The organism is Escherichia sp. KTE172, assembly GCF_000408845.1.
GTDB classification, from domain to species: Bacteria; Pseudomonadota; Gammaproteobacteria; order Enterobacterales; family Enterobacteriaceae; genus Escherichia; species Escherichia coli.
This window is the reverse complement of sequence record NZ_KE137316.1, coordinates 1,591,602-1,706,678: the sequence shown is the minus strand read 5'-3', so window position 1 is coordinate 1,706,678 and position 115,077 is coordinate 1,591,602. Positions and strand designations below refer to the sequence as shown.

94 protein-coding genes, 1 rRNA gene, 1 pseudogene and 2 other annotated features (1 of these 98 cut by a window edge) are annotated in these 115,077 nt (G+C 51.9%); of the genes and pseudogenes, 65 read left to right on the top strand and 31 right to left on the bottom strand.

The annotated features are described in order from the left end of the window. Nucleotides 1–8 precede the first annotated feature (8 nt). Nucleotides 9–65 (top strand) — a sequence feature (23S ribosomal RNA rRNA prediction is too short). A 56-nt stretch (nt 66–121) separates the two neighbouring features. Beyond that, nucleotides 122–994: a sequence feature (23S ribosomal RNA rRNA prediction is too short), on the top strand. Between the two features lie 106 nt (nt 995–1,100). After that, nucleotides 1,101–1,216, top strand: a 5S ribosomal RNA gene (gene rrf / locus G434_RS15590). A 364-nt stretch (nt 1,217–1,580) separates the two neighbouring features. Continuing rightward, nucleotides 1,581–2,879, top strand: a complete 1,299-nt coding sequence (gene kgtP, locus G434_RS15595; protein ID WP_000841107.1) for an alpha-ketoglutarate permease — start codon at nt 1,581–1,583, stop codon at nt 2,877–2,879. Here the strand turns inward: kgtP and G434_RS15600 are convergent. The 5 genes from G434_RS15600 to trxC all read right to left on the bottom strand — a co-directional run bounded on the left by G434_RS15600 (nt 2,876) and on the right by trxC (nt 8,592). Further along, nucleotides 2,876–3,199 carry a YfiM family lipoprotein gene (locus tag G434_RS15600; RefSeq protein ID WP_001221084.1) on the bottom strand — a complete coding sequence of 108 codons (324 nt, stop codon included), beginning with the start codon at nt 3,197–3,199 and terminating at the stop codon, nt 2,876–2,878. The genes kgtP and G434_RS15600 overlap by 4 nt on opposite strands. 45 nt (nt 3,200–3,244) lie before the next feature. Further along, entirely contained in the window at nt 3,245–4,600 is a 1,356-nt protein-coding gene (gene pssA / locus G434_RS15605; RefSeq protein ID WP_000949265.1) for a CDP-diacylglycerol--serine O-phosphatidyltransferase, read from the bottom strand. Nucleotides 4,601–4,713: 113 nt separating this feature from the next. After that, entirely contained in the window at nt 4,714–7,374 is a 2,661-nt protein-coding gene (gene patZ / locus G434_RS15610; RefSeq protein ID WP_000082943.1) for a peptidyl-lysine N-acetyltransferase PatZ, read from the bottom strand. A 31-nt stretch (nt 7,375–7,405) separates the two neighbouring features. Continuing rightward, entirely contained in the window at nt 7,406–8,104 is a 699-nt protein-coding gene (gene tapT, locus G434_RS15615; RefSeq protein WP_000138184.1) for a tRNA-uridine aminocarboxypropyltransferase, read from the bottom strand. Between the two features lie 68 nt (nt 8,105–8,172). Next, entirely contained in the window at nt 8,173–8,592 is a 420-nt protein-coding gene (gene trxC / locus G434_RS15620) for a thioredoxin TrxC (protein ID WP_001098717.1), read from the bottom strand. 206 nt (nt 8,593–8,798) lie between these two features. On the opposite strand from trxC, the gene G434_RS15625 reads away from it, so the two are divergent. Beyond that, nucleotides 8,799–9,836, top strand: coding sequence for a tRNA/rRNA methyltransferase (locus tag G434_RS15625; protein ID WP_000997418.1), 1,038 nt, complete (start codon nt 8,799–8,801; stop codon nt 9,834–9,836). 47 nt (nt 9,837–9,883) lie between these two features. On the opposite strand, the gene ung is transcribed toward G434_RS15625, so the two are convergent. Beyond that, nucleotides 9,884–10,573: a uracil-DNA glycosylase gene (ung, locus tag G434_RS15630; RefSeq protein ID WP_001262720.1), complete on the bottom strand. Its 690-nt coding sequence runs from the start codon at nt 10,571–10,573 to the stop codon at nt 9,884–9,886. A 304-nt stretch (nt 10,574–10,877) separates the two neighbouring features. Here ung and grcA point away from each other — a divergent pair, with 304 nt between their 5' ends. Beyond that, on the top strand, nt 10,878–11,261 hold the full coding sequence (gene grcA / locus G434_RS15635; protein WP_000627804.1) for an autonomous glycyl radical cofactor GrcA: 384 nt from the start codon (nt 10,878–10,880) through the stop codon (nt 11,259–11,261). Between the two features lie 53 nt (nt 11,262–11,314). On the opposite strand, the gene eamB is transcribed toward grcA, so the two are convergent. Beyond that, nucleotides 11,315–11,902 carry a cysteine/O-acetylserine transporter gene (gene eamB / locus G434_RS15640; RefSeq protein WP_000189223.1) on the bottom strand — a complete coding sequence of 196 codons (588 nt, stop codon included), beginning with the start codon at nt 11,900–11,902 and terminating at the stop codon, nt 11,315–11,317. Nucleotides 11,903–12,004: 102 nt separating this feature from the next. Here eamB and G434_RS15645 point away from each other — a divergent pair, with 102 nt between their 5' ends. Beyond that, nucleotides 12,005–12,886, top strand: a complete 882-nt coding sequence (locus G434_RS15645; RefSeq protein WP_001309673.1) for a LysR family transcriptional regulator — start codon at nt 12,005–12,007, stop codon at nt 12,884–12,886. Between the two features lie 108 nt (nt 12,887–12,994). Here the strand turns inward: G434_RS15645 and G434_RS29735 are convergent. Together G434_RS29735 and srmB are read right to left on the bottom strand one after the other, a co-directional pair. Further along, a protein-coding gene (locus tag G434_RS29735; RefSeq protein ID WP_100222095.1) for an IS3-like element IS1397 family transposase occupies nt 12,995–14,343 on the bottom strand; the annotation gives its coding sequence in 2 pieces (ribosomal slippage) (nt 12,995–13,863 and nt 13,863–14,343; 1,350 coding nt in all). 187 nt (nt 14,344–14,530) lie between these two features. Then, on the bottom strand, nt 14,531–15,865 hold the full coding sequence (gene srmB / locus G434_RS15660) for an ATP-dependent RNA helicase SrmB (RefSeq protein ID WP_000219193.1): 1,335 nt from the start codon (nt 15,863–15,865) through the stop codon (nt 14,531–14,533). A 131-nt stretch (nt 15,866–15,996) separates the two neighbouring features. Here srmB and trmN point away from each other — a divergent pair, with 131 nt between their 5' ends. Next, on the top strand, nt 15,997–16,734 hold the full coding sequence (trmN, locus tag G434_RS15665) for a tRNA(1)(Val) (adenine(37)-N(6))-methyltransferase TrmN (RefSeq protein ID WP_001295363.1): 738 nt from the start codon (nt 15,997–15,999) through the stop codon (nt 16,732–16,734). On the opposite strand, the gene nadB is transcribed toward trmN, so the two are convergent. Then, nucleotides 16,719–18,341, bottom strand: coding sequence for an L-aspartate oxidase (nadB, locus tag G434_RS15670; RefSeq protein WP_001094406.1), 1,623 nt, complete (start codon nt 18,339–18,341; stop codon nt 16,719–16,721). The two genes, trmN and nadB, sit on opposite strands and share 16 nt — an antisense overlap. Before the next feature lie 255 nt (nt 18,342–18,596). Here nadB and rseD point away from each other — a divergent pair, with 255 nt between their 5' ends. From rseD to shoB, 13 genes are all read left to right on the top strand, one after another. Beyond that, nucleotides 18,597–18,752: a rpoE leader peptide RseD gene (gene rseD, locus G434_RS29730; protein WP_001303621.1), complete on the top strand. Its 156-nt coding sequence runs from the start codon at nt 18,597–18,599 to the stop codon at nt 18,750–18,752. Continuing rightward, nucleotides 18,749–19,324 carry an RNA polymerase sigma factor RpoE gene (rpoE, locus tag G434_RS15675; protein WP_001295364.1) on the top strand — a complete coding sequence of 192 codons (576 nt, stop codon included), beginning with the start codon at nt 18,749–18,751 and terminating at the stop codon, nt 19,322–19,324. Before rseD ends, rpoE begins: the two co-directional genes overlap by 4 nt. A 32-nt stretch (nt 19,325–19,356) precedes the next feature. Further along, a complete protein-coding gene (gene rseA / locus G434_RS15680) occupies nt 19,357–20,007 on the top strand; it encodes an anti-sigma-E factor RseA (RefSeq protein ID WP_001168459.1) in 651 nt (216 codons plus the stop codon). Next, complete coding sequence (gene rseB, locus G434_RS15685) at nt 20,007–20,963, top strand: sigma-E factor regulatory protein RseB (protein ID WP_016239062.1); 957 nt, start codon at nt 20,007–20,009, stop codon at nt 20,961–20,963. The genes rseA and rseB overlap by 1 nt, the downstream gene beginning before the upstream one ends. Next, on the top strand, nt 20,960–21,439 hold the full coding sequence (gene rseC, locus G434_RS15690; RefSeq protein ID WP_000589054.1) for a SoxR-reducing system protein RseC: 480 nt from the start codon (nt 20,960–20,962) through the stop codon (nt 21,437–21,439). The genes rseB and rseC overlap by 4 nt, the downstream gene beginning before the upstream one ends. Before the next feature lie 197 nt (nt 21,440–21,636). Further along, entirely contained in the window at nt 21,637–23,436 is a 1,800-nt protein-coding gene (gene lepA, locus G434_RS15695; RefSeq protein WP_000790168.1) for a translation elongation factor 4, read from the top strand. A 15-nt stretch (nt 23,437–23,451) separates the two neighbouring features. Then, nucleotides 23,452–24,426 carry a signal peptidase I gene (lepB, locus tag G434_RS15700; RefSeq protein ID WP_000002542.1) on the top strand — a complete coding sequence of 325 codons (975 nt, stop codon included), beginning with the start codon at nt 23,452–23,454 and terminating at the stop codon, nt 24,424–24,426. Nucleotides 24,427–24,698: 272 nt separating this feature from the next. After that, nucleotides 24,699–25,379: a ribonuclease III gene (rnc, locus tag G434_RS15705; RefSeq protein WP_001068343.1), complete on the top strand. Its 681-nt coding sequence runs from the start codon at nt 24,699–24,701 to the stop codon at nt 25,377–25,379. Beyond that, nucleotides 25,376–26,281 carry a GTPase Era gene (era, locus tag G434_RS15710; protein ID WP_000020737.1) on the top strand — a complete coding sequence of 302 codons (906 nt, stop codon included), beginning with the start codon at nt 25,376–25,378 and terminating at the stop codon, nt 26,279–26,281. The genes rnc and era overlap by 4 nt, the downstream gene beginning before the upstream one ends. 11 nt (nt 26,282–26,292) lie before the next feature. After that, the gene (recO, locus tag G434_RS15715) at nt 26,293–27,021 is read left to right on the top strand and encodes a DNA repair protein RecO (protein WP_000399393.1); all 729 of its coding nucleotides are present in this window, start codon (nt 26,293–26,295) and stop codon (nt 27,019–27,021) included. A gap of 11 nt (nt 27,022–27,032) precedes the next feature. Then, entirely contained in the window at nt 27,033–27,764 is a 732-nt protein-coding gene (pdxJ, locus tag G434_RS15720) for a pyridoxine 5'-phosphate synthase (RefSeq protein WP_001309669.1), read from the top strand. Further along, nucleotides 27,764–28,144 (top strand): holo-ACP synthase, encoded by a 381-nt coding sequence (gene acpS, locus G434_RS15725; RefSeq protein WP_000986047.1) that lies wholly within the window; start codon nt 27,764–27,766, stop codon nt 28,142–28,144. The genes pdxJ and acpS overlap by 1 nt, the downstream gene beginning before the upstream one ends. Nucleotides 28,145–28,563: 419 nt before the next feature. Next, a complete protein-coding gene (gene shoB / locus G434_RS0125135; RefSeq protein ID WP_000128776.1) occupies nt 28,564–28,644 on the top strand; it encodes a type I toxin-antitoxin system toxin ShoB in 81 nt (26 codons plus the stop codon). Nucleotides 28,645–28,838: 194 nt separating this feature from the next. Here the strand turns inward: shoB and yfhL are convergent, their stop codons facing one another. Together yfhL and G434_RS15735 are read right to left on the bottom strand one after the other, a co-directional pair. Then, nucleotides 28,839–29,099: a 4Fe-4S dicluster ferredoxin YfhL gene (gene yfhL / locus G434_RS15730; RefSeq protein WP_001196285.1), complete on the bottom strand. Its 261-nt coding sequence runs from the start codon at nt 29,097–29,099 to the stop codon at nt 28,839–28,841. Between the two features lie 55 nt (nt 29,100–29,154). Continuing rightward, complete coding sequence (locus tag G434_RS15735) at nt 29,155–30,003, bottom strand: MurR/RpiR family transcriptional regulator (RefSeq protein ID WP_001013779.1); 849 nt, start codon at nt 30,001–30,003, stop codon at nt 29,155–29,157. Between the two features lie 208 nt (nt 30,004–30,211). On the opposite strand from G434_RS15735, the gene yfhb reads away from it, so the two are divergent. Both yfhb and tadA read left to right on the top strand, forming a co-directional pair. After that, nucleotides 30,212–30,847 (top strand): phosphatidylglycerophosphatase C, encoded by a 636-nt coding sequence (yfhb, locus tag G434_RS15740; protein WP_000190644.1) that lies wholly within the window; start codon nt 30,212–30,214, stop codon nt 30,845–30,847. Nucleotides 30,848–30,904: 57 nt separating this feature from the next. Further along, entirely contained in the window at nt 30,905–31,408 is a 504-nt protein-coding gene (gene tadA, locus G434_RS15745) for a tRNA adenosine(34) deaminase TadA (RefSeq protein ID WP_001446663.1), read from the top strand. Here the strand turns inward: tadA and mltF are convergent. Continuing rightward, nucleotides 31,405–32,961, bottom strand: coding sequence for a membrane-bound lytic murein transglycosylase MltF (mltF, locus tag G434_RS15750; RefSeq protein WP_000734212.1), 1,557 nt, complete (start codon nt 32,959–32,961; stop codon nt 31,405–31,407). The genes tadA and mltF overlap by 4 nt on opposite strands. 257 nt (nt 32,962–33,218) lie before the next feature. Between mltF and purL the strand changes: the two genes are divergently transcribed. From purL to glnB, 5 genes are all read left to right on the top strand, one after another. Beyond that, nucleotides 33,219–37,106: a phosphoribosylformylglycinamidine synthase gene (gene purL, locus G434_RS15755; RefSeq protein WP_000970165.1), complete on the top strand. Its 3,888-nt coding sequence runs from the start codon at nt 33,219–33,221 to the stop codon at nt 37,104–37,106. 575 nt (nt 37,107–37,681) lie between these two features. Then, nucleotides 37,682–39,109, top strand: a complete 1,428-nt coding sequence (qseE, locus tag G434_RS15760) for a two component system sensor histidine kinase QseE/GlrK (RefSeq protein WP_001309666.1) — start codon at nt 37,682–37,684, stop codon at nt 39,107–39,109. 164 nt (nt 39,110–39,273) lie between these two features. Beyond that, nucleotides 39,274–39,987, top strand: a complete 714-nt coding sequence (qseG, locus tag G434_RS15765) for a two-component system QseEF-associated lipoprotein QseG (RefSeq protein WP_001215900.1) — start codon at nt 39,274–39,276, stop codon at nt 39,985–39,987. Continuing rightward, on the top strand, nt 39,977–41,311 hold the full coding sequence (glrR, locus tag G434_RS15770; RefSeq protein ID WP_001298983.1) for a two-component system response regulator GlrR: 1,335 nt from the start codon (nt 39,977–39,979) through the stop codon (nt 41,309–41,311). The genes qseG and glrR overlap by 11 nt, the downstream gene beginning before the upstream one ends. 60 nt (nt 41,312–41,371) lie before the next feature. After that, nucleotides 41,372–41,710 carry a nitrogen regulatory protein P-II gene (glnB, locus tag G434_RS15775; RefSeq protein ID WP_000717694.1) on the top strand — a complete coding sequence of 113 codons (339 nt, stop codon included), beginning with the start codon at nt 41,372–41,374 and terminating at the stop codon, nt 41,708–41,710. Between the two features lie 44 nt (nt 41,711–41,754). Here glnB and hmpA read toward each other — a convergent pair whose 3' ends face one another. Beyond that, the gene (gene hmpA, locus G434_RS15780; RefSeq protein ID WP_000883136.1) at nt 41,755–42,945 is read right to left on the bottom strand and encodes an NO-inducible flavohemoprotein; all 1,191 of its coding nucleotides are present in this window, start codon (nt 42,943–42,945) and stop codon (nt 41,755–41,757) included. Nucleotides 42,946–43,273: 328 nt separating this feature from the next. Here hmpA and glyA point away from each other — a divergent pair, with 328 nt between their 5' ends. Next, complete coding sequence (gene glyA / locus G434_RS15785) at nt 43,274–44,527, top strand: serine hydroxymethyltransferase (protein WP_000919149.1); 1,254 nt, start codon at nt 43,274–43,276, stop codon at nt 44,525–44,527. Nucleotides 44,528–44,724: 197 nt separating this feature from the next. On the opposite strand, the gene G434_RS15790 is transcribed toward glyA, so the two are convergent. After that, nucleotides 44,725–45,918 (bottom strand): ROK family protein, encoded by a 1,194-nt coding sequence (locus G434_RS15790; RefSeq protein WP_001200781.1) that lies wholly within the window; start codon nt 45,916–45,918, stop codon nt 44,725–44,727. Nucleotides 45,919–46,035: 117 nt separating this feature from the next. Between G434_RS15790 and G434_RS15795 the strand changes: the two genes are divergently transcribed. The 6 genes from G434_RS15795 (at nt 46,036) to G434_RS15820 (ending at nt 54,965) form a co-directional block, all read left to right on the top strand. Next, nucleotides 46,036–49,317, top strand: coding sequence for a DUF5107 domain-containing protein (locus tag G434_RS15795; protein ID WP_001309664.1), 3,282 nt, complete (start codon nt 46,036–46,038; stop codon nt 49,315–49,317). Nucleotides 49,318–49,413: 96 nt separating this feature from the next. Beyond that, complete coding sequence (locus G434_RS15800) at nt 49,414–50,397, top strand: substrate-binding domain-containing protein (RefSeq protein WP_001124932.1); 984 nt, start codon at nt 49,414–49,416, stop codon at nt 50,395–50,397. 22 nt (nt 50,398–50,419) lie between these two features. Then, nucleotides 50,420–51,931: a sugar ABC transporter ATP-binding protein gene (locus G434_RS15805; protein WP_000493485.1), complete on the top strand. Its 1,512-nt coding sequence runs from the start codon at nt 50,420–50,422 to the stop codon at nt 51,929–51,931. 24 nt (nt 51,932–51,955) lie between these two features. Continuing rightward, nucleotides 51,956–52,954 (top strand): ABC transporter permease, encoded by a 999-nt coding sequence (locus G434_RS15810; protein ID WP_001276664.1) that lies wholly within the window; start codon nt 51,956–51,958, stop codon nt 52,952–52,954. A gap of 32 nt (nt 52,955–52,986) precedes the next feature. Then, a complete protein-coding gene (locus G434_RS15815; RefSeq protein WP_000700790.1) occupies nt 52,987–54,081 on the top strand; it encodes a zinc-dependent alcohol dehydrogenase family protein in 1,095 nt (364 codons plus the stop codon). An 11-nt stretch (nt 54,082–54,092) separates the two neighbouring features. Continuing rightward, nucleotides 54,093–54,965: an aldose 1-epimerase gene (locus G434_RS15820; protein ID WP_000158530.1), complete on the top strand. Its 873-nt coding sequence runs from the start codon at nt 54,093–54,095 to the stop codon at nt 54,963–54,965. 46 nt (nt 54,966–55,011) lie between these two features. Here G434_RS15820 and G434_RS15825 read toward each other — a convergent pair whose 3' ends face one another. From G434_RS15825 to hcaE, 6 genes are all read right to left on the bottom strand, one after another. After that, on the bottom strand, nt 55,012–55,434 hold the full coding sequence (locus G434_RS15825; protein WP_001087250.1) for a DoxX family protein: 423 nt from the start codon (nt 55,432–55,434) through the stop codon (nt 55,012–55,014). Between the two features lie 96 nt (nt 55,435–55,530). After that, entirely contained in the window at nt 55,531–56,733 is a 1,203-nt protein-coding gene (gene hcaD / locus G434_RS15830; RefSeq protein ID WP_000660778.1) for a phenylpropionate dioxygenase ferredoxin reductase subunit, read from the bottom strand. A 9-nt stretch (nt 56,734–56,742) separates the two neighbouring features. Further along, complete coding sequence (gene hcaB / locus G434_RS15835; RefSeq protein ID WP_001281389.1) at nt 56,743–57,555, bottom strand: 3-phenylpropionate-dihydrodiol/cinnamic acid-dihydrodiol dehydrogenase; 813 nt, start codon at nt 57,553–57,555, stop codon at nt 56,743–56,745. After that, nucleotides 57,552–57,872: a bifunctional 3-phenylpropionate/cinnamic acid dioxygenase ferredoxin subunit gene (locus G434_RS15840; protein ID WP_001080102.1), complete on the bottom strand. Its 321-nt coding sequence runs from the start codon at nt 57,870–57,872 to the stop codon at nt 57,552–57,554. Before G434_RS15840 ends, hcaB begins: the two co-directional genes overlap by 4 nt. Continuing rightward, nucleotides 57,872–58,390, bottom strand: a complete 519-nt coding sequence (gene hcaF / locus G434_RS15845; protein ID WP_001276064.1) for a 3-phenylpropionate/cinnamic acid dioxygenase subunit beta — start codon at nt 58,388–58,390, stop codon at nt 57,872–57,874. The genes G434_RS15840 and hcaF overlap by 1 nt, the downstream gene beginning before the upstream one ends. Further along, a complete protein-coding gene (hcaE, locus tag G434_RS15850) occupies nt 58,387–59,748 on the bottom strand; it encodes a 3-phenylpropionate/cinnamic acid dioxygenase subunit alpha (protein WP_000211172.1) in 1,362 nt (453 codons plus the stop codon). Before hcaE ends, hcaF begins: the two co-directional genes overlap by 4 nt. A gap of 135 nt (nt 59,749–59,883) precedes the next feature. Between hcaE and hcaR the strand changes: the two genes are divergently transcribed. Together hcaR and G434_RS15860 are read left to right on the top strand one after the other, a co-directional pair. Next, nucleotides 59,884–60,774 (top strand): DNA-binding transcriptional regulator HcaR, encoded by an 891-nt coding sequence (gene hcaR, locus G434_RS15855; protein WP_000423252.1) that lies wholly within the window; start codon nt 59,884–59,886, stop codon nt 60,772–60,774. Between the two features lie 159 nt (nt 60,775–60,933). Continuing rightward, a complete protein-coding gene (locus tag G434_RS15860; protein ID WP_000244193.1) occupies nt 60,934–62,073 on the top strand; it encodes a 3-phenylpropionate MFS transporter in 1,140 nt (379 codons plus the stop codon). Here the strand turns inward: G434_RS15860 and csiE are convergent. The 3 genes from csiE to suhB all read right to left on the bottom strand — a co-directional run bounded on the left by csiE (nt 62,065) and on the right by suhB (nt 65,338). Continuing rightward, nucleotides 62,065–63,345 (bottom strand): stationary phase inducible protein CsiE, encoded by a 1,281-nt coding sequence (gene csiE, locus G434_RS15865; protein ID WP_000983016.1) that lies wholly within the window; start codon nt 63,343–63,345, stop codon nt 62,065–62,067. The genes G434_RS15860 and csiE overlap by 9 nt on opposite strands. 190 nt (nt 63,346–63,535) lie before the next feature. Continuing rightward, on the bottom strand, nt 63,536–64,390 hold the full coding sequence (locus G434_RS15870; protein WP_001207718.1) for an alpha/beta hydrolase: 855 nt from the start codon (nt 64,388–64,390) through the stop codon (nt 63,536–63,538). A 144-nt stretch (nt 64,391–64,534) separates the two neighbouring features. Further along, nucleotides 64,535–65,338 (bottom strand): inositol-1-monophosphatase, encoded by an 804-nt coding sequence (suhB, locus tag G434_RS15875; protein ID WP_000553451.1) that lies wholly within the window; start codon nt 65,336–65,338, stop codon nt 64,535–64,537. Between the two features lie 118 nt (nt 65,339–65,456). Here suhB and trmJ point away from each other — a divergent pair, with 118 nt between their 5' ends. The 11 genes from trmJ to sseB all read left to right on the top strand — a co-directional run bounded on the left by trmJ (nt 65,457) and on the right by sseB (nt 74,508). Next, nucleotides 65,457–66,197, top strand: coding sequence for a tRNA (cytosine(32)/uridine(32)-2'-O)-methyltransferase TrmJ (trmJ, locus tag G434_RS15880; RefSeq protein ID WP_000940019.1), 741 nt, complete (start codon nt 65,457–65,459; stop codon nt 66,195–66,197). A gap of 269 nt (nt 66,198–66,466) precedes the next feature. Then, entirely contained in the window at nt 66,467–66,955 is a 489-nt protein-coding gene (gene iscR, locus G434_RS15885; protein ID WP_001241357.1) for a Fe-S cluster assembly transcriptional regulator IscR, read from the top strand. A gap of 111 nt (nt 66,956–67,066) precedes the next feature. After that, nucleotides 67,067–68,281, top strand: coding sequence for a cysteine desulfurase (iscS, locus tag G434_RS15890; RefSeq protein ID WP_001295373.1), 1,215 nt, complete (start codon nt 67,067–67,069; stop codon nt 68,279–68,281). A 27-nt stretch (nt 68,282–68,308) separates the two neighbouring features. Further along, nucleotides 68,309–68,695: a Fe-S cluster assembly scaffold IscU gene (gene iscU, locus G434_RS15895; protein WP_000331707.1), complete on the top strand. Its 387-nt coding sequence runs from the start codon at nt 68,309–68,311 to the stop codon at nt 68,693–68,695. 16 nt (nt 68,696–68,711) lie between these two features. Further along, nucleotides 68,712–69,035: an iron-sulfur cluster assembly protein IscA gene (gene iscA, locus G434_RS15900; RefSeq protein ID WP_000028953.1), complete on the top strand. Its 324-nt coding sequence runs from the start codon at nt 68,712–68,714 to the stop codon at nt 69,033–69,035. A 95-nt stretch (nt 69,036–69,130) separates the two neighbouring features. Further along, nucleotides 69,131–69,646, top strand: coding sequence for a co-chaperone HscB (gene hscB / locus G434_RS15905; protein ID WP_000384413.1), 516 nt, complete (start codon nt 69,131–69,133; stop codon nt 69,644–69,646). Nucleotides 69,647–69,662: 16 nt separating this feature from the next. Next, on the top strand, nt 69,663–71,513 hold the full coding sequence (gene hscA, locus G434_RS15910) for a Fe-S protein assembly chaperone HscA (RefSeq protein WP_001196624.1): 1,851 nt from the start codon (nt 69,663–69,665) through the stop codon (nt 71,511–71,513). Between the two features lies 1 nt (nt 71,514). After that, nucleotides 71,515–71,850: an ISC system 2Fe-2S type ferredoxin gene (gene fdx, locus G434_RS15915; protein ID WP_001124471.1), complete on the top strand. Its 336-nt coding sequence runs from the start codon at nt 71,515–71,517 to the stop codon at nt 71,848–71,850. Nucleotides 71,851–71,861: 11 nt separating this feature from the next. Then, entirely contained in the window at nt 71,862–72,062 is a 201-nt protein-coding gene (iscX, locus tag G434_RS15920; protein ID WP_000523616.1) for a Fe-S cluster assembly protein IscX, read from the top strand. Between the two features lie 244 nt (nt 72,063–72,306). Next, on the top strand, nt 72,307–73,590 hold the full coding sequence (gene pepB / locus G434_RS15925) for an aminopeptidase PepB (protein ID WP_000133560.1): 1,284 nt from the start codon (nt 72,307–72,309) through the stop codon (nt 73,588–73,590). A 141-nt stretch (nt 73,591–73,731) separates the two neighbouring features. Further along, complete coding sequence (sseB, locus tag G434_RS15930; protein ID WP_001306288.1) at nt 73,732–74,508, top strand: enhanced serine sensitivity protein SseB; 777 nt, start codon at nt 73,732–73,734, stop codon at nt 74,506–74,508. A 31-nt stretch (nt 74,509–74,539) separates the two neighbouring features. Here the strand turns inward: sseB and timP are convergent, their stop codons facing one another. Together timP and sseA are read right to left on the bottom strand one after the other, a co-directional pair. Continuing rightward, nucleotides 74,540–74,665, bottom strand: a complete 126-nt coding sequence (gene timP / locus G434_RS30710) for a small toxic inner membrane protein TimP (protein ID WP_242880333.1) — start codon at nt 74,663–74,665, stop codon at nt 74,540–74,542. A 602-nt stretch (nt 74,666–75,267) separates the two neighbouring features. After that, on the bottom strand, nt 75,268–76,113 hold the full coding sequence (gene sseA / locus G434_RS15935; RefSeq protein ID WP_000108626.1) for a 3-mercaptopyruvate sulfurtransferase: 846 nt from the start codon (nt 76,111–76,113) through the stop codon (nt 75,268–75,270). Nucleotides 76,114–76,319: 206 nt separating this feature from the next. Here sseA and yfhM point away from each other — a divergent pair, with 206 nt between their 5' ends. The 14 genes and pseudogenes from yfhM (at nt 76,320) to G434_RS0125125 (ending at nt 104,583) form a co-directional block, all read left to right on the top strand. Further along, on the top strand, nt 76,320–81,281 hold the full coding sequence (gene yfhM, locus G434_RS15940) for an alpha2-macroglobulin (RefSeq protein ID WP_000736345.1): 4,962 nt from the start codon (nt 76,320–76,322) through the stop codon (nt 81,279–81,281). Beyond that, nucleotides 81,282–83,594, top strand: coding sequence for a peptidoglycan glycosyltransferase PbpC (pbpC, locus tag G434_RS15945; RefSeq protein ID WP_001137700.1), 2,313 nt, complete (start codon nt 81,282–81,284; stop codon nt 83,592–83,594). It abuts the gene before it with no gap. A gap of 148 nt (nt 83,595–83,742) precedes the next feature. Then, nucleotides 83,743–84,174: a nucleoside-diphosphate kinase gene (ndk, locus tag G434_RS15950; RefSeq protein WP_000963837.1), complete on the top strand. Its 432-nt coding sequence runs from the start codon at nt 83,743–83,745 to the stop codon at nt 84,172–84,174. A 149-nt stretch (nt 84,175–84,323) separates the two neighbouring features. Then, the gene (locus G434_RS15955) at nt 84,324–85,478 is read left to right on the top strand and encodes a dual-specificity RNA methyltransferase RlmN (RefSeq protein WP_000003312.1); all 1,155 of its coding nucleotides are present in this window, start codon (nt 84,324–84,326) and stop codon (nt 85,476–85,478) included. 284 nt (nt 85,479–85,762) lie between these two features. Next, nucleotides 85,763–86,776, top strand: a complete 1,014-nt coding sequence (gene rodZ, locus G434_RS15960; protein WP_001090848.1) for a cytoskeleton protein RodZ — start codon at nt 85,763–85,765, stop codon at nt 86,774–86,776. Nucleotides 86,777–86,802: 26 nt separating this feature from the next. After that, on the top strand, nt 86,803–87,921 hold the full coding sequence (ispG, locus tag G434_RS15965; RefSeq protein ID WP_000551818.1) for a flavodoxin-dependent (E)-4-hydroxy-3-methylbut-2-enyl-diphosphate synthase: 1,119 nt from the start codon (nt 86,803–86,805) through the stop codon (nt 87,919–87,921). A 110-nt stretch (nt 87,922–88,031) separates the two neighbouring features. Beyond that, on the top strand, nt 88,032–89,306 hold the full coding sequence (gene hisS / locus G434_RS15970; RefSeq protein WP_001107178.1) for a histidine--tRNA ligase: 1,275 nt from the start codon (nt 88,032–88,034) through the stop codon (nt 89,304–89,306). A 17-nt stretch (nt 89,307–89,323) separates the two neighbouring features. After that, nucleotides 89,324–89,944, top strand: coding sequence for an ancillary SecYEG translocon subunit YfgM (gene yfgM, locus G434_RS15975; RefSeq protein WP_000409205.1), 621 nt, complete (start codon nt 89,324–89,326; stop codon nt 89,942–89,944). A 10-nt stretch (nt 89,945–89,954) separates the two neighbouring features. After that, entirely contained in the window at nt 89,955–91,133 is a 1,179-nt protein-coding gene (gene bamB, locus G434_RS15980) for an outer membrane protein assembly factor BamB (protein WP_001177048.1), read from the top strand. 117 nt (nt 91,134–91,250) lie between these two features. After that, a complete protein-coding gene (gene der / locus G434_RS15985) occupies nt 91,251–92,723 on the top strand; it encodes a ribosome biogenesis GTPase Der (protein WP_001309661.1) in 1,473 nt (490 codons plus the stop codon). Between the two features lie 62 nt (nt 92,724–92,785). Continuing rightward, nucleotides 92,786–93,001 carry a zinc ribbon domain-containing protein gene (locus G434_RS15990; protein ID WP_001196896.1) on the top strand — a complete coding sequence of 72 codons (216 nt, stop codon included), beginning with the start codon at nt 92,786–92,788 and terminating at the stop codon, nt 92,999–93,001. A 209-nt stretch (nt 93,002–93,210) separates the two neighbouring features. Next, the gene (sinH, locus tag G434_RS15995; protein ID WP_001309660.1) at nt 93,211–95,388 is read left to right on the top strand and encodes an intimin-like inverse autotransporter SinH; all 2,178 of its coding nucleotides are present in this window, start codon (nt 93,211–93,213) and stop codon (nt 95,386–95,388) included. Between the two features lie 54 nt (nt 95,389–95,442). Beyond that, nucleotides 95,443–96,420: a SinI family autotransporter-associated protein gene (locus tag G434_RS16000; protein ID WP_000806621.1), complete on the top strand. Its 978-nt coding sequence runs from the start codon at nt 95,443–95,445 to the stop codon at nt 96,418–96,420. Between the two features lie 120 nt (nt 96,421–96,540). Further along, nucleotides 96,541–104,583: pseudogene (locus G434_RS0125125) on the top strand (adhesion domain-containing protein). Between the two features lie 59 nt (nt 104,584–104,642). Here G434_RS0125125 and xseA read toward each other — a convergent pair. Continuing rightward, nucleotides 104,643–106,019 (bottom strand): exodeoxyribonuclease VII large subunit, encoded by a 1,377-nt coding sequence (xseA, locus tag G434_RS16005; protein WP_000937919.1) that lies wholly within the window; start codon nt 106,017–106,019, stop codon nt 104,643–104,645. 161 nt (nt 106,020–106,180) lie between these two features. Between xseA and guaB the strand changes: the two genes are divergently transcribed. The 3 genes from guaB (at nt 106,181) to tnpA (ending at nt 109,949) form a co-directional block, all read left to right on the top strand. Further along, nucleotides 106,181–107,647: an IMP dehydrogenase gene (gene guaB / locus G434_RS16010; RefSeq protein WP_001296289.1), complete on the top strand. Its 1,467-nt coding sequence runs from the start codon at nt 106,181–106,183 to the stop codon at nt 107,645–107,647. Nucleotides 107,648–107,715: 68 nt separating this feature from the next. Continuing rightward, a complete protein-coding gene (guaA, locus tag G434_RS16015; RefSeq protein WP_000138279.1) occupies nt 107,716–109,293 on the top strand; it encodes a glutamine-hydrolyzing GMP synthase in 1,578 nt (525 codons plus the stop codon). A gap of 197 nt (nt 109,294–109,490) precedes the next feature. Beyond that, on the top strand, nt 109,491–109,949 hold the full coding sequence (tnpA, locus tag G434_RS16020) for an IS200/IS605-like element IS200C family transposase (RefSeq protein ID WP_000526135.1): 459 nt from the start codon (nt 109,491–109,493) through the stop codon (nt 109,947–109,949). A 147-nt stretch (nt 109,950–110,096) separates the two neighbouring features. Here the strand turns inward: tnpA and G434_RS16025 are convergent, their stop codons facing one another. The 3 genes from G434_RS16025 to G434_RS16035 all read right to left on the bottom strand — a co-directional run bounded on the left by G434_RS16025 (nt 110,097) and on the right by G434_RS16035 (nt 111,672). After that, entirely contained in the window at nt 110,097–110,636 is a 540-nt protein-coding gene (locus G434_RS16025; protein WP_000755164.1) for a DUF5384 family protein, read from the bottom strand. 15 nt (nt 110,637–110,651) lie between these two features. Continuing rightward, entirely contained in the window at nt 110,652–111,170 is a 519-nt protein-coding gene (locus G434_RS16030; RefSeq protein ID WP_012602838.1) for an outer membrane lipoprotein, read from the bottom strand. Nucleotides 111,171–111,480: 310 nt separating this feature from the next. Further along, nucleotides 111,481–111,672 carry a YfgG family protein gene (locus G434_RS16035; RefSeq protein WP_000076001.1) on the bottom strand — a complete coding sequence of 64 codons (192 nt, stop codon included), beginning with the start codon at nt 111,670–111,672 and terminating at the stop codon, nt 111,481–111,483. A gap of 17 nt (nt 111,673–111,689) precedes the next feature. On the opposite strand from G434_RS16035, the gene G434_RS30305 reads away from it, so the two are divergent. Further along, nucleotides 111,690–111,842: a hypothetical protein gene (locus G434_RS30305; protein WP_000017552.1), complete on the top strand. Its 153-nt coding sequence runs from the start codon at nt 111,690–111,692 to the stop codon at nt 111,840–111,842. A gap of 181 nt (nt 111,843–112,023) precedes the next feature. After that, complete coding sequence (gene pdeF, locus G434_RS16045) at nt 112,024–114,267, top strand: cyclic-guanylate-specific phosphodiesterase PdeF (RefSeq protein WP_000772738.1); 2,244 nt, start codon at nt 112,024–112,026, stop codon at nt 114,265–114,267. A 38-nt stretch (nt 114,268–114,305) separates the two neighbouring features. On the opposite strand, the gene ppx is transcribed toward pdeF, so the two are convergent. Continuing rightward, a protein-coding gene (gene ppx, locus G434_RS16050; RefSeq protein WP_001121363.1) for an exopolyphosphatase crosses the window boundary here: on the bottom strand, nt 114,306–115,077 show its 3' portion. 770 nt of this gene lie beyond the right edge of the window; the window shows 772 of its 1,542 coding nt (coding positions 771–1,542); the start codon falls outside the window, past its right edge — the gene reads right to left on this strand; the stop codon is at nt 114,306–114,308.

Here is a 115,077-nt window from a genome sequence, read left to right as displayed (position 1 = left end):
TAAACGGCGGCCGTAACTATAACGGTCCTAAGGTAGCGAAATTCCTTGTCGGGTAAGTTCCGACCTGCACGAATGGCGTAATGATGGCCAGGCTGTCTCCACCCGAGACTCAGTGAAATTGAACTCGCTGTGAAGATGCAGTGTACCCGCGGCAAGACGGAAAGACCCCGTGAACCTTTACTATAGCTTGACACTGAACATTGAGCCTTGATGTGTAGGATAGGTGGGAGGCTTTGAAGTGTGGACGCCAGTCTGCATGGAGCCGACCTTGAAATACCACCCTTTAATGTTTGATGTTCTAACGTTGGCCCCTAATCGGGGTTGCGGACAGTGTCTGGTGGGTAGTTTGACTGGGGCGGTCTCCTCCTAAAGAGTAACGGAGGAGCACGAAGGTTGGCTAATCCTGGTCGGACATCAGGAGGTTAGTGCAATGGCATAAGCCAGCTTGACTGCGAGCGTGACGGCGCGAGCAGGTGCGAAAGCAGGTCATAGTGATCCGGTGGTTCTGAATGGAAGGGCCATCGCTCAACGGATAAAAGGTACTCCGGGGATAACAGGCTGATACCGCCCAAGAGTTCATATCGACGGCGGTGTTTGGCACCTCGATGTCGGCTCATCACATCCTGGGGCTGAAGTAGGTCCCAAGGGTATGGCTGTTCGCCATTTAAAGTGGTACGCGAGCTGGGTTTAGAACGTCGTGAGACAGTTCGGTCCCTATCTGCCGTGGGCGCTGGAGAACTGAGGGGGGCTGCTCCTAGTACGAGAGGACCGGAGTGGACGCATCACTGGTGTTCGGGTTGTCATGCCAATGGCACTGCCCGGTAGCTAAATGCGGAAGAGATAAGTGCTGAAAGCATCTAAGCACGAAACTTGCCCCGAGATGAGTTCTCCCTGACTCCTTGAGAGTCCTGAAGGAACGTTGAAGACGACGACGTTGATAGGCCGGGTGTGTAAGCGCAGCGATGCGTTGAGCTAACCGGTACTAATGAACCGTGAGGCTTAACCTTACAACGCCGAAGATGTTTTGGCGGATGAGAGAAGATTTTCAGCCTGATACAGATTAAATCAGAACGCAGAAGCGGTCTGATAAACAGAATTTGCCTGGCGGCCTTAGCGCGGTGGTCCCACCTGACCCCATGCCGAACTCAGAAGTGAAACGCCGTAGCGCCGATGGTAGTGTGGGGTCTCCCCATGCGAGAGTAGGGAACTGCCAGGCATCAAATTAAGCAGAAGGCCATCCGTCAGGATGGCCTTTTTGCGCTGGAGCAGAAGAAGGCCGGATGCGACGCTGGCGCGTCTTACCCGACCTACGAAGAGTTGCGGCGAGTGTAAATATCCGCATTATCCCCCCACATAAGCCAGATTCAACAGCGAATACGGCTTCCCCAAATTGCCCACTTCCATACTTCCTCCTTACCAGAAATCTATCCTTAAGCTCCTTAATAACCATTTTCCTGCTAACTAAATTCATGGTTAAGGTTGCATAATGATATGCAACAAATGTATAACATTTTCTTTGCCAAAAAAATAAACAACAGCGACCGACAAAAGCATCGGATTACGGCAGGAGACATAATGGCATGGCTGAAAGTACTGTAACGGCAGACAGCAAACTGACAAGTAGTGATACTCGTCGCCGCATTTGGGCAATTGTGGGGGCCTCTTCAGGTAATCTGGTCGAGTGGTTCGATTTCTATGTCTACTCGTTCTGTTCACTCTACTTCGCCCACATCTTCTTCCCTTCCGGGAACACGACGACTCAACTACTGCAAACAGCAGGTGTTTTTGCTGCGGGATTTCTGATGCGCCCGATAGGCGGTTGGCTATTTGGCCGCATAGCAGATAAACATGGTCGCAAAAAATCGATGCTGTTATCGGTGTGTATGATGTGTTTCGGCTCACTGGTTATCGCCTGTTTGCCAGGCTACGAAACAATCGGTACCTGGGCTCCGGCATTATTGCTTCTTGCTCGTTTATTCCAGGGATTATCCGTTGGCGGAGAATATGGCACCAGCGCCACCTATATGAGTGAAGTTGCCGTTGAAGGGCGCAAAGGTTTTTACGCATCATTTCAGTATGTGACGTTGATCGGCGGGCAACTGCTAGCTCTACTGGTTGTCGTGGTTTTACAACACACCATGGAAGACGCTGCACTTAGAGAGTGGGGATGGCGTATTCCTTTCGCGTTAGGAGCTGTGTTAGCTGTTGTGGCGTTGTGGTTACGTCGTCAGTTAGATGAAACTTCACAACAAGAAACACGCGCTTTAAAAGAAGCTGGATCTCTGAAAGGATTATGGCGCAATCGCCGTGCATTCATCATGGTTCTCGGTTTTACCGCTGCGGGCTCCCTTTGTTTCTATACCTTCACCACTTATATGCAGAAGTATCTGGTAAATACTGCGGGAATGCATGCCAACGTGGCGAGTGGCATTATGACTGCCGCATTGTTTGTATTCATGCTTATTCAACCACTTATTGGCGCGCTGTCGGATAAGATTGGTCGTCGTACCTCAATGTTATGTTTCGGTTCTCTGGCAACCATTTTTACCGTTCCTATTCTCTCAGCATTGCAGAACGTTTCTTCGCCTTATGCCGCTTTTGGTCTGGTGATGTGCGCCCTGCTGATAGTGAGTTTTTATACTTCAATCAGTGGAATACTGAAGGCTGAAATGTTCCCGGCCCAGGTTCGCGCATTAGGTGTTGGTCTGTCGTATGCCGTCGCTAATGCGATATTTGGTGGCTCAGCAGAGTACGTAGCGTTGTCACTGAAATCAATAGGAATGGAAACAGCCTTCTTCTGGTATGTGACCTTGATGGCCGTGGTGGCGTTTCTGGTTTCACTAACATTGCACCGTAAAGGAAAAGGGATGCGTCTTTAGTGATGCGCCAGTTGCCAGATGGTATAGCCGGTAGTTGCACCGGCGACATCCCAGGTAAAATCTTTCCAGCTCCAGCCGCTCCCCTCGGGGCGGCTATCCCAAAGTTCTTTTGACGCGCCCAGCCCAACAGAGAACATCAGCCCGAAAGTGGCACTGCGATCGCGACTCATCCCCTGATGCTGTGCATATTCATTTCCGGCGGCGGAAAGCATCGCCGAGGCGATAAAGTGTTGAGCTTTATCCTGCCCGCTCCAGCTATCGTTAGCCATATGGCTGCATCCAGAAAGTAACAATAGCGAGCAGACAAAAAGAATACGCAAAACGTGGCCTCCAAAAAACAAACCCCGTACAGGACGGGGTTGTGATTACAGGATGCGGCTAATTAATCGGTCGATGCGGATACGGCGCAAACGACGGATGAGTTTACGAACCTTCACCGGATAATCGGCAATACTTTGCAGATCGCGATAGTGCTTAACGATGGTGGTATGCTCGCGGATCAGCTCCAGTTCTTTCTCTCGCTGTGGCGCAAGCTCCAGTTGCGGATCGTGGATCAAAATGGCGTTTTCCAGATCCAGACGCCAGGCGCGCGGGTTCAGGTTATTACCGGTGATCAACATCCACTTATCATCAACCCACATCCCTTTCAGGTGATAGGTGTTGTCGTCATCTTTCCATAACCGAACCACTAACTGGTCAGTATTGACGTAATACTGCAAACGGCTCAGGAAACGACGCAGATTGATCTCATAGAGATAAGGCAATGCGCCAATTATCTTGAAAGGTTCATCTTCCGGAATGTAGAAGTCATTCGCGGTTTTATCACCAACAATAATTTCGACCTTTTTCCCTTCGCGCAGTAACTGGATGATATTGCGCACAAGGATTGCTGGCAGGTTGAAGTATGGTGTGCAGATGGTTAGTTTCTGCTCGGCACAAGGCATAAGATGGAAAATGGTCTTGTTCAACAGACTCGATTTCCCCAGACCTACCAACGGCGTTACGGAAAGCTGATCGTTGTCGGCATCGCCCTGGAAATGATAAGCGGCATCACGCAGCTCCTGGCGGAACAGACGAATATCGTTCTTGATTTCCGGGCTTTTTGGCCGATTAACATCATCCAGACGATTAACGCCGCGGCCATTCATAATATTCTGTGTAACCCATTCAAACATAATGTCTGACATCTTACGGTTACGGATAAGATGATAACGGTCGTAGCGATATTTATCGTGCTGATGCAGGTAAACATCGTTCAGGCTGGCACCGCTATAAAGTACGCTATCGTCGATGATAAAGCCTTTAAAGTGCAGAACACCAAGGGCTTCACGGGTATTGATTGGAACGCCATAAACCGGAACATCTACGCCCGGATTTTCCTGCGCCATGCGGCAGTACCAGTCAGCGTTAGTGTTAGATGCCGCAGCGCCAATGCGTCCACGTTGTGCACGATGCCAGTCGACCAGCACCCGCACATCCAGTTCCGGACGCTGCCTTTTAGCCTCATACAACGCGTTCAGAATGCCTTTGCCACCGTCATCCTGTTCGAGATACAGGGCGACAATGCAAATGCGCTGCTTCGCGCTGGCTATTTTTTCCAGCAGCGTCTCCCGGAAGTCGGCGGGAGCGTAAAAGAAATCGACATCATCAACTGATTGAGAAATCTTGGGTAGTTGGGCAAGGTGTTGTTGATGTTTATTACGCTTAAATTTTGACAACATCACAGTGCATTTCTTCTCTGTTCATTGAAGGGTCCTCTGTGCAATGCAGACGACATAAGCGGGCAATAATAACACCAGTCCCGATTAAGTGGTCAACATTTCCAGTACCTTACTCATGATTCCTCGCGCTGGGCAAGATTTAGCGTAAGCCCAACGATCCCCTCTTCGAGCTGGATATCAACGTTAAACCCGAGCTTGCGGGCCAGCGCCACCATGCCACGATTGTTTGGCATCGTAATACCATTCAGACGTTGCAGTCCGTGATCTCGCGTATAGGTAATCAACTTTTCCATTAAGCGTCGACCTAAGCCTAACCCTTTGAGATCCGAGCGAACCAGCACGGCAAATTCGGCATCGATGTTATCAGGGTCGGAGATCGCACGCGTGACGCCGAGGATCTCTTCCGTTTGATCAATACGTCGTACCGCTACAAACGCCATTTCCCGATCGTAGTCGATCTGCGTCATGTTGGCTAAATCTTCATGGGTAAATTCGTTGATCTCGCTAAAGTAGCGGTAATAAAGATCTTCTTTGGTGACTCGCGAAATGAACTGCTGAAGTTGTGGCTCATCTTCTGGCAAAATCGGGCGGAACAAGCAGCGTTCACCGTTTTTCAATTCTACCCACTCTTCCAGCTGATGTGGATAAGGGCGCACTGCCAGCCGGCTCTCGTTATCGCCTTCAAACGGCGCGATATCCAGCGTGACGTCCAGCGCGGTAAATTCACTGCCAGAAGCCAGCAAAGGATGAATGTCCAGACGTTGAATTTCCGGGCAATCGACAATCAAGTTGGAAACCTGCACCAGAAGCTGGCTCAAGCCTGCAACATCCAATGGGCGTAGCGCACTGCGCGCACGAATCTTTTTACTTTTGATCCCCTGAATAACCAGATAGCGGGCCAGGTTCATGTTCAGCGGTGGTAACGCGACGACGGCTTGATCTTCAGGACGCCACTCCACACCGCCTTCGCCCAGCATGATCAACGGCCCGAAAACCGGATCGTACTCAACCACAACCCGCAACTCCTGAGCGCCAGCACGGTTAGCCATACTTTGCACTAACAGGCCGTGGATCCGCGCCTGCGGCCAGGCCATTTTTACGCGATCGAAAATAGCGTTTGCCGCTTGCTGGACTTCATTAGCTGTACGCAGGTAGAGCATGACGCCCTGAACTTCCGATTTATGTGGAATATCCGGCGAACGCAATTTCAGCGCCACCGGATAACCAATCTGTTCGGCAATATGCACCGCTTCGGTGCTATCGCTGGCAATCCAGGTGGGGAGCGTGTTCATGCCATACGCTTGCAGGATGGGCTGAACCTCATGGGTATCAAGCGACGTAGCCCCTTCGGCAATCGCCTGTTGCAACAGAAGATGCGCTTCTGCGGTATTGGAGGTCAGATTGCTGGGCAACGCCGGCGTTTCGCGTAGTTGCTTCTGATTACGCCGGTACTCCACCATATGCATAAAAGCAGTGATGGTTCCTTCCGGCGTGCGATAGGTCGGCAGCCCGGCTTCACTGAATAATCGTCGTGCCTCTTGCGAGGAGTACTCGCCACACCAGTTCGTCAGCAGAGAAACATACTTGCTGCGGGGATGATGCTTTACCGCTTCAATTAATGCTTGCGCACTTTCTGTTGCGGGAGCAGCGGCGCTGGGCGAATGAATAACCATCAGCGCGTCAAAATCCTGGCTGTGGAGCAGAATATCCAGCGTTTTAATATAGTGCTCACTGCTGGCGTCATCGCGTAGATCGAGCGGGTTAGAGATTGCCACATGTTCTGGCAGTGCATCGCGCAGTTTCTGGCAGGTTTCTTCGCTTAGCGTTGCCAGCTTGCCATTGCGTGACCATAAGGCATCCAGCGCCAGCGCGGCAGGCGCAGCACCGTTGCTGATAATCATCAGCCGGTCGCCACGCAGCGGGCGCATATGGCTGAGGGTTTCCACCGCCGAAAACAGCTCGTGAGTATCCTGTACCCGCAACAAACCGGCACGCTGAATAGCCGCATCCCACGCCGGATCCATTCCTGCCGTGGTGTTCAACAGACGTTGAGCCGCCGGGCTACGTCCGCTTTTAATCACCAGAATCGGTTTATTGCGAGAGGCACTACGGGCCGCCGAAACAAAGCGTCGTGCGTCGCTTAACTGTTCGAGATAGAGCAGGATGGCGCTGGTTTTACTGTCGCGCGCCAGATAGTCGAGCAATTCATCAACGTCGATATCCAGGCTGTCGCCGAGCGCAATAAAGTAGGAAAAGCCCATCTCACGCTGTTGCGCCCAGTCGAGGATGGTGTTGGAGACAGCAGCCGATTGCGAAATAAACGCCAGCTTGCCGCGTTTAATCGGCACAGGCGAAAAGCTGGCATTCAGACCTTGCCAGGGAGCCAGTAAGCCCAGACTGTTTGGTCCTAGCAGGCGCATGTTATGGCGCAGGGCGCAGGCGCGGAGATCTTCATGTTGCGATGCCGGGGCGGAAAGAATAATGCAGGTTTTACAGCCTTTCTCGCCGAGCTCTTCCAGAAGAACAAGATTACGGTTGGCATTAGTACATAAAACCGCAAGGTCGGGTGTAAAGGGCAAGCTGGCAATATCCGGCCAGGCCAACACACCCAACACCGCTTTCCAGGCTGGCGTCACCGGGAGTACCGGTCCGTTAAAGCCTCCCGCCAGCAGGTTACGCATCATCAGGTAACCTGCGCGATTGGGTTTCATCGATGCGCCAATTACCGCAATCGATTTTGGTCGCAGTAGTGCTTCCAGTCCTCGCTGACTCATACCGGTCTCCCGCAGAAGTGACCGAATGATTTTAAACGCTTTCTAACTGTTCTGCTGTGATGCTACCCAGATGTTGCGTTTTTCCTGCCAGATAGCGTGTTTTAAAGCGGGTAAAATGCTCGCCTAACCCTGCCGCCGCCCCGGTATCGCCGGCCATATCTAACAGTGCGATGGCTACTTCGGCAGTACAATATTGGCCTTCAGCCTGGGCTTCACGCAGGCGATAGGCAGAAAGCCGGGAAAGATCGACGGAAATGACGGGAAGATTATCCAGATACGGACTTTTACGAAACATCTTGCGAGCTTCTGGCCAGGTGCCATCGAGCATGATAAACAGCGGTGGCTTACCGGCAGGTGGTGTGAAGATCACTTCCCGTTGCTCGTCAGCATACGAGGCGGGAAAGACCACCATTGGTTGATAGTCCGGGTTTTGCACCAGATCCAGCAAATCTTGCGAGGGTTCGGTACGCGACCATTGAAACGCAACGGTATCAGGCAAAATATCAGCAATCAGACGCCCGGTATTACTGGGCTTCATTGGCTCGGTGTCGAACATCAGCAAACAAAAGCGACTTTTTGCTTGTGCTGGGGTAATTGTCGAACAGAGACATAATTTCTCTGGCAAAAGACAGCGTTGGCAGCGACGAACGCGATTTCCGCGGGCAAGAAAAGGACGTGTTGCGCGCGCAATACGCTCGGCGCGTAACTGGAGAACAGCGTTTTCGGTCATAAGAGAGTGTCGAAAAAACGCCATTGTCGCAGAGGAGAAAACGGGGCACAAGATGCGCCCCGGTAAGATTAAAGAGATTCGTTCAGCCAGCTGTCGAACGGCGCTTTCGGTACTGCGCCATTAAGCATGTCGACAACCTGACCGTTTTTGAAAATCATGATCGTCGGTATGCTACGAATTCCAAAGCGGCTGCTTAATTCACGTTCAGCTTCGGTATTCACTTTCACAAAGCGCACTTTACCGCTACGCTCTTGCGCGACATCTTCAAAAATTGGTGCGAAATTACGGCAGGGACCGCACCACGGTGCCCAGAAGTCGATCACCACAGGTAGATCATCTTTCAGCAATTTGTCGAACGTTTCACCGGTCGCATTAATAACCTCTCCGTCAAACAAGTCGTGACCGCAGCGTCCGCATTTTGCCGCATCTTCGATCCGATCGTCGGGAATGCGATTGATGGCCTGACAATGGGTACAAACGGTATTCATAACTAACCTCGGGATGAGTAAGGAGACTTATCGGCAACGACGCCGGTATGTTTCTAATATGTTACATATTATCGGGGACATTGTTCCAGACAACAATCTGTTTTATTCAATAGGTATGATAGTCGCAGGCTTTGGTACGAAATCATGGCGAACCGCGCGCACTTCGGGTAATCTGCGCGCTTCGCGCAGCGCTGGTGGAGAAAAGCATGAACGATGAAATGAAAGGTAAAAGCGGCAAGGTCAAAGTGATGTATGTCCGCAGTGATGATGATTCTGATAAACGTACCCACAACCCGCGTACCGGGAAAGGGGGCGGGCGTCCAGGAAAATCTCGTGCTGACGGTGGCCGTCGCCCCGCCCGCGATGACAAACAAAGTCAGCCCCGTGACCGCAAGTGGGAAGAGTCGCCCTGGCGTACAGTTTCCCGCGCGCCGGGTGATGAGACGCCGGAAAAGGCCGATCACGGTGGCATAAGTGGTAAAAGTTTTATTGATCCGGAAGTTTTGCGTCGTCAGCGTGCGGAAGAAACCCGCGTCTACGGCGAAAATGCATGTCAGGCACTGTTCCAGAGCCGTCCGGAAGCAATTGTTCGCGCCTGGTTTATCCAGAGCGTAACGCCACGTTTTAAAGAAGCCTTGCGCTGGATGGCGGCAAACCGCAAAGCGTACCATGTGGTGGATGAAGCTGAATTGACAAAAGCGTCAGGCACGGAACATCACGGCGGCGTTTGCTTCCTGATCAAAAAGCGTAACGGTACAACCGTGCAGCAGTGGGTAAGCCAGGCAGGCGCGCAGGATTGCGTTCTGGCACTGGAAAACGAATCTAACCCGCATAACCTGGGTGGCATGATGCGCAGCTGCGCGCACTTCGGCGTGAAAGGTGTCGTGGTGCAGGATGCGGCACTGCTGGAGTCGGGGGCGGCTATCCGTACCGCAGAAGGCGGCGCAGAGCACGTTCAGCCGATTACTGGCGACAACATTGTTAACGTGCTGGATGATTTCCGTCAGGCAGGTTACACCGTAGTGACCACTTCCAGCGAGCAGGGTAAACCGCTGTTCAAAACTAGTCTGCCAGCGAAAATGGTACTGGTGCTGGGTCAGGAATATGAAGGGTTACCGGATGCCGCACGCGATCCGAACGATCTGCGCGTGAAGATTGACGGTACGGGCAACGTTGCCGGGCTGAATATCTCTGTCGCAACCGGCGTTTTGCTTGGTGAATGGTGGCGTCAGAATAAAGCCTGATAAATCAGCCGGGTGGCAACTCTGCCATCCGGCATTTCCCCGCAAATTTACTCACTCTCTGCCGGTAATACTGGCATCCAGTCAATCGGCGTCTCGCCATGTTGTTCCAGCCACTGATTTGCCAGCACAAAATGGTTGCAGCCAAAGAACCCACGATGCGCAGAAAGCGGTGATGGATGCGGCGCTTTCAGTACGTGATGGCGTTGCTTATCAATAATCGCCCCTTTCTTTTGCGCATGTGAGCCCCACAACAAAAACACCACGCCTTCGCGATGCTGGTTAATCAGGCTGATGACTTTATCGGTGAAGGTCTCCCAGCCGAGGCTGGCGTGGGAATGCGCCTGACCTGCGCGAACCGTCAACACAGTATTGAGTAGCAGAACGCCCTGACGCGCCCAGCTTTCAAGATAACCATGATTAGGGCGGGTGAAACCGGGAATAGTATTTTCCAGCTCTTTATACATATTCAGCAGTGACGGCGGTGTCGCAATGCCGGGGCGAACGGAAAATGCCAGACCATGCGCCTGTCCCGGTCCGTGATAAGGATCCTGGCCGAGAATCACCACTTTAACGTCACCCAACTCTGTAAAGCGGAACGCGTTAAAGACATCCTTTTGTGGCGGATAGATAGTGACGCCGGACTGCCGCTCGCTGGCGACGGTCTGTAGGGTATTAAGAAAATAGGGTTGTTGCTTCTCTTCAGCCAGCACGTCATGCCAGGTTAATTCGTTTGCCATCTCGCTCTCCCGCGAATCTTCAATCCGCCTAGCTTAACTGCTTCTTTCTACAGAACAAAATCATGCTCATTTTTTAGACTTAAACGAGTGCAAAAAAATGTAAATTGGTAAAATTTCACACCTGCATAAGTTGATGTAAAACAATAAAATCCATTTGCGACCATACTTGATGTGTGGTTTTTATTGATTTAAATCAAAGATTCAAGGGTGTTTGAGGAGTATATATACACTCAAGCAACAATGGTTTTACCAATTGGCCGCGACAGGCTGAACAAATCAAATAATTTTGCCGGGGAGGCATCACATGATTACAGGTATCCAGATTACTAAAGCCGCTAACGACGATCTGCTGAACTCTTTCTGGCTGCTGGACAGCGAAAAAGGCGAAGCGCGTTGCATCGTTGCGAAAGCAGGTTTTGCAGAAGACGAAGTGGTTGCAGTAAGCAAACTGGGTGACATTGAGTACCGTGAAGTTCCAGTAGAAGTGAAACCAGAAGTTCGCGTTGAAGGTGGTCAACACCTGAACGTAAACGTTCTGCGTCGTGAAACTCTGGAAGATGCAGTTAAGCATCCGGAAAAATATCCGCAGCTGACCATCCGTGTATCCGGTTATGCAGTTCGCTTTAACTCTCTGACTCCGGAACAGCAGCGCGACGTTATCGCTCGTACCTTTACTGAAAGCCTGTAAGGCTTAAGTAGCAAGTTACTAAGCGGAAGAGGGCGACCTCTTCCGCTTTTTCATTAATAGAAAATGCGTACCGCGCAATAGACCAGCAGCAGCGCGAGCACGATATTTAACTGGCGACCATACTGGCGAAACAATCGCTGAAACAGGTGCCCCGCCAGCGCCCAGCACACATTGCCAAACGTCCCAATCATCGCCAGCAAAACGCTGACGCCAATTATCCAGCTTAGCGCCTGCGTTTGCGGCAGGACAAACGTCGACAGTGCTGTAATGCCATACAAAATGATTTTGACGTTCACAAACTGCAAAGCAAAGCTGGCCCAAAAACTGATTGGTTTTGTCTGAAGCCCATCTTCCTTTGTTGGACTGGTAGCGATTTTCCACGCCAGCCAGACAATATATGCCGCCCCCGCCCAACTCAACAGATGCACTGCTGCCGGGTCGATAACAGCCAGTGAAAACGAAATTCCCGCGCATAGCAACATGACGATTAAAAATCCCAGACTCATCCCTGCCAGCACGCGAGTACTCTGACGAAATCCGTGCGTTGTGGCTGAGCTAAGGGCGAGAATATTGTTCGGTCCTGGCGTCATGGCGGTAATCAGGGTGTAAGTCCAAAAAGCACTTAAAAGGGTCGGTGTCACTTGTTATCTCCTCTGTTTTGGTAGACAGTACCCGACACGTAACATTTAAAAAAATGAATGTTTTTACATTCTAAATTCGATATTTTCGATAGGTTTGGGGTTATGGATCTGCGCCGTTTTATTACGCTTAAAACCGTGGTGGAAGAGGGTTCCTTTTTGCGAGCTTCGCAAAAATTGTGCTGCACACAATCGACGGTGACTTTTCATATTCAGCAGCTTGAGCAGGAGTTCTCAGTCCAGTTATTTGAGAAAATTGGTCGACGAATGTGCCTTACCCGCGAAGGAAAAAAGCTGCTGCCGCACATCTATGAACTCACCAGAGTGATGGATACCCTTCGTGAGGCTGCCAAAAAAGAGTCGGATCCGGACGGGGAACTACGCGTTGTTTCAGGCGAAACGTTGCTTTCTTACCGAATGCCGCAGGTGTTGCAGCGTTTTCGGCAACGCGCACCAAAAGTGCGTTTATCGTTGCAGTCTCTGAACTGTTACGTGATCCGTGATGCGCTACTGAATGATGAGGCTGATGTCGGCGTCTTTTACCGCGTAGGGAATGATGATGCTCTGAACCGACGAGAGTTGGGTGAACAATCACTGGTGCTGGTGGCTTCACCGCAAATTAAAGATGTCGATTTTACTGAGCCGGGAAGACATAACGCCTGTAGCTTTATTATCAACGAACCGCAATGTGTCTTCCGGCAGATATTTGAGAGCACGCTGCGACAGCGGCGGATCACGGTGGAAAACACCATTGAGCTTATAAGTATCGAAAGCATCAAGCGTTGTGTCGCGGCGAATATCGGGGTCAGTTACTTGCCCCGCTTTGCGGTGGAAAAAGAGCTTGAGAGCGGAGAATTAATTGAATTGCCTTTTGGCGAACAGTCGCAGACCATTACGGCCATGTGCGCACACCATGCTGGAAAAGCGGTTAGCCCGGCGATGCACACTTTTATTCAGTGTGTTGAAGAGTGTTTTTTGCCGGGATAAAAATAATGCCGGGCTTAAACCCGGCACCCAACTTGTCGACGAAGTGCGTTTTGTTCATGCCGGATGCGGCGTGAACTGAACTGAACCCCAAAACCTGGACAGTTTCAGTTAACCGGCTTTTTGATACTCAGTCCGGTATTCTACCGGGCTGAGTCCCCCAAGACTGAGTTTTATTCTTTTTTGATTCCAGTAAGTTATGTATTCGTTAACGGCATTTTCCAGCTCTTCTACACTTCTGTAGTCCCGGCGATAGTACATTTCTTCTTTCAGGTGACCAAAGAAATTCTCCATTACCGCATTATCAAGGCAGTTGCCCTTGCGCGACATGCTCTGCACTAACCCTTTGTCTGCCAGGGCAGACTGATAACTTTTTATCCGGTAATGCCACCCTTGATCACTGTGGAGCAGCGGTTTTTCTCCTTCTGCAAGGCTTTCCAGCCCCTTATTTAACATGCGCTTCACCAGCTCCTCTGTAGGCCTGCAGGCAGTTTCCCACGCCACGATTTCCCCGTTAAACAAATCAAGTATCGGGGACAGGTACAGTTTTTGTCCGCCAGCCCTGAATTCGGTGATATCTGTCACCCATTTCTCACAGGGAGCTTCCGCTTTGAACTGCCGCTGAAGGATATTTTCTGCAGCGAGTCCCATATTTCCCCGGTAAGACCGGTATTTCTTCAGGCGCACAGGAGACTTCAGGCCGAGCTGTTGCATCAGTTTTCGCACTGTTTTGCCACTGAACTTAAGACCTCTTTTCTGAAGCTCACAATGGATCCGCCGGTACCCATAACATCCCCGGTGTTCATGGAAGATGGAGGCTATGAGCTGTTTCACATCAGCATACTTGTCCTTAGCCTTCTGCAGTGACAGCTGGTAGTACAGCGTGCTTCTGGCCAGCCCTGCAGCCTTTAACAGGTCAGACTGGCAGTGTCCGCACCTCAGGCTCCGGATGACTTTCGTTTTTTCTCCAGCTCCTGGCGCTTTTTTTCCAGGAGATGCTCCTGCATGGCTTTCAGATATGCATTTTCTGCGCGAAGATAACGCAGCTCATTCTTCATCTCTTCCGGCGTCATGTTTGCCTCGTTTTCATGGGTATCATCAGAACGGGTCATGCTTTTCTCCTTCCTGCGCCTGATAAAGGCCTCATTACCAGATTTGCGGTAGCCTTTTATCCAGTTTTTAACCGTGTTGTGGCTGGGAATGTTAAACCGGGCAGCTACCCGGGGTAGAGACTCAGAATGCCCGAGAGCATAAAGAACCACGCAAAGTTTATCTTCAGGAGAATAGCTACGCTTGTGTCTGCAATCCAGTGCCCGAGGACCGTGAAGAAGAAAAAGATTAATCCAGTGTGAGAGGCTGGTGTGAGAAAGTTGAAAGAGTTTTGCCGTAGAAATGATGCCTGCATGACCAGCCAGGTAATGATTTACAGCGGCAAGTTTTACTTCAAATGAATGTTTCATAAACTGCACCTTCAGATGTCAGATTATGTCCAACATTTGGGGTGCAGTTCAGAACGCCTTATCCGGCCTACAAGATCGTGCAAATTCAATATATTGCATGAGCCATGTAGGCCTGATAAGCGTAGCGCATCAGGCAGTTTTGCGTTTGCCAGCACTTTTAATTCCGGGCTTAAACCCGGAATTAAGATTACTCTTCTGTCGTTTGCGGTGGCACGCCCGTTCCGCTTGGTTTACGGCGCTTACCAATATTTTTGGTATCGCGATGGCGTTTTTTCACTCGCGGCTTCTCTTTCTCTTTAGCTTTTTTCTTCTCGGCGCGTTTAGCCAGCACTTTCTTCGATGGCTTGCCGGTCTGCTTCTCGCTTGGTGCACGCGTTTTCGGGCGTAACTCATCAATTACGCGAGCTTTAATTGGCTCTTCAATATAACGGCCAACTTTGCCTAGCAGCAGATGGTCATGGGCTTCCACTAGCGAAATTGCGGTGCCTTTACGACCGGCGCGCGCGGTACGTCCGATACGGTGCAAATAAGTATCACCACTACGCGGCATATCGAAGTTAAAGACGTGGCTGACATCAGGAATGTCGATACCGCGTGCAGCAACATCGGTGGCAACCAGTACGTTTACGCGGCCTTCGGTCAAACGCTTGATCGCTTCGTTACGCTTGCCTTGTACCATCTCACCTTCGAGATAGCAGTTGTTGATGCCCGCCTCGCGCAGCCAGTTTGCCAGCTCATGCACACGCTCACGCTTACGCACAAACACAATTGAGCGAGTCGCTTCAGGCTGTTTTAACAGGTGCACCAGCAACGCGGTTTTATGCTCAAGATCATCGGCGCGGTAATACCACTGATGGATCTTTTTGCGCTCACGGGTGGAGGGATTCGCAGAAACTTCCACCGGATCTTCCAGCAGACGCTCGGCAAAGTCCTGAATCGCATCGCCTTCCAGCGTTGCGGAAAAGAGCAGGGTCTGTTTACGCCAGCGCGTTTCGCCAGCAATATGTTCGATATCCTGAGCGAAGCCCATATCCAGCATACGGTCTGCTTCGTCGAGGATAAGAGTTTCAACCGCGCGGCAATCGAAGTTCTCTTCTTTTATGTATTGCAGCAAACGTCCGGTCGTGGCGACCACGATGTCCTGATTTTCGCTGAACACTTCCGCGTGGTTCATATAGGCTACGCCGCCGGTGATGGTGGCGATATCCAGATGCGTATGTTTCGCCAGTTCGCGGGCATGATCGGCCACCTGCATCGCCAGCTCGCGAGTTGGGGTGAGGATCAAAATACGCGGCGGACCGGATTTCTTACGTGGGAAATCGAGCAGGTGCTGCAACGCTGGCAGCAGATACGCCGCCGTTTTACCGGTGCCTGTCGGCGCAGAACCGAGTACATCACGGCCATCGAGCGCAGGCGGAATGGCGGCAGCCTGAATGGCGGTCGGGCGAGTGAAACCTTTATCCTGGAGGGCTTCCAGCAGGCTTTCGTCGAGTTCAAGTTCGGAAAAAGTCGTTACAGTCATGTTCTACCTCTGTGTGGGGCGCTGATTATAGACGTTACGGCTGCAATCTTCATCTGTTTGTATGGATATCGCTTCTCGGGTATTGTTCTCACCCGGTGCTATCGCCGTTTTTCCTGCAAGGTTTTATTTTCATGTCACAGTCTACATCCGTGCTTCGTCGTAATGGATTTACTTTTAAACAGTTTTTTGTTGCTCACGATCGTTGTGCGATGAAAGTGGGAACGGATGGCATTTTGCTGGGCGCATGGGCACCGGTGGCTGGGGTAAAACGTTGCCTTGATATCGGCGCGGGTAGCGGGTTGCTGGCATTAATGCTGGCGCAGCGAACCGATGACAGCGTAATGATTGATGCAGTTGAACTGGAAAGTGAAGCTGCCGCGCAGGCGCAGGAAAATATCAACCAGTCCCCGTGGGCAGAGCGGATTAACGTCCATACGGCGGATATTCAGCAGTGGATCACACAGCAGACAGTACGCTTCGATTTAATCATCAGTAACCCACCTTACTATCAGCAGGGAGTAGAGTGCTCGACACCTCAACGGGAACAGGCTCGCTATACCACTACGCTTGATCACCCATCGTTGCTGACCTGTGCGGCGGAGTGCATTACCGAAGAGGGATTTTTCTGCGTGGTGCTGCCAGAGCAGATTGGTAATGGTTTTACTGAACTGGCATTAAGTATGGGCTGGCATTTACGTTTGCGGACGGATGTGGCGGAAAACGAAGCGCGACTGCCGCATCGGGTGCTGCTGGCATTCTCCCCGCAGGCGGGAGAATGCTTTAGCGATCGCTTAGTCATTCGTGGGCCAGACCAGAACTATTCCGAAGCGTATACGGCGCTGACCCAGGCTTTTTATCTGTTTATGTAATGATTGCCGGGGGAAAGGATCGACGGACCGGAATGGGTGAGCAGTTCCGGATAATCCAGCGTGAAATGCAACCCCCGACTCTCTTTACGCATCATTGCACAGCGAACAATCAACTCGGCAACCTGTACCAGATTACGCAGCTCCAGCAAATTATTTGAGACGCGGAAATGGGCGTAATATTCGTCTATTTCTTGTTGGAGCATGGTTATCCGCCGCAGGGCGCGTTCAAGGCGCTTCGTTGTGCGCACAATGCCGACGTAATCCCACATAAACAGGCGTAGCTCGTGCCAGTTATGCTGAATTACTACCCGTTCGTCAGGGTTCTCAACGCGGCTTTCATCCCACGGTGGTAACGTACTGACGCCGTGGGCATAAGGCATACGTCTGGTGATATCTTCTGCCGCCGACCAGCCATAGACCAGACACTCCAGCAATGAATTCGAGGCCATGCGGTTAGCGCCGTGTAAGCCGGTATAACTCACCTCGCCAATGGCATACAAGCCCTCGACGTCCGTACGCCCATGATCATCCACCATCACACCACCGCAGGTATAGTGTGCAGCAGGCACAATCGGTACCGGTTCTTGTGTGAGATCAATCCCCAGCCCGAGCAATTTTTCATAGATCATCGGGAAATGCTGGCGAATAAAATCGGCAGGCTTATGGCTGATGTCGAGATACATACAATCCGCGCCGAGGCGTTTCATTTCATGGTCAATGGCGCGGGCGACAATATCGCGCGGGGCCAGTTCGCCGCGCTCATCAAAATCGGGCATAAAACGCGTACCGTCCGGGCGCTTGAGATAAGCGCCTTCGCCGCGCAGTGCTTCTGTTAACAGGAAATTGCGTGCCTGTGGGTGATACAGCGCGGTAGGGTGGAACTGATTAAATTCGAGATTGGCAACCCGGCAGCCTGCGCGCCACGCCATAGCAATGCCATCGCCAGAAGAAATATCCGGATTGGTGGTGTACTGATAAACCTTCGACGCACCGCCGGTTGCCAGCACCACCGCTTTTGCGTGGCAGGTTTCAACCGTTTCTTTATTTCGGTTCCATACCCACGCGCCTACAACTCGTCGCGTGCCCGGCAGGCCAATTTTGTCAGAGACAATTAGATCAACCGCGTTGCTGCGCTCCAGCACGCGAATATTCGGATGGTTCAGCGCCTTGCTCACCAGCGTGGTTTCTACTTCTCTACCGGTGGCGTCGGCGGCATGAAGAATTCGACGGTGACTATGTCCACCTTCACGGGTCAGATGGTAGCTTTCTGCACCATTCGGTTGAATGTGGGTATCAAACAACACCCCCTGGTCGATTAGCCATTGCACACAGGATCGTGCATTGCTGGCGACAAATTCAACTGCATGGCGATCGCAAATACCACCCCCGGCAATCAATGTGTCTTCCACATGCGAGTCAATGCTGTCAGTTTCATCAAACACGGCGGCAATACCGCCCTGGGCATAAAATGTTGAACCTTCCGTTACCGGGCCTTTACTTAGAACGATGACCTGATGCTGATCAGCCAGGCGCAGCGCCAGTGAAAGTCCGGCTGCGCCGCTACCGATAATCAACACGTCACATGAATGATCAGGGAGAGTATTCATTTTCTTTGTTTAATTTACTAAACACGGTTTGGTCAGCATAGCATCATGTTGTGCGATTAAACACCTGCTATTTTAATATTTGTTACAGTGGCTAAACACGCTGACGCAGGGCGGCGAGAAAAAGAGAAGTTACTGGCTGGTGGAGGATTAGGTGGTGAAATAAAAAGGCCGTTGGGTTACTCTTCAGGCAGTTAAATGGGCATTTCTACACAGATAATGCGATGTTCAGATTCTGTAGACTTATAATGATAGATAATGATCCGTCTACAGCATGACAAACAAAAACAGATGCGTTACGGAACTTTACAAAAACGAGACACTCTAACCCTTTGCTTGCTCAAATTGCAGCTAATGGAGTGGCGTTTCGATAGCGCGTGGAAATTTGGTTTGGGGAGACTTTACCTCGGATGAGCGAGCAGTTAACGGACCAGGTCCTGGTTGAACGGGTCCAGAAGGGAGATCAGAAAGCCTTTAACTTACTGGTAGTGCGCTATCAGCATAAAGTGGCGAGTCTGGTTTCCCGCTATGTGCCGTCGGGTGATGTTCCCGATGTGGTACAAGAAGCTTTTATTAAAGCCTATCGTGCGCTGGATTCGTTCCGGGGAGATAGCGCTTTTTATACATGGCTGTATCGGATTGCTGTAAATACAGCGAAAAATTACCTGGTTGCTCAGGGGCGTCGTCCACCTTCCAGTGATGTGGATGCCATTGAAGCTGAAAACTTCGAAAGTGGCGGCGCGTTGAAAGAAATTTCGAACCCTGAGAACTTAATGTTGTCAGAAGAACTGAGACAGATAGTTTTCCGAACTATTGAGTCCCTCCCGGAAGATTTACGCATGGCAATAACCTTGCGGGAGCTGGATGGCCTGAGCTATGAAGAGATAGCCGCTATCATGGATTGTCCGGTAGGTACGGTGCGTTCACGTATCTTCCGAGCGAGGGAAGCTATTGATAACAAAGTTCAACCGCTTATCAGGCGTTGACGATAGCGGGATACTGGATAAGGGTATTAGGCATGCAGAAAGAACAACTTTCCGCTTTAATGGATGGCGAAACGCTGGATAGTGAGCTGCTTAACGAACTGGCTCATAACCCAGAAATGCAGAAAACCTGGGAAAGCTATCACTTAATCCGTGACTCAATGCGGGGTGATACTCCCGAGGTGCTCCATTTCGATATCTCTTCACGCGTGATGGCCGCCATTGAAGAAGAGCCAGTACGTCAACCGGCGACATTGATCCCGGAAGCCCAGCCTGCGCCGCATCAATGGCAGAAAATGCCATTCTGGCAGAAAGTACGTCCGTGGGCGGCACAGCTTACCCAAATGGGCGTAGCAGCATGCGTATCGCTTGCAGTTATCGTTGGCGTCCAGCACTATAATGGACAATCTGAAACGTCCCAGCAGCCCGAAACGCCGGTATTTAATACACTGCCGATGATGGGTAAAGCCAGCCCGGTAAGCCTGGGAGTACCTTCTGAAGCGACCGCAAACAATGGTCAACAGCAGCAGGTACAGGAGCAGCGTCGTCGCATTAATGCAATGTTGCAGGATTACGAACTGCAACGCCGACTCCACTCTGAACAGCTTCAGTTTGAGCAGGCGCAAACTCAGCAAGCCGCTGTACAGGTGCCAGGAATTCAAACTTTAGGAACGCAATCGCAGTAATGAAGCAACTTTGGTTTGCCATGTCATTAGTGACAGGTAGCCTGTTATTCTCTGCTAACGCCTCGGCCACTCCCGCGTCCGGGGCGTTATTACAGCAGATGAACCTGGCCAGTCAGTCACTGAATTACGAGCTGTCATTCATCAGCATCAATAAACAGGGTGTTGAGTCTCTGCGTTATCGACATGCACGCCTCGATAACCGTCCTCTTGCACAATTGTTGCAAATGGATGGCACGCGCCGGGAAGTGGTACAGCGCGGCAATGAAATCAGCTATTTTGAACCGGGACTTGAACCGTTCACGCTTAATGGCGATTACATTGTTGATTCTCTACCATCGCTCATCTATACCGATTTCAAACGCCTTTCTCCTTACTACGACTTTATCTCCGTCGGGCGCACGCGTATTGCTGATCGTCTTTGCGAAGTCATTCGTGTGGTTGCCCGAGATGGTACACGCTACAGCTACATCGTGTGGATGGACACCGAATCGAAATTACCGATGCGGGTTGATCTCCTTGATCGCGATGGTGAAACGCTGGAACAATTTCGCGTGATTGCTTTTAATGTCAATCAGGATATCAGCAGCAGTATGCAGACGCTGGCGAAGGCAAATTTGCCGCCGTTGCTTTCTGTTCCTGTAGGTGAAAAAGCTAAATTCAGCTGGACGCCAACCTGGTTGCCACAGGGTTTTAGCGAAGTTTCCAGTAGTCGACGTCCGCTACCGACGATGGACAACATGCCTATCGAATCACGTCTCTATTCCGACGGATTATTCAGCTTCTCGGTAAACGTTAACCGCGCTACGCCATCGAGCACCGATCAGATGTTGCGCACCGGGCGCAGAACCGTCAGTACAAGCGTACGTGATAACGCCGAAATCACCATTGTCGGTGAACTGCCGCCGCAAACGGCGAAACGCATTGCCGAGAATATTAAGTTCGGGGCAGCGCAATGATCAAAGAGTGGGCTACCGTCGTCTCCTGGGAAAACGGGCAGGCGCTGGTTAGTTGTGATGTTAAAGCCTCATGCAGCAGCTGCGCTTCACGTGCCGGTTGCGGTAGCCGCGTGTTGAATAAACTTGGCCCGCAAACCACGCATACCATTGTCGTACCCTGTGATGAGCCGTTAGTGCCGGGGCAAAAAGTAGAATTAGGAATCGCCGAAGGCAGCCTGCTTAGCTCCGCATTACTGGTTTATATGTCGCCGTTGGTGGGACTATTCCTCATCGCTTCACTATTTCAGCTACTCTTTGCTTCAGATATTGCAGCATTATGCGGTGCGATTCTCGGTGGCGTTGGTGGATTCCTGATTGCACGTGGCTGCTCTCGAAAGTTTGCTGCCCGGTCTGAATGGCAACCGATCATCTTAAGCGTGGCCTTGCCGCCTGGCCTTGTGCGATTTGAAACATCTTCGGAAGACGCGAGCCAGTGATTTCACTGGCTTTGTTGCATTTTGCATAACAAATGCGAGGACGTTTCCAGATACCACAATCCATACGGTATGAACATTTCCTCGCCTCAATGTTGTAGTGTAGAATGCGGCGTTTCTATTAATACAGACGTTAAGCTCAGAACAGCGACTTCTAAAAGCCTGGTTAACCGGGCATTAAGGCACAATAATCATACTTTATGAAGAATATACGTAACTTTTCGATCATAGCTCACATTGACCACGGTAAATCGACGCTGTCTGACCGTATTATCCAGATCTGCGGTGGCCTGTCTGACCGTGAAATGGAGGCGCAGGTTCTCGATTCCATGGATCTTGAGCGTGAGCGTGGCATTACCATCAAAGCGCAAAGCGTGACGCTGGACTACAAAGCGTCTGACGGCGAAACCTATCAGCTTAACTTTATCGACACCCCGGGCCACGTAGACTTCTCCTATGAAGTTTCTCGTTCGCTGGCTGCCTGTGAAGGTGCATTGCTGGTGGTCGACGCCGGGCAGGGCGTAGAAGCGCAAACCCTGGCAAACTGCTACACCGCCATGGAAATGGATCTCGAAGTGGTGCCGGTACTGAACAAGATTGACCTGCCGGCAGCCGATCCTGAACGCGTGGCGGAAGAAATTGAAGATATCGTCGGCATCGACGCCACCGACGCGGTGCGCTGTTCAGCGAAAACCGGCGTTGGCGTACAGGACGTTCTCGAACGTCTGGTGCGCGACATTCCGCCGCCGGAAGGCGATCCGGAAGGCCCGTTGCAGGCACTCATTATCGACTCCTGGTTTGACAACTACCTGGGCGTTGTTTCACTTATCCGTATTAAAAACGGCACCCTGCGTAAGGGCGACAAAGTGAAAGTCATGAGTACCGGGCAGACCTATAACGCCGACCGTCTGGGTATCTTCACGCCAAAACAGGTTGACCGCACTGAACTGAAATGTGGCGAAGTAGGTTGGCTGGTATGTGCGATTAAAGATATCCACGGCGCTCCAGTAGGCGATACCTTAACGCTGGCGCGTAATCCGGCAGAAAAGGCGCTGCCTGGCTTTAAGAAAGTCAAACCGCAGGTATACGCCGGTCTGTTCCCGGTAAGTTCCGACGACTATGAAGCCTTCCGTGACGCGCTGGGCAAACTCAGCCTGAACGATGCTTCACTGTTCTATGAGCCGGAAAGCTCCAGCGCGCTGGGCTTTGGTTTCCGCTGCGGCTTCCTCGGCCTGCTGCACATGGAGATCATCCAGGAACGTCTGGAACGTGAATACGATCTGGATCTGATTACCACTGCGCCGACCGTAGTGTATGAAGTTGAAACCACGTCAAGAGAAGTTATCTACGTCGACAGCCCATCCAAGCTGCCAGCGGTAAATAACATCTACGAACTGCGCGAGCCGATTGCAGAATGTCACATGCTGCTGCCGCAGGCATATCTCGGCAACGTTATTACGCTGTGCGTAGAAAAACGCGGCGTGCAGACCAATATGGTTTACCACGGTAATCAGGTGGCGCTGACGTACGAGATCCCGATGGCGGAAGTTGTGCTCGATTTCTTCGATCGCCTGAAATCTACCTCGCGTGGTTATGCGTCTCTGGATTACAACTTCAAACGCTTCCAGGCGTCCGACATGGTACGTGTAGACGTATTAATCAACGGTGAACGTGTTGATGCGCTGGCGTTGATCACCCACCGTGATAATTCGCAAAACCGCGGTCGCGAGCTGGTGGAGAAGATGAAAGATCTGATCCCACGCCAGCAGTTTGATATCGCCATTCAGGCAGCGATTGGTACGCACATCATTGCGCGCTCCACCGTGAAACAGCTGCGTAAAAACGTACTGGCTAAATGTTATGGCGGCGATATCAGCCGTAAGAAAAAGCTGCTGCAGAAGCAGAAAGAAGGTAAGAAACGCATGAAGCAGATCGGTAACGTCGAGCTGCCGCAGGAAGCGTTCCTCGCCATTCTGCACGTCGGCAAAGACAACAAATAACCCTTAGGAGTTGGCATGGCGAATATGTTTGCCCTGATTCTGGTGATTGCCACACTGGTGACGGGCATTTTATGGTGCGTGGATAAATTCTTTTTCGCACCTAAACGGCGGGAACGTCAGGCAGCGGCGCAGGCGGCTGCCGGTGACTCACTGGATAAAGCAACACTGAAAAAGGTTGCGCCGAAGCCTGGCTGGCTGGAAACTGGTGCTTCTGTTTTTCCGGTGCTGGCTATCGTATTGATTGTGCGTTCGTTTATTTATGAACCGTTCCAGATCCCGTCAGGTTCGATGATGCCGACTCTGTTAATCGGTGATTTTATTCTGGTAGAGAAGTTTGCTTATGGCATTAAAGATCCTATCTACCAGAAAACGCTGATCGAAACCGGTCATCCGAAACGCGGCGATATCGTGGTCTTTAAATATCCGGAAGATCCAAAGCTTGATTACATCAAGCGCGCGGTGGGTTTACCGGGCGATAAAGTCACTTATGATCCGGTCTCAAAAGAGCTGACGATTCAACCGGGATGCAGTTCCGGCCAGGCATGTGAAAACGCGCTGCCGGTCACCTACTCAAACGTGGAACCGAGCGATTTCGTTCAGACCTTCTCACGCCGTAATGGTGGGGAAGCGACCAGCGGATTCTTTGAAGTGCCGAAAAACGAAACCAAAGAAAATGGAATTCGTCTTTCCGAGCGTAAAGAGACACTGGGTGATGTGACGCACCGCATTCTGACAGTGCCGATTGCGCAGGACCAGGTGGGGATGTATTACCAGCAGCCAGGGCAACAACTGGCAACCTGGATTGTTCCGCCGGGACAATACTTCATGATGGGTGACAACCGCGACAACAGCGCGGACAGCCGTTACTGGGGCTTTGTGCCGGAAGCGAATCTGGTCGGTCGGGCAACGGCTATCTGGATGAGTTTCGATAAGCAAGAAGGCGAATGGCCGACAGGTGTGCGCTTAAGTCGCATTGGCGGCATCCATTAATAGCCCATCTTCGTTCACGTTGTCGCCGTTATGGCGACAACGTGAATTATTTATGAGATAAATCTCCCGTGGCTAACGACATCCCCCGTCGTTGTGTATAGAATATTCCCCCGAAGTTTAAGGTTGGCACCTCCAGGTTGCCACGGCACACGAAACAGCGTTGGTCCCCATATACCGGTAAACTGAAACTGCAGCGAAGCAGTTAGCAGAGCCATGTATATCAGGTCTGTTTCGTGTGCTGAATTGTTGACGCATTTATTTATTGGTATCGCATGAACCCCATCGTAATTAATCGGCTTCAACGGAAGCTGGGCTACACTTTTAATCATCAGGAACTGTTGCAGCAGGCATTAACCCATCGTAGTGCCAGCAGCAAACATAACGAGCGTTTAGAATTTTTAGGCGACTCTATTCTGAGCTACGTTATCGCCAATGCGCTTTATCACCGTTTCCCTCGTGTGGATGAAGGCGATATGAGCCGGATGCGCGCCACGCTGGTCCGTGGCAATACGCTGGCAGAACTGGCGCGCGAATTTGAGTTAGGCGAGTGCTTACGTTTAGGGCCAGGTGAACTTAAAAGCGGTGGATTTCGTCGTGAGTCAATTCTCGCCGACACCGTCGAAGCATTAATTGGTGGCGTATTCCTCGACAGTGATATTCAAACCGTCGAGAAATTAATCCTTAACTGGTATCAAACCCGTCTGGACGAAATTAGCCCAGGTGACAAACAAAAAGATCCGAAAACGCGCTTGCAAGAATATTTGCAGGGTCGCCATCTGCCGCTGCCGACTTATCTGGTCGTCCAGGTACGTGGCGAAGCACACGATCAGGAATTTACTATCCACTGCCAGGTCAGCGGCCTGAGTGAACCGGTGGTTGGCACAGGTTCAAGCCGTCGTAAGGCTGAGCAGGCTGCCGCCGAACAGGCGTTGAAAAAACTGGAGCTGGAATGAGCATCGATAAAAGTTACTGCGGATTTATTGCTATCGTCGGACGTCCGAACGTTGGCAAATCCACATTGTTGAACAAACTGCTGGGGCAGAAGATCTCCATTACCTCCCGCAAGGCGCAAACAACTCGTCACCGCATTGTGGGGATCCATACTGAAGGCGCGTATCAGGCGATCTACGTTGATACCCCAGGCCTGCATATGGAAGAAAAACGCGCCATTAACCGCCTGATGAACAAAGCGGCGAGCAGCTCTATCGGCGACGTTGAGCTGGTGATTTTTGTCGTAGAAGGCACCCGCTGGACGCCGGACGATGAAATGGTGCTCAACAAACTGCGCGATGGCAAAGCGCCGGTAATCCTCGCGGTGAACAAAGTGGATAACGTGCAGGAAAAAGCCGATCTGCTGCCACACTTACAGTTCCTGGCAAGCCAGATGAACTTCCTCGATATCGTGCCGATCTCTGCCGAAACCGGGTTGAATGTTGATACTATTGCGGCAATCGTGCGTAAGCATCTGCCTGAAGCGACTCATCACTTCCCGGAAGATTACATCACCGATCGCTCACAGCGTTTTATGGCGTCTGAAATCATCCGCGAAAAACTGATGCGTTTCCTCGGCGCTGAACTGCCGTACTCCGTGACCGTGGAGATCGAACGTTTCGTCTCTAACGAACGCGGCGGTTATGACATCAACGGTTTGATTCTCGTTGAGCGTGAAGGGCAGAAGAAGATGGTTATTGGCAACAAAGGGGCCAAGATCAAAACCATCGGGATTGAAGCGCGTAAAGACATGCAGGAAATGTTCGAAGCGCCTGTTCACCTTGAGCTGTGGGTAAAAGTGAAATCCGGTTGGGCCGACGACGAACGCGCACTGCGCAGTCTCGGTTACGTTGACGATCTTTAAGAGTAACTCCGATGGAAGGCTGGCAGCGCGCATTTGTCCTGCATAGTCGCCCGTGGAGCGAAACGAGCCTGATGCTGGACGTCTTCACGGAGGAATCGGGTCGCGTGCGTCTGGTTGCCAAAGGCGCACGCTCTAAACGCTCTACTCTGAAAGGTGCATTACAACCTTTCACCCCTCTCTTGCTTCGCTTCGGTGGGCGTGGTGAAGTCAAAACACTGCGCAGTGCCGAAGCTGTCTCGCTGGCGCTGCCATTAAGCGGTATCACCCTTTACAGCGGTTTGTACATCAACGAACTTCTTTCCCGCGTGCTGGAATACGAGACGCGCTTCTCTGAACTCTTTTTCGATTACTTGCACTGCATTCAGTCTCTTGCAGGTGCCACTGGTACGCCAGAACCCGCGCTGCGCCGCTTTGAACTGGCACTGCTCGGGCATCTGGGCTATGGCGTCAATTTTACCCATTGTGCGGGTAGCGGCGAGCCGGTAGATGACACCATGACGTATCGTTATCGCGAAGAAAAAGGGTTTATCGCAAGCGTCGTTATCGACAATAAAACGTTCACCGGAAGGCAGTTAAAAGCGTTAAACGCGCGGGAATTTCCTGACGCAGACACACTACGCGCCGCGAAACGCTTTACCCGCATGGCGCTTAAGCCGTATCTTGGCGGTAAACCATTAAAGAGCAGGGAACTGTTCCGGCAGTTTATGCCTAAGCGAACGGTGAAAACACATTATGAATGATGAGGATTGTCATGGCTGAATTACTGTTAGGCGTCAACATTGACCATATTGCAACGCTGCGTAACGCACGCGGTACTGCTTACCCGGATCCAGTGCAAGCGGCGTTTATTGCCGAGCAGGCGGGAGCAGACGGCATTACCGTGCATTTACGTGAAGATCGCCGCCACATTACTGACCGCGATGTGCGCATCCTGCGTCAGACGCTGGATACCCGCATGAATCTGGAGATGGCGGTGACCGAAGAGATGCTGGCGATCGCCGTTGAGACGAAGCCACATTTTTGCTGTCTGGTACCGGAAAAGCGTCAGGAAGTAACAACCGAAGGCGGCCTGGACGTCGCAGGGCAGCGTGACAAAATGCGCGATGCCTGTAAACGTCTGGCGGAGGCCGGGATCCAGGTTTCTCTGTTTATCGACGCCGATGAAGAGCAGATCAAAGCTGCGGCAGAGGTTGGCGCACCGTTTATCGAGATCCACACCGGTTGCTATGCTGATGCCAAAACTGACGCCGAACAGGCGCAAGAGCTGGCGCGTATCGCCAAAGCCGCGACCTTTGCCGCTAGTCTCGGTCTGAAAGTTAACGCTGGTCACGGTCTGACCTATCACAACGTGAAAGCCATTGCCGCCATCCCTGAGATGCATGAACTGAATATAGGTCATGCCATTATTGGTCGTGCAGTGATGACCGGACTGAAAGATGCGGTGGCAGAAATGAAGCGTTTGATGCTGGAAGCGCGTGGCTAATGGCAATATTAGGTTTAGGTACGGATATTGTGGAGATCGCTCGCATTGAATCGGTGATCGCCCGATCCGGTGAGCGTCTGGCACGCCGCGTATTAAGCGATAACGAATGGGCAATCTGGAAAACGCACCACCAGCCGGTGCGTTTTCTGGCGAAGCGTTTTGCTGTGAAAGAAGCGGCGGCAAAAGCGTTTGGCACCGGGATCCGCAATGGTCTGGCGTTTAATCAATTTGAAGTATTTAATGATGAGCTCGGCAAACCACGGCTACGGCTATGGGGTGAGGCATTAAAACTGGCGGAAAAGCTCGGCGTTGTAAATATGCATGTAACGCTGGCAGATGAACGCCACTATGCTTGTGCCACGGTAATTATTGAAAGTTAAAAAAATACCGTTCTCTTTATAAAGTAAAACCCCCGAACTGGTAAGGAACGGGGGTTTTACTTTTTAACTTTAATTTTGTGCAGCACGCACCCTCAACAAGAGCGATTATGGATCAGGGCGGTTATCTTTTACAAGCAACTTGCAATCTTTAGCATAAAAACTCGAGCCTTTACGAAGAAAACAATATTGATGGAAAGATTAACGTGACCGCCAATTCGGAAGTACATTAAAATTGGCTTCGTTATTGGCGATTTTGCTGTGCTTTATACCATGCCACAGAATTCCCCCATTGAAACGAGTGGTGTCGTCAAAGCTCTGGTGTGGAGTGCAGCATGCACCCTCAATAACTCGCACGTTCAGTTTTGGGGAGATGTAAGGGCTAATCTGAACGGCTGCATTCCTTGTTTAAGGAAAAACGAATGACTGATTGCCGATACCTTATTAAACGGGTCATCAAAATCATCATTGCTGTTTTACAGCTGATCCTTCTGTTCTTATAACATAAGGAAACGTACTTAAGGCGCGTCAGGTTAACCAGCCAGGCGCGCCTTTAATAATTATAAATAAGTGCTTATACAGATAGTGTTATCATTCATGAAATAATTGATATTTATGATCACATCACGAAAATAAATATAAGAACCTGAAGGCTCACACTATAAAGTCAACAATAGTCTACTCCAGGAGCAGAATATTAAATTTTATCCGCGTGATGCATCAGCACAAATTTATCCCACAACTGTTCTTCCGTCTCGACATGTTGCGGATCCTTCACAATAGTATTGGGGATCGGGCACACCTTCTGGCAGGTTGGTGTCTCGTAGTGCCCTACGCATTCGGTACACTTATCGCTGTTAATCTCATAGATATGATCGCCCATTGAAATCGCCTCATTCGGGCATTCGGGTTCACACATATCACAATTGATGCATTTTTTAGTGATTAACAGCGCCATAAGGAAACTCTCAAAACAACACAAACCGGGCGGGCATTATACGCGCATTCTTTACTCAGACCAGTTTTTTCACCAGCGCTTCACTATGACGAATACGTTCTGGTGCCAGTTCCAGATCCTGCTGAATCAGCGCAATGAACAGCAAATCCGTTAACATTCCCTGCGCGTGGCAAGCAGAGATTGAAGCACTGTTTGTCGCTTGTTCTTCGGCAATGGTATACAGGCAATGAGAAGCGCGCTGTTGCAGGGCATTGGGAGTAAAGCCGGTAATCGCCAGCACTTTTCCGCCCACTCGCAGCATCTCATCTGCCGCCAGGTTTAACTCGCGTCGTACACCGGTGTAAGAAATGGCTAATAACAGATCGTCAGGGGACGACGCCTGTACGGTAGCGAGTAGCGCATGCATATCGCGCACTGCGGCAGCATTGAAGCCAATCTTCATCAGCTTCCAGGCAAAGTTTTGCGCCACCAGACCCGAAGCGCCAATACCGGTCAGAATTATCCGCCGCGCAGAGCGCAACATTGTTACGCATTCATGCAGTTTCTCTTCACTATTAACGTTTAGCGTTGCGTACATAGCGGCAGTATTTTCTTTAATCAGTTTTTCGCCGACCAGCCGTAACGGATCATCACCGCGGATTTGGTTATGAATGGGCACGGAGGGCGATTCCGGCTGGCTTGCCAGCGCTTCACTCAACGCCAACTTAAGCGCCGGAAAACCTTTATAGCCGAGTTTTTGCGCGAACTTCACGACGCTGGACTGACTGACTCCGGCTTCGTTGGCCAGTTGCTGAGAGCTTAAATGGCGCGCCGTATCAGGTTGTAGCAGCAGATAATCCGCCAGTTTTTTATCACTCTGGGCAAGCCCCTGGTAACGCTGACGGATACGAAGTAAGCCGTTCATATCTTTCCTCGCGATGAAATAGTGGCGACAACAGGCAATATGAGACAAACGCGAGTGAATTTTATATTCCATTGCCGCTAATTGCCATGAATTAAAAATTCCAGTTAGCCATGATGCGGTCGATTGTTGCCGGAAAAGTGATGATCTATCTGTTAGGCTATGTAGTAGCGAAAATTAATCAGGATGTTTCAGTCCAGAGGAGTATGGTTTGGCAACTCACGAGCGTCGTGTGGTGTTTTTTGACTTAGATGGAACATTGCATCAGCAGGATATGTTCGGCAGTTTTTTGCGTTATTTACTGCGTCGCCAACCGCTGAATGCGTTGCTTGTCCTACCGTTGTTGCCGATCATAGCCATTGCGTTATTGATAAAAGGTCGTGCGGCACGCTGGCCGATGAGTCTGCTTCTGTGGGGATGCACTTTTGGTCACAATGAAGCGCGTTTGCAGGCGTTGCAGGCCGATTTCGTACGTTGGTTTCGTGACAATGTTACCGCCTTTCCGCTGGTTCAGGAGCGATTAACCACCTACCTGTTAAGTTCCGATGCTGATATCTGGTTGATTACCGGCTCTCCGCAGCCGCTGGTTGAAGCGGTTTATTTCGATACGCCCTGGCTGCCGCGGGTTAATCTTATCGCCAGCCAAATTCAGCGTGGCTATGGTGGTTGGGTATTGACGATGCGTTGTCTGGGACATGAAAAGGTCGCACAACTGGAGCGCAAAATCGGCACGCCGCTGCGGCTGTACAGTGGCTATAGCGACAGTAATCAGGACAACCCGCTGCTTTATTTCTGCCAGCATCGTTGGCGGGTAACCCCGCGCGGTGAACTCCAGCAACTGGAATAGAGTAAAGCATAGCGTCCGTGTATAATGCGCCGCGCTTTTATAACCGGAGTTTTCTTTTTGTCTGAAGTCGAATTTAGCCACGAATACTGGATGCGTCATGCAATGACGCTGGCGAAGCGTGCCTGGGATGAGCGGGAAGTGCCGGTCGGCGCGGTATTAGTGCATAACAATCGGGTAATCGGCGAAGGTTGGAACCGTCCGATTGGTCGACATGATCCCACCGCACATGCAGAAATCATGGCTCTGCGGCAGGGCGGTCTGGTGATGCAAAATTATCGTCTGATCGACGCCACGTTGTATGTCACGCTTGAACCCTGTGTAATGTGTGCCGGAGCAATGATCCACAGTCGCATTGGTCGCGTGGTCTTTGGTGCGCGTGACGCGAAAACTGGCGCTGCGGGATCTTTAATGGATGTGCTGCATCATCCGGGTATGAATCACCGAGTGGAAATTACGGAAGGAATACTGGCGGATGAGTGCGCGGCGTTGCTCAGTGACTTCTTTCGCATGCGCCGCCAGGAAATTAAAGCGCAGAAAAAAGCGCGATCCTCGACGGATTAATTTTGTTTCTCTTCACTCCCTTTCCTGGAAAACAGCAGAGAGGGAGAGTGGGTCAAATAGTTTGATGACGACTGGGAAAGAAACGAGAGAAAAGGAAATTTCTCTTTGCCCAACTCCGTAGGCGATACCGCCGGATAATCCTGCGCCAGTTGCATCGCCGCTTCTGTAGCCTGCTTCTCTTTCTCTTGCAGATAACCCACCAGGCTAATCTGATACTTACGAATATTTTCGACATAAGCGTAGGCTTCATGCCCACGCGCGTAGCCGTAAGTCAGCTTGCTGTAATAGGGTTTCTGGCTAAGTAAAGGCAGACGCTGCTTTACGTCAGCCCAACTGTCAGGATTACCTTTAGTTTTTGCCGTCAGGGCGCGGGCATCCAGCATATGCGCATAGCCCATATTGTACGCGGCGAGGGCAAACCAGATCCGTTCGTTCTCAGGCACACTTTCCGGCACTTTACTCATCATATCCTGCAAATAACGCACGCCGCCGCTGATGCTCTGTTCGGCATCGGTACGATCCGTAATGCCGAGGCTTTGCGCGGTATTTTTGGTTAACATCATCATGCCGCGCACCCCCGTCGGTGAAGTGGCCTGCGCATCCCAGTGCGATTCCTGATAAGCAATAGCGGCCAGCAAACGCCAGTCAATTTCTTCGGCGTATTTCTCAAACAGGGGCTTTAACTGCGGCAGTACCGCATCGACGGCGCGTAAAAATGTGCGCGTATCGACGTAATCAAAATCATCGCCATGCCCCAGGTATTTCTCTTCAATGCGTGCCAGCGTACCGTCTTCATTCATTTCGTTGAAGAAATCGAGCAGAGCGGCGGAAAGGGTATTATCGCCATCTAACGGGCTAAACCAGGTCACCGGTTGTTCATCGGTAATGTCGAGCGCTACGGCGAGTTCCGGATGAACGCGCTGAAACAGGCTAATGGCAACAGAATCAGCAATGGTGTAATCGAGTTTTCCTTCGATGACATCTTCCATTAATTCCGCAGAGCCTTTTTTGTCGTCAACCTTCCAGCTTAATTCCGGGAATTTTGTTTCTTTCAGGGTCTGGAGATCGTTAACCACCACATGACCCGGTGCAACGGTGAGTTGCTCCGCCGTCAGGTTGCCCAGCGTACGTGGGCGATACTGACCCACTTTATAAACCAGTTGTTGTGAAACGGAGTAGTAGGTCGGGCCTGGCTGATAATTTTTAACCCTTTCGCTGTTATAGACCAGTCCTGCCGCCAGCAGGTCGGCGTTACCATTATCGAGGTCGTCAAACAGCTGGCTGATATTCTGCCGCACGGTCACTTTCAGTTTTACGCCGAGGTAATCGGCAAACTGTTTCGCCAGTTCGTAATCCAGGCCAAAAGGTTTCCCGTTGATTTCGTTATAAGTCAGGGGAGTATGAATGGTGCTCACACGCAACTCTCCCCGCGCTTGAATGGCGGCGATACGGTTGTCGGCTTTACCAAACCAGGGAATGGATGGCCAGAGAGCGACCGCGAGTAGCAGTGCCAGAATGCCGATGAACAGATAATTAATCTTTAATTTTTTCAATTAGTTAATTCTCTGTGTCGTGCGCGTCCCAGCTTGAAAAAACGTAATAATAGTGAAAGGTTTACTCATAAATGAGCGGCATTTTGCGTAAACCTGCGCCAGTTGGCAACTTATTACAGCCATTGGCGGCACGCGTTGCTAATTCGCGATGGTGATTTTATTTCCACGCAAACGGTTTCGTCAGCGCATCAGATTCTTTATAATGACGCCCGTTTCCCCCCCTTGGGTACACCGAAAGCTTAGAAGACGAGAGACTTATGATGGAAATTCTGCGTGGTTCGCCTGCATTGTCGGCATTCCGAATCAACAAACTGCTGGCACGTTTTCAGGCTGCCAGGCTCCCGGTTCACACTATTTACGCCGAGTATGTCCATTTTGCTGACCTCAATGCGCCGTTAAACGATGATGAGCACGCACAACTTGAACGCCTGCTGAAATATGGCCCGGCACTCGCCAGCCATGCCCCGCAAGGCAAACTCCTGCTGGTGACCCCGCGTCCTGGCACCATCTCTCCCTGGTCTTCGAAAGCGACCGATATTGCCCATAACTGCGGGCTGCAACAGGTAAACCGTCTTGAGCGCGGCGTGGCTTACTATATAGAAGCCGGTACGCTGACCAATGAACAATGGCAGCAGGTTACCGCTGAACTGCACGACCGCATGATGGAAACGGTCTTTTTTGCTTTAGATGATGCAGAGCAGCTGTTTGCACACCATCAACCGACTCCGGTCACCAGCGTTGATTTGCTGGGACAGGGCCGTCAGGCGCTAATCGACGCTAACCTGCGTCTTGGCCTGGCACTGGCGGAAGATGAAATCGACTATCTGCAGGATGCTTTCACAAAGCTTGGTCGTAACCCGAACGACATCGAGCTGTATATGTTCGCTCAGGCGAACTCTGAGCACTGCCGCCACAAAATTTTTAACGCCGACTGGATTATCGACGGTGAACAGCAGCCGAAATCGCTGTTCAAGATGATCAAAAATACCTTCGAAACTACGCCGGATCACGTTCTCTCTGCTTATAAAGATAACGCCGCCGTCATGGAAGGGTCTGAAGTGGGCCGCTACTTTGCTGACCACGAAACGGGCCGCTACGATTTCCATCAGGAACCGGCGCATATTCTGATGAAAGTCGAAACTCACAACCACCCGACGGCGATTTCTCCGTGGCCGGGCGCGGCGACCGGTTCCGGCGGTGAAATCCGCGATGAAGGTGCCACCGGGCGTGGCGCAAAGCCGAAAGCTGGTCTGGTAGGTTTCTCCGTTTCCAACCTGCGAATTCCAGGCTTCGAACAGCCGTGGGAAGAAGATTTCGGTAAGCCTGAGCGCATTGTCACCGCGTTGGACATCATGACCGAAGGCCCGCTGGGCGGCGCGGCATTTAACAACGAATTTGGTCGTCCGGCACTGAACGGCTACTTCCGTACTTATGAAGAAAAAGTGAACAGCCACAATGGCGAAGAGCTGCGCGGTTATCACAAACCGATCATGCTGGCGGGCGGGATCGGCAACATTCGTGCCGATCACGTACAAAAAGGCGAGATCAACGTTGGTGCGAAGCTGGTCGTTCTCGGCGGCCCGGCAATGAACATCGGTCTTGGCGGCGGCGCGGCGTCTTCCATGGCGTCTGGTCAGTCTGATGCCGACCTCGACTTCGCTTCCGTACAGCGCGACAACCCGGAGATGGAGCGTCGCTGCCAGGAAGTGATCGACCGTTGCTGGCAGCTTGGTGATGCCAACCCAATCCTGTTTATCCACGACGTTGGCGCAGGCGGTCTTTCTAACGCCATGCCGGAACTGGTGAGCGACGGCGGGCGCGGCGGTAAATTCGAACTGCGCGATATCCTGAGCGACGAACCGGGCATGAGCCCGCTGGAAATCTGGTGTAACGAATCCCAGGAACGCTACGTGCTGGCGGTTGCTGCCGATCAGTTACCGCTGTTTGACGAACTGTGTAAGCGTGAGCGCGCGCCATACGCGGTGATTGGTGAAGCGACCGAAGAACTGCATCTTTCTTTGCACGATCGTCATTTTGATAATCAGCCGATCGATCTGCCGCTGGACGTCCTGCTTGGTAAAACGCCGAAGATGACCCGCGAAGTACAAACGCTGAAAGCGAAGGGTGATGCGCTGGTTCGTGAAGGGATTACCATTGCTGACGCGGTGAAACGCGTGCTGCACCTGCCGACCGTGGCGGAGAAAACTTTCCTGGTGACCATTGGTGACCGCAGCGTAACCGGCATGGTAGCGCGCGATCAGATGGTGGGTCCGTGGCAGGTGCCGGTCGCTAACTGCGCGGTCACTACCGCCAGCCTCGATAGCTACTACGGCGAAGCGATGGCGATTGGCGAGCGTGCGCCGGTTGCGCTGCTGGATTTCGCCGCCTCTGCCCGTCTGGCGGTCGGTGAAGCGTTAACCAATATTGCCGCAACACAGATTGGCGATATCAAACGCATTAAACTTTCCGCCAACTGGATGGCGGCGGCAGGTCATCCAGGCGAAGATGCGGGCCTGTATGAAGCCGTTAAAGCTGTGGGCGAAGAACTTTGTCCGGCTCTGGGCCTGACGATCCCGGTGGGTAAAGACTCTATGTCGATGAAAACCCGCTGGCAGGAAGGTAACGAAGAGCGCGAAATGACGTCGCCACTGTCGCTGGTTATTTCTGCATTTGCCCGCGTGGAAGATGTACGTCACACCATCACGCCACAGCTTTCTACCGAAGATAACGCACTGCTGCTGATTGATTTGGGCAAAGGCAATAACGCGCTGGGCGCAACGGCGCTGGCGCAGGTTTATCGTCAGCTTGGCGACAAACCGGCAGATGTACGCGACGTCGCGCAACTGAAAGGTTTCTATGACGCGGTTCAGGCGCTGGTAGCACAGCGTAAGCTGCTCGCGTACCACGACCGCTCTGATGGCGGCCTGCTGGTAACGCTGGCGGAAATGGCCTTTGCTGGTCATTGCGGCATTGACGCGGATATCGCCACTCTGGGTGACGATCGCCTGGCGGCGTTGTTTAACGAAGAACTGGGTGCGGTGATTCAGGTTCGAGCCGCTGACCGTAAAGCAGTTGAAGCGGTACTGGCACAGCATGGCCTTGCTGATTGCGTCCATTATGTTGGCCAGGCGGTTTCCGGTGACCGTTTTGTGATTACCGCCAACGGGCAGACTGTATTCAGCGAAAGCCGCACCACGTTGCGTGTCTGGTGGGCAGAAACTACCTGGCAGATGCAGCGCCTGCGTGACAACCCTGAATGTGCCGATCAGGAACATCAGGCGAAATCCAACGACGCCGATCCGGGCCTGAATGTGAAACTGTCGTTCGATATCAACGAAGATGTGGCAGCACCGTATATTGCTACTGGCGCACGTCCGAAAGTTGCCGTACTGCGTGAGCAGGGCGTGAACTCGCATGTTGAAATGGCGGCTGCTTTCCACCGTGCAGGCTTCGATGCAATCGATGTGCATATGAGTGACCTGCTGGCTGGACGCACGGGCCTGGAGGATTTCCACGCCCTGGTCGCGTGCGGTGGTTTCTCCTACGGTGATGTGCTGGGTGCCGGTGAAGGTTGGGCGAAGTCTATCCTGTTCAATGACCGTGTACGCGATGAGTTTGCAACCTTCTTCCACCGTCCGCAAACGCTGGCGCTGGGGGTATGTAACGGTTGCCAGATGATGTCTAATCTGCGCGAACTGATCCCAGGTAGTGAGTTGTGGCCACGTTTTGTGCGCAATACCTCCGATCGCTTTGAAGCGCGTTTCAGCCTGGTTGAAGTAACCCAAAGCCCGTCTCTGCTGTTGCAGGGGATGGTGGGCTCGCAAATGCCGATTGCTGTATCTCATGGTGAAGGGCGCGTGGAAGTGCGTGATGCGGCGCATCTGGCGGCACTGGAAAGCAAAGGGCTGGTGGCACTGCGCTATGTCGATAACTTCGGCAAAGTCACTGAAACCTACCCGGCTAACCCGAACGGTTCTCCGAATGGTATTACGGCAGTCACGACTGAAAGTGGTCGAGTCACCATTATGATGCCGCACCCGGAACGTGTTTTCCGTACTGTCAGCAACTCCTGGCATCCGGAAAACTGGGGCGAGGATGGCCCATGGATGCGCATTTTCCGCAATGCGCGTAAGCAGTTGGGGTAAGTCGTCAGCCCATTGGTTTTGCAGCCCGGATGAGGCATTCACGCCGCATCCGGCATTAAGCACCAACCGCTATTATAAGCTCCCAACTTCGGGAGCTTTTTTGTGTCTGTAAATCACGACAATGGGTGGTGTGCCGTGTCGCTTTCTGGCGACATTTAACTTATTGATTTTAATATTATCTAATAAGTTTATCTTAAGTTGTCTCTTTTTAGCGACACAGTGGCTGATTTACATTCAAATAGCGAAGAAGCCATAAATCCCTCAAAGCGGCGTATAATCAGTACGTTACCAAACTATTTTCTTTATTGGCACAGTTACTGCATAATAGTAACCAGTGGCTCATTCACCGACTTATGTCAGCCCCTTCGGGACGTGCTACATAAAATTCGAATGACGCACAACAAGGTGCCTGCCGTCCAACTTCTGATATCAGCGTAGCTATATCAACCATCGGGCGAAACGTCGAGTTAGGCACCGCCTTATTCCATAACAAAGCCGGGTAATTCCCGGCTTTGTTGTATCTGAACTTCCCCTCGGTTAGCATCAGGCTATTCGCGTCTGACGAGAGTAACACCTTGAAACGCTGGCCCGTTTTTCCCCGCTCATTACGACAACTGGTAATGCTGGCATTTTTGCTGATTCTGCTACCCCTGTTGGTGCTGGCATGGCAAGCCTGGCAAAGCCTGAATGCACTTAGCGATCAGGCGGCGCTGGTTAACCGCACTACGCTTATTGATGCCCGGCGTAGTGAAGCGATGACCAACGCGGCACTGGAGATGGAGCGTAGCTACCGTCAGTATTGCGTGCTGGACGACCCTACGCTTGCGAAGGTTTATCAAAGCCAGCGCAAGCGTTACAGCGAAATGCTCGATGCCCACGCAGGCGTACTGCCAGACGATAAACTTTACCAGGCATTGCGTCAGGACTTGAACAATCTGGCCCAACTTCAGTGTAACAACAGTGGTCCCGATGCCGCCGCCGCCGCGCGTCTTGAAGCCTTTGCCAGTGCCAATACCGAAATGGTGCAGGCCACGCGCACAGTGGTGTTCTCTCGTGGGCAGCAACTTCAGCGTGAAATCGCCGAACGTGGGCAATATTTTGGTTGGCAATCGCTGGTGTTATTTCTGGTGAGTCTGGTGATGGTGCTACTTTTCACGAGGATGATTATCGGTCCGGTGAAAAATATCGAGCGCATGATCAACCGGCTGGGGGAAGGGCGTTCTCTGGGCAATAGTGTCTCGTTCAGTGGACCGAGCGAGTTACGCTCGGTTGGGCAACGTATTCTTTGGTTAAGTGAGCGCCTGTCATGGCTGGAATCCCAACGTCATCAATTCTTAAGACATTTATCTCATGAATTAAAAACGCCGCTGGCAAGTATGCGCGAGGGCACTGAATTACTGGCTGACCAGGTTGTCGGGCCGCTTACGCCAGAGCAAAAAGAGGTGGTGAGCATCCTCGATAGCAGCAGCCGCAATTTGCAAAAACTGATCGAACAACTGCTTGATTACAACCGTAAACAGGCGGACAGTGCGGTGGAACTGGAGAATGTTGAATTAGCACCGCTGGTGGAGACAGTAGTTTCTGCTCATAGCCTGCCCGCACGGGCTAAAATGATGCATACCGACGTCGATCTCCAAGCAACAGCTTGCCTGGCGGAGCCAATGCTGCTGATGAGCGTACTGGATAATCTTTACTCCAATGCTGTGCACTACGGGACTGAATCCGGTAACATTTGCCTTCGCAGCAGTTTACATGGCGCGCGGGTTTATATTGATGTCATCAATACAGGCACACCCATTCCGCAAGAGGAACGCGCCATGATCTTTGAACCCTTTTTTCAGGGAAGCCACCAGCGAAAAGGGGCGGTGAAGGGCAGCGGTCTGGGATTAAGCATTGCCAGGGATTGTATTCGCCGTATGCAAGGGGAACTGTATCTGGTCGACGAGAGCGGGCAAGACGTTTGCTTCCGCATTGAATTGCCGTCGTCGAAAAACACGAAATAATGCTAACAGCCTATCCCATCAGGCTATTTTATTTGCCAGTTTGGCCCTGGGCAGTGCTCGAAATCCTCACGTACGACATGTACGCTCCGGTTTCTCCGCGCTGTCCATGTCCAGACTGTCTGTAACAATTACGCCCACTGGGAAAGGCGCTAAGTCTGGTGAATATGCGACACATTTTTCAACGATTATTGCCCCGACGGCTGTGGCTGGCAGGGCTGCCATGTCTGGCATTGCTGGGTTGCGTGCAGAGTCACAATAAGCCAGCCATTAATACGCCAGCAGAAGAAAAAATTCCGGTTTATCAACTGGCTGACTATCTTTCTACTGAATGTAGCGACATCTGGGCGCTGCAAGGTAAATCAACCGAAACCAATCCGCTTTACTGGCTGCGGGCGATGGATTGTGCTGATCGTTTAATGCCTGCGCAGTCGCGTCAGCAAGCTCGCCAATATAACGACGGCAGCTGGCAAAATACCTTTAAACAAGGGATTTTGCTCGCCGATGCCAAAATTACGCCGTATGAGCGCCGCCAGCTGGTCGCGCGCATTGATGCGCTAAGTACCGAAATCCCGGCACAGGTTCGCCCTCTGTATCAACTTTGGCGCGACGGTCAGGCGCTGCAACTGCAACTGGCGGAAGAGCGCCAACGCTACAGCAAACTCCAGCAGTCCAGCGACAGCGAGCTGGATACTTTGCGCCAGCAACATCACGTTCTACAACAGCAACTGGAACTCACTACCCGCAAGCTGGAAAACCTGACCGATATTGAACGCCAGCTCTCGACCCGCAAACCGGCTGGAAATTTCTCGCCGGATACGCCGCACGAGGGTGAAAAGCCCGCGCCATCCACCCATGAGGTCACTCCTGATGAGCCATAAACCTGCGCATTTATTATTGGTCGATGACGATCCGGGATTGCTGAAACTGCTTGGCCTGCGCCTGACCAGCGAAGGCTACAGCGTGGTCACGGCGGAAAGTGGTGCTGAAGGATTACGGGTACTGAATCGCGAAAAAGTAGATTTAGTCATCAGCGACCTGCGGATGGATGAAATGGACGGTATGCAGCTGTTTGCTGAAATCCAGAAAGTGCAGCCGGGAATGCCAGTAATTATTCTTACCGCGCATGGTTCTATTCCCGATGCCGTTGCTGCAACACAGCAGGGCGTTTTTAGTTTCCTCACCAAGCCTGTCGATAAAGACGCGCTATATCAGGCAATTGACGATGCGCTGGAACAATCCGCGCCAGCCACCGACGAACGTTGGCGCGAGGCGATTGTCACCCGCAGCCCGCTGATGCTGCGTTTGCTGGAACAGGCGCGGCTGGTGGCGCAATCAGACGTTAGCGTTTTGATTAACGGCCAGAGCGGCACCGGGAAAGAGATTTTCGCCCAGGCTATCCACAACGCCAGCCCGCGTAACAGCAAGCCGTTTATTGCTATTAACTGTGGTGCATTGCCCGAGCAATTGCTGGAGTCGGAACTGTTTGGTCATGCGCGTGGCGCGTTTACTGGCGCTGTCAGCAATCGCGAAGGTTTATTCCAGGCGGCGGAAGGCGGTACGCTATTTCTCGATGAGATTGGCGATATGCCCGCACCGTTGCAGGTCAAACTGCTGCGCGTGTTGCAGGAGCGTAAAGTGCGCCCGCTGGGCAGTAACCGCGATATTGATATCGACGTGCGGATTATTTCCGCCACTCACCGCGACCTGCCAAAAGCGATGGCGCGCGGGGAATTCCGCGAAGATCTCTATTACCGCCTCAACGTTGTCAGCCTGAAAATTCCGGCTCTGGCAGAGCGCACAGAAGACATTCCGCTACTGGCAAATCACCTGTTGCGCCAGGCGGCAGAGCGACATAAACCGTTTGTCCGCGCGTTCTCCACCGATGCAATGAAACGCCTGATGACCGCTAGCTGGCCGGGTAATGTACGCCAGTTGGTCAACGTGATTGAACAGTGCGTGGCGCTGACCTCATCTCCGGTGATTAGCGATGCATTAGTAGAGCAGGCGCTGGAGGGCGAAAACACGGCGCTGCCAACCTTTGTTGAGGCACGTAATCAGTTTGAACTCAACTATTTGCGTAAGCTGCTGCAAATCACCAAAGGCAACGTCACCCACGCGGCGAGAATGGCGGGGCGCAACCGGACAGAATTTTATAAACTGCTTTCCCGACACGAGCTGGATGCAAACGATTTCAAGGAATGAATTGGCGTTATGTGTTACGTTTAGCAGATCAAAAGACAGGCGACCTTTTCAAGGAATAGCATGAAAAAGATTGATGCGATTATTAAACCCTTCAAGCTGGACGATGTTCGCGAAGCACTGGCGGAAGTCGGCATTACCGGCATGACGGTCACTGAGGTGAAAGGTTTTGGCCGCCAGAAAGGCCATACCGAGCTGTACCGCGGCGCGGAGTATATGGTGGATTTTCTGCCGAAGGTGAAAATTGAGATTGTCGTACCGGACGACATTGTCGATACCTGTGTCGATACCATTATTCGCACGGCGCAAACCGGCAAAATCGGTGACGGTAAAATCTTCGTCTTCGACGTGGCACGGGTTATTCGTATCCGTACCGGTGAAGAAGACGACGCGGCAATTTAAACCGCGTCAAGGGTTGCCGGATGTTTCCATCCGGCAACATCAAATCACAGCACCTTATGCGGGCCAAAGCATTCGTAATGAATGTTTTCCTGCTTCACGCCCAGATCCACTAACTGTTTCGCGGCAAACTGCATGAAGCCAACCGGGCCGCAGAGATAGAACTGCATTGTCGGATCGCTGAACGCACCTTCCAGTTTGCTCAAATCCATCAGACCTTCGCTATCAAACTGACCTTTAGCGCGATCGGCTTCGCTCGGCTGACGATACCAGGTGTGCGCGGTAAAGCGCGGCAGTGCTTGCCCCAGTTCCTTAACTTCATCGGCAAAGGCGTGAACATCGCCATTTTCTGCCGCATGGAACCAGTTCACTTGTGCTGTGTGGCCAGCTTTTGCCAGCGTGTCGAGCATTGCCAGCATTGGCGTTTGACCGACACCGGCAGAGATTAACGTCACTGGTGTGTCATCTGCGACAGCCATAAAGAAATCACCTGCTGGAGCGACCAGTTTCACGACATCGCCAACATTGGCGTGATTGTGCAGCCAGTTGGATACCTGCCCACCCTCTTCGCGTTTCACCGCAATACGATAGCCTTTGCCATCCGGTTTGCGAGTCAAAGAGTACTGACGAATTTCCTGATGCGGGAAACCTTCCGGCTTCAGCCAGACGCCGAGATATTGCCCCGGACGGTATTCTGCCACTGCGCCACCGTCGACCGGCTCCAGTTCGAAGCTGGTGATAAGCGCGCTGCGCGGTGTTTTAGCCACAATGCGGAAATCGCGAGTACCTTTCCAGCCACCGGCTTTGCTGGCGTTTTCGTTATAGATTTCCGCCTCGCGATTGATAAATACATTAGCCAGTACGCCATAGGCTTTACCCCACGCGTCCAGCACTTCCTGGCCCGGGCTGAACATTTCGTCCAGCGTCGCCAACAGGTGTTCACCGACAATGTTGTACTGTTCCGGTTTGATCTGGAAGCTGGTGTGCTTCTGCGCGATTTTTTCTACCGCTGGCAGCAGCGCAGGCAGGTTTTCAATATTACTGGCGTAGGCGGCAATAGCGTTAAACAGGGCTTCACGTTGATCGCCATTACGCTGGTTACTCATGTTAAAAATTTCTTTGAGTTCTGGGTTATGAGTAAACATACGGTCGTAGAAATGGGCGGTTAACTTTGGCCCCGTTTCCACCAGTAAAGGGATGGTGGCTTTTACTGTAGCGATGGTTTGAGCGTCAAGCATATGGTCTTCCTTTTTTTTGCATCTTAATTGATGTATCTCAAATGCATCTTATAAAAAATAGCCCTGCAATGTAAATGGTTCTTTGGTGTTTTTCAGAAAGAATGTGATGAAGTGAAAAATTTGCATCACAAACCTGAAAAGAAATCCGTTTCCGGTTGCAAGCTCTTTATTCTCCAAAGCCTTGCGCAGCCTGAAGGTAATCGTTTGCGTAAATTCCTTTGTCAAGACCTGTTATCGCACAATGATTCGGTTATACTGTTCGCCGTTGTCCAACAGGACCGCCTATAAAGGCCAAAAATTTTATTGTTAGCTGAGTCAGGAGATGCGGATGTTAAAGCGTGAAATGAACATTGCCGATTATGATGCCGAACTGTGGCAGGCTATGGAGCAGGAAAAAGTACGTCAGGAAGAGCACATCGAACTGATCGCCTCCGAAAACTACACCAGCCCGCGCGTAATGCAGGCGCAGGGTTCTCAGCTGACCAACAAATATGCTGAAGGTTATCCGGGCAAACGCTACTACGGCGGTTGCGAGTATGTTGATATCGTTGAACAACTGGCGATCGATCGTGCGAAAGAACTGTTCGGTGCTGACTACGCTAACGTCCAGCCGCACTCCGGCTCCCAGGCTAACTTTGCGGTGTACACCGCGCTGCTGGAACCAGGTGATACCGTTCTGGGTATGAACCTGGCGCATGGCGGTCACCTGACTCACGGTTCTCCGGTTAACTTCTCCGGTAAACTGTACAACATCGTTCCTTACGGTATCGATGCTAGCGGTCATATCGACTACGCCGATCTGGAAAAACAAGCCAAAGAACACAAACCGAAAATGATTATCGGTGGCTTCTCTGCATATTCCGGCGTGGTGGACTGGGCGAAAATGCGTGAAATCGCTGACAGCATCGGTGCTTACCTGTTCGTTGATATGGCGCACGTTGCGGGCCTGGTTGCAGCTGGCGTCTACCCGAACCCGGTTCCTCATGCTCACGTTGTTACTACCACCACTCACAAAACCCTGGCGGGTCCGCGCGGCGGCCTGATCCTGGCGAAAGGTGGTAGCGAAGAGCTGTACAAAAAACTGAACTCTGCCGTTTTCCCTGGTGGTCAGGGCGGTCCGTTGATGCACGTAATCGCCGGTAAAGCGGTTGCTCTGAAAGAAGCGATGGAGCCTGAGTTCAAAACTTACCAGCAGCAGGTCGCTAAAAACGCTAAAGCGATGGTAGAAGTGTTCCTGGAACGCGGCTACAAAGTGGTTTCCGGCGGCACTGATAACCACCTGTTCCTGGTTGATCTGGTTGATAAAAACCTGACCGGTAAAGAAGCGGACGCCGCTCTGGGCCGTGCTAACATCACCGTTAACAAAAACAGCGTACCGAACGATCCGAAGAGCCCGTTTGTGACCTCCGGTATTCGCGTGGGTACTCCGGCGATTACCCGTCGTGGCTTTAAAGAAGCCGAAGCGAAAGAACTGGCTGGCTGGATGTGTGACGTGCTGGACAGCATCAATGATGAAGCGGTTATTGAGCGCATCAAAGGTAAAGTTCTCGACATCTGCGCACGTTACCCGGTTTACGCATAAGCGAAACGGTGATTTGCTGACAATGTGCTCGTTGTTCATGCCGGAAGCGGCATGAACGCCTAATCCGGCCTACAAAACTTTGCAAATTCAATATATTGCAATATCCGTGTAGGCCTGATAAGCGTAGTGCATCAGGCAATCTTAGGTTTGTGATCATCAAGGCTTCCTTCGGGAAGCCTTTCTACGTTATCGCGCCATCAAATCTGTCGTAACTGTGCCTCAACATACAAATAGCCAATCCCCAGCACCTGTTGTGCGCGGCTTAATAGCCCAAAGCCAATTTGCGTTGCTTTCACGCTCGGTCCTTCATCGCGGTCGAACGGGTTAAATCCCGTCTGGCGAATAATGGTATTAAGCCAGTGCTCACCAAAGGCACAACTGCGACCGTACAACCAAATCTGATTAATATTGAGGATGTTGAGGAAGTTATACAGACTCAAACCAATGGCGTTGGCAGAGCGATCAACCCAACTGGTGATCCACGGTTCTCCACTCTGCCAGGCAGCGATTAACTGCGCGGTAGTCAGTTTTTCAGGATCAAGCTGAGTATTAACCGGTTGTGATTTTAGCCATACCCGCGCCTGTTTTTTTAACGCGCTTAACGAGGCGACGGTTTCCAGGCAGCCATAACGTCCGCAGTCGCAGACGACGCCATCCGGATTAACGATGGTGTGACCAATTTGTCCGCTACCATACAAACTGCCGCGATAAATTTGCTCGTTAATCACGAACGACGAGCCAATGCCGTAATCAACGTTGATCACGCAGAAATCCCGGCCCTGCGAATTATTTTGCCATTTCTCCGCCAGCGCCAGCATCACGCAGTCATTATCGACCATCACCCGAATGCCGAGCTTCTCTTCCAGCAGATATTTTACCTCAACCGGCGTTGTCCACGGCGCTTGCGGCATGGTTTGCGACACGCCAGTCACCGGATCAACCTGACCGTGGATTGCCAGCGCCAGGTTGATGGTACGGTCCGGCCACAATTTACGGTGGCGATGCCAGCATTTTTCGATTTCGGACAGCAGCGCCTGCGGCGTCGGTGCATCAATCTGTAAATACTCAAATTCACCTTTCGGACTTAAACAAGCATTAGCAACCTGACACTCAATACTGGTGGGCGTCACGTTCAGGCACAGCGTCCAGTCACCTTCCGGCGCAATCAGCCATGTACCGCTACTATGCCCGCGCGTCTGGCTTTCATCGTCGATATTCACCACCCGTTTTTCGCTTTCCAGTTCCTGCAAAATATTACTGACCGCCGGAATCGAAATTTGCGCCAGCCGGGCCAGCGTTGATTTATTGGCGCGCTTTTGCCGGTACAGCAGTTCCAGAATCACGCATTTGTTATGGTGGCGAATCTGTTGATTGTTAATGCAGGCTCTCATCTTTACTAAACCTTGTTTAGTTAATTGCGTGATTATTCCGCGAAAACATTGCCAGATTGTTCAATACACTGCCACAAATCTTTTAATTCAGTATGTCTTGTTAATATTGAGGGCACCATGACTCCAGTAAAAGTGTGGCAAGAGCGCGTTGAGATCCCGACCTATGAAACCGGGCCGCAGGATATACATCCCATGTTCCTGGAAAATCGCGTTTATCAGGGATCGTCCGGCGCGGTTTATCCCTACGGCGTGACCGATACGCTGAGCGAGCAGAAAACCCTGAAATCCTGGCAGGCGGTGTGGCTGGAAAACGACTACATTAAAGTGATGATCCTGCCGGAACTGGGCGGTCGGGTGCATCGCGCATGGGATAAAGTGAAACAGCGCGATTTTGTCTATCACAATGAAGTCATTAAACCTGCGCTGGTGGGGCTGCTGGGACCGTGGATCTCCGGCGGGATTGAGTTTAACTGGCCGCAACACCATCGCCCGACCACCTTTATGCCCGTCGATTTCACCCTCGAAGCCCATGAAGACGGCGCACAAACCGTGTGGGTCGGCGAAACGGAGCCGATGCACGGTTTACAGGTGATGACAGGTTTCACCCTGCGCCCTGACCGGGCGGCTCTGGAAATCGCCAGCCGCGTCTATAACGGCAACGCCACTCCGCGTCATTTCTTGTGGTGGGCCAACCCGGCAGTGAAAGGGGGTGAAGGGCATCAGAGCGTCTTCCCGCCGGATGTAACGGCGGTCTTTGATCACGGCAAACGGGCCGTCTCCGCTTTCCCCATCGCCACCGGCACTTACTACAAAGTGGACTACTCCTCTGGAGTGGACATTTCTCGCTATAAAAATGTGCCCGTTCCAACCTCATATATGGCTGAAAAATCGCAGTACGATTTTGTCGGCGCGTGGTGTCACGATGAAGATGGCGGTTTGCTGCACGTTGCCAACCACCATATTGCGCCAGGTAAAAAACAGTGGAGTTGGGGACACAGTGAGTTTGGCCAGGCGTGGGATAAGAGTCTGACCGACAATAACGGCCCGTATATCGAACTGATGACCGGTATTTTTGCCGATAACCAGCCTGATTTTACCTGGCTTGATGCGTACGAAGAGAAGCGTTTCGAGCAGTATTTCCTGCCTTATCATTCTCTGGGCATGGTGCAAAATGCCTCCCGCGATGCGGTGATAAAACTCCAGCGTAGTGAGCGGGGGATTGAGTGGGGGCTGTATGCCATCTCTCCGTTGAACGGATACCGCCTGGCGATCCGCGAAATCGGCAAATGCAACGCGTTACTTGATGATGCCGTGGCACTGATGCCAGCGACCGCCATCCAGGGCGTGTTGCACGGTATCAATCCTGACAGACTGACCATTGAGCTCTCCGATGCCGACGGCAATATCATACTGAGTTATCAGGAACATCAGCCGCAAGAGTTGCCGTTGCCGGACGTCGCCAAAGCGCCACTGGCAGCACAAGACATTACCAGTACAGATGAAGCCTGGTTTATCGGTCAGCATCTGGAGCAATATCATCACGCCAGCCGTTCACCGTTCGATTACTACCTGCGCGGCGTGGCGCTGGATCCGCTGGATTATCGCTGTAACCTGGCGCTGGCGATGCTGGAATATAACCGCGCAGATTTCCCGCAAGCGGTGGCGTATGCCACTCAGGCGCTGAAACGCGCACATGCGCTGAACAAAAATCCGCAGTGCGGACAGGCGAGTTTGATTCGCGCCAGTGCTTACGAACGTCAGGGGCAATATCAACAAGCCGAAGAGGATTTCTGGCGTGCGGTCTGGAGCGGCAACAGTAAAGCAGGTGGCTATTATGGTCTGGCACGGCTGGCGGCGCGTAATGGTAACTTCGACGCTGGTCTGGATTTTTGCCAACAAAGTCTTCGCGCCTGCCCAACCAATCAGGAAGTGCTTTGCCTGCATAATCTGCTGCTGGTGTTAAGTGGTCGTCAGGGCAACGCGCGTTTGCAGCGTGAGAAACTGCTGCGTGATTATCCGCTGAACGCCACTCTGTGGTGGCTGAACTGGTTCGATGGTCGTAGCGAATCAGCCTTCGCGCAGTGGCGCGGTCTGTGTCAGGGACGCGACGTTAACGCCCTGGTGACCGCCGGGCAACTGATTAACTGGGGAATGCCCACCCTGGCGGCAGAGATGCTGAACGCACTGGACTGCCAGCGCACGCTGCCGCTTTACCTGCAAGCCAGCTTGCTGCCGAAAGCTGAACGCGGCGAACTGGTCGCAAAAGCCATTGATGTCTTCCCACAGTTTGTCCGTTTCCCGAATACGCTGGAAGAAGTGGCGGCGCTGGAGAGTATTGAAGAGTGCTGGTTTGCCCGTCATTTACTGGCCTGCTTCTACTACAACAAGCGCAGCTACAACAAAGCCATTACTTTATGGCAACGTTGCGTAGAGATGTCGCCAGAGTTTGCCGATGGCTGGCGCGGGTTGGCGATCCATGCGTGGAATAAGCAACACGATTATGAGCTGGCCGCGCGTTATCTTGATAATGCTTATCAGCTTGCGCCGCAGGATGCACGTCTGCTTTTCGAACGGGATTTGCTGGATAAGTTAAGTGGAACCACACCGGAGAAACGACTGGCGCGTCTGGAAAATAATCTGGAAATTGCGCTGAAACGCGACGACATGACCGCAGAACTGCTCAATTTGTGGCATCTCACGGGTCAGGCAGACAAAGCGGCGGACATTCTCGCCACGCGCAAATTCCACCCGTGGGAAGGCGGGGAAGGGAAGATCACCAGTCAGTTTATCCTCAACCAGTTATTACGCGCCTGGCAGCATCTTGATGCCAGAGAGCCGCAGCAGGCCAGCGAACTGCTTCATGCCGCGCTGCATTATCCGGAGAATTTAAGCGAAGGCCGTTTACCGGGGCAAACTGATAACGACATCTGGTTCTGGCAGGCGATATGCGCCAACGCGCAGGGCGATCAAACTGAAGCGATGCGTTGTTTACGTCTGGCGGCGACTGGCGATCGCACCATTAACATTCACAGTTATTACAACGATCAGCCGGTTGATTATCTCTTCTGGCAAGGAATGGCGCTGCGACTGCTGGGTGAACAGCAAACCGCACAGCAACTGTTTAGTGAAATGAAACAGTGGGCGCAAGAGATGGCGAAAACCAGTATTGAGGCGGATTTCTTTGCTGTTTCACAACCTGACCTGTTGTCGCTGTATGGCGATTTACAACAGCAGCATAAAGAAAAATGCCTGATGGTGGCGATGCTGGCGTCCGCGGGACTCGGGGAGGCTGCGCACTATGAATCTGCTCGCGCTGAATTGACGGCGATTAATCCGGCCTGGCCGAAAGCGGCATTATTCACCACTGTGATGCCTTTTATTTTTAACCGCGTTCACTAAACCCTATTAACTGTAATATTTGAGCGGCACGCGCTGCCGCTCATCACAAAATAATTAGAATAAGCCGTTGTAAATAAAAACCCTACAGGAGGCACTATGCCTAAAAAAATGACAACAACCCGTAATCTATTATTAATGGCTACGCTATTAGGTAGCGCACTATTTGCCAGAGCTGCGGATAAAGAAATGACCATTGGCGCAATATACCTTGATACTCAGGGATATTACGCTGGCGTGCGTCAGGGCGTTCAGGATGCGGCAAAAGATTCTTCAGTACAGGTACAGTTAATTGAAACTAACGCACAGGGTGATATTTCGAAAGAAAGTACCTTTGTTGATACCCTCGTGGCGCGTAATGTCGATGCCATTATTTTATCGGCAGTGTCTGAAAATGGCAGTAGCCGTACCGTTCGTCGCGCCAGTGAAGCGGGTATTCCGGTGATTTGCTACAACACCTGTATTAATCAAAAAGGCGTCGATAAATATGTCTCGGCGTATCTGGTCGGCGATCCGCTGGAATTTGGTAAAAAACTGGGTAACGCTGCCGCCGATTATTTTATTGCCAATAAAATTGACCAGCCGAAAATTGCCGTCATCAATTGCGAAGCCTTTGAAGTTTGTGTGCAGCGACGTAAAGGATTTGAAGAAGTATTAAAATCCCGCGTTCCCGGCGCGCAAATTGTCGCTAATCAGGAAGGGACTGTTTTAGATAAAGCGATTTCCGTTGGTGAAAAACTAATTATCTCCACGCCGGATCTCAACGCCATTATGGGAGAATCGGGTGGTGCGACACTCGGCGCGGTAAAAGCGGTACGTAATCAAAATCAGGCCGGAAAAATTGCTGTTTTCGGTTCGGATATGACCACTGAAATTGCTCAGGAGCTGGAAAACAATCAGGTGTTGAAAGCGGTGGTGGATATTTCCGGTAAGAAAATGGGCAATGCTGTCTTCGCGCAAACATTGAAGGTTATCAACAAACAAGCCGACGGTGAAAAAGTGATTCAGGTGCCTATCGATCTCTATACCAAAACGGAAGACGGTAAACAGTGGCTGGCAACGCACGTTGATGGTCTGCCCTAATCGCTGATTCGCAGAGGTCCCTATGTTCACGGCAACAGAGGCAGTCCCGGTAGCAAAAGTGGTGGCAGGAAATAAGCGTTATCCCGGCGTCGTTGCGTTGGATAACGTTAACTTCACGCTCAATAAAGGCGAAGTTCGTGCGCTGTTAGGCAAAAACGGCGCGGGCAAATCGACCCTCATTCGAATGCTTACCGGCAGTGAACGTCCGGATAGCGGTGATATCTGGATTGGCGAGACGCGACTGGAAGGTGACGAAGCTACGTTGACTCGCCGTGCCGCTGAACTGGGGGTTCGTGCGGTTTATCAGGAGTTAAGTCTGGTGGAGGGACTGACGGTGGCGGAAAACCTCTGCCTCGGTCAGTGGCCCCGCCGCAACGGCATGATTGATTACCTGCAAATGGCGCAGGATGCCCAACGTTGCTTACAGGCGCTGGGCGTTGACGTTAGCCCTGAACAACTTGTTTCAACGCTAAGCCCGGCGCAAAAGCAACTGGTGGAAATTGCGCGGGTGATGAAGGGCGAGCCGCGCGTGGTCATTCTTGATGAACCTACCAGTTCGCTTGCCAGTGCGGAAGTTGAACTGGTGATCAGCGCGGTTAAAAAGATGTCGGCACTGGGCGTGGCGGTGATTTATGTCAGCCACCGGATGGAAGAAATCCGCCGCATAGCCTCCTGTGCCACCGTTATGCGCGATGGTCAGGTGGCGGGCGATGTGATGCTCGAAAACACCTCCACGCATCATATTGTGTCGCTAATGCTCGGGCGCGATCACGTTGATATTGCGCCGGTTTCCCCTCAGGAAATTGTCGATCAGGCCGTGCTGGAAGTCCGTGCGTTACGCCATAAGCCCAAGCTGGAGGATATCAGCTTTACGCTCCGTCGTGGCGAAGTACTCGGCATTGCTGGCCTGCTGGGGGCAGGGCGCAGTGAATTGTTGAAAGCCATAGTTGGGCTGGAGACGTATGAACAGGGCGAAATTGTTATCAACGGCGAGAAAATCACTCGCCCCGATTACGGCGACATGCTGAAACGCGGCATTGGCTATACGCCAGAAAACCGCAAAGAAGCGGGGATCATTCCCTGGCTGGGCGTTGACGAAAATACAGTGCTGACCAATCGGCAAAAAATCAGCGCCAACGGTGTGCTGCAATGGTCCACCATCCGCCGCCTGACCGAAGAGGTGATGCAGCGGATGACGGTCAAGGCCGCCAGTAGCGAAACGCCCATCGGCACGCTTTCTGGTGGCAATCAGCAAAAAGTGGTGATCGGTCGTTGGGTCTATGCTGCCAGCCAGATTTTGTTGCTCGACGAGCCAACGCGCGGCGTCGATATCGAAGCCAAACAGCAGATTTACCGTATTGTCCGCGAGCTGGCTGCCGAAGGAAAAAGCGTGGTGTTTATCTCCAGTGAAGTGGAGGAGTTGCCGCTGGTGTGTGACCGCATCCTGTTATTACAGCACGGTACGTTCTCGCAGGAGTTTCACTCGCCGGTCAATGTGGATGAGCTGATGTCCGCCATTCTGTCTGTGCACTGATGAATTTTACCGAGGAACCTGAAGATGTCTGCTTCGTCATTACCATTGCCGCAGGGCAAGAGCGTCTCGCTCAAACAATTTGTCAGTCGCCATATTAATGAGATCGGTTTGCTGGTGGTGATCGCCATTCTTTATCTGGTCTTCTCTCTGAACGCGCCTGGCTTTATCTCATTGAATAACCAGATGAACGTGCTGCGCGATGCCGCCACCATTGGGATCGCCGCCTGGGCGATGACGCTGATTATTATCTCCGGGGAAATTGATGTCAGCGTTGGGCCGATGGTGGCTTTTGTCTCGGTGTGCCTGGCATTTTTGCTGCAATTTGAGGTTCCGCTGGCGATTGCTTGTCTGCTGGTGTTGCTGTTAGGCGCGCTGATGGGAACGCTCGCCGGGGTGCTGCGCGGCGTGTTTAACGTGCCAAGTTTTGTTGCCACGCTGGGTTTATGGAGCGCCCTGCGCGGAATGGGGCTATTTATGACGAACGCCTTGCCAGTGCCGATTGACGAAAACGAAGTGCTGGACTGGCTGGGCGGACAATTTCTCGGTGTGCCGGTATCCGCGCTGATCATGATGGTGCTGTTTGCGCTGTTTGTGTTCATTAGCCGCAAAACCGCCTTCGGGCGCTCGGTTTTTGCCGTTGGCGGTAATGCCACGGCGGCGCAGTTATGCGGTATTAACGTTCGTCGGGTACGCATTCTTATTTTTACCCTTTCGGGATTATTAGCAGCGGTGACCGGCATTTTGTTGGCGGCGCGCCTCGGTTCCGGTAACGCAGGTGCCGCAAACGGTCTGGAGTTTGACGTCATCGCCGCGGTCGTGGTTGGCGGTACGGCGCTTTCCGGTGGTCGCGGTTCCCTGTTCGGTACATTGCTTGGTGTGTTGGTGATTACGCTAATCGGTAACGGTCTGGTGCTGCTCGGGATTAACTCCTTTTTCCAGCAGGTGGTGCGCGGCGTCATCATCGTGGTGGCGGTGCTGGCGAATATCTTGCTGACTCAGCGAAGCAGTAAAGCGAAACGCTAAACCTAAACGTCCCTGGCGCGGGTGCGGCAGGGATGAAAATTAATCGTATTGTTAATGAGGGATTTATGAAAACGATGCTGGCAGCTTATTTACCAGGAAATTCGACCGTCGATCTGCGGGAAGTTGCGGTGCCGACGCCGGGGATTAACCAGGTACTGATCAAAATGAAATCCTCCGGAATTTGCGGAAGCGATGTCCACTATATCTACCACCAACACCGCGCTACGGCGGCGGCACCCGATAAACCGTTATACCAGGGATTTATCAACGGTCATGAACCGTGCGGGCAAATTGTGGCGATGGGGCAAGGCTGCCGCCATTTTAAAGAGGGCGACCGTGTGCTGGTGTATCATATTTCTGGCTGTGGTTTTTGCCCGAACTGCCGTCGTGGTTTTCCTATCTCTTGTACTGGCGAAGGAAAAGCGGCTTACGGCTGGCAGCGTGACGGCGGCCATGCTGAATACCTGCTGGCGGAAGAAAAAGATCTGATCCTGCTCCCGGACGCGCTGAGCTATGAAGATGGTGCGTTTATCAGTTGCGGCGTTGGTACAGCGTATGAAGGGATTTTGCGCGGCGAAGTTTCCGGCAGTGATAACGTGCTGGTGGTCGGTCTGGGGCCGGTCGGCATGATGGCGATGATGCTGGCGAAAGGTCGCGGTGCAAAAAGGATCATCGGCGTTGATATGCTGCCGGAACGTCTGGCGATGGCGAAACAGTTAGGGGTGATGGATCATGGCTATTTAGCAACGACCGAAGGTCTGCCGCAGATTATCGCCGAACTTACCCACGGTGGCGCGGATGTTGCGCTCGATTGTTCCGGTAATGCCGCAGGTCGCTTACTGGCGTTGCAATCCACTGCTGACTGGGGACGGGTGGTTTACATCGGAGAAACCGGAAAAGTGGAGTTCGAGGTTAGCGCTGATCTGATGCATCATCAACGGCGGATTATTGGCTCCTGGGTGACCAGTCTGTTCCATATGGAAAAATGCGCCCACGATTTAACGGACTGGAAACTGTGGCCGCGTAACGCCATTACCCATCGCTTCACGCTGGAACAGGCAGGAGATGCCTATGCGCTGATGGCGAGCGGTAAATGCGGGAAAGTTGTGATTAACTTCCCGGATTAAGGAGTCAGCTGATGACCATCTATACGTTATCTCACGGGCCGCTAAAGCTGGACGTTTCTGACCGGGGCGGCGTCATCGAAGGCTTCTGGCGTGACGCGACGCCGCTCTTACGTCCCGGTAAAAAAAGCGGTGTGGCAACCGATGCCTCTTGTTTCCCTCTGGTGCCGTTTGCAAACCGGGTGAGTGGCAACCGTTTTGTCTGGCAGGGGCGTGAGTATCAACTGCAACCGAATGTTGAGTGGGATGCGCACTATCTGCACGGCGACGGCTGGCTGGGGCAGTGGCAATGTGTCTCGCGCAGCGAAGATAGCTTGTGTCTGGTGTATGAACATCGCAGCGGTGTTTATCACTATCGGGTAAGTCAGGCGTTTCATTTAACGGCAGATACGCTGACGGTGACGCTCTCTGTCACCAATCAAGGGGCAGAGACGCTGCCATTTGGTACCGGCTGGCATCCTTATTTTCCGTTGTCACCACAAACGCGGATTCAGGCGCAGGCGAGCGGTTACTGGCTGGAGCGGGAGCAGTGGCTGGCGGGTGAGTTTTGCGAGCAGCTACCGCAGGAGCTGGATTTCAACCAGCTCGCGCCGTTGCCGCGCCAGTGGGTAAACAATGGCTTTGCCGGATGGAATGGTCAGTCCCGCATCGAGCAGCCGCAGGAGGGGTACGCCATCATCATGGAAACGACGCCACCTGCACCATGTTATTTCATCTTTGTTTCCGACCCGGCGTTTGATAAAGGATATGCGTTTGATTTCTTCTGTCTGGAACCGATGAGCCATGCGCCAGATGACCATCATCGCCCGGAAGGGGGTGATCTCATTGCGCTTGCACCAGGGGAATCAACAACTTCAGAGATGTCGTTGCGGGTTGCGTTACTGTAATTTATAAAATGCCGGATAAGGCGTTCACGCCGCATCCGGCATGTTTTTAACGCCGATCGAGAGAAATTGCCCCCGGCCCGGTAATTGCCAACAGCAGGAATGCGCCAGCGATACTGACATTCTTCCAGAAATTAATCATATTTGGCCCAACCGCATCGCCGGTCATATCCCAGTAATGGTGACCAATTACCGCCGTACCCAGCGTGTAGAAAATAAACAGCACCGCCAGCGGACGGGTGAAAAAGCCAAGCACGATTAATATTGCGGCGGGCACTTCCATAACTACCGCAATAATCGCTGCCAGCATTGGCATTGGCGCGCCCAGCGAGGCCATATATTGGACCGTACCGTCAAAGCCCATCATTTTGGGAAAACCAAAAATAATGAAAATCAAGACCACGGCGATACGGGCAATTAATAACAAAACGGGGCGTGCAGCACCAAAATCAAAATAACGTAGTGAGTTCATAACCAATCCCTTTGCAAGATAATGTGATTTAAACGTAATACACACTCTGGTACCTCGCCACGCCCCAGGCGTTGAGATATTCGCTAATTATCCTGGTTACAGTGATTTAAGCGCGATGTCCTCATCTGTCAGCAGTTTCGCATTAAACGTTTTGCCGCTCTGGATCCATTTGCGGATTGGGCGAATCTCACGGCCCTGATTCAGCGTGACTGCACCGATAAGCACGCCGTTTTGCAGATTAAACCAAATCGCCTTCTGAGTTTCCGGGTTGCCACGACAAATCCAGTCATCGCCATGCATATCGCCAATAAACTGTAAGTTATCACTGTACTGATCGCTCCAGAACCACGGCGGCGGCAGTCGCGGAAGCGGTAGCCCCAACATTGCGGCAGCGGCAATTTGCGCCTGGTTATTGGCGTTTTCCCAGCTTTCGCAGCGGTGTAGTGCACCATTATCAAGACGGGTGATTGCCACATCGCCACCGGCAAAGATCGCGGGATCGCAGGTGCGGCAAGCCTCATCAATGACAATGCCATTGGCAGTATCAAGGTTGGCCTCGCGAGCCAGTTGGTCGTTGGCGCTGATACCAATACCGTAAATCACCACATCGGCCTGAAGCGTTTCGCCACTTTGCAGCGTCAGTTCTACTTTTTCACCATCGACCACATGTTCAATGGCATTATTGAGCAGAATGCGCACACCAGCCTGCTGATGGCGCTGTAAAAGATAGCGTTGCACGGGCGGTGGTGCATTACGGCCCATGACGGTTGCCGCCAGTTCAATCACTGTCACCTTACATCCACGCTGCGTGGCGCTGGCAGCCAGTTCCAGACCAATAGTTCCGGCACCGACAATCACGACTGACCGTTCGGGCTGCAGAACTTCTCTCAGTCTGGCGGCATCGTCGGCATGGCGCAGGGTAAAGCAGCGTTCTCCCAGTGCATCAAGCAACGGCAGCGGTCGGGCTGCCGCGCCGGTTGCCATAAACAGCTGATCCCACTGCCAACTTTCGCCGTTGGTTAACACTAACTCTCTTGTGTCGCGGCCCAGCGATTTGATGGTTACACCGGAATGCAGATGAACATTGTTTTCCTGCCACCAGTTAGCGGGTAACACCTGCTGTAACTGCGGGGAATCTTCCAGCAACATGGATTTCGAGAGCGGGGGGCGTTCATAAGGTAGATGTCGCTCATCGGAAAACAGATGCAGCTCACCGGTGAACCCTTGCTGGCGTAGCGAGGCCGCAGCCATTGCCGCCGCTTGCCCGCCACCGACAATAATGATCGTTTTTTCTTTCATCGTGCTTCCTTAAAGATCCAGCCCAGCCGCTACGTGGCGAATGCCGCGAATCGCTAAACCCGCATCAGCGTTGATCATCACACCGCTTAATGCGCGATTATTGCGCCGCGATGCCAACATCACATACGGACCCGTAAAATCCGCCGGTTGCGGGAAAAATTGCAGCGGTAATATGGCGGCAATTTTCTCCGGCGTCAGAGACTGCATTATCGAGGTTTCACTTTGCCCGAGCGCCTGTGGGCCGCGCAGGTCGCTGGCCATACCACACGGGCCGACGCCATTCACCCGCACTTTCGGTGCCAGTTCATAAGCCAGTTGGCGAATAAGTCCGGTTGCGGCATGTTTACTGGCGGTGTACAGCGGGCCACCGCCGCCGGGATACCAGGCGGCGTTTGACAGTGTGAAAATCATGCTGCCTTCACTGGCGATTAACGCCGGAGCGCAGGCTTTTGCGCCCAGCAGGTAACCGAGTACGTTGACATTAAACAGCTCGTGGAAGCCGGTTTCGAGCGTCTCTGCGGGAGTGTTAACCAGTGAGGCATTGTGATCCCAGATGCCCGCATTGCCGATAAAACAATCCAGCTTGCCAGAACGAGTCAGGATCTGATTAACCGCGCGTTGATAATCGGCATAGCAGGTCACGTTACCTTCCACCGCCAGAATATGTTCGCCAAATCGCTGACGCAGACTGGCGACTTTTGCCGCCGACAGTTCCAGCGTGGCAACCTGCGCGCCTTCTTCGATAAATCGCTCGACCAGCGCCAGGCCTAATCCCGATCCGCCGCCGGTAATAAAGATGGACTCGTTATGCAGATCGCTCATGGCTGCGCCTCCGGTAAGTCGATGAAGATGTCACCACCTTCAACGTGTACTGGATAAGTGGTTAGCGGATCGGTGGCGGGCAGGCATAACGCTTTCCCCGTTTTCAGGCAAAAACTGGCGGCGTGCAGCGGGCACTCCACCGTGGCGTCATCTTCCAGATACCCTTCTGACATCGACGCATTACCATGGCTGCAACGATCGTTAATGGCATAAAACTCGCCGCCCACGTTGAACAAGGCGATGACGGGCGAGGTATCGATCCGGAGAGCCTCACCCTCCGGCACATCCGCAACGGGACACGCATAAATTCGATTCATCAGAACAGTACACTCAGGTTATGGGAAGTGATCACCGCTTGATCCAGGACGATATCCCGTTCCAGCAAGCGCCAGTTGTCATCTTCCAGACGGCGAACTTTGTCAAAACGAGTCCCGACATAGAATGTTTCATCGCGCTCTTTTTGTGCCCGATAAAGCAGATAATTTACCCGCACAGCAAATACGTTTGGTATGTCGGTTTCGTTTACCTGGCAGTTGCTGATTAAGTGACGGGTGCGTGACGGCGGTTCTTCTGCCCAGGCCATACCCGTTTCCAGACGGGCGATTCGCCGTTCCAGCTGGTCTTTGGTGTCATTAAAAATCCAGGTTGTCGGCGGCTGAATGCCTTTGCGGCGGTCGCGCGTTTGCGCGTTAACTGTGGTGCGCATGGTGTAACGAATCTCTTCGTCGAGCTGTGCCAGCCAGTCACGAAATTTCCAGTCATCCAGCAGACTGGCTTCGTGAAAGAGAAACTGGCTAATGCGGTGATGTAACTCCAGTGAAACTTGCGCACTCATTTCATCACCTCCTGCTGGTAAGCGGCGGTTTTATCGAGCACTTCCTGCCAGCTTTCGCTACTCAGGAGATCGGCCCAGCGTTGGTACATTCCACGAGCGGCCGTTTCTGAGAAGATATAGTTAGTAATGCCTGGAATGCCGTCGTCGCGACGCTTTTCCTGACCAAGCCCCATTTCCAGACACAGTTTGCTGTTGCGGGCGCGGTGACCTTTCAGCAATTTCTGGATTTCACACCAGTTCTCCGAGTCATCCTGCTCGAGAAAACCAGCAGGACCAAAAGCACGAGTGGCGCTGTTTTCAAAAGCGGCTTTAACTTCATCGGAGGCGGCTTTGTCAGTAATACAGAACGCCCACACTTCAACTTGATCAGGGCCGCGCGGATGCCAGACGCGGAGCGTGGCAGTGCCGTTGAGCCAGGAAAGCGTGGGGAAAATATTGTTATGACCCGCCAGGCGCAGGGCGCGAACTTCACCTAAACGTTGTTCTGCTTCGGCATAGGTTTCGCGGTAATAGCTGGAAACCGCGCCATCGACCCAGACATTAGCATCCGGTTTTTCAGTAAAGAAAAAACCGCTGCCGTGACCGTCCTGACCAAACTGCAGCGCATCTTTGGCGGTTTCCCACACCGGGCGGGCAGTTTGTCCATCACCGAGACGCTTATCGCTGCCATCATCTTTCGCCCCTAATACCTGAACGGCAGAAGCATGGCTGAACAGAGCATGATACTGGTCACTGGCGAACTGCTCTGCCGGGAATTTCCAGTTGCAGTTGATCACCCACTTTTGTACGCCGCCGACAATTTCGGTGCCGCCTTCGCGACGATCCAGCATGCCATCCAGATACCAGGCAATGTCACCAAGGTAATCACGCAGACCCGGTGCGCTGGTATCCCAGTTGCCAAAAATCAGCCCTTTATAACTCTCCACACAAGGAACTTCGTTTAGCCCCCAGTGGGATTTACACAACCCTTGTGGGTAGGCGCGAGGTTCCAGCGGTACGTCGATCAATTCGCCGTTAATACCGTAAGACCAGCCGTGATACGGGCAGGTAAAGGCGCGAGTGTTGCCGCAATCTGCATAACTCACACGCATGGCCCGATGGCGGCATTGGTTGAGAAACGCCTTGATGCTGCCGTCTTTCTGGCGCACCACGACAACCGCATCTTCTCCCATGTAGGTGTTAAAGAAATCACCGGGTTTTGGGATCTGGCTTTCGTGGGCGAGAAATAGCCAGCAACGACCGAAAATGCGCTCAAGCTCCAGTTGGTAAATATCCGGATCGGTATAAATACGCGGAGTGACCCGACCGTTTTGGGTGTCAATCAGTTGGTAAATGTTCAAATCTGAGGGGGTGGTCATATTTTTTAATCCTGAAAGATAAGATGTATTGACCTTCTATTTTTGTGCCATAAGGATGTTGCTGGTTGGTTGCTAATATGTGAAATAGTTAATTTCTACCAGCTGAGACGTTTTTTCGATAACAAGGGGAAGGTGATGGAACTACGGCATTTACGCTATTTCGTCGCAGTGGCGCAGGCACTGAACTTTACCCGTGCGGCGGAAAAACTGCATACCTCACAGCCTTCGTTAAGCAGCCAGATCCGCGATCTTGAAAACTGTGTCGGTGTTCCGTTACTGGTGAGGGATAAGCGCAAAGTCGCGTTGACGGCGGCGGGAGAATGTTTTCTCCAGGACGCGCTGGCAATCCTCGAACAAGCGGAAAATGCCAAATTACGGGCGCGGAAAATTGTTCAGGAAGACAGACAATTAACCATTGGCTTTGTGCCATCGGCGGAAGTGAATTTACTGCCAAAAGTATTACCGATGTTTCGTCTCAGACAGCCAGACACCTTAATTGAGCTGGTGAGTTTAATCACCACGGAACAGGAAGAAAAAATTCGCCGTGGTGAACTCGACGTCGGCTTAATGCGCCATCCTGTTTATAGCCCGGAGATTGATTATCTGGAGCTTTTTGACGAACCATTAGTGGTGGTGTTACCGGTTGATCACCCTTTAGCACATGAAAAAGAGATCACTGCCGCGCAACTGGATGGCGTGAATTTCGTCAGTACTGATCCAGCGTATTCCGGTTCGCTTGCGCCGATCGTTAAAGCGTGGTTTGCGCAAGAAAACAGCCAGCCAAATATCGTCCAGGTGGCAACGAATATTCTGGTGACCATGAATCTGGTGGGGATGGGGCTGGGCGTCACTTTGATACCCGGTTATATGAATAATTTTAATACCGGCCAGGTGGTATTTCGACCCATTGCCGGAAATGTGCCTTCCATTACTTTACTGATGGCGTGGAAGAAAGGGGAGATGAAGCCGGCATTACGCGATTTCATCGCCATTGTGCAGGAACGTTTGGCAAGCGTAACGGCATAATTACGCATTATTTTTGCAACATGCGTCGCAGGTCGCAGTTTTTGAGTGCTTGTGAACTGGCGTTACAGACATCGGGAAGCAGGCTCGAATATTCTTATTTTTCAACTTGCACCAACATTCGATTAACCCCAGACTAACGCCTCCTGACGGGAGGGACTCATGGTTTTGCAATCCACGCGCTGGTTGGCGCTCGGCTATTTCACATACTTTTTTAGTTACGGCATTTTTCTACCTTTCTGGAGCGTCTGGCTTAAAGGGATTGGTTTAACGCCAGAAACCATCGGCCTGTTATTGGGGGCAGGTCTGGTTGCCCGTTTTCTCGGGAGTTTGCTCATCGCGCCCCGCGTCAGCGATCCTTCTCGCCTGATTTCCGCCTTGCGCGTGCTGGCACTGCTGACACTTCTCTTTGCAGTCGCCTTCTGGGCGGGGGCGCACGTAGCGTGGCTGATGCTGGTGATGATTGGCTTTAACCTCTTTTTCTCACCGCTGGTACCGTTGACCGATGCACTGGCGAATACGTGGCAAAAGCAGTTCCCGCTTGATTACGGCAAAGTGCGATTGTGGGGCTCGGTGGCGTTTGTCATTGGCTCGGCGTTGACGGGTAAACTGGTCACTATGTTTGATTATCGGGTGATCCTCGCGCTGTTGACGTTGGGCGTGGCATCCATGCTGCTCGGCTTTCTCATCCGTCCAACGATTCAGCCACAAGGGGCAAGCCGCCAGCAGGAGAGCACCGGTTGGTCTGCGTGGTTGGCGCTGGTTCGCCAGAACTGGCGCTTTCTGGCCTGCGTTTGTTTATTGCAGGGGGCGCATGCGGCCTATTACGGTTTTAGCGCCATTTACTGGCAGGCCGCTGGCTACTCGGCCTCGGCGGTGGGCTATTTGTGGTCGCTGGGCGTGGTGGCGGAAGTCATTATCTTTGCGCTGAGTAATAAACTTTTCCGCCGTTGTAGTGCACGCGATATGCTGTTGATCTCGGCGATTTGCGGCGTAGTGCGCTGGGGCATTATGGGAGCAACTACGGCGTTGCCGTGGTTGATAGTGGTGCAAATTCTGCATTGCGGCACCTTCACGGTCTGCCACCTGGCCGCCATGCGCTATATTGCCGCTCGCCAGGGTAGCGAAGTCATCCGTTTACAGGCGGTTTACTCTGCCGTCGCGATGGGCGGCAGTATCGCCATCATGACCGTTTTCGCCGGTTTCCTGTATCAATATCTGGGCCACGGCGTGTTCTGGGTGATGGCGCTGGTGGCGCTTCCGGCAATGTTTTTGCGCCCGAAAGTTGTTCCCTCATGCTGATTCGAGTATTTTGCGGATCTGCTCCTGTTGATGTGTTGTCAGCGTCAGGTCCGTATAGATCAGCGGTGGTGAAAAGAGCGGTAACGGCATGGTATAAGGAGCAATAATCAGTGCCGCGCCGCGCGGAGCGCCTGTCTGCAAAAATACCTTTACCGACATATGTTTAATATTGAGCGGCAGTAACGTTAGTTCGCGTAGCTGCTGCTCAATCTGCGCTTCTCGCTCACTATCATTCCCGGTCAGTAGAATAATCTGTTTCTCATGCAGGTCGTTTTCCTGCATTAGCCAGGCACCAAAAATCACCGCGACCAGACCGCTTTCCTCATCAGAAAGATGGACGCCGTATTCACTTTCAAATCCGGTCAGCGCCGCGCGGGTGGTGCGCACCAGGCGTGGATACAGGCGGGCGAACTCTTCCGGCAGGGTGTTATCAATACCGATGGCAAACAAACTGCGATTTAACGCCTGGGCGAGGTGGGTATAAAGCTGATCGCACAACCCCTGTTCATCATAAAAACGAACATTTCCCAGCTCACGAAAATGGTTTACCAGACGTTTGATAGACTGACGCAGTTGTCTGTCCCGCTGATGCGCATCCCGCAGTGGATCGGGAACCCGCAACATGGAAAAAAGTAATGCCATGAACAGTGGCTCATCAGGCGGTACAGGCTGGAGCGCTCGACGCTGCCAGTGGCGTCCAATTTCCTGCGCTACCTGAAATTCAAGGCAGGATTCCGCCCAGCGACGTTGGAGCGGATTAAACTGAGGCGTAATTCCAGCGTGGTGTTGCAGCAAACAATATTGCAGATACAGACACAGGAAATGAATATCGCGCGTTTCAAAGTGTTTTTGCAGCCGTCGGGAGCAGAGATTCACTAACGCTTGTAGATTGGTATCGTCGTAAAAGTTACGCGCAATTCCGCGCCGCTTCAGTTCACTCTTCAGGGCGGGGGTGAAATGGCTGGTAATAAATGACGGACACAGACGGAAACCACGTCGTAGCCAGTGAAATAAACACAAACGTTGGTTAAGCACTGTACCTTCAACCCGGTAGCTACCGTCATAACCAGTAGTCAGTGTGAGTTGATGATAGCGCAGGATCTCCCGTCCTGTTTCGCTGATATCAAGACTGGCAATATCATCATCCACACCATTAAGCTCGCTGAAAGTTGCCGTGGTGGCGGTCAACCCCGGCTGAAAGAGCGTCAGCAAGATCTGGCAGCGGCGCTGGGGAGCCGAAAGGACAGATGGTGGAGCAAGCGTAGGCATCATCTGTAGATCTCCCATAAGCATAATTGATAAGAATAGCTAAAGTTTGCTCAGGGAAATGGCGAAGGGAATGCTAATCATCAGAAATGTTGGCAAGCGTCACAGAATTTTTCTCATCTTAAACTGTTCTGACCAGTGGATTAGCATGTCTTAAGGTGGTTTTGTGAATGATTATCGTGCTAGCGATCATGGGTTAGTTCTGCGGATTCAACGCGCTAAGGATAAAATCCACCATCTGTTCGCGATAAACATCGCCGTGACGATCGGAAAAAGCATCAATGTGTTCGCCATCCGGGATTAGGATCAACCGTTTTGGCTCTTTTGCCAGGCTATACAACTTTTCGCTGTGCTGCCATGGGATAACGTGATCAGCTTTACCGTGAATCAGTAAAAGCGGGATCGGGCTGACGCTGGCGATGTAATTTTCGCCGCTGTAACTCTCATCAAGTAAGTAGCCACTGCCGGGGAGCATCTGGTTGGCGATGGTCGCATAAGAGGCGAATGTGGAGTCGAGGATCACCGCACGTATGCCTTCACGATCACCCTGACCAATAACATCCAGAATATTCGCCCCGCCAATACTCTGCCCGAACAGCACCAGCCGTTGTGGGTTTACATCACTGCGATGGCGCACCACATTGATGGCACTTTGCGTATCGTCCAGCAATCCGGCCTGGGACGGCGTGCCTTTTGATTTACCAAACCCGCGATAATCAAACATAAAAACGTTGAAATTACGCTCGGGTAACCAACTGACCAGCGGCCAGTGGGCGGACATATTTCCGGCATTGCCGTGAGCATGAATAATGGTGGCAATGGCATTTTCAGCGGGGCCAGTTGCAGAAGGGATAAACCAACCATGTAGGCGAGTGCCATCTTTAGCGGTGAATTCTACTGATTCGGCTGACCAGGGATCGGGGCCGTAGATTTTGTCGTCAGGGTAATAGAAAAAATTGATGGCGATGCGCGGTATTAAATAAATGCAGAAGGCAACAACAAAGAGAATAAACAGAATTTTGAGAACGCGTTTGTTCACTGGCAGCGCCATAACCTTTCCTTGCGACTTCTTTATTATCCATTAATCGGGGAAAGATGGTGGGAGAGTGGCGAAAGAAAGTAAAGCGGTGAGGAAGTATTTCGGAATAGCGCCTGAAAGGCGAGGGCGGGTGAGTGACATCACCCGCCAGAGTCATTAACGCTTCAGGGCGTCGCTTAACTCGTCACGCATGTTCGCCAGCATGGCTTTAACAACGCGCGGGTTACCAGCAACGATGTTACCGGTCAGCATGTAGTTATGACCACCGGTGAAGTCGCTGACGATGCCGCCCGCTTCACGAACCAGCAGCTCGCCTGCGGCGAAATCCCACGGACGCAGACCGATTTCAAAGAAACCGTCAACGCGACCCGCAGCAACGTAAGCCAGATCCAGCGCCGCAGAACCGGTACGACGGAAGTCTGCACATTCGTTGAACAGTTTGCCGACGATGTTGATGTAGGTGGTGGCGTACTGTTTTGCTTTGAACGGGAAGCCGGTCGCCAGAATAGTACCGTCGAGATCGCGAGCGGTGCTGCCGCGCAGACGGTAGCCGTTCAGCTGTGCGCCCTGACCGCGAGTGGCGGTGAACAGTTCGTTACGCATAGGATCGTAAACCACAGCAACTTCAGTGCGGCCTTTGATACGAACGGCGATAGATACCGCGAAGTGCGGCAGACGTTTGATAAAGTTGGTAGTGCCATCCAGTGGATCGATAACCCATTGAACATCCTGATCAGTACCTTCAAGTTCACCGCTTTCTTCGGTGATGATGGTGTGCTGTGGGTAAGATTTACGAATCGTGTCGATAATCACCGCTTCGGCAGCTTTATCTACGTTGGTCACGAAGTCGTTACTGCCTTTCTGGCTCGCTTCTACAGCGTCCGGGGTTTCATAGTTTTTGGCAATTAAATTACCCGCCTTGCGCGCTGCGCGCACGGCGATGTTCAGCATCGGATGCATCGGTCTCTCTCACTGGATGTTAAAGAACGGGAAAACGGCGCAGAGTATAGCAGCGAGATCGGCATCTGTCTTCGTTTTATGATAAGATGCGCGAATAATCTTTAGACGAAGAAAGACAATGCTGCAAAATATTCGAATTGTGCTGGTGGAGACGTCACACACCGGCAATATGGGTTCTGTTGCCCGTGCCATGAAAACAATGGGATTAACCAATCTGTGGTTGGTTAATCCACTGGTGAAACCTGACTCCCAGGCGATTGCCCTGGCAGCAGGGGCCAGCGATGTGATTGGTAATGCTCATATCGTCGATACGCTCGACGAAGCGTTAGCCGGTTGTAGCCTGGTGGTGGGCACCAGCGCACGCTCCCGCACGCTGCCGTGGCCGATGCTCGACCCGCGCGAATGCGGTCTGAAAAGCGTCGCTGAAGCGGCAAATACCCCGGTGGCGCTGGTTTTTGGTCGCGAGCGCGTCGGCTTGACCAATGAAGAGTTGCAGAAATGCCATTATCATGTCGCCATTGCGGCTAACCCGGAATACAGTTCGCTGAACCTGGCGATGGCGGTTCAGGTTATTGCCTATGAAGTGCGCATGGCCTGGCTGGCAACTCAGGAAAATGGCGAGCAGGTTGAGCATGAAGAGACGCCGTATCCGCTGGTCGATGATCTGGAGCGTTTTTATGGTCATCTCGAACAAACGCTGCTGGCAACCGGTTTTATTCGTGAAAACCATCCGGGGCAGGTGATGAATAAATTGCGTCGTTTGTTTACCCGTGCGCGCCCGGAAAGCCAGGAATTGAATATCCTGCGCGGGATTCTGGCTTCTATAGAGCAGCAGAATAAAGGTAATAAGGCCGAATAATAGTGGTTACCTGATGCGACGCTTAACGCGTCGTATCAGGCCTACAGTGCACAGAGCCTCAGGTCGGATAAGGCGTTCACGTCGCATCCGACAACAGGTACAAACGCCACGATAAAAAAATGGCACTGAAGGTTAAATACCCGACTAAATCAGTCAAGTAAATAGTTGACCAATTTACTCGGGAATGTCAGACTTGACCCTGCTATGCAATACCCCCACTTTTACAATAAAAAACCCCGGGCAGGGGCGAGTTTGAGGTGAAGTAAGACATGAGACTGACATCTAAAGGGCGCTATGCCGTGACCGCAATGCTTGACGTTGCGCTCAACTCTGAAGCGGGCCCGGTACCGTTGGCTGATATTTCCGAACGTCAGGGAATTTCCCTTTCTTATCTGGAACAACTGTTTTCCCGTCTGCGTAAAAATGGTCTGGTTTCCAGCGTACGTGGACCAGGCGGTGGTTATCTGTTAGGCAAAGATGCCAGCAGCATCGCCGTTGGCGAAGTGATTAGCGCCGTTGACGAATCTGTAGATGCCACCCGTTGTCAGGGTAAAGGCGGCTGCCAGGGCGGCGATAAATGCCTGACCCACGCGCTATGGCGTGATTTGAGCGACCGTCTCACCGGTTTTCTCAACAACATTACTTTAGGCGAACTGGTTAATAACCAGGAAGTGCTGGATGTGTCTGGTCGTCAGCATACTCACGACGCGCCACGCACCCGCACACAAGACGCGATCGACGTTAAGTTACGCGCTTAATAAAAAGAATTCAGAATCAGGCCGGGGCGTATCGCGCTCCGTAAACACGGTCGTACATCCAGCCGGTAGCCTGGTTCCTTGCATTGAGTGATGTACGGAGTTTATAGAGCAATGAAATTACCGATTTATCTCGACTACTCCGCAACCACGCCGGTGGACCCGCGTGTTGCCGAGAAAATGATGCAGTTTATGACGATGGACGGAACCTTTGGTAACCCGGCCTCCCGTTCTCACCGTTTCGGCTGGCAGGCTGAAGAAGCGGTAGATATCGCCCGTAATCAGATTGCCGATCTGGTCGGCGCTGACCCGCGTGAAATCGTCTTTACCTCTGGTGCAACCGAATCTGACAACCTGGCGATCAAAGGTGCAGCCAACTTTTATCAGAAAAAAGGCAAGCACATCATCACCAGTAAAACCGAACACAAAGCGGTACTGGATACCTGCCGTCAGCTGGAGCGCGAAGGTTTCGAAGTCACCTACCTGGCACCGCAGCGTAATGGCATTATCGACCTGAAAGAACTGGAAGCAGCGATGCGTGACGACACCATCCTCGTTTCCATCATGCACGTAAATAACGAAATCGGCGTGGTGCAGGATATCGCGGCTATCGGCGAAATGTGCCGTGCTCGCGGCATTATCTATCACGTTGATGCAACCCAGAGCGTGGGCAAACTGCCTATCGACCTGAGCCAGTTGAAAGTTGACCTGATGTCATTCTCCGGTCACAAAATCTATGGCCCGAAAGGTATCGGTGCGCTGTATGTGCGTCGTAAACCGCGCGTACGCATCGAAGCGCAAATGCACGGCGGCGGTCACGAGCGCGGTATGCGTTCCGGCACTCTGCCTGTTCACCAGATCGTTGGTATGGGCGAAGCCTATCGCATCGCAAAAGAAGAGATGGCGACCGAGATGGAACGTCTGCGCGGCCTGCGTAACCGTCTGTGGAACGGCATCAAAGATATCGAAGAAGTTTACCTGAACGGTGACCTGGAACACGGCGCGCCGAACATTCTCAACGTCAGCTTCAACTACGTTGAAGGTGAGTCGCTGATTATGGCGCTGAAAGACCTCGCGGTTTCTTCAGGTTCCGCCTGTACGTCAGCAAGCCTCGAACCGTCCTACGTGCTGCGCGCGCTGGGGCTGAACGACGAGCTGGCACATAGCTCTATCCGTTTCTCTTTAGGTCGTTTTACTACTGAAGAAGAGATCGACTACACCATCGAGTTAGTTCGTAAATCCATCGGTCGTCTGCGTGACCTTTCTCCGCTGTGGGAAATGTACAAGCAGGGCGTGGATCTGAACAGCATCGAATGGGCACATCATTAATCGGTATCGGAATCAGGAGAATTTATAATGGCTTACAGCGAAAAAGTTATCGACCATTACGAGAATCCGCGTAACGTGGGTTCCTTTGACAACAACGACGAGAACGTCGGCAGCGGCATGGTGGGTGCACCGGCCTGTGGCGACGTGATGAAGTTGCAGATTAAAGTCAACGATGAAGGTATCATTGAAGACGCGCGTTTTAAAACTTACGGCTGCGGTTCTGCTATCGCTTCCAGCTCCCTGGTCACCGAATGGGTGAAAGGGAAGTCTCTCGACGAAGCGCAGGCGATCAAAAACACCGATATTGCTGAAGAACTTGAACTGCCGCCGGTGAAAATTCACTGTTCTATTCTGGCAGAAGACGCGATCAAAGCCGCCATTGCGGACTATAAAAGCAAACGTGAAGCAAAATAAGAGTTGAGGTTTGGTTATGTCGATTACACTGAGCGACAGTGCAGCAGCGCGAGTAAATACCTTTCTGGCTAACCGCGGCAAAGGGTTTGGCCTGCGTCTGGGCGTGAGAACCTCCGGATGTTCAGGTATGGCTTATGTACTGGAATTTGTTGACGAACCGACGCCGGAAGACATCGTGTTTGAAGACAAAGGCGTGAAAGTCGTGGTCGATGGCAAAAGCCTGCAATTTCTGGACGGTACGCAGCTGGACTTCGTAAAAGAAGGCCTGAACGAAGGGTTTAAATTCACCAACCCGAACGTCAAAGATGAGTGTGGTTGCGGCGAAAGCTTCCACGTTTGATGCGCATACCGATAACCCCACCGTGGTCGCCTGCGCGTGGGGTTTGTTTTACCTGATTCGCCGTTATCGCGGCGGATCGCAGCCCTGAGAATGTTATGGATTACTTCACCCTCTTTGGCTTGCCTGCCCGTTATCAACTCGATACCCAGGCGCTGAGCCTGCGTTTTCAGGATCTACAACGTCAGTATCATCCTGATAAATTCGCCAGCGGAAGCCAGGCGGAACAACTCGCCGCCGTACAGCAATCTGCAACCATTAACCAGGCCTGGCAAACGCTGCGTCATCCGTTAATGCGCGCGGAATATTTGCTTTCTTTGCACGGTTTTGATCTCGCCAGCGAGCAGCATACTGTGCGCGACACCGCGTTCCTGATGGAACAGCTGGAACTGCGCGAAGAACTGGACGAGATCGAACAGGCGAAAGATGAAGCGCGGCTGGAAAGCTTTATCAAACGTGTGAAAAAGATGTTTGATACCCGCCATCAGTTGATGGTTGAACAGTTAGACAACGAGACGTGGGACGCGGCGGCGGATACCGTGCGTAAGCTGCGTTTTCTCGATAAACTGCGAAGCAGTGCCGAACAACTCGAAGAAAAACTGCTCGATTTTTAATTTCTGGAAGCTAAACATGGCCTTATTACAAATTAGTGAACCTGGTTTGAGTGCTGCGCCGCATCAGCGTCGTCTGGCGGCCGGTATTGACCTGGGCACAACCAACTCGCTGGTGGCGACAGTGCGCAGCGGTCAGGCCGAAACGTTAGCCGACCATGAAGGCCGTCACCTGCTGCCGTCTGTTGTTCACTATCAACAGCAAGGGCATTCGGTGGGTTATGACGCGCGTACTAACGCAGCGCTTGACACCGCCAACACCATTAGTTCTGTTAAACGCCTGATGGGGCGCTCGCTGGCTGATATCCAGCAACGCTATCCGCATCTGCCTTATCAATTCCAGGCCAGCGAAAACGGCCTGCCGATGATTGAAACGGCGGCGGGGCTGCTGAACCCGGTGCGCGTTTCTGCGGACATCCTCAAAGCACTGGCGGCGCGGGCAACTGAAGCCCTGGCAGGCGAGCTGGATGGTGTAGTTATCACCGTTCCGGCGTACTTTGACGATGCCCAGCGTCAGGGCACCAAAGACGCGGCGCGTCTGGCGGGCCTTCACGTCCTGCGCTTACTTAACGAACCGACCGCTGCGGCTATCGCCTACGGGCTGGATTCCGGTCAGGAAGGCGTGATCGCCGTTTATGACCTCGGTGGCGGGACGTTTGATATTTCCATTCTGCGCTTAAGTCGCGGCGTGTTCGAAGTGCTGGCGACCGGCGGTGATTCCGCGCTCGGCGGCGATGATTTCGACCATCTGCTGGCGGATTACATTCGCGAGCAGGCGGGCATTCCTGATCGTAGCGATAACCGCGTTCAGCGTGAACTGCTGGATGCTGCCATTGCGGCCAAAATCGCGCTGAGCGATGCGGACTCCGTGACCGTTAACGTTGCGGGCTGGCAGGGCGAAATCAGCCGTGAACAATTCAACGAACTGATCGCGCCACTGGTAAAACGAACCTTACTGGCTTGTCGTCGTGTGCTGAAAGACGCTGGCGTTGAGGCTGATGAAGTGATGGAAGTGGTGATGGTTGGCGGTTCTACTCGCGTGCCGCTGGTGCGTGAACGAGTAGGCGAATTTTTCGGTCGTCCACCGCTGACTTCTATCGACCCGGATAAAGTCGTCGCTATTGGCGCGGCGATTCAGGCGGATATTCTGGTGGGTAACAAGCCGGACAGCGAAATGCTGTTGCTGGATGTGATCCCGCTGTCGCTGGGCCTCGAAACGATGGGCGGCCTAGTGGAGAAAGTGATTCCGCGTAATACCACTATTCCGGTGGCGCGCGCTCAGGATTTCACCACCTTTAAAGATGGTCAGACGGCGATGTCTATCCATGTAATGCAGGGTGAGCGCGAACTGGTGCAGGACTGCCGCTCGCTGGCGCGTTTTGCGCTGCGTGGTATTCCGGCGCTACCGGCTGGCGGCGCGCATATTCGCGTGACGTTCCAGGTCGATGCCGACGGTCTTTTGAGCGTGACGGCGATGGAGAAATCCACCGGCGTTGAGGCATCTATTCAGGTCAAACCGTCCTACGGTCTGACCGACAGCGAAATCGCCTCGATGATTAAAGACTCAATGAGCTATGCCGAGCAGGACGTAAAAGCCCGTATGCTGGCAGAACAAAAAGTAGAAGCGGCGCGTGTGCTGGAAAGTTTGCACGGCGCGCTGGCTGCTGATGCCGCGCTGTTAAGCACCGCAGAGCGTCAGGTCATTGACGATGCTGCCGCTCACCTGAGTGAAGTGGCGCAGGGCGATGATGTTGACGCTATCGAACAAGCGATTAAAAACGTAGACAAACAAACCCAGGATTTCGCCGCTCGCCGCATGGACCAGTCGGTTCGTCGTGCGCTGAAAGGCCATTCCGTGGACGAGGTTTAATATGCCAAAGATTGTTATTTTGCCTCATCAGGATCTCTGCCCTGATGGCGCTGTTCTGGAAGCGAATAGTGGTGAAACCATTCTCGACGTTGCGCTGCGTAACGGTATCGAGATTGAACACGCCTGTGAAAAATCCTGTGCTTGCACCACCTGCCACTGCATCGTTCGCGAAGGTTTTGACTCGCTGCCGGAAAGCTCAGAGCAGGAAGACGACATGCTGGACAAAGCCTGGGGACTGGAGCCGGAAAGCCGTTTAAGCTGCCAGGCGCGCGTTACCGACGAAGATTTAGTGGTCGAAATCCCGCGTTACACTATCAACCATGCGCGTGAGCATTAACAGAGGTTAGTATGGGACTTAAGTGGACCGATAGTCGCGAAATTGGCGAAGCACTGTACGATGCGTATCCCGATCTTGATCCGAAAACGGTTCGATTCACCGATATGCATCAGTGGATTTGCGATCTGGAAGATTTCGACGACGACCCGCAGGCATCCAACGAAAAAATCCTCGAAGCGATTTTGTTAGTCTGGCTGGACGAAGCCGAGTGATTTCCGCGTCATGCTTCACGCCGCAGATGCGTTGGCTGCGCTCGTTCACCCCAGTCACATAGTTATCTATGCTCCTGGGGCTTCACTCACTTGCCGCGTGATTCGGCCTTTTGGCCTCACCCCTCCGGGGCCAGCGCAAGCGCTGTTCAAAACGCAATGCGTTTTGTCCTGCAACGCGAATCATTTAGCGGAAAAATCCTGGGGCTGCCAACTGGCGGCCCTTTTACAAAGAAGGATAACTAAAATGACAGAAGCGATGAAGATTACCCTCTCTACCCAACCTGCCGACGCGCGCTGGGGAGAAAAAGCGACTTACAGCATTAATAATGATGGCATTACCCTGCATTTGAACGGGGCAGACGATCTGGGGCTGATCCAGCGTGCGGCGCGCAAGATTGACGGTCTGGGCATCAAGCATGTTCAGTTAAGCGGTGAAGACTGGGATGCGGATCGCTGCTGGGCATTCTGGCAAGGTTACAAAGCCCCGAAAGGCACACGTAAAGTGGAGTGGCCGGATCTGGACGATGCCCAACGGCAGGAACTGGATAACCGCCTGATGATCATCGACTGGGTGCGTGACACCATCAACGCACCGGCGGAAGAACTGGGGCCATCGCAACTGGCACAGCGTGCTGTTGATCTGATCAGCAATGTCGCGGGCGATCGTGTGACTTACCGGATCACCAAAGGCGAAGATCTGCGTGATCAAGGTTATATGGGGCTGCACACGGTCGGACGCGGTTCAGAACGTTCTCCGGTATTGCTGGCGCTGGATTACAACCCGACTGGCGATAAAGAAGCGCCAGTGTACGCGTGCCTGGTTGGTAAAGGCATCACCTTTGATTCCGGCGGCTACAGTATCAAACAGACCGCATTTATGGACTCGATGAAGTCGGACATGGGCGGCGCGGCAACGGTTACCGGGGCGCTGGCGTTTGCCATTACGCGCGGACTGAACAAGCGCGTGAAGCTGTTCCTCTGCTGTGCGGATAACCTGATCAGCGGCAACGCGTTCAAACTGGGCGATATTATTACCTATCGCAACGGTAAAAAAGTTGAAGTGATGAACACTGATGCCGAAGGGCGTCTGGTGCTGGCCGATGGCCTGATTGATGCCAGTGCGCAGAAACCGGAACTGATCATTGATGCGGCGACCCTCACCGGGGCGGCGAAAACTGCGCTGGGTAATGATTATCACGCGCTGTTCAGTTTTGACGATGCGCTTGCCGGTCGCTTGCTGGCGAGTGCCGCGCAGGAGAATGAACCGTTCTGGCGTCTGCCGCTGGCGGAGTTCCACCGCAGCCAGCTGCCGTCTAACTTTGCCGAACTGAACAATACCGGAAGCGCGGCGTACCCGGCAGGCGCGAGCACGGCGGCGGGCTTCCTGTCGCACTTTGTTGAGAACTATCAGCAAGGCTGGCTGCATATCGACTGCTCGGCGACTTACCGTAAAGCGCCGGTTGAACAGTGGTCTGCGGGTGCTACGGGACTTGGTGTGCGCACGATTGCTAATCTGTTAACGGCGTAAACTAATATGCCGGATGCGGCGTAAACGCCTTATCCGGCCTACAAATTGCGAAAATCCAATAGATTGCGACTCCCTTGTAGGCCTGATAAGCGTGGCGTATCAGGTACTTGTGCCCCGAACGTTGAATGAATTGTGGTTCTTATGTCCGAAACAAAAAATGAACTTGAAGACCTGCTGGAAAAAGCAGCAACCGAACCGGCGCACCGCCCGGCCTTTTTCCGTACTCTACTGGAATCCACCGTCTGGGTGCCTGGTACGGCGGCGCAGGGCGAGGCTGTGGTTGAAGATAGCGCGCTTGATTTACAGCACTGGGAAAAAGAAGACGGCACCAGCGTCATTCCTTTTTTCACCTCGTTAGAAGCACTTCAACAGGTGGTTGAAGACGAACAGGCATTTGTCGTAATGCCCGTTCGCACATTGTTTGAGATGACCCTTGGCGAAACGCTCTTCCTTAATGCCAAACTGCCAACCGGTAAAGAATTTATGCCGCGTGAAATCAGTTTGTTGATTGGTGAAGAAGGAAATCCGCTGAGCAGCCAGGAAGTACTGGAGGGCGGTGAATCGCTGATATTATCGGAAGTCGCAGAGCCACCAGCACAAATGATTGATTCACTCACCACCTTATTTAAAACTATTAAGCCGGTGAAGCGTGCTTTTATTTGTTCAATTAAAGAGAACGAAGAGGCACAGCCTAATTTACTTATTGGCATTGAAGCCGATGGTGATATCGAAGAAATTATTCAGGCGGCGGGAAGTGTAGCGACCGATACATTACCTGGCGATGAACCCATCGATATTTGTCAGGTGAAAAAAGGGGAAAAAGGAATTAGCCACTTTATTACCGAACATATTGCGCCATTCTATGAACGTCGCTGGGGTGGTTTTTTGCGTGACTTTAAACAGCATCGGATAATCTAAAATATGCCGCCCCAAAGGGCGGCATTCGGGCTTACTTGCTGCTCTGAAGTTTGTTAACCACCAGTAAATTGTTGCCGGAGAGACTCCGGTTATTATTTACCTCGGTTAACAGCGCACCAGAAACAATAAGTACGATACAAAAGCACCGTATCTTCATTGTGCGGTCCATGCGAAGACCGCATCACGACAGCACCACTGGCGATATTGCCGCGATAGCAAGCGCTGAGACGCGCTTGCTCTAACGGTCGCGGAACATCCTTTCCTTAAGCCAGCGCCCGCTTGCGAGACGGCGGAAAGGGCCGCAGTGGATAATACACTAACAGAACAATAATAACTCTCTTTTGCTTGACAAAAAGAGGGTTACTGGCGAGTATTGTCTCCGCTGAGACGCGCTTGCATTACTACGGTAATACAACCTGCTGGAAAGGCCGCGAACCGGACCAGCAACAAAAAACCGCCTGATTTTGGCGGTTTTTTGTTGTTTAAAGAAAGTGAAGTTACACGTTTAACTAATATCTTTTACCAGTTAGTATATTTTAATATTAAGCGGGATTTGTTTATATTTGTCTGAATTCGGACTGATAAGCCAAATGAATTCAAAATCTATCCTTTTTTATCTACTTGACATCGTTGATGCATAAAGCGAGTATTGAGTAGACGAGATACACTTGCAGTAATACAACCTGCTGGAAAGGCCGCGAACCAGACCAGCAATAAAAAACCGCCAAATTCGGCGGTTTTTTATTGCCTGTAAAAAGCTTATTTTACGGGCTCAACCGGTAAATCTGCTCGTGCGCCCCATTCACTCCATGCGCCGTCGTACAGTTTCACGTTTGGCACATCAAGTGTCGCGAGTGCCAACAAAACCACGGCTGCCGTTACACCAGAGCCGCAGCTGACGATAATCGGTTTGTCATAGCTGACGCCGCGACCAAAAAATATCGCATCCAGTTCATCGGTCGTTTTTAGTTCGCCTTCGCGCACCAGTTCCGTCCACGGAACGTTCAATGCACCGGGAATATGTCCGCGACGTAAACCTGGGCGAGGTTCATCAACTTCTGCGTTAAAACGTGCAGCCGGGCGGGCATCGATAATTTGCGCCGTATTTTCATGGCTTGCCAATAACACATCGGTGACTTTCACCACGGCTTCAGGATTAAACGCGGCGTTAAACTCTCCTTCCGGCAGTTCTACTGCGCCTTCTTCTAATAGCAGATCATCACGCTGCCAGCCTGCAAGTCCACCACCCAGAATCGACACTTTCTCTACACCAAAGGTGCGCAGCATCCACCATGCTCGTGGGGCTGAGAAAAGATTACCTTCGTCATAGACAATCAGGTGCTTATCCTGGTTAACGCCTAATTCACGCATCGCCACGGCGAACGTTTCCGGGCGCGGCAGCATGTGTGGAAGCGGGGAAGTGTGATCAGAAAGCGCTTCTATATCAAAAAACACTGCGCCGGGAATATGTCCATTCAGATACTCCTGAGCAACGTTACGATCTTCCTGTCCAGGCGACGCCATGCGGGCATCGATAATCTGAATTTCCGGGTCATCAATATGTTCGGCGAGCCAGTCGGCTCCTACAAACCATGTCGTGGACATAGGCATCTCCATTTTTGCCGGGGTTAGGCTAAATTGTCGGATGTTTAGTGAAAGGCGACAAGCAAAAGAGGCTGATTTGGCTGTCTGAGCCACAATTCTCACTAAAATTCGGATTGTATGGGCGTGATACTGAATTACATAACGTAAATTCTCACGCATAATAATTATTCGACGTTGCTAACGGGCCATTGTGGCAGGGATGAAAAATGAAAAAGTTACGCGTAGCCGCCTGCATGCTAATGCTGGCGCTGGCAGGGTGCGACAACAACGATAACGCGCCAACAGCGGTGAAAAAAGATGCGCCTTCTGAAGTTACTAAAGCGGCCTCTTCAGAAAACGTGAGTTCAGCAAAACTTTCCGCGCCGGAGCGACAAAAACTGGCCCAACAGAGTGCCGGTAAGGCGCTGACATTGCTGGATCTCTCTGAAGTTCAACTTGATGGCGCAGCCACGCTGGTGCTGACGTTCTCCATTCCTCTCGACCCGGATCAGGATTTCTCACGCGTTATCCATGTCGTCGATAAGAAAATCGGCAAAGTGGATGGTGCCTGGGAGCTGTCAGATAATCTTAAAGAGTTGCGTTTACGCCACCTCGAACCGAAACGTGATTTGATCGTTACTATTGGCAAGGAAGTCAAAGCACTCAACAACGCAACCTTCAGTAAAGATTATGAAAAAACTATAACTACCCGCGACATCCAACCCAGCGTCGGTTTTGCCAGCCGTGGTTCGCTGCTGCCTGGCAAAGTCGTTGAAGGGCTGCCGGTAATGGCGCTCAACGTTAATAATGTCGATGTTAACTTCTTCCGCGTTAAGCCAGAATCTCTGCCAGCATTCATTAGCCAATGGGAATACCGCAATTCGCTGGCGAACTGGCAGTCAGACAAACTGCTGCAGATGGCGGATCTGGTCTACACCGGACGGTTTGATCTCAATCCTGCGCGTAACACCCGTGAAAAATTATTGCTGCCGCTGGGCGATATCAAACCGCTTCAGCAGGCGGGCGTGTATCTGGCTGTGATGAATCAGGCTGGACGTTACGATTACAGTAATCCCGCGACGCTGTTTACGTTAAGTGATATCGGCGTTTCAGCTCACCGTTATCACAATCGTCTGGATATCTTTACCCAAAGTCTGGAAAACGGCGCGGCCCAGCAAGGAATTGAAGTCTCTTTATTAAATGAGAAAGGGCAGACTCTGACTCAGGCAACCAGTGACGCTCAGGGGCATGTGCAGCTGGAAAATGATAAAAACGCGGCATTACTGTTGGCGCGTAAAGACGGTCAGACAACGCTACTCGATTTAAAACTTCCGGCGCTGGACTTAGCAGAATTTAACATTGCTGGCGCGCCAGGCTATAGCAAACAGTTTTTCATGTTTGGCCCACGCGATCTTTATCGCCCAGGTGAAACGGTAATCCTCAATGGTTTGCTGCGTGATGCAGACGGTAAAGCGTTGCCCAATCAACCCATCAAGTTAGACGTGATTAAACCCGATGGGCAGGTACTCAGGAGCGTCGTTAGTCAGCCGGAGAATGGCCTCTACCACTTTACCTGGCCACTCGATAGCAATGCGGCAACCGGTATGTGGCATATTCGCGCTAACACGGGCGATAACCAGTATCGGATGTGGGATTTCCACGTCGAAGATTTTATGCCAGAGCGCATGGCGCTGAATCTGACCGGTGAGAAAACCCCGCTAACGCCGAAAGATGAAGTGAAATTCTCCGTGGTGGGATACTACCTGTACGGTGCGCCTGCTAATGGTAATACTTTGCAAGGGCAACTTTTCCTGCGCCCACTGCGTGAAGCTGTGTCAGCCTTACCTGGTTTTGAATTCGGCGATATAGCTGCCGAAAATCTTTCCCGCACGCTGGATGAAGTTCAGTTGACGCTGGATGATAAAGGGCGCGGCGAAGTTTCTACAGAAAGCCAGTGGAAGGAAACGCATTCCCCATTACAGGTTATTTTCCAGGGTAGTTTGCTGGAATCGGGCGGTCGCCCGGTGACGCGCCGCGCTGAGCAGGCTATCTGGCCTGCCGATGCATTGCCGGGGATCCGTCCGCAGTTCGCCTCGAAATCGGTTTACGATTATCGTACTGACAGCACGGTGAAACAGCCCATTGTTGATGAAGGCAGTAACGCCGCTTTTGACATCGTTTATAGCGATGCGCAAGGCGTGAAAAAAGCCGTGTCGGGCTTGCAGGTGCGCCTGATTCGCGAACGCCGCGATTACTACTGGAACTGGTCAGAAGATGAAGGCTGGCAGTCACAGTTTGATCAAAAAGATCTGATCGAAAATGAACAAACTCTGGATCTGAAAGCGGACGAAACCGGCAAGGTCAGTTTTCCGGTAGAGTGGGGCGCTTATCGTCTGGAAGTCAAAGCGCCGAATGAAGCGGTCAGTAGTGTTCGTTTCTGGGCTGGCTATAGCTGGCAGGACAACAGCGACGGTAGCGGCGCAGTGCGACCCGACCGTGTCACGCTGAAACTGGATAAAGCCAGTTATCGCCCTGGCGACACCATTAAGTTGCATATCGCCGCGCCAACGGCGGGTAAAGGTTATGCGATGGTCGAGTCCAGTGAAGGGCCGCTGTGGTGGCAAGAGATTGATGTTCGGGCTCAAGGGCTGGATCTGACGATTCCGGTCGATAAAACCTGGAATCGTCATGATCTGTATTTAAGTACGCTGGTGGTACGTCCTGGCGATAAATCTCGCTCCGCGACGCCAAAACGCGCGGTTGGTGTGTTGCATCTGCCGCTTGGCGATGAAAACCGTCGCCTCGATCTGGCGCTGGAAACACCAGCAAAAATGCGTCCCAATCAACCATTAACCGTGAAAATTAAAGCCAGCACTAAAAATGGCGAGAAGCCTAAACAGGTGAATGTGCTGGTGTCTGCCGTTGATAGTGGTGTGCTGAATATTACTGACTACGTCACGCCAGATCCGTGGCAGGCGTTCTTTGGTCAGAAACGCTATGGCGCAGACATTTACGATATTTACGGTCAGGTTATTGAAGGTCAGGGGCGTCTGGCAGCTCTGCGTTTCGGTGGCGATGGTGATGAGCTGAAACGTGGTGGTAAACCGCCGGTCAATCACGTCAATATTGTCGCGCAGCAGGCGCTGCCGGTAACGCTCAACGAACAGGGTGAAGGCTCGGTTACACTGCCGATTGGCGATTTTAACGGTGAATTGCGCGTCATGGCGCAAGCCTGGACGGCAGATGACTTCGGTAGCAACGAAAGGAAAGTGATAGTTGCCGCACCGGTGATTGCTGAACTGAACATGCCGCGTTTTATGGCGAGTGGCGATACCTCGCGCCTGACGCTGGATATCACTAATCTTACCGATAAACCGCAAAAACTAAACGTTGCCCTGACCGCCAGTGGTTTGCTTGAACTGGTCAGCGATTCACCCGCAGCCGTTGAATTAGCGCCAGGCGTACGTACTACGCTGTTTATCCCGGTGCGAGCATTGCAAGGTTATGGCGATGGAGAAATTCAGGCCTCCATTAGTGGGTTAGCGTTACCAGGTGAAACCGTTGCCGACCAGCATAAGCAGTGGAAAATCGGCGTCCGTCCAGCGTTCCCGGCACAAACGGTTAATTACGGTACGGCGTTGCAGCCTGGTGAAACCTGGGCGCTCCCGGCGGATGGATTGCAAAACTTCTCGCCTGTTACGCTGCAAGGTCAGCTATTGTTGAGCGGCAAACCACCGCTGAATATCGCACGTTATATCAAAGAGTTAAAAGCGTATCCTTACGGCTGTCTCGAGCAAACCACCAGCGGCCTGTTCCCGTCACTTTATACCAACGCAACCCAGCTACAGGCGTTGGGCATCAAAGGCGACAGTGATGAGAAACGCCGTGCATCGGTCGATATCGGCATTTTCCGTTTGCTGCAAATGCAACGTGATAACGGTGGCTTTGCGCTATGGGATAAAAACGGTGACGAAGAGTACTGGCTGACGGCTTACGTGATGGATTTCCTGGTCCGCGCAGGTGAGCAGGGTTACAGCGTGCCGACAGACGCCATTAACCGGGGAAATGAGCGTCTGCTGCGCTATTTACAAGATCCGGGCATGATGTCGATCCCGTACGCGGATAATCTCAAAGCCAGTAAATTCGCCGTACAGTCTTACGCTGCGCTGGTGTTGGCCCGTCAGCAAAAGGCACCACTGGGTGCGCTGCGTGAAATCTGGGAGCATCGTGCAGATGCTGCTTCTGGATTACCGCTGCTGCAACTTGGCGTTGCGCTGAAAACCATGGGTGATGCAACGCGTGGTGAAGAAGCGATTGTGCTGGCGCTGAAAACGCCGCGTAATAGTGATGAGCGGATATGGCTGGGTGATTACGGTAGTCCACTGCGCGACAACGCGTTGATGCTCTCCTTGCTGGAAGAAAATAAACTGCTACCCGATGAGCAAAACACTTTGCTGAACACGCTTTCGCAGCAGGCGTTTGGTGAACGCTGGCTATCAACCCAAGAAAGTAACGCGTTGTTCCTGGCTGCCCGTACGGTTCAGGATTTACCGGGTAAATGGCAGGCGCAAACCTCTTTCTCAGCTGAGCCGCTGACAGGCGAGAAAGCGCAAAACAGTAATCTGAATAGCGATCAACTTGCTACCTTACAGGTGACCAACAGTGGCGATCAGCCGTTATGGCTGCGTGTGGATGCCAGCGGTTATCCGCAATCCGCACCTTTACCGGCGAACAATGTGCTGCAAATCGAGCGTCATATTCTTGGTACTGATGGTAAGAGCAAATCGCTGGACTCGTTACGTAGCGGCGATCTGGTGCTGGTGTGGTTGCAGGTAAAAGCCAGCAACAGCGTGCCGGATGCGTTAGTCGTTGATTTACTGCCAGCGGGTCTGGAACTGGAAAACCAGAACCTGGCGAACGGTAGCGCCAGCCTGGAGCAAAGTGGTGGCGAAGTGCAGAACTTACTGAACCAGATGCAGCAGGCGAGTATTAAGCATATTGAGTTCCGTGACGATCGCTTTGTGGCGGCGGTGGCCGTTGATGAATACCAACCGGTAACGCTGGTGTATCTGGCGCGGGCGGTAACGCCGGGAACGTATCAGGTACCGCAACCGATGGTGGAATCAATGTATGTTCCCCAATGGCGGGCGACCGGCGCGGCTGAAGATTTGCTGATTGTCAGACCGTAAATGCCTCGCCTGTTAACCAAACGCGGCTGCTGGATAACGCTGGCAGCCGCGCCCTTTCTCCTTTTTCTTGCAGCGTGGGGAGCAGATAAACTCTGGCCTCTACCGCTGCATGAAGTCAATCCCGCACGAGTGGTCGTGGCGCAGGATGGTACGCCGCTCTGGCGTTTCGCCGATGCTGAGGGCATCTGGCGTTATCCGGTAACAATCGAAGATGTTTCTCCACGTTACCTTGAAGCGCTGATCAATTATGAAGATCGCTGGTTCTGGAAGCATCCGGGGGTGAATCCATTCTCGGTGGCGCGCGCAGCATGGCAAGATCTTGCTTCGGGACGGGTTATTTCCGGTGGCAGCACGCTCACTATGCAGGTTGCTCGTTTGCTTGATCCTCACCCCAAAACATTTGGCGGCAAAATTCGCCAGCTCTGGCGCGCGTTGCAACTGGAGTGGCATCTGTCTAAGCGTGAAATTCTGACCTTGTATCTAAACCGCGCTCCGTTTGGCGGTACGTTGCAGGGGATCGGTGCGGCAAGTTGGGCTTATCTCGGAAAATCGCCTGCGAATTTAAGCTATTCCGAGGCGGCAATGCTGGCGGTGTTGCCGCAAGCGCCCAGCCGACTACGCCCGGATCGCTGGCCGGAACGTGCCGAAGCCGCGCGTAATAAAGTTCTCGAACGGATGGCCGTGCAAGGTGTGTGGTCCCGTGAGCAGGTAAAAGAGTCAAGGGAAGAACCCATCTGGCTGGCACCCCGACAAATGCCGCAATTGGCACCGCTGTTTTCGCGCATGATGCTCGGTAAAAGCAAAAGCGACAAAATCGTTACTACGCTGGATGCCGGTCTTCAACGACGTCTGGAAGAACTGGCGCAAAACTGGAAAGGACGATTACCACCGCGCAGCTCACTGGCGATGATCGTGGTTGATCATACCGATATGCGTGTTCGCGGCTGGGTGGGTTCAGTTGATCTCAACGATGATTCACGCTTTGGTCATGTTGATATGGTCAATGCGATCCGATCGCCAGGATCGGTGCTCAAACCATTTGTTTACGGTCTGGCGCTGGATGAAGGATTGATCCACCCGGCATCACTGCTGCAAGACGTCCCCCGGCGTACCGGTGATTACCGACCTGGCAACTTTGACAGCGGTTTTCATGGGCCGATCAGCATGAGCGAAGCGCTGGTGCGCTCGCTGAATTTACCAGCTGTGCAGGTGCTGGAAGCCTATGGACCGAAACAGTTTGCGGCAAAGTTACGCAATGTTGGATTGCCGTTATATTTGCCCAACGGCGCTGCGCCGAATCTTTCACTCATTCTCGGCGGCGCTGGTGCAAAACTGGAAGATATGGCGGCAGCGTATACCGCGTTTGCTCGCCATGGCAAGGCAGGCAAATTGCGCTTACAGCCTGACGATCCGCTGCTTGAACGGCCTTTAATGTCGTCGGGGGCGGCGTGGATCATTCGCCGGATTATGGCTGATGAAGCGCAACCCTTGCCGGATGGTGCCTTGCCGCGCGTCGCCCCACTGGCATGGAAAACGGGCACCAGCTATGGCTATCGTGATGCCTGGGCGATTGGGGTTAACGCTCGCTATGTCATTGGGATCTGGACTGGCAGACCGGACGGCACGCCCGTTGTTGGTCAGTTTGGCTTTGCCAGCGCCGTACCATTGTTGAATCAGGTTAATAATATCTTACTGTCGCGCAGTGCGAATCTGCCGGAAGACCCACGTCCTGACTCTGTAAGTCGTGGCGTTATCTGCTGGCCGGGCGGACAGTCTTTGCCGGAAGGTGACGGTAACTGTCGCCGCCGCCTGGCAACCTGGCTGCTGGACGGGAGTCAGCCGCCAACTCTATTACTGCCGGAGCAGGAAGGCATTAATGGCATTCGTTTCCCCATCTGGCTGGATGAAAACGGCAAACGTGTTGCCGCTGATTGCCCTCAGGCGCGACAAGAAATGATAAATGTCTGGCCGCTACCGCTGGAACCCTGGTTGCCCGCATCAGAACGCCGCGCTGTGCGCTTACCACCGGCCTCGACAATTTGCCCGCCATACGGTCACGATGCACAACTCCCACTGCAGCTGACAGGTGTTCGCGATGGCGCGATTATTAAACGTTTACCGGGCGCAGCGGAAGCGACTTTGCCGTTGCAATCAAGTGGAGGGGCAGGTGAACGCTGGTGGTTTCTGAATGGCGAACCGTTAACTGAACGCGGGCGCAACGTGACCCTGCATTTGATGGATAAAGGCGATTATCAATTGCTGGTGATGGATGAGGTGGGGCAAATCGCGACAGTGAAATTTGTCATGCAATAGTCTGTTTTGTCTCTGATTGTTGCTTAAACTAGGTTTATTTTAAAAAAATGTTACTTTCATCAATAGTCAACGGCCCTGTTGCTCATTATAATCCGCGCCATCTCGTACGCTGGTACAGACAACAACAGAACAATTTACAGAGGTAAAAATGGCTATTGAACGTACTTTTTCCATCATCAAACCGAACGCGGTAGCAAAAAACGTCATAGGTAATATCTTTGCGCGCTTTGAAGCTGCAGGGTTCAAAATTGTCGGCACCAAAATGCTGCACCTGACCGTTGAACAGGCTCGTGGCTTTTATGCTGAACACGATGGAAAACCGTTCTTTGATGGTCTGGTTGAATTCATGACCTCTGGCCCGATCGTGGTTTCCGTGCTGGAGGGTGAAAACGCCGTTCAGCGTCACCGCGATCTGCTGGGCGCGACCAATCCGGCAAACGCACTGGCCGGTACTCTGCGTGCTGATTACGCTGACAGCCTGACCGAAAATGGTACCCACGGTTCTGATTCCGTCGAATCTGCCGCTCGCGAAATCGCTTATTTCTTCGGCGAAGGCGAAGTGTGCCCGCGCACCCGTTAATAATTTCGTAAATGCCGCGTGCAAACGTGGCATCCGTGCGCCAGAATTTGTACAATGCAGCGCCCCCGGACGAGCAGCCGCTCACCGGGGCGTTTCTTTTTTCAACCCTCCAGGGGCCATAACGTGTAATAACGAGGCCGGAATAGCATATGTCTGAACAATTAGTCACACCTGAAAACGTCACCACGAAAGATGGAAAAATCAACCTGCTGGATCTCAACCGTCAGCAGATGCGGGAGTTTTTTAAAGATTTAGGTGAAAAACCCTTCCGCGCCGATCAGGTGATGAAGTGGATGTATCACTATTGCTGCGACAACTTTGATGAGATGACCGACATCAATAAAGTGTTGCGCGGCAAACTGAAAGAGGTGGCGGAAATCCGTGCACCGGAAGTGGTTGAAGAACAGCGTTCATCTGACGGCACCATTAAATGGGCGATCGCCGTTGGCGATCAGCGCGTTGAAACGGTGTATATCCCGGAAGACGACCGTGCCACGCTCTGCGTCTCTTCGCAGGTGGGGTGTGCGCTGGAGTGTAAATTCTGTTCCACCGCCCAGCAGGGCTTTAACCGCAACCTGCGGGTATCGGAAATTATCGGCCAGGTGTGGCGTGCGGCGAAAATTGTCGGCGCAGCAAAAGTCACCGGTCAGCGCCCAATCACTAACGTAGTGATGATGGGTATGGGCGAGCCGCTGCTCAACCTGAACAATGTCGTTCCGGCGATGGAAATCATGCTTGATGATTTCGGTTTTGGCCTGTCTAAACGTCGCGTGACGCTTTCCACTTCCGGTGTAGTTCCGGCGCTGGATAAACTGGGCGATATGATCGACGTTGCACTGGCAATTTCCCTGCACGCGCCGAACGACGAAATTCGTGACGAAATTGTGCCGATCAACAAAAAGTACAATATCGAAACGTTCCTTGCTGCGGTGCGCTGTTATCTGGAGAAATCCAACGCCAATCAGGGCCGAGTCACTATTGAATACGTGATGCTTGACCACGTTAACGACGGCACTGAACACGCGCACCAACTGGCGGAGCTACTGAAAGATACGCCGTGTAAGATCAACCTGATCCCGTGGAACCCGTTCCCTGGCGCACCGTATGGACGCAGTTCGAACAGCCGTATCGACCGTTTCTCAAAAGTGCTGATGAGCTACGGTTTCACCACTATTGTGCGTAAAACTCGTGGTGATGATATCGATGCTGCCTGTGGTCAGTTGGCGGGCGATGTTATCGACCGTACGAAACGTACCCTGCGTAAACGGATGCAGGGTGAAGCCATCGATATTAAAGCGGTCTGATAGCCATTACGCCACGGTTACTTTATGTACCGTGGCGTAATCTTTTATGAATGAAGTATTAAGTTGCAATTGTCTGGTCAATATTAACGGTGCGTTTTTGCTGACTTTAAGGCAGTATGTAACGATGCAACAGTAAGTTAGCCTTAGTGAATGTGGGCTTTGTCACGAGCACACAGACGGTCTTATACTGTATGATAACGGTTAACTTAACGGATGTTTCGCGGTGTGGGTGAGCATGATGGTTCACCGGCATCTCAATTCTCATTTAAACGTACCTGCAGCGAATGAATACTGAAGCCACGCACGACCAAAATGAAGCACTTACTACCGGCGCTCGCCTGCGTAATGCTCGCGAACAACTAGGACTTAGTCAGCAGGCCGTTGCCGAGCGACTTTGCCTGAAGGTTTCCACGGTACGCGACATTGAAGAAGATAAGGCACCCGCCGATCTTGCTTCAACATTCCTGCGCGGATATATCCGCTCTTATGCGCGTCTGGTACATATTCCAGAAGAAGAACTGCTGCCAGGGCTGGAAAAGCAGGCTCCACTACGGGCTGCAAAAGTTGCGCCGATGCAGAGTTTTTCCCTCGGTAAACGCCGCAAAAAACGCGACGGCTGGCTGATGACCTTCACCTGGCTGGTGTTGTTTGTGGTTATCGGCCTGAGCGGTGCCTGGTGGTGGCAAGACCACAAAGCTCAGCAGGAAGAGATCACCACTATGGCCGATCAATCTTCGGCGGAACTGAGCAGTAATAGCGAGCAGGGGCAGAGTGTTCCGTTAAATACGTCGACAACTACAGACCCGGCTACAACGTCCACGCCGCCAGCGTCTGTGGATACTACCGCAACCAACACGCAAACACCTGCCGTAACTGCGCCAGCACCAGCTGTTGATCCGCAACAGAATGCGGTTGTTTCGCCTTCACAGGCAAATGTTGATACTGCTGCGACCCCGGCACCAACGGCAACAATAACGCCAGATGGTGCTGCGCCGTTGCCAACCGATCAGGCAGGCGTGACTACGCCGGCGGCTGATCCGAATGCGCTGGTGATGAACTTTACTGCCGATTGCTGGCTGGAGGTCACTGATGCTACCGGTAAAAAACTGTTTAGCGGGATGCAGCGTAAAGACGGTAATTTGAATTTAACCGGCCAGGCACCGTATAAACTGAAAATTGGTGCGCCAGCCGCAGTACAGATCCAGTATCAAGGGAAACCTGTCGATCTGAGTCGTTTTATCAGAACTAACCAGGTTGCGCGTCTGACCCTCAATGCCGAACAATCACCGGCGCAGTAACAGACGGGTAACGCGGGAGATTTTTCATGCATAACCAGGCTCCAATTCAACGTAGAAAATCAACACGTATTTACGTTGGGAATGTGCCGATTGGCGATGGTGCTCCCATCGCCGTACAGTCCATGACCAATACGCGTACGACAGACGTCGAAGCAACGGTCAATCAAATCAAGGCGCTGGAACGCGTTGGCGCTGATATCGTCCGTGTCTCCGTACCGACGATGGACGCGGCAGAAGCGTTCAAACTCATCAAACAGCGGGTTAACGTGCCGCTGGTGGCTGACATCCACTTCGACTATCGCATTGCGCTGAAAGTAGCGGAATACGGCGTCGATTGTCTGCGTATTAACCCTGGCAATATCGGTAATGAAGAGCGTATTCGCATGGTGGTTGACTGTGCGCGCGATAAAAACATTCCGATCCGTATTGGCGTTAACGCCGGATCGCTGGAAAAAGATCTGCAAGAAAAGTATGGCGAACCGACGCCGCAGGCGTTGCTGGAATCCGCCATGCGTCATGTTGATCATCTCGATCGCCTGAACTTCGATCAGTTCAAAGTCAGCGTGAAAGCGTCAGACGTCTTCCTCGCTGTTGAGTCTTATCGTTTGCTGGCAAAACAGATCGATCAGCCGCTGCATCTGGGTATCACAGAAGCCGGTGGTGCGCGCAGCGGGGCGGTTAAATCCGCCATTGGTTTAGGTCTGCTGCTGTCTGAAGGCATTGGCGACACGCTGCGCGTATCGCTGGCGGCCGATCCGGTTGAAGAGATCAAAGTCGGTTTCGATATTTTGAAATCGCTACGTATCCGTTCGCGCGGGATCAACTTCATTGCCTGCCCGACCTGTTCGCGTCAGGAGTTTGATGTTATCGGTACGGTTAACGCGTTGGAGCAACGCCTGGAAGATATCATCACTCCAATGGACGTTTCGATTATCGGCTGCGTGGTGAATGGCCCAGGTGAGGCGCTGGTTTCTACACTCGGCGTCACCGGCGGTAACAAGAAAAGCGGCCTCTATGAAGATGGCGTACGCAAAGACCGTCTGGACAACAACGATATGATCGACCAGCTGGAAGCGCGCATTCGTGCGAAAGCCAGTCAGCTGGACGAAGCGCGTCGAATTGACGTTCAGCAGGTTGAAAAATAATAACGTGATGGGAAGCGCCTCGCTTCCCGTGTATGATTGAACCCGCATGGCTCCCGAAACATTGAGGGAAGCGTTGAGGGTTCATTTTTATATTCAGAAAGAGAATAAACGTGGCAAAAAACATTCAAGCCATTCGCGGCATGAACGATTACCTGCCTGGCGAAACGGCCATCTGGCAGCGCATTGAAGGCACACTGAAAAACGTGCTCGGCAGCTACGGTTACAGTGAAATCCGCTTGCCGATTGTAGAGCAGACCCCGCTATTCAAACGTGCGATTGGTGAAGTCACCGACGTGGTTGAAAAAGAGATGTACACCTTTGAGGATCGCAATGGCGACAGCCTGACTCTGCGCCCTGAAGGGACGGCGGGCTGTGTACGCGCCGGCATCGAGCATGGTCTTCTGTACAATCAGGAACAGCGTCTGTGGTATATCGGGCCGATGTTCCGTCACGAGCGTCCGCAGAAAGGGCGTTATCGTCAGTTCCATCAGTTGGGCTGCGAAGTTTTCGGTCTGCAAGGTCCGGATATCGACGCTGAATTGATTATGCTCACCGCCCGCTGGTGGCGCGCGCTGGGTATCTCCGAGCACGTAACTCTTGAGCTGAACTCTATCGGTTCGCTGGAAGCACGCGCCAATTACCGCGATGCGCTGGTGGCATTCCTTGAGCAGCATAAAGAAAAGCTGGACGAAGACTGCAAACGCCGCATGTACACTAACCCGCTGCGCGTGCTGGATTCAAAAAATCCGGAAGTGCAGGCGCTTCTCAACGATGCTCCGGTATTAGGCGATTATCTGGACGAGGAATCTCGTGAGCATTTTGCCGGTCTGTGCAAACTGCTTGAGAGCGCGGGGATCGCTTATACCGTAAACCAGCGTCTGGTGCGTGGTCTGGATTACTATAACCGTACCGTTTTCGAGTGGGTGACTAACAGCCTCGGCTCCCAGGGCACCGTGTGTGCAGGCGGTCGTTATGACGGTCTGGTGGAACAACTGGGCGGTCGTGCAACACCGGCTGTCGGTTTTGCGATGGGCCTCGAACGTCTTGTATTGTTAGTACAGGCCGTTAATCCGGAATTTAAAGCCGATCCTGTTGTCGATATATACCTGGTGGCTTCAGGTGCTGATACACAATCTGCGGCTATGGCATTAGCTGAGCGTCTGCGTGATGAATTACCGGGCGTGAAATTGATGACCAACCACGGCGGCGGCAACTTTAAGAAACAGTTTGCCCGTGCTGATAAATGGGGTGCCCGCGTTGCTGTGGTGCTGGGTGAGTCTGAAGTGGCTAACGGCACAGCAGTAGTGAAGGATTTGCGCTCTGGTGAGCAAACGGCAGTTGCGCAGGATAGCGTAGCCGCGCATTTGCGCACGTTACTGGGTTAAGGAAGGAGAAGGACAGCGTGGAAATTTACGAGAACGAAAACGACCAGGTAGAAGCGGTTAAACGCTTTTTTGCTGAAAATGGCAAAGCACTGGCTGTTGGGGTGATTTTGGGCGTTGGCGCGCTAATTGGCTGGCGCTACTGGAACAGCCATCAGGTTGATTCTGCACGCTCCGCTTCTCTTGCCTATCAAAATGCGGTTACCGCAGTGAGCGAAGGCAAACCGGATAGCATCCCGGCGGCGGAAAAATTTGCTGCTGAAAATAAAAATACTTATGGTGCGCTGGCTTCTTTGGAACTTGCGCAGCAATTTGTTGACAAAAATGAACTAGAGAAAGCTGCCGCCCAGTTACAACAGGGGCTGGCAGACACGAGCGATGAAAATCTCAAAGCCGTGATAAATCTGCGTCTTGCTCGCGTTCAGGTACAGCTCAAGCAGGCTGATGCCGCGCTGAAAACCCTTGATACCATCAAAGGTGAAGGGTGGGCTGCCATTGTTGCCGACCTGCGTGGTGAAGCATTGCTGAGCAAAGGTGATAAGCAAGGTGCGCGTAGTGCATGGGAAGCAGGCGTGAAAAGCGATGTTACTCCGGCACTGAGCGAAATGATGCAGATGAAAATTAATAATTTGTCCATCTGAGAGGGACCCGATGCAATTGCGTAAATTACTGCTGCCAGGACTGCTTTCCGTTACCCTTTTAAGCGGCTGTTCGCTGTTTAACAGCGAAGAAGATGTGGTAAAGATGTCCCCATTGCCAACCGTTGAAAACCAGTTTACGCCGACCACGGCGTGGAGCACTTCCGTTGGTAGCGGCATTGGCAACTTCTATTCCAATCTTCATCCGGCACTGGCGGACAACGTTGTCTATGCAGCGGACCGCGCTGGTTTAGTAAAAGCGCTGAATGCGGATGATGGCAAAGAAATCTGGTCTGTCAGCCTGGCCGAGAAAGATGGCTGGTTCTCTAAAGAGCCTGCATTACTTTCTGGCGGTGTGACCGTGTCTGGTGGGCATGTCTACATTGGCAGCGAAAAGGCGCAGGTTTACGCGCTGAATACCAGCGATGGTACTGTGGCATGGCAAACTAAAGTCGCGGGTGAAGCACTTTCGCGTCCGGTGGTCAGCGACGGTCTGGTGTTAATCCACACCAGTAACGGTCAGTTACAAGCGCTGAACGAAGCTGACGGCGCTGTCAAATGGACAGTTAACCTCGATATGCCTTCGCTCTCTTTGCGTGGCGAGTCTGCGCCGGCAACGGCTTTTGGTGCGGCCGTCGTGGGTGGTGATAATGGTCGCGTCAGCGCAGTGCTGATGGAACAGGGCCAGATGATTTGGCAGCAGCGAATTTCCCAGGCGACCGGTTCTACCGAAATTGACCGTCTGAGCGATGTTGACACGACTCCCGTCGTTGTTAACGGCGTTGTTTTCGCGCTGGCCTATAATGGTAACCTGACGGCGCTTGATCTGCGCAGTGGTCAGATTATGTGGAAACGCGAACTGGGTTCGGTGAATGATTTCATCGTCGACGGCAATCGCATCTATCTGGTCGATCAAAATGACCGGGTGATGGCGTTGACCATTGATGGCGGCGTTACGCTGTGGACACAAAGCGATCTGCTGCATCGCCTGCTGACTTCTCCGGTGCTGTATAATGGCAACCTGGTGGTAGGTGACAGCGAAGGTTATCTGCACTGGATTAACGTCGAAGATGGTCGTTTCGTTGCCCAGCAAAAAGTTGATAGTTCCGGTTTCCAGACTGAACCGGTTGCCGCTGACGGCAAACTGCTGATCCAGGCAAAAGACGGAACCGTGTACTCTATTACACGTTAATCGTCTCTGTCGTTCACTTTGAAAACGGCTCCTGGACAGGGGCCGTTTTCCTGTTTTTAACAACGACACGAATATAGCGTGCGTTGTCTGATGATTTATAAAAATGAGGCTTTAAACATGGTACCTGTGGTCGCGCTTGTCGGGCGCCCTAACGTAGGAAAATCCACGTTATTTAACCGTCTAACTCGCACCCGAGATGCGCTGGTTGCGGATTTCCCGGGTCTGACTCGTGACCGTAAGTACGGTCGTGCAGAAATTGAAGGCCGTGAGTTTATCTGCATTGATACCGGCGGGATTGATGGCACAGAAGACGGTGTAGAAACCCGCATGGCGGAACAGTCGCTGCTGGCGATTGAAGAAGCGGACGTCGTACTGTTTATGGTGGATGCGCGCGCGGGCCTGATGCCGGCGGATGAAGCGATTGCTAAACATCTGCGCTCCCGTGAAAAACCGACCTTCCTGGTGGCAAACAAAACTGACGGTCTGGATCCCGATCAGGCAGTGGTTGATTTCTACTCGCTTGGTTTAGGGGAAATCTACCCGATCGCCGCGTCTCACGGTCGTGGCGTATTAAGTCTGCTGGAGCACGTGCTGCTGCCGTGGATGGAAGATCTCGCACCGCAAGAAGAAGTCGACGAAGACGCTGAATACTGGGCGCAATTTGAAGCAGAAGAAAACGGCGAAGAAGAAGAGGAAGATGACTTCGACCCGCAAAGTCTGCCGATCAAACTGGCGATTGTGGGTCGTCCGAACGTAGGTAAGTCTACACTCACTAACCGTATTCTTGGTGAAGAGCGCGTTGTTGTTTACGACATGCCTGGCACGACGCGTGACAGTATCTACATTCCAATGGAACGCGACGGACGTGAGTATGTGCTCATTGACACCGCTGGCGTACGTAAACGCGGCAAAATCACCGATGCTGTAGAGAAATTCTCGGTAATCAAAACGTTGCAGGCCATTGAAGATGCCAACGTGGTGATGTTGGTGATTGACGCCCGCGAAGGTATTTCCGATCAGGATCTCTCGCTGCTGGGCTTTATTCTCAATAGTGGGCGCTCACTTGTCATTGTGGTGAATAAGTGGGATGGCCTGAGCCAGGAAGTGAAAGAGCAGGTGAAAGAAACGCTGGACTTCCGTCTGGGCTTTATCGATTTTGCTCGTGTGCACTTTATCTCTGCCTTGCACGGCAGTGGTGTTGGTAACTTGTTTGAATCAGTGCGTGAAGCGTATGACAGCTCCACCCGTCGTGTGGGGACCTCTATGCTGACGCGCATCATGACGATGGCTGTTGAAGATCACCAACCGCCGCTGGTACGCGGTCGTCGTGTGAAGCTGAAATATGCCCACGCCGGTGGTTATAACCCGCCGATTGTGGTGATTCACGGTAACCAGGTGAAAGACCTGCCTGATTCCTACAAGCGTTATTTGATGAACTACTTCCGCAAATCGCTGGACGTAATGGGATCGCCGATTCGTATTCAGTTCAAAGAAGGGGAAAACCCGTATGCGAACAAGCGTAACACCCTGACGCCAACCCAGATGCGTAAACGTAAGCGCCTGATGAAGCATATCAAGAAAAGTAAGTAATCACTTATCTGGTTTCCCTTTCCACACGGAGAGGGAAACCGAATAACACGCGAGGAGTATTTATGGCACTCAACTGTCCAACCTGCAAAACCCCTCTCGAACGCAATGGCGAGACTGCCCACTGTGCAACTTGCGACAAAGACTTTACCGTCCAGGCACTTTGCCCTGAGTGTCATCAGCCGTTACAAGTGTTAAAAGCTTGTGGTGCTGTGGATTATTTCTGCCAACATGGGCACGGTTTAATATCTAAAAAACGCGTTGAATTTGTTATTGCTTAATATCATGTGAATATATTGTTTTATCATTTATATTTAATATGTGAATGGTAAAACAATCTGTTATTAGTGGAATAACTAATGTAATTGAGTGAAATCACTAATTTAAATAATTAAGAATATATTTATTCTTTATGATATGCCTTTCTGAATAATCAGGGATACAATATTAAAGCTTATTTTTGACTGTATCATTGTCACAGGGAAAGTGCATGCTGCGATGGAAACGCTGTATTATTCTAACATTTATCTCTGGTGCTGCTTTCGCGGCACCAGAGATAAATGTTAAGCAAAACGAATCGTTACCTGATTTAGGTAGCCAGACAGCACAGCAGGATGAACAAACCAACAAGGGTAAATCGCTGAAAGAGCGCGGAGCCGATTACGTCATCAACTCCGCCACGCAAGGGTTTGAAAACTTGACCCCTGAGGCGCTGGAATCTCAGGCCAGAAGCTATCTGCAAAGTCAAATCACCTCAACCGCACAATCTTATATTGAAGACACACTTTCTCCCTACGGTAAGGTCCGTTCGAACCTCTCCATTGGCAAGGACGGCGATCTGGATGGCAGCTCCATCGATTATTTTGTTCCCTGGTACGATAATCAAACCACTGTTTATTTCAGTCAATTTTCTGCGCAGCGAAAAGAAGATCGTACAATCGGGAATATTGGTCTTGGGGTAAGATATAATTTTGATGAATGGTTATTGGGCGGAAATATATTTTATGATTATGATTTTACCCGAGGACATCGCCGTTTAGGTTTAGGCGGCGAAGCGTGGACTGATTATTTAAAATTCTCTGGCAACTATTATCATCCGCTTTCTGACTGGAAAGACTCTGAAGATTTCGACTTTTATGAAGAACGCCCTGCGCGCGGCTGGGATATTCGTGCCGAAGCCTGGTTACCTTCTTATCCGCAACTGGGGGGCAAAGTTGTCTTCGAGCAATATTACGGCGATGAAGTCGCCCTTTTTGGTACGGATAATTTGGAGAAAGATCCCTACGCGGTAACACTTGGACTGAATTATCAACCGGTGCCATTACTAACCGTTGGGGCGGACTATAAAGCGGGGACCGGAGATAACAGCGATGTCAGCATTAATGCCACTCTTAATTATCAGTTCGGCGTTCCGCTAAAAGATCAATTGGATAGCGATAAAGTGAAAGCGGCTCACTCGTTGATGGGCAGTCGTCATGATTTTGTTGAGCGTAATAACTTTATTGTTCTGGAATACAAAGAAAAAGATCCGCTTGATGTCACCCTGTGGTTAAAAGCGGATGCCACCAACGAGCACCCTGAGTGCGTCATTAAGGACACTCCCGAAGCGGCCGTCGGGCTGGAAAAATGTAAATGGACCATTAACGCGCTTATCAACCACCACTACAAAATTGTCGCTGCGTCATGGCAGGCGAAAAACAATGCTGCCCGCACGTTGGTTATGCCGGTTATCAAAGAGAATACCCTGACAGAGGGGAACAATAACCACTGGAACCTGGTGCTGCCCGCCTGGCAGTACAGCTCTGACAAAGCCGAACAAGAAAAACTCAATACCTGGCGAGTACGTCTGGCACTGGAAGATGAAAAGGGCAACCGACAGAACTCTGGCGTGGTGGAAATCACCGTTCAGCAGGACCGTAAAATAGAGTTGATTGTTAATAACATCGCGAACGTGCCGGAAGAGAACAACCACAGCCACGAAGCCAGCGCTCAGGCAGATGGCGTTGATGGTGTGGTGATGGATCTCGATGTAACCGACAGCTTTGGCGATAACACCGACCGCAATGGCGATGCGCTGCCGGAAGATAACCTCACGCCGCAGCTTTACGACGCGCAGGACAAACGAGTGACGTTAACCAACAAGCCTTGCTCGACCGACAACCCCTGCGTTTTTATCGCTAAACAAGATAAAGAAAAGGGCACTGTCACCCTCTCCAGTACCTTACCCGGCACCTATCGCTGGAAAGCAAAAGCTGCGCCCTACGACGACAGTAACTATGTGGATGTCACTTTCCTCGGGGCAGAAATTGGTGGGCTAAATGCATTTATCTATCGTGTGGGGGCAGCTAAACCCAGCAACCTGATAGGTAAAGATAAAGAACCGCTGCCGCTCAACAACACTTATCGATTTGTTTTGTGGCGTGACAGCAATAAAGACGGTGTCTTCCAGCAGGTCGAAAAACTGACTGACGAAGAGATGGCGCAGTACGACTACAAGTGGGAATTTACCGGCAAGAGCATCAATGGTGAAGTGGGTGCACAGGCGAACACTTCCAATGAGGACATTGTGATTCCGGCCACTAACCGCGAAGCAGCGCAAACCTATGGCGCACAAGCGGGAGATGGCTTGCAGGGATACGGTTTACGCGTGCTGTATACCAAAAAATAAGATTGGCGTAAGGCCAGTCGGCCAGTCGCTGAAGGTTCATTAAGGAGAGCATCAATGAAGCAGGATAAAAGACGCGGTCTGACCCGGATCGCATTGGCGCTGGCACTGGCAGGTTATTGTGTGGCACCTGTGGCGCTGGCGGAAGAAAGCGCCTGGGTCGACAGCGGCGAAACCAATATTTTCCAGGGAACCATTCCGTGGCTCTATTCGGAAGGGGGAAGCGCTACGACAGATGCCGACCATGTAACGTTGACTTCTGATCTAAAAGGCGCTCGCCCGACAGGCAGTGAAACGGACAAGCGTCTTTACTCGGGTGATAAATTAACCGTAAGTTGGGAAATTGGTGATACCGAAGGCGACGTGGATCTTGGGGGATTGGGCGATAACGCAAAGACTATCGATACTATCCGCTGGATGAGCTACAAGGACGCTCAGGGGGGCGATCCGAAAGAGCTGGCAACGAAGGTGACCAGTTACACTCTTACCGATGACGACCGTGGTCGTTATATCGGTATTGAAATTACGCCGACCACGCAGACCGGTACGCCAAACGTCGGGACTGCGCTGCATCTTTATGACATTTCCACTGCCAGCGGCGGCGGAAGCGACAGCGATAACGTTGCGCCAGGGCCGGTGGTTAACCAGAACCTGAAAGTCGCCATCTTTGTTGATGGTACCAGTATCAACCTTATCAACGGCAGCACGCCAATCGAACTTGGCAAAACCTACGTGGCCAAACTGTACTCGGATGAGAACAAAAACGGCAAGTTTGATGCGGGTACCGATGCTGACGTTACCGCCAATTATGACTTCCGTTGGGTACTTTCTGGCAGCAGCCAACAGCTCGGCACCTCGGGTGGTATCGTTAACTCAAGCTTCGATAATAACAATCTGGTCATCCCTGCGACCAACGAAGACGCCAGAACCAACCTTAACGGCCCTGCGCGCGATGGTAAAGAAGCTCTTACCATCCCGACCAACGGCGACGGGGTACAGGGGTACAAACTTCACATTATTTACAAACACAAATAACGCGTACTCAGCAGCATTCCCGCAAGGGAATGCTGTTTCCGCATATTTTGCTTAATCCCGGATTAAGCAAAATATGTTGATGCGACAAGCGTCCGTTTAACAACCGGTGGAGTTTCTGTCATGTCCCTGACCCTGAATAAAATCCTTGTGTTATGCGCATTGCTGATAAGCGCAATGCTGCCTGGGTGGTCATGGGCAGAATCTGCATGGCAAGACTCTTCAGATACGGTCGGCGAATTTAACGGTACCGTGCCCACCGCCGACAGTGCCAGCATACCCGTCTACCAGGGCAGTGTCTTTCTGGATCCTGCAAAGACGCATGAGGTAGCGTTTACCGCTAAACCGAGTGAATTCAGCGCGGATATTAGCGTCTCTAAATTGCTCGTCACCAATCCGCAAGACAGAGAAGGCGATATCATTTCCACCCCACGTTGGGAAAACCAAACGCCACCGACAGTATCTTTAGTTTGGGCGGATGCCGCGACGCCGGACACCTTACTGGACCCACAGCCAGTCGCAGATCGCTCGTTTTGCGCTCAGGGACTTGCCGGGCGTTCGCTGGTCGCCTGGGCGCAGCCTGATCCCCAACAGACCATGCCGCTGTTATATTTACTCACCTCGACGGGCTATCCCTATGAAAGTGTTCTGACGCTCGCCGATCAGAAAGTGACGCTGAAGATTGCGCCCGCGCAGGGTGACCTTATTTCCGTCAGCGCCGCGGGCTATGACGAATCCTCCGGTGCGGCGAAAACGACGGTTGGCGGCAGTATCACGTTAACGGTCACCACCAAAGATTGCGTCGGTAATGTTGTGGGGAATATTCCTTTTGTTATCAAACGCAAAGATGCTGAAAACCGCCAGGGTGTGGTGAACAATACTGCGCCGGTAAAACTGGGCACGACCGAATTAACCACCACCGCGACGGAATATCGTGGTACTACCGATGCGAATGGTGTTGCCACGGTTACGGTCACCCAGGCCAACGGCCCTGGTGTAAAAACGCCGTTGGTCGCGAGCCTCGCGGGTATTGCTCAGGCCAGTGAAACGGCAGTGATCTTTACTGTCCTCACCAGCCCGGATGTCCCGCAGGCTACAATGTGGGGTCATATGCCCGATACGCTGAAGGCCCGTGATTACACTTTTAGTCGACCAAAACTGGCGGCGGAAGTCGATAATGAAGACGGTACGGTTAACGATCACAATGAAACCTGGTCCACCTTTACCTGGAGCGGCGCGGATAAACATTGCGACATTTTGCCCGGAATGCGTCATTTCGGTGCGCTGGCGACGGTGGTGCCAACGTCAGTGCAGGATGTGGCTGGTTGGCCGATGCAGGGTAATTTCTACTGGTCATCACTGGCGGGGATGAGCGGCCAGCACCATGCGGCGGATGTTTCGAACCGCAGCGAAGCGCAAAAACCGGACGATACGACGTTTATTGTGAGCTGTGTCGATAAAGAAGCGCCCGATGTTGAACCGAAGCTGGTACTGACGCCGGGCAGTTATGATTCGACGATAAAAGCGATGAAAGTAAAGGTGGGGGAAGAGGCTTCTTTACGCCTGACGATTACCGATAGCAAGAACAACGATCAGCCGCTGGCTTACTACTACTTTTCGCTGCATCTGGATGACGGTGTTAACCGTAAGAATCAAACTGACGCTGCGTGGGAGACGCACCCGGTACAAATTGATGGTGGCAGTAACGTTCGCAAAGTTGACGCCCATACCTATGAAGGGATCACTGATGCTAACGGAGAGGCCTCTCTGACGCTGACCCAGCCAGGCGGCGTGGGGGTGAAAACACACATCACCGCGAAAATGCGCAGTGATTTTACCGCCTCGGATGAGAAAGACGTTATTTTTACGGTGATCACCAGCCCTGATTCCGACAAAGCGCGGATGTGGGGACATATGTTAGGCATTATTGAAGCGAATAATATCTTTAAACGCCCACGGCTGGCGGATGAAACCGCCAACGAACTGGGAGCAGTGCGGGAAAATAACGAAGACTGGGCGCTGTTTGATCAGAATAGCAGTATGCAGGCTGAGTGTGGTTTAGGTCATATTCCGAGCCAAAGCTCATTGCACAGTTTGTTTGCCGCACATCCAGCCAATGTCATCGGCACCGAATATGGCTGGCCAACGTTGCAAAAAGCGTATCTTAGTGCGGTGGAAGAGACGTCGCACGCGTCGGTGAACCTGGCCACGGGCAACATCGACACCTATTCCGGCTTTAAGCAAAACTACCTTTCTTGTTCGGGCAATGAGATGGTCGCCCAGATTGCTGCGACCACCGATCATGATGTTTCCACAAGCAGCAGAGCGCAGGCGAAAGTGGGTGAAACGATTACCATGACGGTACGCACCTTTAATGCCTTGAATAATGCGCCCGTGCCGTATACCGCGTTCACCATCACGAAAGATATGGGGAAAAATCGTCAGGGGCAGACCACGGGTTTCGATGATCCAACCCGCGGCGCAATCGAGATGAATGGCACGCTCTACGGAACATCGCAACCGTCTTTAGTCTATGCAGGTACTACGGATGCGCAGGGTTTTGCTACTGTGGAAATTAAGCAACCGCAAGGTGTGGGCTTAGCGACGCCGCTGAATATTGCGCCTGTAAACTCCTATATTCCCAATACTGTTAATTACAATGTGATTTTCACTACGCTCACCAGTCCGGATGCGGTTGGCGCGCAGATGTGGGGGCATATGGATGAGACGATTACCGTCGATGCATTAACCTTTGCCCGACCCCGACTGGCTGCGGAAGTGTCCAGCCCGGACGGCACATTAACGGAAAATAACGAAGTATGGTCGCGCGTTAGCTAGGCCAACACTTCCAGCACCAGTAAAGGTGGCTGTGGTGCCAATATGCTCCCACGCCGTTCCCAGCTTAACGCGCTCTATGATGCTAACAGTGGTAACGCCGTTCAAACGGTACACGGTTGGCCAACGCAGCGTCAGCCCTACTGGAGCAGTTCGCCCGCGGATCAGGTGCCGCATTACTACACCATAGCCCTCAACGATGGCGCGCGGACCGTTGGTGGTAGCACGGCGGTTTATGTCAGTTGCCTGACGACGGCTAACAATCCTGCCAGCAGCATTACGCTGGAAGTGGTGGACCCGGCGCAGTGGAACGCGGCAGCAAATGCGGCGAAGCTGAAAAAAGGCGAAACGCTACAGGTGAAGGTGACGGTAAAAGATGCTCAGGGCAATCCATTGGGTGATATGCCTTTTACCCTGAAGCGTGGCGATGGTTATACCCGCTCAAATGAAAAACACATTGCCGGTAGCGGTGATGCGCTGGTTGCGCCGGTTGTGATCAATAGTGGCCTGGCGGATGAAGCTTCGCTCAATGATACCGCCGCAGCATACAGCGCGATGACCGGCAGCGATGGCACTAAAATTCTCACTATTACCCGCCCGGATACCCATGGCACAAAAACGTCGCTGACCGCCGCGCTCTATTCAGACACAACGAAAAAAGCGACCCTCGATACCATTTTTACCGTTGTCACCAGCCCGGACAGCAATAAAGCGAAAATGTGGGGGCATATGCCGGAAACGGTGACGGCTGCGGATGGAACGGTCTTTAAACGCCCATTATTGTTGAAAGAGTTATCCAGTACGTCGGGTCGAACAGCGATTGCAGAAGATAATGAGGACTGGGCGCAATTTACCCAAACTCAGGCGACAAGCACATCCTCTAATGGTTGTGGTAGTGAATATGTTCCCTCTCAGGCCGGGCTGGAGTCATTGTATGAAGCCAACCGCGGCAATGCGATGAAAACGGTTCAGGGCTGGCCCGTCGCCTCAAGTTACCTTACCAGCACGACAGGCAGCAGTAGTCTGGAACAGCGTGACTTAAAGGCCGTCAATCTCAGTTCAGGCACCAGTTCGATAATTCCATCGGCCACAAAAGAACTGCTTACCTGCCAGACGACGCCGATCGTCAAGGCTAGCCAAATCGTTCTTGAGGCTGCGGACCCCACAAAATTTGACAGTACGAATAATGTTGTCAAAGCGAAAAAAGGGGAAGAAGTCGTGGTTCGCGTGACCACTAAAGATTCGCAGGGTAACCCGGTGGGAAATACCGCGTTTACGCTTAAACGTAACCTTAGCGTCAATCGGGCAAATGCGTCTACAACGGTGACAGCAGGCGCGCTCATCGTGACGGATGCCTGGGGTAACACGCAGAGTAATTTTTCCTCAACAACAGCACTGATTTATGGCGTTACCGGCGCAGATGGTACGACAACACTTGCACTGAAACAGGACAATACCACGGGTTTAAAAACCGAACTGACCGCCATGCTGGATACAGATAATAACGTAAAATCAATGCTTCCGGTGGTCTTTACGGTGATAACCAGCCCCGATACCCCTAAAGCAAAATTCTGGGGGCATATGGCCGAAACGATGACCGGTGCAGGCGGGCTTATTTATAAAAGACCGTTATTGCAAGATGAGCTTTCCGTTACAACCAGTCGAAGCTCTTTTCAGGAAGATGGAGAGAGCTGGTCACTGTTCTCGCCGGACCAGTCGAACAACACATCTGTAAATGGTTGCGGTGCAGGATATGTCCCGATTGAAAGTGAGCTGGAGTCACTGTATGCCGATGAAGGTTACGTGCCAATACATGACGTTACGGGATGGCCTGTATCACGCGCCTATATCTCCAGTACGGTTGTTGCCTATTACACTCAAACATTTAATTTTAAAGCGGTTTCGTTAAAAACGGGTGATGGAACGGAGGTCATGTCAAGCAGTCTAGGACTGCTAAGTTGTCGGGCTACCCCAGTGGCGGTGACCAGCCACATTATTGTTGAAGCGAACGATGCGACACAATTTGTCAAAGTTGACGAAACCCTCAGCGCACTAAAACGGAAAAAAGGTGACGACGCGGTGATTCGCGTGGTGACAAAAGATGCGCAGGGAAATGTCGTACCAAATGTTCCGTTTATTCTCAAACGTGAAGGATCGACAAATCGCCAGAATGTACAGTTGTCGAACAGAACTATCACTGTAATCAACGCTGCGGGAACGTCGGCAAGAGTGGATACTCCATCAATCTCCCTTTATGCGGTGACAGGTGCAGACGGGACAGCCACGTTTACGGTAAAGCAGGATGATTCTATAGGCCTGGTAACCAATGTGTACGCTCAGGCCTATCAGTCGAGCCTGGAATCCAACAAATTACCCGTGATGTTTACCGTGATAACCAGCCCGGATACCCCCCTGGCAAGTTACTGGGGGCATATGGCGGAAACGTTCACTACGCGTTCTGGTACTGCCTTCAAACGCCCCTTACTCTCTGCTGAAAGATCGTCGGGCCAGTCGTTTATAGAAGACAATGAAGAGTGGGCCGTGTTGAGATCGGCAACAAAGGGGGATATCGATAAAAGCGGGTGCGATGTACATTATCAACCACTGTTAAGCGAACTACAGGCATTGTACGACGAACACCCAAGTCGTGCGATAAAGACCGATCTGGGTATTCCGGTAAATAGCTACTGGTGGGCTTACGACATGGTGGCATATGCGGGTAACTGGTACGATCAATATATTTATCTGTTAAATGGATCAAGTGGAAGAGCGTCTTCAACCACCTCGGCATTAATGCTGTGCCTGGTAAACCCTCATCCAGAGGCGGCTTCTATTGAAATGACCTCAACGGCGGAGGATGCAACGAAAACGGCCAGCAATGATGGCAGGCCCAGCGCAACAGCGAAGAAGGGAGAGGTTATCCCGATGACTGTTACGGTGCGAGATAGCGCAGGCAATCCACTGCCAGGTGCCAGCTTTAACCTTAAACGAGGAACTGCGCTGAACCGCGCTAAAGCTGCGTACGATGCCTCTGCAGATGATCTTACCATCATACCTGTGGAACCTACTGGGGTAACGTCAATCTTGTATGGGGATGGGACGCAGGCTCTTCTGAAGACAGGGAGCGATGGTAAAGCTACGTTTGAGGTCAGCCAGAATAGCAGTTATGGGCTGTCAACGCCGCTCAGCGCAGAACTCATGCGCGATACCTCGAAAAGCGTCACGCTGGATGTCATTTTCACGGTGATAACCAGCCCGGATTCGCCAAAAGCGAAATACTGGGGCCATATGCCGGAAACGTTTACCAGTTCGGCAGGCGTGACCTTCAAGCGCCCATTACTGGCAGCGGAAGCGACTACGGGGAGCTCGGTAAACGGTAATAATGAGACATGGTCATATATATATAGTACTCAAAAAGCGACGGCAGATTGTTCGCTGGAATATCAACCGCGCCTCAGCGAATTGCAGGGGTTATATGACGATCACCCAAACGGGGCGTTAACGAAAGATCTGGGGTTGCCGATAGCGTCAGGAAACTGGTGGATTTATGAATTACTTAACTCCAATGGTAGCTCCTGGTATTACCAGGTCTTTAACCTAAGCACGGGACGAGCATCATCTGCACTCTCTCCGGTTGCTCTAATGCTCTGCCTGGCACAGCCTCACTCTAAGCCGTCAAGCGTTACCCTGACTTCAGTAGCATTTGATGAGACGAAAACCGCCAGTAACGGCGGCACACCTTCGGCATCGGCGAAAAAGGGCGAGACAATCCCGTTAGTCGTGACAGTAAAAGACCAAAATGGCAACCTGCTGAGTGGCGAGAGCGTGACGCTTCAGCGGGCGCAGGCGAAAAGTCGTTCAGGAATTAGGCCCTCATCGTCGGCAGATGATCTTATTGTAGATGTCGTCACACCGACAGCAACCCGTATTTCCTTTGCTCAGGATACGGCAAAATGGCTTGGTTTTACCGGCAGTGATGGCACAGTGACGTTCAATGTTACGCAAAACGCCACCACCGGCCTGGCAACGCCGTTTACGGTCTCGCTTGCACAAGATCCGCAGATCACGTCAAACCTGGACCTGATATTTACCGTGGTCACCAGCCCTGACGCCCAGGATGCCGACTACTGGGGTCATATGCCAGAAACGGTGACAGCGGCAAATGGAACCGTCTTTGAACGACCGAAATTGTGGAAGGAGCTGCCATCGACCTCCGGGGTAAATAAAACCAATAACAATAATGAGGACTGGCCCTATTTTTCGTCAACCACTAAAGCAAATGCCAGCCTCAGCCCTTGTGAGGAAGCCCGGCAACCGTTGCTCAGCGATATGAAGTCACTGTATCAACGTTATCCCAATAACACCCTTACGACGGAAACTGGCTGGTCAGTTTATTATTACTGGTGGGCGCAGGATCAGTCGACAGATGGTAAAAATCAGTCGCTCAATATGAAAGATGGCACAACGACATTGAATGGTAATGCCGCTTATCAGGCGTGTCTGGTGTCTGCGCGCGCAACGGTTTCCAGCGTCACACTGACCTCAACAGCGTTTGACGCAGCTATTCAGGCGGCGAAAGTGAAAAAAGGCGAAGCCATGCCCGTTACCGTGACGGTGAAAGACAGCGCCGGGAATACGGTACCGAATGTGGAATTTACTTTGAAACGTGGCGATGCATCGCCGCGTAACGCTGGGGCGACGTTGTATGGTGATGTGGTGGCGATGGACGATCTCATCGTTCAGCCGTTATCTGGTTCGGCTGTTACGCTGAGTGAAAGCGGTAATACCATTAGTGGCATGACAGGCGCGGATGGGACGGCAAGTTTTACGCTCCGCCAGGATAATACCCCTGGTTATAAAACGCCACTGACGGTTACTCTGGCTAATTACGCTTCCGCGACAGACACGCTGGACGCTATTTTTACGGTACCAACCAGCCCGAATGTTTCCTCGGCGCACTTTTGGGGACATATGGCAGACACTGTAGTGGTGAATGGTAAATCGCTACATCGACCGTTGTTAACGACAGAATTGCCGTCCGGGGCTAATCCCGTATCCTCACCGATTATTAACTACGAAAACTGGGCTTCTGCACATATCATTGATGCCAGTAAATGGGATATTGCAAGGCAGTGTGGCAGCATAGAAAATGCACCGACATACAATGAATTAGAGTTGTTGCACACTGTTTTTAATTCACTGGGATGGCCGTCTTCACCAAGTTTTCCTTATTTGTCCTCTCAACAGTGTGGGATGGACGAAGGCACTGGAGCACAGGATTGTAGTATCACGCTAATGAATAAACCGGGTCTGGTGACCTGCTTCCAGTAACCAGCATGGCGCATCTGGCGTGGCCTGGGAGCCAGTGCCGGATGCGATGCTGGCGCATCTTATGGATTAGCAGCTTTCTTACGCGGTTTACGCGTTTTTGTTACGGCGCTAACTTCACTAATCACCACACCATCACCAAGTCGAGTGGTCAACGTATCGCCCGCTTTCACCTGCTTCACCTGCTTTAACACCGCGCCATCTGCGGCGCTGGTGACGCTATAACCACGCGCCAGCGTCGAAAGCGGGCTAACTGCTTCCAGGTGCGTTACTGCATTACCAAACCGTTCTCGCGTTGCGCTCAGTTGCGCGCGCAACGTTTCTGCCAGGCGATATTCCAGTTGTTGAATTCGCGTCTGTGCGCGGTGAATACGCGGCTGCGGATTTTGCTGGTTTAGCCTCTGTGTTAATCGCTGCTGCTGTTGCCCGGCACGCTTAAGCTGATTTTCCAGCGCAAAGCTCATCCGCTTTTGCAGGCGCTCAAGCATGGTTTGCTGGCGTGCCAGCCAGAGCTGTGGATGCTGCTGCTGTAAGCGATGATGGATCTGCGTAAAACGACGCGTGCGGTTGGCGAGATAATAATCCATTGCCATTTCGAGGCGCTGCTGCGCAGACTGCACCTGACGCAGTAACTCCTGTTGATTGCGGCTCACTACTTCAGCGGCGGCAGACGGCGTTGGCGCACGCAAATCAGCAACAAAATCGGCAATCGTCACATCGGTTTCATGCCCGACGGCACTTACTACCGGAATGCGGCTGGCAAAAATCGCCCGCGCTACGCGTTCGTCGTTAAAACTCCACAAATCTTCCAGCGAACCGCCGCCGCGCCCGACGATTAACACGTCGCACTCGTTTCGCTGATTCGCCAGCTCAATGGCGCGAACAATTTGCCCTGGCGCGTCATCGCCCTGAACGGCGGTGGGGTAGATGATCACCGGCAGAGAAGGATCGCGACGTTTTAACACATGCAAAATATCATGTAGCGCAGCACCGGTTTTTGAGGTGATCACACCGACGCAATGCGCAGGGGAGGGAAGTGGTTTTTTGTATTGCTGATCGAACAGACCTTCTGCCTGCAATTTCGCTTTAAGCTGTTCGTATTTTTGTTGCAGCAACCCTTCACCGGCAGGCTGCATACTTTCGACGATAATCTGGTAGTCACCGCGCGGCTCGTAGAGCGTAATATTGGCGCGGACTAAAACCTGTTGCCCATGCTGTGGGCGGAAGGTGACCCGTCGATTGCTGTTGCGGAACATCGCGCAGCGCACCTGGGCGGTATCGTCTTTGAGTGTAAAGTACCAGTGACCGGAAGCCGGTTGTGTGAAATTAGAGATTTCGCCGCTGATCCAAACCTGTCCCATCTCATGCTCAAGCAGCAGACGAACCGTTTGATTCAGGCGACTAACGGTAAAAATTGCAGGGGATTGAGAAGGTAACATGTGAGCGAGATCAAATTCTAAATCAGCAGGTTATTCAGTCGATAGTAACCCGCCCTCCGGGGATAGCAAGCATTTTTTGCAAAAAGGGGTAGATGCAATCGGTTACGCTCTGTATAATGCCGCGGCAATATTTATTAACCACTCTGGTCGAGATATTGCCCATGCTACGTATCGCTAAAGAAGCTCTGACGTTTGACGACGTTCTCCTCGTTCCTGCTCATTCTACCGTTCTGCCGAATACTGCTGACCTCAGCACCCAGCTGACGAAAACTATTCGTCTGAATATCCCTATGCTTTCCGCAGCAATGGATACCGTAACGGAAGCGCGCCTGGCTATTGCTCTGGCTCAGGAAGGCGGTATCGGCTTTATCCACAAAAATATGTCCATTGAACGCCAGGCGGAAGAAGTTCGCCGTGTGAAAAAACACGAATCTGGCGTGGTGACTGACCCGCAGACTGTTCTGCCAACCACGACGCTGCGCGAAGTGAAAGAACTGACCGAGCGTAACGGCTTTGCGGGCTACCCGGTCGTTACCGAAGAAAACGAACTGGTGGGTATTATCACCGGTCGTGACGTACGTTTTGTTACCGACCTGAGCCAGCCGGTTAGCGTTTACATGACGCCGAAAGAACGTCTGGTCACCGTGCGTGAAGGTGAAGCCCGTGAAGTTGTGCTGGCAAAAATGCACGAAAAACGCGTTGAAAAAGCGCTGGTGGTTGATGACGAATTCCACCTGATCGGCATGATCACCGTGAAAGACTTCCAGAAAGCGGAACGTAAACCGAACGCCTGTAAAGACGAGCAAGGCCGTCTGCGTGTTGGTGCAGCGGTTGGCGCGGGTGCGGGTAACGAAGAGCGTGTTGACGCGCTGGTTGCCGCAGGCGTTGACGTTCTGCTGATCGACTCCTCTCACGGTCACTCAGAAGGTGTACTGCAACGTATCCGTGAAACCCGTGCTAAATATCCGGATCTGCAAATCATCGGCGGCAACGTGGCAACAGCTGCAGGTGCACGCGCTCTGGCAGAAGCTGGTTGCAGTGCGGTTAAAGTCGGCATTGGCCCTGGCTCTATCTGTACGACTCGTATCGTGACTGGCGTAGGTGTTCCGCAGATCACCGCCGTTGCTGACGCCGTAGAAGCCCTGGAAGGCACCGGTATTCCGGTTATCGCTGACGGTGGTATCCGTTTCTCAGGCGATATCGCCAAAGCTATCGCCGCAGGTGCAAGCGCGGTAATGGTGGGTTCCATGCTGGCGGGTACTGAAGAATCTCCGGGTGAAATCGAACTCTACCAGGGCCGTTCTTACAAATCTTACCGTGGGATGGGCTCTCTGGGTGCGATGTCCAAAGGTTCTTCTGACCGTTACTTCCAGAGTGACAACGCTGCCGACAAACTGGTGCCGGAAGGTATCGAAGGTCGCGTGGCCTATAAAGGTCGCCTGAAAGAGATCATTCACCAGCAGATGGGCGGCCTGCGCTCCTGTATGGGCCTGACCGGCTGTGGTACTATCGACGAACTGCGTACTAAAGCGGAGTTTGTACGTATCAGCGGTGCGGGCATTCAGGAAAGCCACGTTCACGACGTGACCATTACTAAAGAGTCCCCGAACTACCGTCTGGGCTCCTGATTCTCTTCGCCCGACTTCATGTCGGGCGATTTATATTATCTGTTTCACTTGCCTCGGAATAAGCGTCAATGACGGAAAACATTCATAAGCATCGCATCCTCATTCTGGACTTCGGTTCTCAGTACACTCAACTGGTTGCGCGCCGCGTGCGTGAACTGGGTGTTTACTGCGAACTGTGGGCGTGGGATGTGACAGAAGCACAAATTCGTGACTTCAACCCAAGCGGCATTATTCTTTCCGGCGGCCCGGAAAGCACCACCGAAGAAAACAGCCCGCGCGCGCCGCAGTATGTCTTTGAAGCAGGCGTACCGGTATTCGGCGTTTGCTATGGCATGCAGACCATGGCAATGCAGTTGGGCGGTCACGTTGAAGCCTCTAACGAACGTGAATTTGGCTACGCGCAGGTTGAAGTCGTAAACGACAGCGCACTGGTTCGCGGTATCGAAGATGCGCTGACCGCAGACGGTAAACCGCTGCTCGATGTCTGGATGAGCCACGGCGATAAAGTTACCGCTATCCCGTCCGACTTCGTCACCGTAGCCAGCACCGAAAGCTGCCCGTTTGCCATTATGGCTAACGAAGAAAAACGCTTCTATGGCGTACAGTTCCACCCGGAAGTGACTCACACCCGCCAGGGTATGCGCATGCTGGAGCGTTTTGTGCGTGATATCTGCCAGTGTGAAGCCCTGTGGACGCCAGCGAAAATTATCGACGACGCCGTAGCTCGCATCCGCGAGCAGGTAGGCGACGATAAAGTCATCCTCGGCCTCTCTGGTGGTGTGGATTCCTCCGTAACCGCAATGCTGCTGCACCGCGCTATCGGTAAAAACCTGACTTGCGTATTCGTCGACAACGGCCTGCTGCGTCTCAACGAAGCAGAGCAGGTTCTGGATATGTTTGGCGATCACTTTGGTCTGAACATTGTTCACGTTCCGGCAGAAGCTCGCTTCCTGTCAGCGTTGGCCGGCGAAAACGATCCGGAAGCAAAACGTAAAATCATCGGGCGCGTTTTCGTTGAAGTATTCGATGAAGAAGCACTGAAACTGGAAGACGTGAAGTGGCTGGCGCAGGGCACTATCTACCCTGACGTTATTGAATCTGCCGCATCTGCAACCGGTAAAGCACACGTCATCAAATCTCACCACAACGTGGGCGGCCTGCCGAAAGAGATGAAGATGGGGCTGGTTGAACCGCTGAAAGAGCTGTTCAAAGACGAAGTGCGTAAGATTGGTCTGGAGCTGGGCCTGCCGTACGACATGCTGTACCGTCACCCGTTCCCGGGACCAGGCCTCGGCGTTCGTGTACTGGGCGAAGTGAAGAAAGAGTACTGCGACCTGCTGCGCCGTGCTGACGCCATCTTTATTGAAGAACTGCGTAAAGCGGACCTGTACGACAAAGTCAGCCAGGCGTTCACCGTCTTCCTGCCGGTACGTTCCGTTGGTGTAATGGGCGATGGTCGTAAGTATGACTGGGTTGTTTCTCTGCGTGCTGTCGAAACCATCGACTTTATGACCGCACACTGGGCGCACCTGCCGTATGACTTCCTCGGTCGCGTTTCCAACCGCATTATCAATGAAGTGAACGGTATTTCCCGCGTGGTGTATGACATCAGCGGCAAGCCACCAGCGACTATTGAGTGGGAATGATTTGACCCTGCACTATGAATGAACAAAACCCTCTGTTACTACAGAGGGTTTTTTGTGCACAGAAAACCCCCAGCTAGGCTGGGGGTTCCGGAAAGCTTTCAGCTTTGAGCCAGTTATTAAAACCCCTTTTGATTTGTTAAAACACCTTGCGGTCTGGCAACTGCAAGTGTCAAACAAGAAATCAAAAGGGGGTCCCAATGGGGAACGAAAAGAGCTTAGCGCACACCCGATGGAACTGTAAATATCACATAGTTTTTGCGCCAAAATACCGAAGACAGGTGTTCTACAGAGAGAAGCGTAGAGCAATAGGCAGTATTTTGAGAAAGCTGTGTGAGTGGAAAAGCGTACGGATTCTGGAAGCTGAATGCTGTGCAGATCATATCCATATGCTTGTGGAGATCCCGCCTAAAATGAGCGTATCCGGGTTTATGGGATATCTGAAAGGGAAAAGCAGTCTGATGCTTTACGAGCAGTTTGGTGATTTGAAATTCAAATACAGGAACAGGGAGTTCTGGTGCAGAGGGTACTACGTCGATACAGTGGGTAAGAACACGGCGAAGATACAGGATTACATAAAGCACCAGCTTGAAGAGGATAAAATGGGAGAGCAGTTATCGATTCCCTATCCGGGCAGCCCGTTTACGGGCCGTAAGTAACGAAGTTGGATGCAAATGTCAGATCGTGTGCGCCTGTTAGGGCGCGGCTGGTAAGAGAGCCTTATAGGCGCATTTGAAAAACCTCCGGCTATGCCGGAGGATATTTATTATACTCACGAATCATAGGCTTGAAGTTACTGACATCGCTTAGTTAAACCAGCTGTCCGATTTGTTCTCTTCTGCTTTGCCCACGCTTTTCATCAGATCGCGACCGCCCTCAGTCATATTCCTGTTTGCGTCAGCTTCAGATTGCACCACATCGGTTTGCGCAGCTTTGTGCTTCAGTTCCTGATCGATAAATTCGTTTTCGCGCTTAACGCGGGCTTCTTCTTTCGCCAGCGCCAGTTTTTGTTTCTGAATCTCTAAGCTGCGTAGCTCATCTTCATAACTTTGATCGCGTTTTTTGTCCGCAGTGGCTTCGGCATCCAGTTTATCCTGACGAGCTTTCTTATTTGCCGCTGCCGTTGCCGCTCTTTTGTTAGCGGCGGCCTGGGCGTTTGCGCGACGTTGCTTCTCTTGCTGGATTTCCCTGTTGCGCTCCGCGATCCATTCGTCATGCTGCCTTTGCTCTTCATTTTTACCTTGCTGTTCCGCTTCTGCGACAGCAGAGAGTTGATCCTGCAATGATGAGGCGATAGCCGGATAGCTTAAGGAGGCTAAGATGGCGCAAAGAAAAACTTTCTTCATGACTCCTCCTGATCATTAGCTCTTTTCAGGACATTTCGTATTTGGCTGAATACGCGTTTCGTTATACGTCGTGGTAATAACAACGGCTAAACCTGTCGTAAACTGGCACTCTTTACCCACCTGGGTGGAGGTATACACTTTGGTGCCTTCCTTATACGTTAAAGAAACACCTTCCACTAAGGTTTTATCATTCACCATAGAACCCGCTGCCGCGCCAACAGCTCCGCCGCCAACTGCACCTGCCGTCGTTCCGGAATTGCTGCCAGACCCGACGTTGTGGCCAATAACACCGCCAGCGACTGCACCAATAAGCGCGCCGAAGGCTTGTGCGTTTCGTTTATTTTGGGAGTTGTCTACGGCAACTTTTGCGGGAAGAATGGAAATAATATTAACGGTTTTAGTTTCTTGTTTGGTATTCAGTTGATCGGTTTGATAAACATCGGCGGCATGATCATCAGCATTTGACTGGCATCCTGCCAGAGTGAATGACGCTAACGTTGCCACAGGCAGAAGACATTTTTTAAATTTCATCACTATTCCTTGTTATACACATTACGAAAAATAAGACATTTAAGATCATCAAAAGAGGAAAGTAAATGTATTGCGTATAAAGGAATAGATTAAATTTATTAAAATTCATGTGGGAAATAATTTATAAAAATACATCATTAAAATATATGTATTAATTTTATATTTATTTCGCAGCCAAACAGGAAAAACATCAGTCAGGACAAAGACGTAAAATTTAAGATGAAAGAATATCTGCCGCTTTGATAATCCCAAAGAGCAAAAGCATCCGACAGCGAGGTGCCGTTATGTTCTGTGAAAGTGGAGAAGGTAACCGCTAACGTTGTACCGGTGATTCGACGGAGAGTGTGGATTGCTGAGCTTCTTTTTTGCTCTGATGGTGCTGCCATGCACCGACGGACGAGTAGATAAAACGGCCAAAGAAGAAGATAAAGCTGATGAGCAGTACGATACGGGTCATGCGACTGTTAAATCGGTGTCGTTTTCGCATACTGGTTGCCTGACTCACAAAAGGTTCCTTGAAGTATGTCCCACGCTGTGGACGGTACTTACATTAAGGCACAACAGGACAAAATGGTCAATTCTTCGTTATGTAAAAAAGCGTCAGTGGATACATATTTTAATGTTATGGAAGTTAATTTAATTATTTACAATGATGATGTAATAATGATGAATTAACATGATAAACGTAATAATTCATTAATCAGGGTTATTTTGTTTGATATATATCAATTGGAACTTTCATATGACACTTAGAATCAATGCTCTCTATAGTGATGAATAATCATCATTCGAAGTCAGGTGGGATGCCTGTCTGAATACACCTCCTTCAGGATGTGGGGGATTCTGCTGAGCATCTATGAAACTGAATGCAACTTATATAAAAATACGTGATAAATGGTGGGGGCTTCCGCTGTTCCTGCCTTCTTTAATCTTGCCCATTTTCGCCCACATTAATACTTTCGCGCATATTTCTTCCGGTGAGGTTTTTCTCTTTTATCTGCCTCTGGCTCTGATGATCAGCATGATGATGTTTTTCAGCTGGGCGGCATTGCCAGGGATCGCCTTAGGGATTTTTGTCCGCAAATATGCAGAGCTGGGTTTTTACGAAACGCTCTCATTAACGGCTAATTTTATTATCATTATCATTCTCTGTTGGGGCGGTTACAGGGTCTTTACTCCCCGGCGTAACAACGTTTCACATGGTGATACACGTTTAATTTCCCAGCGTATATTCTGGCAGATTGTGTTTCCTGCAACGCTGTTTCTGATACTTTTCCAGTTTGCTGCGTTTGTAGGATTACTGGCGAGCAGAGAAAATCTGGTCGGCGTCATGCCTTTTAACCTCGGGACCTTAATCAATTATCAGGCCTTACTGGTGGGCAATCTGATTGGTGTCCCGCTGTGCTACTTCATCATTCGTGTAGTGCGAAATCCGTTTTATTTACGTAGTTATTATTCGCAATTAAAACAGCAGGTTGATGTCAAAGTCACCAAAAAAGAGTTCGCACTCTGGCTACTGGCATTAGGTGCTTTACTGCTGCTGTTATGCATGCCGTTAAATGAAAAAAGCACAATTTTTAGCACCAACTATACCTTGTCATTATTGCTGCCCCTGATGATGTGGGGAGCGATGCGCTATGGTTATAAGCTGATTTCGCTGCTCTGGGCGGTCGTGTTGATGATCAGCATCCACAGCTATCAAAATTACATTCCCATTTATCCTGGCTATACCACGCAGCTGACCATAACCTCCTCCAGTTATCTGGTATTCTCTTTTATTGTCAATTATATGGCTGTACTGGCAACCCGTCAGAGAGCGGTAGTCAGACGCATTCAGCGGCTTGCGTATGTGGACCCGGTGGTTCATCTGCCAAATGTTCGCGCCCTGAATCGCGCGTTGCGTGATGCCCCCTGGTCTGCGCTTTGTTATTTACGCATCCCTGGCATGGAAATGCTGGTTAAGAACTATGGCATCATGCTGCGGATTCAATACAAGCAAAAACTTTCTCACTGGCTGTCACCCTTGCTGGAACCGGGTGAGGATGTTTATCAGCTTTCGGGTAACGATCTCGCGCTGCGACTGAATACAGAATCGCACCAGGAGCGCATTACCGAACTGGATAGCCATCTCAAGCAATTTCGTTTCTTTTGGGATGGAATGCCGATGCAACCGCAGATTGGCGTCAGTTACTGCTATGTGCGCTCGCCAGTGAATCATATCTACCTGCTGCTGGGAGAGCTAAATACGGTCGCCGAGCTTTCCATCGTGACCAACGCCCCGGAAAATATGCAGCGTCGCGGGGCAATGTATTTGCAACGCGAATTGAAAGATAAAGTCGCGATGATGAATCGGCTACAGCAGGCGCTGGAACACAACCATTTTTTCCTGATGGCCCAGCTGATTACCGGTATGCGTGGCGATGTCTACCATGAAATTCTTCTGCGCATGAAAGGTGAGAATGATGAACTGATCAGCCCCGACAGCTTCTTGCCGGTCGCGCACGAATTTGGTTTATCGTCGAGTATCGACATGTGGGTCATTGAGCATACGCTGCAATTTATGGCTGAAAACAGAGCGAAGATGCCCGCTCACCGTTTTGCGATTAATCTGTCGCCAACCTCGGTATGTCAGGCTCGTTTTCCCGTTGAAGTCAGTCAGCTGCTGGCTAAATATCAAATTGAAGCGTGGCAACTTATTTTTGAAGTCACCGAAAGTAATGCTCTGACCAATGTTAAGCAGGCGCAAATCACCTTGCAGCATCTTCAGGAATTAGGCTGCCAGATTGCGATTGATGATTTCGGCACCGGCTACGCCAGCTATGCGCGGCTTAAAAATGTGAATGCCGATTTGCTTAAAATTGACGGCAGTTTTATCCGCAATATTGTGTCAAATAGTCTGGATTATCAGATAGTGGCGTCGATTTGCCACCTGGCGCGAATGAAGAAAATGCGGGTAGTGGCAGAGTACGTTGAAAACGAAGAGATCCGCGAGGCGGTGCTCTCTTTGGGGATCGATTATATGCAGGGTTATCTTATTGGTAAGCCGCAACCGTTAATTGATACGCTGAATGAAATCGAACCCATTCGCGAAAGTGCCTGAATAATGCAGGCCGACATTTCTTGTCGGCCTGCAAAGCATTAAGCGGCGATTTCTGGTGTACTTTCTTCTTCAATTTTCAACCGCCAGCCAGCCACGCCTTCCCAGTATTCTTGCTCCTTTTCCAGATCAAGCAGTACCAGCGCATTCTGACTAAACCAGTCATGCGGAAAACGCAGTGTCCAGTGACTGTCATCGGTAATCAGCGTCAATGTTGGCGGTGTGGTGGTTGCCTGACGTTGATTATTGAGTAATACGCCAAGGCGCAATAGCTGAATCAGTGGCAGGAACTGTTTCTTCTTAAACAAGGTAAAGCGCGGCAGATCGTCGAGCTTAATCGCTTTACGGTGATAGCGCACCAGCGTCGCCATCATCAACTGCTGTTCCTGATTAAAACCCGGCAAGTCGCTGTTTTGCAGAATATAAGCGGAGTGGCGATGCAAACCGCTGTGGTTGATATTCAACCCGACCTCATGCAGCATGGCGGCCCATCGCAGTAGCGCCTCCAGTTGCGGATGCGCCAGCTTCGGTTGCTGTTCCCGCCACTGTTCGTACATTTGCATAGTGGTATCCAGCACCCGTCGGGCCTGTTCGCTGTCGATGTGATACTGGTTGGCGAGGCTGCTGGCGGTGCGACTACGCACATCCTGATGACGGAAACGTCCTTCCATTTCATACAGTACGCCTTCGCGTAACGCCCCGTCAGAAAGGCGCAGTTCACGGATGGCTAAAGCATCAAACACACCGCATAAAATCGCCAGTCCAGGAACGAAGACTGTTTTCCGCTCTTCAGAAAGACCCGGTAAACTCAGC

Bases quoted from the DNA above. Each gene is read 5' to 3' on its own strand.
- recO (WP_000399393.1), top strand. From the start codon at position 26,293: ATGGAAGGCTGGCAGCGCGCATTTGTCCTGCATAGTCGCCCGTGGAGC.
- pdeF (WP_000772738.1), top strand. From the start codon at position 112,024: ATGAAACTGAATGCAACTTATATAAAAATACGTGATAAATGGTGGGGG.
- csiE (WP_000983016.1), bottom strand. From the start codon at position 63,345: ATGATGCCTACGCTTGCTCCACCATCTGTCCTTTCGGCTCCCCAGCGC.
- tnpA (WP_000526135.1), top strand. From the start codon at position 109,491: ATGGGGAACGAAAAGAGCTTAGCGCACACCCGATGGAACTGTAAATAT.
- sseB (WP_001306288.1), top strand. From the start codon at position 73,732: ATGTCCGAAACAAAAAATGAACTTGAAGACCTGCTGGAAAAAGCAGCA.
- iscX (WP_000523616.1), top strand. From the start codon at position 71,862: ATGGGACTTAAGTGGACCGATAGTCGCGAAATTGGCGAAGCACTGTAC.
- glyA (WP_000919149.1), top strand. From the start codon at position 43,274: ATGTTAAAGCGTGAAATGAACATTGCCGATTATGATGCCGAACTGTGG.
- pdxJ (WP_001309669.1), top strand. From the start codon at position 27,033: ATGGCTGAATTACTGTTAGGCGTCAACATTGACCATATTGCAACGCTG.
- pbpC (WP_001137700.1), top strand. From the start codon at position 81,282: ATGCCTCGCCTGTTAACCAAACGCGGCTGCTGGATAACGCTGGCAGCC.
- ung (WP_001262720.1), bottom strand. From the start codon at position 10,573: ATGGCAAACGAATTAACCTGGCATGACGTGCTGGCTGAAGAGAAGCAA.
- fdx (WP_001124471.1), top strand. From the start codon at position 71,515: ATGCCAAAGATTGTTATTTTGCCTCATCAGGATCTCTGCCCTGATGGC.
- rseA (WP_001168459.1), top strand. From the start codon at position 19,357: ATGCAGAAAGAACAACTTTCCGCTTTAATGGATGGCGAAACGCTGGAT.
- G434_RS15805 (WP_000493485.1), top strand. From the start codon at position 50,420: ATGTTCACGGCAACAGAGGCAGTCCCGGTAGCAAAAGTGGTGGCAGGA.
- rnc (WP_001068343.1), top strand. From the start codon at position 24,699: ATGAACCCCATCGTAATTAATCGGCTTCAACGGAAGCTGGGCTACACT.
- iscA (WP_000028953.1), top strand. From the start codon at position 68,712: ATGTCGATTACACTGAGCGACAGTGCAGCAGCGCGAGTAAATACCTTT.
- glnB (WP_000717694.1), top strand. From the start codon at position 41,372: ATGAAAAAGATTGATGCGATTATTAAACCCTTCAAGCTGGACGATGTT.
- sseA (WP_000108626.1), bottom strand. From the start codon at position 76,113: ATGTCCACGACATGGTTTGTAGGAGCCGACTGGCTCGCCGAACATATT.
- G434_RS15625 (WP_000997418.1), top strand. From the start codon at position 8,799: ATGAACGATGAAATGAAAGGTAAAAGCGGCAAGGTCAAAGTGATGTAT.
- grcA (WP_000627804.1), top strand. From the start codon at position 10,878: ATGATTACAGGTATCCAGATTACTAAAGCCGCTAACGACGATCTGCTG.
- bamB (WP_001177048.1), top strand. From the start codon at position 89,955: ATGCAATTGCGTAAATTACTGCTGCCAGGACTGCTTTCCGTTACCCTT.
- ndk (WP_000963837.1), top strand. From the start codon at position 83,743: ATGGCTATTGAACGTACTTTTTCCATCATCAAACCGAACGCGGTAGCA.
- xseA (WP_000937919.1), bottom strand. From the start codon at position 106,019: ATGTTACCTTCTCAATCCCCTGCAATTTTTACCGTTAGTCGCCTGAAT.
- G434_RS15870 (WP_001207718.1), bottom strand. From the start codon at position 64,390: ATGGCGCTGCCAGTGAACAAACGCGTTCTCAAAATTCTGTTTATTCTC.
- guaB (WP_001296289.1), top strand. From the start codon at position 106,181: ATGCTACGTATCGCTAAAGAAGCTCTGACGTTTGACGACGTTCTCCTC.
- qseG (WP_001215900.1), top strand. From the start codon at position 39,274: ATGCGACACATTTTTCAACGATTATTGCCCCGACGGCTGTGGCTGGCA.
- trmN (WP_001295363.1), top strand. From the start codon at position 15,997: ATGTCACAGTCTACATCCGTGCTTCGTCGTAATGGATTTACTTTTAAA.
- G434_RS15810 (WP_001276664.1), top strand. From the start codon at position 51,956: ATGTCTGCTTCGTCATTACCATTGCCGCAGGGCAAGAGCGTCTCGCTC.
- rseB (WP_016239062.1), top strand. From the start codon at position 20,007: ATGAAGCAACTTTGGTTTGCCATGTCATTAGTGACAGGTAGCCTGTTA.
- glrR (WP_001298983.1), top strand. From the start codon at position 39,977: ATGAGCCATAAACCTGCGCATTTATTATTGGTCGATGACGATCCGGGA.
- G434_RS15795 (WP_001309664.1), top strand. From the start codon at position 46,036: ATGACTCCAGTAAAAGTGTGGCAAGAGCGCGTTGAGATCCCGACCTAT.
- suhB (WP_000553451.1), bottom strand. From the start codon at position 65,338: ATGCATCCGATGCTGAACATCGCCGTGCGCGCAGCGCGCAAGGCGGGT.
- rodZ (WP_001090848.1), top strand. From the start codon at position 85,763: ATGAATACTGAAGCCACGCACGACCAAAATGAAGCACTTACTACCGGC.
- hcaF (WP_001276064.1), bottom strand. From the start codon at position 58,390: ATGAGTGCGCAAGTTTCACTGGAGTTACATCACCGCATTAGCCAGTTT.
- era (WP_000020737.1), top strand. From the start codon at position 25,376: ATGAGCATCGATAAAAGTTACTGCGGATTTATTGCTATCGTCGGACGT.
- guaA (WP_000138279.1), top strand. From the start codon at position 107,716: ATGACGGAAAACATTCATAAGCATCGCATCCTCATTCTGGACTTCGGT.
- rseD (WP_001303621.1), top strand. From the start codon at position 18,597: ATGATCCGTCTACAGCATGACAAACAAAAACAGATGCGTTACGGAACT.
- iscU (WP_000331707.1), top strand. From the start codon at position 68,309: ATGGCTTACAGCGAAAAAGTTATCGACCATTACGAGAATCCGCGTAAC.
- iscS (WP_001295373.1), top strand. From the start codon at position 67,067: ATGAAATTACCGATTTATCTCGACTACTCCGCAACCACGCCGGTGGAC.
- G434_RS15645 (WP_001309673.1), top strand. From the start codon at position 12,005: ATGGATCTGCGCCGTTTTATTACGCTTAAAACCGTGGTGGAAGAGGGT.
- trmJ (WP_000940019.1), top strand. From the start codon at position 65,457: ATGCTGCAAAATATTCGAATTGTGCTGGTGGAGACGTCACACACCGGC.
- hcaE (WP_000211172.1), bottom strand. From the start codon at position 59,748: ATGACCACCCCCTCAGATTTGAACATTTACCAACTGATTGACACCCAA.
- G434_RS16000 (WP_000806621.1), top strand. From the start codon at position 95,443: ATGAAGCAGGATAAAAGACGCGGTCTGACCCGGATCGCATTGGCGCTG.
- purL (WP_000970165.1), top strand. From the start codon at position 33,219: ATGATGGAAATTCTGCGTGGTTCGCCTGCATTGTCGGCATTCCGAATC.
- rpoE (WP_001295364.1), top strand. From the start codon at position 18,749: ATGAGCGAGCAGTTAACGGACCAGGTCCTGGTTGAACGGGTCCAGAAG.
- hscA (WP_001196624.1), top strand. From the start codon at position 69,663: ATGGCCTTATTACAAATTAGTGAACCTGGTTTGAGTGCTGCGCCGCAT.
- shoB (WP_000128776.1), top strand. From the start codon at position 28,564: ATGACTGATTGCCGATACCTTATTAAACGGGTCATCAAAATCATCATT.
- G434_RS15840 (WP_001080102.1), bottom strand. From the start codon at position 57,872: ATGAATCGAATTTATGCGTGTCCCGTTGCGGATGTGCCGGAGGGTGAG.
- yfhL (WP_001196285.1), bottom strand. From the start codon at position 29,099: ATGGCGCTGTTAATCACTAAAAAATGCATCAATTGTGATATGTGTGAA.
- der (WP_001309661.1), top strand. From the start codon at position 91,251: ATGGTACCTGTGGTCGCGCTTGTCGGGCGCCCTAACGTAGGAAAATCC.
- nadB (WP_001094406.1), bottom strand. From the start codon at position 18,341: ATGAATACTCTCCCTGATCATTCATGTGACGTGTTGATTATCGGTAGC.
- lepB (WP_000002542.1), top strand. From the start codon at position 23,452: ATGGCGAATATGTTTGCCCTGATTCTGGTGATTGCCACACTGGTGACG.
- hcaB (WP_001281389.1), bottom strand. From the start codon at position 57,555: ATGAGCGATCTGCATAACGAGTCCATCTTTATTACCGGCGGCGGATCG.
- iscR (WP_001241357.1), top strand. From the start codon at position 66,467: ATGAGACTGACATCTAAAGGGCGCTATGCCGTGACCGCAATGCTTGAC.
- G434_RS15790 (WP_001200781.1), bottom strand. From the start codon at position 45,918: ATGAGAGCCTGCATTAACAATCAACAGATTCGCCACCATAACAAATGC.
- G434_RS15955 (WP_000003312.1), top strand. From the start codon at position 84,324: ATGTCTGAACAATTAGTCACACCTGAAAACGTCACCACGAAAGATGGA.
- hmpA (WP_000883136.1), bottom strand. From the start codon at position 42,945: ATGCTTGACGCTCAAACCATCGCTACAGTAAAAGCCACCATCCCTTTA.
- G434_RS15825 (WP_001087250.1), bottom strand. From the start codon at position 55,434: ATGAACTCACTACGTTATTTTGATTTTGGTGCTGCACGCCCCGTTTTG.
- ispG (WP_000551818.1), top strand. From the start codon at position 86,803: ATGCATAACCAGGCTCCAATTCAACGTAGAAAATCAACACGTATTTAC.
- pssA (WP_000949265.1), bottom strand. From the start codon at position 4,600: ATGTTGTCAAAATTTAAGCGTAATAAACATCAACAACACCTTGCCCAA.
- sinH (WP_001309660.1), top strand. From the start codon at position 93,211: ATGCTGCGATGGAAACGCTGTATTATTCTAACATTTATCTCTGGTGCT.
- G434_RS15815 (WP_000700790.1), top strand. From the start codon at position 52,987: ATGAAAATTAATCGTATTGTTAATGAGGGATTTATGAAAACGATGCTG.
- rseC (WP_000589054.1), top strand. From the start codon at position 20,960: ATGATCAAAGAGTGGGCTACCGTCGTCTCCTGGGAAAACGGGCAGGCG.
- srmB (WP_000219193.1), bottom strand. From the start codon at position 15,865: ATGACTGTAACGACTTTTTCCGAACTTGAACTCGACGAAAGCCTGCTG.
- pepB (WP_000133560.1), top strand. From the start codon at position 72,307: ATGACAGAAGCGATGAAGATTACCCTCTCTACCCAACCTGCCGACGCG.
- yfhM (WP_000736345.1), top strand. From the start codon at position 76,320: ATGAAAAAGTTACGCGTAGCCGCCTGCATGCTAATGCTGGCGCTGGCA.
- hcaD (WP_000660778.1), bottom strand. From the start codon at position 56,733: ATGAAAGAAAAAACGATCATTATTGTCGGTGGCGGGCAAGCGGCGGCA.
- G434_RS30305 (WP_000017552.1), top strand. From the start codon at position 111,690: ATGTCCCACGCTGTGGACGGTACTTACATTAAGGCACAACAGGACAAA.
- acpS (WP_000986047.1), top strand. From the start codon at position 27,764: ATGGCAATATTAGGTTTAGGTACGGATATTGTGGAGATCGCTCGCATT.
- G434_RS15800 (WP_001124932.1), top strand. From the start codon at position 49,414: ATGCCTAAAAAAATGACAACAACCCGTAATCTATTATTAATGGCTACG.
- G434_RS15860 (WP_000244193.1), top strand. From the start codon at position 60,934: ATGGTTTTGCAATCCACGCGCTGGTTGGCGCTCGGCTATTTCACATAC.
- hscB (WP_000384413.1), top strand. From the start codon at position 69,131: ATGGATTACTTCACCCTCTTTGGCTTGCCTGCCCGTTATCAACTCGAT.
- lepA (WP_000790168.1), top strand. From the start codon at position 21,637: ATGAAGAATATACGTAACTTTTCGATCATAGCTCACATTGACCACGGT.
- patZ (WP_000082943.1), bottom strand. From the start codon at position 7,374: ATGAGTCAGCGAGGACTGGAAGCACTACTGCGACCAAAATCGATTGCG.
- trxC (WP_001098717.1), bottom strand. From the start codon at position 8,592: ATGAATACCGTTTGTACCCATTGTCAGGCCATCAATCGCATTCCCGAC.
- G434_RS15735 (WP_001013779.1), bottom strand. From the start codon at position 30,003: ATGAACGGCTTACTTCGTATCCGTCAGCGTTACCAGGGGCTTGCCCAG.
- G434_RS16025 (WP_000755164.1), bottom strand. From the start codon at position 110,636: ATGAAGAAAGTTTTTCTTTGCGCCATCTTAGCCTCCTTAAGCTATCCG.
- tapT (WP_000138184.1), bottom strand. From the start codon at position 8,104: ATGACCGAAAACGCTGTTCTCCAGTTACGCGCCGAGCGTATTGCGCGC.
- kgtP (WP_000841107.1), top strand. From the start codon at position 1,581: ATGGCTGAAAGTACTGTAACGGCAGACAGCAAACTGACAAGTAGTGAT.
- hcaR (WP_000423252.1), top strand. From the start codon at position 59,884: ATGGAACTACGGCATTTACGCTATTTCGTCGCAGTGGCGCAGGCACTG.
- G434_RS15990 (WP_001196896.1), top strand. From the start codon at position 92,786: ATGGCACTCAACTGTCCAACCTGCAAAACCCCTCTCGAACGCAATGGC.
- G434_RS15820 (WP_000158530.1), top strand. From the start codon at position 54,093: ATGACCATCTATACGTTATCTCACGGGCCGCTAAAGCTGGACGTTTCT.
- timP (WP_242880333.1), bottom strand. From the start codon at position 74,665: ATGAAGATACGGTGCTTTTGTATCGTACTTATTGTTTCTGGTGCGCTG.